The organism is Terriglobales bacterium, assembly GCA_035573675.1.
Taxonomy (GTDB): Bacteria; Acidobacteriota; Terriglobia; order Terriglobales; family Acidobacteriaceae; genus DATMAB01.
The window spans coordinates 229,503-329,540 of record DATMAB010000010.1; the positions used below are offsets into that span (position 1 = coordinate 229,503).

92 protein-coding genes (1 of these 92 cut by a window edge) are annotated in these 100,038 nt (G+C 64.7%); 48 read left to right on the forward strand and 44 right to left on the reverse strand.

Features of this window, described 5'->3' with window-relative positions; all coding sequences use genetic code 11:
• On the forward strand, nt 1–1,212 hold the 3' portion of the coding sequence (locus tag VNK82_03165; GenBank protein ID HXE89942.1) for a hypothetical protein. It extends 903 nt beyond the left edge of the window; 1,212 of the gene's 2,115 nt are visible here — the last part of the coding sequence; its start codon lies beyond the left edge, outside the window; its stop codon occupies nt 1,210–1,212.
• A gap of 34 nt (nt 1,213–1,246) precedes the next feature.
• Here the strand turns inward: VNK82_03165 and VNK82_03170 are convergent, their stop codons facing one another.
• A complete protein-coding gene (locus tag VNK82_03170) occupies nt 1,247–1,990 on the reverse strand; it encodes a polyprenol monophosphomannose synthase (GenBank protein ID HXE89943.1) in 744 nt (247 codons plus the stop codon).
• A gap of 92 nt (nt 1,991–2,082) precedes the next feature.
• On the opposite strand from VNK82_03170, the gene VNK82_03175 reads away from it, so the two are divergent.
• Complete coding sequence (locus tag VNK82_03175; protein ID HXE89944.1) at nt 2,083–2,334, forward strand: hypothetical protein; 252 nt, start codon at nt 2,083–2,085, stop codon at nt 2,332–2,334.
• Nucleotides 2,335–2,552: 218 nt separating this feature from the next.
• On the opposite strand, the gene VNK82_03180 is transcribed toward VNK82_03175, so the two are convergent.
• The 4 genes from VNK82_03180 to VNK82_03195 all read right to left on the reverse strand — a co-directional run bounded on the left by VNK82_03180 (nt 2,553) and on the right by VNK82_03195 (nt 8,389).
• On the reverse strand, nt 2,553–3,947 hold the full coding sequence (locus tag VNK82_03180; GenBank protein ID HXE89945.1) for a hypothetical protein: 1,395 nt from the start codon (nt 3,945–3,947) through the stop codon (nt 2,553–2,555).
• Nucleotides 3,948–4,107: 160 nt separating this feature from the next.
• Entirely contained in the window at nt 4,108–5,337 is a 1,230-nt protein-coding gene (locus tag VNK82_03185; protein HXE89946.1) for a glycosyltransferase family 87 protein, read from the reverse strand.
• Nucleotides 5,334–6,758, reverse strand: coding sequence for a hypothetical protein (locus VNK82_03190; protein HXE89947.1), 1,425 nt, complete (start codon nt 6,756–6,758; stop codon nt 5,334–5,336). The genes VNK82_03185 and VNK82_03190 overlap by 4 nt, the downstream gene beginning before the upstream one ends.
• Nucleotides 6,759–6,862: 104 nt before the next feature.
• A complete protein-coding gene (locus tag VNK82_03195; GenBank protein HXE89948.1) occupies nt 6,863–8,389 on the reverse strand; it encodes a hypothetical protein in 1,527 nt (508 codons plus the stop codon).
• Between the two features lie 75 nt (nt 8,390–8,464).
• On the opposite strand from VNK82_03195, the gene VNK82_03200 reads away from it, so the two are divergent.
• Nucleotides 8,465–9,481: a fumarylacetoacetate hydrolase family protein gene (locus VNK82_03200; GenBank protein HXE89949.1), complete on the forward strand. Its 1,017-nt coding sequence runs from the start codon at nt 8,465–8,467 to the stop codon at nt 9,479–9,481.
• Nucleotides 9,482–9,560: 79 nt separating this feature from the next.
• Here VNK82_03200 and VNK82_03205 read toward each other — a convergent pair whose 3' ends face one another.
• Complete coding sequence (locus tag VNK82_03205; protein ID HXE89950.1) at nt 9,561–10,412, reverse strand: haloacid dehalogenase-like hydrolase; 852 nt, start codon at nt 10,410–10,412, stop codon at nt 9,561–9,563.
• A gap of 378 nt (nt 10,413–10,790) precedes the next feature.
• Here VNK82_03205 and VNK82_03210 point away from each other — a divergent pair, with 378 nt between their 5' ends.
• Both VNK82_03210 and VNK82_03215 read left to right on the forward strand, forming a co-directional pair.
• Entirely contained in the window at nt 10,791–11,981 is a 1,191-nt protein-coding gene (locus tag VNK82_03210) for a hypothetical protein (protein ID HXE89951.1), read from the forward strand.
• A 71-nt stretch (nt 11,982–12,052) separates the two neighbouring features.
• Entirely contained in the window at nt 12,053–14,482 is a 2,430-nt protein-coding gene (locus VNK82_03215; GenBank protein HXE89952.1) for a protein kinase, read from the forward strand.
• 3 nt (nt 14,483–14,485) lie between these two features.
• Here the strand turns inward: VNK82_03215 and VNK82_03220 are convergent, their stop codons facing one another.
• The 9 genes from VNK82_03220 to VNK82_03260 all read right to left on the reverse strand — a co-directional run bounded on the left by VNK82_03220 (nt 14,486) and on the right by VNK82_03260 (nt 25,517).
• Nucleotides 14,486–15,562 (reverse strand): LLM class flavin-dependent oxidoreductase, encoded by a 1,077-nt coding sequence (locus VNK82_03220; protein HXE89953.1) that lies wholly within the window; start codon nt 15,560–15,562, stop codon nt 14,486–14,488.
• Nucleotides 15,563–15,690: 128 nt separating this feature from the next.
• Nucleotides 15,691–16,614 carry a ketopantoate reductase family protein gene (locus VNK82_03225; protein HXE89954.1) on the reverse strand — a complete coding sequence of 308 codons (924 nt, stop codon included), beginning with the start codon at nt 16,612–16,614 and terminating at the stop codon, nt 15,691–15,693.
• Between the two features lie 29 nt (nt 16,615–16,643).
• Nucleotides 16,644–17,288, reverse strand: a complete 645-nt coding sequence (locus VNK82_03230; protein HXE89955.1) for an NAD(P)H-binding protein — start codon at nt 17,286–17,288, stop codon at nt 16,644–16,646.
• Between the two features lie 349 nt (nt 17,289–17,637).
• Entirely contained in the window at nt 17,638–18,762 is a 1,125-nt protein-coding gene (locus VNK82_03235; GenBank protein ID HXE89956.1) for a M24 family metallopeptidase, read from the reverse strand.
• Between the two features lie 89 nt (nt 18,763–18,851).
• A complete protein-coding gene (locus VNK82_03240) occupies nt 18,852–20,114 on the reverse strand; it encodes a M20/M25/M40 family metallo-hydrolase (GenBank protein HXE89957.1) in 1,263 nt (420 codons plus the stop codon).
• A gap of 273 nt (nt 20,115–20,387) precedes the next feature.
• On the reverse strand, nt 20,388–20,681 hold the full coding sequence (locus VNK82_03245; protein ID HXE89958.1) for a GIY-YIG nuclease family protein: 294 nt from the start codon (nt 20,679–20,681) through the stop codon (nt 20,388–20,390).
• 134 nt (nt 20,682–20,815) lie between these two features.
• Nucleotides 20,816–22,003, reverse strand: a complete 1,188-nt coding sequence (locus VNK82_03250) for a Xaa-Pro peptidase family protein (protein HXE89959.1) — start codon at nt 22,001–22,003, stop codon at nt 20,816–20,818.
• 5 nt (nt 22,004–22,008) lie between these two features.
• Nucleotides 22,009–22,956 (reverse strand): 2-dehydropantoate 2-reductase, encoded by a 948-nt coding sequence (locus tag VNK82_03255; protein ID HXE89960.1) that lies wholly within the window; start codon nt 22,954–22,956, stop codon nt 22,009–22,011.
• Nucleotides 22,957–22,997: 41 nt separating this feature from the next.
• Nucleotides 22,998–25,517, reverse strand: coding sequence for a xanthine dehydrogenase family protein molybdopterin-binding subunit (locus VNK82_03260; protein HXE89961.1), 2,520 nt, complete (start codon nt 25,515–25,517; stop codon nt 22,998–23,000).
• Nucleotides 25,518–25,643: 126 nt separating this feature from the next.
• Here VNK82_03260 and VNK82_03265 point away from each other — a divergent pair, with 126 nt between their 5' ends.
• Together VNK82_03265 and VNK82_03270 are read left to right on the forward strand one after the other, a co-directional pair.
• Nucleotides 25,644–26,636, forward strand: a complete 993-nt coding sequence (locus VNK82_03265) for an LLM class flavin-dependent oxidoreductase (protein ID HXE89962.1) — start codon at nt 25,644–25,646, stop codon at nt 26,634–26,636.
• A 25-nt stretch (nt 26,637–26,661) separates the two neighbouring features.
• Nucleotides 26,662–27,537, forward strand: coding sequence for a hypothetical protein (locus tag VNK82_03270; GenBank protein ID HXE89963.1), 876 nt, complete (start codon nt 26,662–26,664; stop codon nt 27,535–27,537).
• 12 nt (nt 27,538–27,549) lie between these two features.
• Here VNK82_03270 and VNK82_03275 read toward each other — a convergent pair whose 3' ends face one another.
• Genes VNK82_03275 through VNK82_03285 form a run of 3 tightly spaced genes read right to left on the reverse strand, consistent with a single transcriptional unit; the run spans nt 27,550 to nt 29,369 of the window.
• The gene (locus VNK82_03275; protein ID HXE89964.1) at nt 27,550–27,990 is read right to left on the reverse strand and encodes a carbon monoxide dehydrogenase subunit G; all 441 of its coding nucleotides are present in this window, start codon (nt 27,988–27,990) and stop codon (nt 27,550–27,552) included.
• A gap of 1 nt (nt 27,991) precedes the next feature.
• Entirely contained in the window at nt 27,992–28,480 is a 489-nt protein-coding gene (locus tag VNK82_03280) for a (2Fe-2S)-binding protein (protein ID HXE89965.1), read from the reverse strand.
• A complete protein-coding gene (locus VNK82_03285) occupies nt 28,473–29,369 on the reverse strand; it encodes a xanthine dehydrogenase family protein subunit M (protein HXE89966.1) in 897 nt (298 codons plus the stop codon). The genes VNK82_03280 and VNK82_03285 overlap by 8 nt, the downstream gene beginning before the upstream one ends.
• Nucleotides 29,370–29,540: 171 nt before the next feature.
• On the opposite strand from VNK82_03285, the gene VNK82_03290 reads away from it, so the two are divergent.
• The 3 genes from VNK82_03290 to VNK82_03300 are packed head-to-tail and all read left to right on the forward strand — an operon-like array spanning nt 29,541 to nt 30,757.
• A complete protein-coding gene (locus VNK82_03290; GenBank protein HXE89967.1) occupies nt 29,541–30,164 on the forward strand; it encodes a nucleotidyltransferase family protein in 624 nt (207 codons plus the stop codon).
• Nucleotides 30,161–30,412: a hypothetical protein gene (locus VNK82_03295; GenBank protein ID HXE89968.1), complete on the forward strand. Its 252-nt coding sequence runs from the start codon at nt 30,161–30,163 to the stop codon at nt 30,410–30,412. The genes VNK82_03290 and VNK82_03295 overlap by 4 nt, the downstream gene beginning before the upstream one ends.
• 60 nt (nt 30,413–30,472) lie before the next feature.
• Nucleotides 30,473–30,757 (forward strand): hypothetical protein, encoded by a 285-nt coding sequence (locus VNK82_03300; protein HXE89969.1) that lies wholly within the window; start codon nt 30,473–30,475, stop codon nt 30,755–30,757.
• On the opposite strand, the gene VNK82_03305 is transcribed toward VNK82_03300, so the two are convergent.
• Genes VNK82_03305 through VNK82_03325 form a run of 5 tightly spaced genes read right to left on the reverse strand, consistent with a single transcriptional unit; the run spans nt 30,754 to nt 35,370 of the window.
• Nucleotides 30,754–31,671 carry an N-acyl homoserine lactonase family protein gene (locus VNK82_03305; GenBank protein ID HXE89970.1) on the reverse strand — a complete coding sequence of 306 codons (918 nt, stop codon included), beginning with the start codon at nt 31,669–31,671 and terminating at the stop codon, nt 30,754–30,756. The genes VNK82_03300 and VNK82_03305 overlap by 4 nt on opposite strands.
• A gap of 13 nt (nt 31,672–31,684) precedes the next feature.
• Nucleotides 31,685–33,175: an aldehyde dehydrogenase gene (locus VNK82_03310; GenBank protein HXE89971.1), complete on the reverse strand. Its 1,491-nt coding sequence runs from the start codon at nt 33,173–33,175 to the stop codon at nt 31,685–31,687.
• Entirely contained in the window at nt 33,172–33,612 is a 441-nt protein-coding gene (locus tag VNK82_03315) for a RidA family protein (GenBank protein ID HXE89972.1), read from the reverse strand. Before VNK82_03315 ends, VNK82_03310 begins: the two co-directional genes overlap by 4 nt.
• Before the next feature lie 11 nt (nt 33,613–33,623).
• Entirely contained in the window at nt 33,624–34,445 is an 822-nt protein-coding gene (locus VNK82_03320) for a hypothetical protein (protein HXE89973.1), read from the reverse strand.
• Complete coding sequence (locus tag VNK82_03325) at nt 34,438–35,370, reverse strand: hypothetical protein (protein ID HXE89974.1); 933 nt, start codon at nt 35,368–35,370, stop codon at nt 34,438–34,440. The genes VNK82_03320 and VNK82_03325 overlap by 8 nt, the downstream gene beginning before the upstream one ends.
• Nucleotides 35,371–35,665: 295 nt before the next feature.
• Between VNK82_03325 and VNK82_03330 the strand changes: the two genes are divergently transcribed.
• The 11 genes from VNK82_03330 (at nt 35,666) to npdG (ending at nt 48,115) form a co-directional block, all read left to right on the forward strand.
• Nucleotides 35,666–38,995, forward strand: coding sequence for a carboxypeptidase regulatory-like domain-containing protein (locus VNK82_03330; protein ID HXE89975.1), 3,330 nt, complete (start codon nt 35,666–35,668; stop codon nt 38,993–38,995).
• A gap of 175 nt (nt 38,996–39,170) precedes the next feature.
• Nucleotides 39,171–40,232 carry an LLM class flavin-dependent oxidoreductase gene (locus VNK82_03335; GenBank protein ID HXE89976.1) on the forward strand — a complete coding sequence of 354 codons (1,062 nt, stop codon included), beginning with the start codon at nt 39,171–39,173 and terminating at the stop codon, nt 40,230–40,232.
• Between the two features lie 8 nt (nt 40,233–40,240).
• Nucleotides 40,241–41,365, forward strand: a complete 1,125-nt coding sequence (locus VNK82_03340; protein HXE89977.1) for a hypothetical protein — start codon at nt 40,241–40,243, stop codon at nt 41,363–41,365.
• On the forward strand, nt 41,362–41,850 hold the full coding sequence (locus VNK82_03345) for a hypothetical protein (protein HXE89978.1): 489 nt from the start codon (nt 41,362–41,364) through the stop codon (nt 41,848–41,850). The genes VNK82_03340 and VNK82_03345 overlap by 4 nt, the downstream gene beginning before the upstream one ends.
• 17 nt (nt 41,851–41,867) lie before the next feature.
• Nucleotides 41,868–42,623, forward strand: a complete 756-nt coding sequence (locus VNK82_03350; GenBank protein ID HXE89979.1) for a cupin domain-containing protein — start codon at nt 41,868–41,870, stop codon at nt 42,621–42,623.
• A gap of 12 nt (nt 42,624–42,635) precedes the next feature.
• Complete coding sequence (cofG, locus tag VNK82_03355) at nt 42,636–43,850, forward strand: 7,8-didemethyl-8-hydroxy-5-deazariboflavin synthase CofG (protein HXE89980.1); 1,215 nt, start codon at nt 42,636–42,638, stop codon at nt 43,848–43,850.
• Complete coding sequence (gene cofD, locus VNK82_03360) at nt 43,847–44,794, forward strand: 2-phospho-L-lactate transferase (GenBank protein ID HXE89981.1); 948 nt, start codon at nt 43,847–43,849, stop codon at nt 44,792–44,794. Before cofG ends, cofD begins: the two co-directional genes overlap by 4 nt.
• Nucleotides 44,791–45,447, forward strand: a complete 657-nt coding sequence (cofC, locus tag VNK82_03365; GenBank protein ID HXE89982.1) for a 2-phospho-L-lactate guanylyltransferase — start codon at nt 44,791–44,793, stop codon at nt 45,445–45,447. The genes cofD and cofC overlap by 4 nt, the downstream gene beginning before the upstream one ends.
• A 4-nt stretch (nt 45,448–45,451) precedes the next feature.
• The gene (gene cofE, locus VNK82_03370) at nt 45,452–46,204 is read left to right on the forward strand and encodes a coenzyme F420-0:L-glutamate ligase (protein HXE89983.1); all 753 of its coding nucleotides are present in this window, start codon (nt 45,452–45,454) and stop codon (nt 46,202–46,204) included.
• A gap of 7 nt (nt 46,205–46,211) precedes the next feature.
• Nucleotides 46,212–47,438, forward strand: a complete 1,227-nt coding sequence (gene cofH / locus VNK82_03375) for a 5-amino-6-(D-ribitylamino)uracil--L-tyrosine 4-hydroxyphenyl transferase CofH (GenBank protein ID HXE89984.1) — start codon at nt 46,212–46,214, stop codon at nt 47,436–47,438.
• Nucleotides 47,435–48,115 (forward strand): NADPH-dependent F420 reductase, encoded by a 681-nt coding sequence (gene npdG / locus VNK82_03380; GenBank protein HXE89985.1) that lies wholly within the window; start codon nt 47,435–47,437, stop codon nt 48,113–48,115. Before cofH ends, npdG begins: the two co-directional genes overlap by 4 nt.
• On the opposite strand, the gene VNK82_03385 is transcribed toward npdG, so the two are convergent.
• Nucleotides 48,112–48,573, reverse strand: a complete 462-nt coding sequence (locus VNK82_03385; GenBank protein ID HXE89986.1) for a hypothetical protein — start codon at nt 48,571–48,573, stop codon at nt 48,112–48,114. The two genes, npdG and VNK82_03385, sit on opposite strands and share 4 nt — an antisense overlap.
• A 122-nt stretch (nt 48,574–48,695) precedes the next feature.
• Complete coding sequence (locus VNK82_03390; protein ID HXE89987.1) at nt 48,696–48,995, reverse strand: hypothetical protein; 300 nt, start codon at nt 48,993–48,995, stop codon at nt 48,696–48,698.
• A 110-nt stretch (nt 48,996–49,105) separates the two neighbouring features.
• Here VNK82_03390 and VNK82_03395 point away from each other — a divergent pair, with 110 nt between their 5' ends.
• On the forward strand, nt 49,106–49,438 hold the full coding sequence (locus VNK82_03395; GenBank protein ID HXE89988.1) for an ACT domain-containing protein: 333 nt from the start codon (nt 49,106–49,108) through the stop codon (nt 49,436–49,438).
• A 55-nt stretch (nt 49,439–49,493) separates the two neighbouring features.
• Here the strand turns inward: VNK82_03395 and VNK82_03400 are convergent, their stop codons facing one another.
• The 5 genes from VNK82_03400 to frdA form a co-directional block, all read right to left on the reverse strand.
• Nucleotides 49,494–50,006 carry a hypothetical protein gene (locus VNK82_03400; protein HXE89989.1) on the reverse strand — a complete coding sequence of 171 codons (513 nt, stop codon included), beginning with the start codon at nt 50,004–50,006 and terminating at the stop codon, nt 49,494–49,496.
• A 130-nt stretch (nt 50,007–50,136) separates the two neighbouring features.
• Entirely contained in the window at nt 50,137–50,484 is a 348-nt protein-coding gene (gene frdD, locus VNK82_03405) for a fumarate reductase subunit FrdD (GenBank protein ID HXE89990.1), read from the reverse strand.
• Between the two features lie 216 nt (nt 50,485–50,700).
• On the reverse strand, nt 50,701–51,114 hold the full coding sequence (locus VNK82_03410; protein ID HXE89991.1) for a hypothetical protein: 414 nt from the start codon (nt 51,112–51,114) through the stop codon (nt 50,701–50,703).
• Nucleotides 51,111–51,863 (reverse strand): succinate dehydrogenase/fumarate reductase iron-sulfur subunit, encoded by a 753-nt coding sequence (locus VNK82_03415; GenBank protein ID HXE89992.1) that lies wholly within the window; start codon nt 51,861–51,863, stop codon nt 51,111–51,113. The genes VNK82_03410 and VNK82_03415 overlap by 4 nt, the downstream gene beginning before the upstream one ends.
• A gap of 3 nt (nt 51,864–51,866) precedes the next feature.
• Nucleotides 51,867–53,621 (reverse strand): fumarate reductase (quinol) flavoprotein subunit, encoded by a 1,755-nt coding sequence (gene frdA / locus VNK82_03420; GenBank protein ID HXE89993.1) that lies wholly within the window; start codon nt 53,619–53,621, stop codon nt 51,867–51,869.
• 127 nt (nt 53,622–53,748) lie between these two features.
• On the opposite strand from frdA, the gene VNK82_03425 reads away from it, so the two are divergent.
• The 3 genes from VNK82_03425 to VNK82_03435 are packed head-to-tail and all read left to right on the forward strand — an operon-like array spanning nt 53,749 to nt 55,712.
• Nucleotides 53,749–54,177, forward strand: a complete 429-nt coding sequence (locus VNK82_03425; protein HXE89994.1) for an NfeD family protein — start codon at nt 53,749–53,751, stop codon at nt 54,175–54,177.
• A gap of 43 nt (nt 54,178–54,220) precedes the next feature.
• Nucleotides 54,221–55,144 carry a stomatin-like protein gene (locus tag VNK82_03430; GenBank protein HXE89995.1) on the forward strand — a complete coding sequence of 308 codons (924 nt, stop codon included), beginning with the start codon at nt 54,221–54,223 and terminating at the stop codon, nt 55,142–55,144.
• A gap of 4 nt (nt 55,145–55,148) precedes the next feature.
• Nucleotides 55,149–55,712, forward strand: a complete 564-nt coding sequence (locus VNK82_03435) for a hypothetical protein (GenBank protein ID HXE89996.1) — start codon at nt 55,149–55,151, stop codon at nt 55,710–55,712.
• On the opposite strand, the gene VNK82_03440 is transcribed toward VNK82_03435, so the two are convergent.
• From VNK82_03440 to VNK82_03450, 3 genes are all read right to left on the reverse strand, one after another.
• A complete protein-coding gene (locus tag VNK82_03440) occupies nt 55,709–56,893 on the reverse strand; it encodes an FAD-dependent oxidoreductase (GenBank protein ID HXE89997.1) in 1,185 nt (394 codons plus the stop codon). The two genes, VNK82_03435 and VNK82_03440, sit on opposite strands and share 4 nt — an antisense overlap.
• A gap of 100 nt (nt 56,894–56,993) precedes the next feature.
• The gene (locus VNK82_03445; GenBank protein ID HXE89998.1) at nt 56,994–58,568 is read right to left on the reverse strand and encodes a M20/M25/M40 family metallo-hydrolase; all 1,575 of its coding nucleotides are present in this window, start codon (nt 58,566–58,568) and stop codon (nt 56,994–56,996) included.
• Nucleotides 58,569–58,697: 129 nt separating this feature from the next.
• A complete protein-coding gene (locus VNK82_03450) occupies nt 58,698–60,584 on the reverse strand; it encodes an ATP-binding protein (protein ID HXE89999.1) in 1,887 nt (628 codons plus the stop codon).
• Between the two features lie 216 nt (nt 60,585–60,800).
• On the opposite strand from VNK82_03450, the gene VNK82_03455 reads away from it, so the two are divergent.
• The 5 genes from VNK82_03455 to VNK82_03475 all read left to right on the forward strand — a co-directional run bounded on the left by VNK82_03455 (nt 60,801) and on the right by VNK82_03475 (nt 69,046).
• Nucleotides 60,801–62,117 carry an APC family permease gene (locus VNK82_03455; GenBank protein ID HXE90000.1) on the forward strand — a complete coding sequence of 439 codons (1,317 nt, stop codon included), beginning with the start codon at nt 60,801–60,803 and terminating at the stop codon, nt 62,115–62,117.
• Nucleotides 62,118–62,193: 76 nt separating this feature from the next.
• On the forward strand, nt 62,194–63,933 hold the full coding sequence (locus tag VNK82_03460) for a CocE/NonD family hydrolase (protein HXE90001.1): 1,740 nt from the start codon (nt 62,194–62,196) through the stop codon (nt 63,931–63,933).
• Between the two features lie 80 nt (nt 63,934–64,013).
• A complete protein-coding gene (locus tag VNK82_03465) occupies nt 64,014–64,487 on the forward strand; it encodes a nuclear transport factor 2 family protein (GenBank protein HXE90002.1) in 474 nt (157 codons plus the stop codon).
• Nucleotides 64,488–64,584: 97 nt separating this feature from the next.
• Nucleotides 64,585–67,140: a CehA/McbA family metallohydrolase gene (locus VNK82_03470; protein ID HXE90003.1), complete on the forward strand. Its 2,556-nt coding sequence runs from the start codon at nt 64,585–64,587 to the stop codon at nt 67,138–67,140.
• Between the two features lie 175 nt (nt 67,141–67,315).
• Nucleotides 67,316–69,046, forward strand: a complete 1,731-nt coding sequence (locus tag VNK82_03475) for a carbon starvation CstA family protein (GenBank protein ID HXE90004.1) — start codon at nt 67,316–67,318, stop codon at nt 69,044–69,046.
• A gap of 29 nt (nt 69,047–69,075) precedes the next feature.
• Here VNK82_03475 and VNK82_03480 read toward each other — a convergent pair whose 3' ends face one another.
• From VNK82_03480 to VNK82_03495, 4 genes are all read right to left on the reverse strand, one after another.
• Nucleotides 69,076–69,849 (reverse strand): alpha/beta hydrolase family protein, encoded by a 774-nt coding sequence (locus tag VNK82_03480; GenBank protein ID HXE90005.1) that lies wholly within the window; start codon nt 69,847–69,849, stop codon nt 69,076–69,078.
• Nucleotides 69,850–70,018: 169 nt separating this feature from the next.
• On the reverse strand, nt 70,019–71,368 hold the full coding sequence (locus VNK82_03485) for an ABC transporter permease (protein HXE90006.1): 1,350 nt from the start codon (nt 71,366–71,368) through the stop codon (nt 70,019–70,021).
• Nucleotides 71,365–72,072: an ABC transporter ATP-binding protein gene (locus VNK82_03490; protein ID HXE90007.1), complete on the reverse strand. Its 708-nt coding sequence runs from the start codon at nt 72,070–72,072 to the stop codon at nt 71,365–71,367. Before VNK82_03490 ends, VNK82_03485 begins: the two co-directional genes overlap by 4 nt.
• A gap of 590 nt (nt 72,073–72,662) precedes the next feature.
• Nucleotides 72,663–73,259, reverse strand: coding sequence for a cysteine dioxygenase family protein (locus tag VNK82_03495; GenBank protein ID HXE90008.1), 597 nt, complete (start codon nt 73,257–73,259; stop codon nt 72,663–72,665).
• 101 nt (nt 73,260–73,360) lie between these two features.
• On the opposite strand from VNK82_03495, the gene VNK82_03500 reads away from it, so the two are divergent.
• From VNK82_03500 to VNK82_03550, 11 genes are all read left to right on the forward strand, one after another.
• Entirely contained in the window at nt 73,361–73,630 is a 270-nt protein-coding gene (locus VNK82_03500; GenBank protein ID HXE90009.1) for an oxidative damage protection protein, read from the forward strand.
• Between the two features lie 140 nt (nt 73,631–73,770).
• On the forward strand, nt 73,771–76,239 hold the full coding sequence (locus VNK82_03505; protein ID HXE90010.1) for a 2-oxoglutarate dehydrogenase E1 component: 2,469 nt from the start codon (nt 73,771–73,773) through the stop codon (nt 76,237–76,239).
• A 329-nt stretch (nt 76,240–76,568) separates the two neighbouring features.
• The gene (locus VNK82_03510; protein HXE90011.1) at nt 76,569–78,905 is read left to right on the forward strand and encodes an SDR family oxidoreductase; all 2,337 of its coding nucleotides are present in this window, start codon (nt 76,569–76,571) and stop codon (nt 78,903–78,905) included.
• On the forward strand, nt 78,890–80,023 hold the full coding sequence (locus VNK82_03515; protein HXE90012.1) for an SDR family oxidoreductase: 1,134 nt from the start codon (nt 78,890–78,892) through the stop codon (nt 80,021–80,023). Before VNK82_03510 ends, VNK82_03515 begins: the two co-directional genes overlap by 16 nt.
• Nucleotides 80,020–81,462 carry a polysaccharide pyruvyl transferase family protein gene (locus VNK82_03520; protein ID HXE90013.1) on the forward strand — a complete coding sequence of 481 codons (1,443 nt, stop codon included), beginning with the start codon at nt 80,020–80,022 and terminating at the stop codon, nt 81,460–81,462. Before VNK82_03515 ends, VNK82_03520 begins: the two co-directional genes overlap by 4 nt.
• Nucleotides 81,459–83,120: an AMP-binding protein gene (locus VNK82_03525; GenBank protein HXE90014.1), complete on the forward strand. Its 1,662-nt coding sequence runs from the start codon at nt 81,459–81,461 to the stop codon at nt 83,118–83,120. The genes VNK82_03520 and VNK82_03525 overlap by 4 nt, the downstream gene beginning before the upstream one ends.
• A complete protein-coding gene (locus VNK82_03530) occupies nt 83,117–83,920 on the forward strand; it encodes an enoyl-CoA hydratase/isomerase family protein (protein ID HXE90015.1) in 804 nt (267 codons plus the stop codon). Before VNK82_03525 ends, VNK82_03530 begins: the two co-directional genes overlap by 4 nt.
• A gap of 60 nt (nt 83,921–83,980) precedes the next feature.
• A complete protein-coding gene (locus VNK82_03535) occupies nt 83,981–84,874 on the forward strand; it encodes a DUF4440 domain-containing protein (protein HXE90016.1) in 894 nt (297 codons plus the stop codon).
• A 32-nt stretch (nt 84,875–84,906) separates the two neighbouring features.
• The gene (locus VNK82_03540; protein ID HXE90017.1) at nt 84,907–85,149 is read left to right on the forward strand and encodes an acyl carrier protein; all 243 of its coding nucleotides are present in this window, start codon (nt 84,907–84,909) and stop codon (nt 85,147–85,149) included.
• Nucleotides 85,150–85,256: 107 nt separating this feature from the next.
• On the forward strand, nt 85,257–86,966 hold the full coding sequence (locus tag VNK82_03545) for an AMP-binding protein (protein HXE90018.1): 1,710 nt from the start codon (nt 85,257–85,259) through the stop codon (nt 86,964–86,966).
• On the forward strand, nt 86,963–87,868 hold the full coding sequence (locus VNK82_03550; protein ID HXE90019.1) for a diacylglycerol kinase family protein: 906 nt from the start codon (nt 86,963–86,965) through the stop codon (nt 87,866–87,868). The genes VNK82_03545 and VNK82_03550 overlap by 4 nt, the downstream gene beginning before the upstream one ends.
• A gap of 9 nt (nt 87,869–87,877) precedes the next feature.
• On the opposite strand, the gene eutC is transcribed toward VNK82_03550, so the two are convergent.
• The 7 genes from eutC to VNK82_03585 all read right to left on the reverse strand — a co-directional run bounded on the left by eutC (nt 87,878) and on the right by VNK82_03585 (nt 97,315).
• Nucleotides 87,878–88,705: an ethanolamine ammonia-lyase subunit EutC gene (eutC, locus tag VNK82_03555; GenBank protein ID HXE90020.1), complete on the reverse strand. Its 828-nt coding sequence runs from the start codon at nt 88,703–88,705 to the stop codon at nt 87,878–87,880.
• A gap of 2 nt (nt 88,706–88,707) precedes the next feature.
• On the reverse strand, nt 88,708–90,090 hold the full coding sequence (locus VNK82_03560; GenBank protein HXE90021.1) for an ethanolamine ammonia-lyase subunit EutB: 1,383 nt from the start codon (nt 90,088–90,090) through the stop codon (nt 88,708–88,710).
• A gap of 25 nt (nt 90,091–90,115) precedes the next feature.
• Nucleotides 90,116–92,188, reverse strand: coding sequence for an alkaline phosphatase D family protein (locus tag VNK82_03565; protein ID HXE90022.1), 2,073 nt, complete (start codon nt 92,186–92,188; stop codon nt 90,116–90,118).
• Nucleotides 92,189–93,309: 1,121 nt separating this feature from the next.
• On the reverse strand, nt 93,310–94,122 hold the full coding sequence (locus VNK82_03570) for an ATP-binding cassette domain-containing protein (GenBank protein HXE90023.1): 813 nt from the start codon (nt 94,120–94,122) through the stop codon (nt 93,310–93,312).
• On the reverse strand, nt 94,115–95,053 hold the full coding sequence (locus tag VNK82_03575) for a hypothetical protein (GenBank protein ID HXE90024.1): 939 nt from the start codon (nt 95,051–95,053) through the stop codon (nt 94,115–94,117). The genes VNK82_03570 and VNK82_03575 overlap by 8 nt, the downstream gene beginning before the upstream one ends.
• Nucleotides 95,050–96,309, reverse strand: coding sequence for an STAS domain-containing protein (locus tag VNK82_03580; GenBank protein HXE90025.1), 1,260 nt, complete (start codon nt 96,307–96,309; stop codon nt 95,050–95,052). The genes VNK82_03575 and VNK82_03580 overlap by 4 nt, the downstream gene beginning before the upstream one ends.
• A complete protein-coding gene (locus VNK82_03585; protein ID HXE90026.1) occupies nt 96,296–97,315 on the reverse strand; it encodes an ABC transporter substrate-binding protein in 1,020 nt (339 codons plus the stop codon). Before VNK82_03585 ends, VNK82_03580 begins: the two co-directional genes overlap by 14 nt.
• Nucleotides 97,316–97,631: 316 nt before the next feature.
• On the opposite strand from VNK82_03585, the gene VNK82_03590 reads away from it, so the two are divergent.
• The 7 genes from VNK82_03590 to VNK82_03620 all read left to right on the forward strand — a co-directional run bounded on the left by VNK82_03590 (nt 97,632) and on the right by VNK82_03620 (nt 99,893).
• Nucleotides 97,632–98,000 (forward strand): hypothetical protein, encoded by a 369-nt coding sequence (locus VNK82_03590; protein ID HXE90027.1) that lies wholly within the window; start codon nt 97,632–97,634, stop codon nt 97,998–98,000.
• 238 nt (nt 98,001–98,238) lie between these two features.
• Nucleotides 98,239–98,646, forward strand: a complete 408-nt coding sequence (locus VNK82_03595; GenBank protein HXE90028.1) for a hypothetical protein — start codon at nt 98,239–98,241, stop codon at nt 98,644–98,646.
• Nucleotides 98,646–98,975 carry a hypothetical protein gene (locus tag VNK82_03600; GenBank protein ID HXE90029.1) on the forward strand — a complete coding sequence of 110 codons (330 nt, stop codon included), beginning with the start codon at nt 98,646–98,648 and terminating at the stop codon, nt 98,973–98,975. Before VNK82_03595 ends, VNK82_03600 begins: the two co-directional genes overlap by 1 nt.
• Nucleotides 98,972–99,148: a hypothetical protein gene (locus VNK82_03605; GenBank protein HXE90030.1), complete on the forward strand. Its 177-nt coding sequence runs from the start codon at nt 98,972–98,974 to the stop codon at nt 99,146–99,148. The genes VNK82_03600 and VNK82_03605 overlap by 4 nt, the downstream gene beginning before the upstream one ends.
• On the forward strand, nt 99,145–99,411 hold the full coding sequence (locus VNK82_03610) for a hypothetical protein (GenBank protein ID HXE90031.1): 267 nt from the start codon (nt 99,145–99,147) through the stop codon (nt 99,409–99,411). Before VNK82_03605 ends, VNK82_03610 begins: the two co-directional genes overlap by 4 nt.
• On the forward strand, nt 99,408–99,683 hold the full coding sequence (locus VNK82_03615) for a hypothetical protein (protein HXE90032.1): 276 nt from the start codon (nt 99,408–99,410) through the stop codon (nt 99,681–99,683). The genes VNK82_03610 and VNK82_03615 overlap by 4 nt, the downstream gene beginning before the upstream one ends.
• Before the next feature lie 3 nt (nt 99,684–99,686).
• Nucleotides 99,687–99,893, forward strand: coding sequence for a hypothetical protein (locus VNK82_03620; GenBank protein HXE90033.1), 207 nt, complete (start codon nt 99,687–99,689; stop codon nt 99,891–99,893).
• Nucleotides 99,894–100,038 lie beyond the last annotated feature (145 nt).

The following is a 100,038-nucleotide window of genomic DNA, read 5'->3' on the forward strand; positions in this document are numbered from 1 at the left end:
CGGCTGGGAATCTCCATGCCGGAGCCCAGGGTGGTCGCTCCGGCGCCGAACCCGCGGCGCTCCGTTGCCTCCCTCAACGTGCCCCAGACGCCCACGGTCGTCGTGCCGCCTCCACCCGACATTCGCGTTCCCCCGGGCACGGTGACCGACCCCAAGCTGGCCGTGCCCTTGCCCACCTTGGCGGCGCCTTCGCTGGGGCAGCGGAGCCTGCGAGAAATCGCCACCGGCACGACCGGAACCGGCATCATCCCTGAAGTCGCCTCCGCGGGATCGCCCCAGGGCACGGGCAACGCTGCTTCCGAACCCGACGTGGCTTCCGACGATCCCAACGGACGCCCCGAAGGGCAGGTGGCCGCAGCGCACGGCGCGGGCACCGATCCCGAGGGCTCGCCCGACGGCACGGCTGAGGCCAGCGGCCTCGTGATCTCCACCAGCCCCGGCGATGCCGTCGGCGTTCCCGGAGAAAGCGTGGGCACGCTGGCGATGTCGCCTGCCGGTTCAGGCACCACCGGGGCGGGTGGCTCCGGTGGCGGCACCGGAATCGGTGTTGGAACCGGATCAGGGAGCGGGGCGCACGGCACCGGACCGGGCGCAGCCGGATCGGGAACGGGATTTGGCGCGGACGCCGGCGCACACGGCGGCATTTCTCCCGGGCCAGGACCGGGCGGAACGGGCAGCGGCACCAGCCGCAGCGGGCTGGCCGGGGTCACCATCCGCGGCGGAGTCGTCAACCTGCCGAGCTTCGCCACGGCCGGAGCTCCGGCGCCGCCGGGCCGTACGCCGACCGAAGGGCGGCGCGTACCCACCATCACGGTGATTGCGACGCCGCGCTCCGGTGGCGCTCTCCCGACGTACGGGCTGCTGAAAGGCCCTCGCGTGTACACCATCTACATTCAGACCCGCCTGGGCACGGGCGTGCTTCAGTACTCCGAGCGGCCCAAGGACATCCGCGGCTTTCAAAGCGACCTCACCGCACCCGAGCCGCTGCGCGCCGACTTCCCTCCCGGCACCCCTATGGCGCGCGTGATCGTCGCCTGCGTGCTCGACCGTTCCGGCTTCCTCAAGGACCTGCGCGTGGTCAGCGCCGCTTCCCAGGAGGTCGCAGGCAAAGTGATGGAGGCGCTCAAGGACTGGCGCTTTCGCCCCGTCCTGCGCGGCAACGAAGTCATCGAGGTGGACGCGCTGCTGGGCTTTTCGGTGGGAACGCAGTAGCGATACTGCGATTAGCGGCTCCGCAGCATCTCCTTCATGAAGCTCGTGAGCGCCGGCTCTGCCAGGAAGAGCGCAAGAGCTGGAGGGCGTCCAGGATAGCGACGCGTGCGCCCAGCTTGCTCTTGCCGGCGCCGCGGGGCGCGAACACGAACGGTACTTCTTCCAGGCGCCGCACGCGGCCGCGGATCATCACTTCCAGCAGGATCTTGAAGCCGAGCGGCTTCAGCTCCACACCTTCGATCACTTCACGGCGGAGGGCGAAACAGCCGGAGAGCGGATCGCGCACCTGGCGGACGCCGGCGGGCAGCGCCAGGCGCACCAGGAAGGTGGCGAACTTCGACCCCAATCGGCGCACGATATTCCAGCGCGGGATGTCGCCGCCCGCGGTGTAGCGGCTGGCTACGGCCAGATCGGCGCCGCGCTCCAGAGCCTCGAGCAGGCGCGGAATCACGTCCGGCGGGTGCTGGCCGTCGGCGTCCATGGCCGCCAACACGGGAGCGCTTGAAGTCTTCCAACCGGCCACCACCGCCGTCGCCAGGCCCCGCTCGCCCTGGCGGCGTACGGAACGGACCCGGCCGCCTGAAGCGGCGGCCAGGGTGTCGGCGATCGAGCCCGTGCCATCGGGACTGTCGTCGTCCACGATCACGATCTCATGCTCCACGAGCCCGGCGGCGCTGAAGACCTCCTGCAGCGTTCGCACGACACGCTCGATGTTCGCCGCCTCGTTATATGTGGGCAGTACGACGGCGAAGCGTGGCGGGCGGGCTTCTCGCATCATCCCTTCACGATTCCGCGACCGCAACCGCGGACTCGGGCTCCGGCGCCGCGACCCGCCGCGGCCGGAGTACGGCCGAAAGCGCGTAGAAGGCGATGGCCAGCAGCATCAACCTTCTCTTAGGGCTGGAACGAACATGGCTGAAATCCTATCGACGAGGCGTCTTCTTCAAAGAGTGTGCGGGCGTCATCGACGTACGCAGTCACCCGCGGATCACCATAGGGATGCTCAGGATGGTATCGCTTGCCCGGCGCCAGAATGACCGGGTCAATCTCAACTGCATCCACGTGCGTAGCCCCGTGCCGCAGCGCTGCGGCTACATCATTCCTGCCGGAAGCCATGCGTAGTTGACCTTGAGGGGTCGAGTCCTCTTGCAAGACGAGATTGGCTCCCAACTCTAGTTCTGACGCTCCGCGCCGCGGGTTCGGGCGCAATGACTATAGCAAAATAGCCTCGCGGAAAGGAGGGCTTCGCTCAAGCCTCCCTTGTACTATCGAGTCGGTTTTCTGTATCTTTCGCTGCTCACCTAAGCGTTCTTGCTTGGGCGCTGGCGCCAAGAAGGAGTTTATTGCCCTCTCTGCTGCAAGACCCGATTGATGTGATAGCCGGGCGCGGGAGTGCAATCACCTGGCCGGGTGAACAGGCAGGAGCCGCGCCAGCACCATTGGCGCTCGAAACCTTCCGGCACTGAAGAAGCACCATCGAATGCCAACAGGTAATTGAAGTGCGGGCTCAGGCGCGCAGCGTCGCCCGGCACTTCCAACTGCAGGATGGGCACGTCGCGATGCAGATAGGCATAGCCGCCCGTCCAGTTCCAGGGCATGCCGAGCAGCCCCACGCCGCAGGTGTCTCCGGAACGGCTCATCTGCTCAAAGGCGCGCAGGTTGCCGGAGTACGCCGTCCAGTACGGTCGGAAGTTCCAGGCTAGCAGCCCTGAGCCCAGGCACCACGCGGCCAGCAATCCCGCGATCACCGCTCGCCGACGCGCCGGAAATCGTTGGGCCCACTGCGCCATGCCGAGAGCCGCCAGAGTGCAGACGAGCGGAACCATGAGATAGAGATAGCGGTACTCTTTGTGCTCCAAGAAGGAGTGTGTGACAAACAGAACGGCCACCAGCCAGAGAAGCAGTGGACTACGCGGCGCACCGAGGGCCACGAAATACACGATCAGCGGGAATCCCCAGGACCACACCCACACTAGCGAAGCAAGATACGCATACCAGGGAGACGATCCGAACTGCAGGCTTTTCGACTCTGCAAGATCAATCCAACCGAGCTTCCACAGTGATTGAAAAGGAGATCCCAAACTGAAAGCGTCTATCATTCCGAAGGCGACCACGGAAACCGCCAGACCGAGCGCCAACGGTAGCCACTTTTGGCGCAATTGTCGCCGACAGAGGTAGATGACCGCAAAACCCACCACGGGAGCATAGGGAACCCGTAGTGCCAGGGTGATGCCGAACATAATCCCCGCGGCCAACAATCGTCCACGTTCCTTTCGGTGGTCTTCTGTGGTCGCCAATAGCAAGCCGGCCAGGAACACGTGGGCAAGGATTACCTCGCTGAATGCTTTGGGTGCGAAAAAGATCAGCTCAAACCACACGGCGGAGAGGGCGGCCGCCAGTAGGCCTGTTCCCGGCGCGGAAACCCGGCGCGCCCAAACGTATGCGAAAATCACGGGCAAGAGCGAGAGTAGGCAAAGACACACGGTAATCGCTAACAGGTAACCGCTGGAACCCGGCGCCAGTCCCCCAGAAACTCGCATGATGCCTGCCAGGACCGCGGGAAGCACCCAAGAGCGCGTACCCTCTCGCCACTCCCAGGTCGTGATGCCGTATCCGTAGGCGAGCCGGTGGGCAGGTTCCAGGGTCTGGAAGATCTCGTCGGACCAGAAAAGGCTGCGGAACTCGAAGGCGGCACCGAGGCGCAGGCTAAATGCGACCGCGACGACGAATCCCAACAGAAGGACGCGCCGTCTGGAGTCTGCCGGTGCCGGCGCGGGAGCGCGGACTGGCTGGCTGGACTCCGCCGGCTGCTGGTGCACTCTTCCTCCCCGCAATGCTCACCACTGTACCGGAAAGAGAGTCAGATTCAACATGCGACGCGATTCGCACCTATCGTCATGAGGCGCCTGTGGGCTCATGACCTTTCTGATCGGCCTTTCCTGCGGTCGTCACTTCCGCAGCGATCGCTACCGCAAACAGCACCAGCAGGCAAAACAAGACCAGCGTCTTGTCCGGCCAATCCGGAATCAGATAGACAGGCGGGAGGAACAGAGCGATCGTGGTGATCTCCAGCGTGCGGCGCAGGGGCCTCGTGCTTCCTCTTGTCTGGACCAGGTGGCGCGCTACGAGCGCCAGCGGCAGCAGCAACAACACCAGATCGTGCAGATTGAGGTGATAGCTCGCAAGCAGCGTCACCACCAGCGTCAGCGCCATGAGCAAGTCGAAGGGCACGGCGCCACTGGTTTCTGCCTGCTTCCATTTCCGCACTACCCACACCAGAGATGCTAGGGAAGCGAGCCCCACTCCCGCGTCAATCCACAGCGTGGGAACGCGCCACGCCACCAGGGTCATCACCTGGCCCCGCAGATTGGGCATGTTCTCCGGACGGATCACACCGTACGCCTGCGACTGGTTCAGCTCGCGCAGAAACTGCGGATACCTCAGGGCTCCTTCCCACCCCGTTACTCCCAGCGAGACCAGGCCGAGCAGCACGCAGGCTGCCGCGAATCCAATCACGACCCGCCACCGCCGGCGAAGCAAGAACACAAGGACCACCGGAAGTACAAGTTGGAAGCGATACAGACCCAAGCCGATCAGGAACCCCGCCCAGTCCTCCCGCCCGCGACGAAGGGCAGCATACGCCAGCGTGTAGCCAATGGCGATGAAGATCGAGTCCTGTCCTTGCAGGAACATGTAAGCGGTCGGGAAAAAACTGAAACAGGCCGCGGCCACGCCCAGCGTGGGCATGCCCGGAGGCGCCGCGGAAACTCGCGTCAGGACCACCGCCAACACCCCGACCAGCAGGACATTCAGCGCTAGCCAGGTCACATAGGCGCGCCCGAAACTGAGGTAGGTGAACGGCAGGAACAGCGGCACTTCGAACGGCGGGTGGTTGAACGGTAGCGGCTCCGCGCTCGGCGAGTAGCGCCGGAAAGCTTCCCATTGCGCTGAAATGTCGTACAGAGTTTCTCCCGCCCCGTCGCGAACCATCCACGCCGCAGTGTACATGCTGCGGAAATCCACCCAGCCCAGCAGGATGTGCTGCTTGTATCCGTGAATGAACAACGCGTAGGAGATCAGTACCAGCGCCAGCGCCAGCCAGTACCAGAGGTGCGAAAGTTTCATCGCTCGCCTTCCTTCCGTACCCGGTACAGCTTGAGTTCACCGCTTTGGTAGACCAGCGTTCCAATTTCCGCCAGGTGTGCATCGAGCTCCGGCACATGGAACGCCCACACATAGTCGTAGTCGCGGCGTACCTGCTCCCAGTCCGGAGGCGCGCGATAGATCATGGGCGGATATGCACCCGCCTCAGGTACGTATCCCGCCGCGGAAATCCGCAGCGGGTGTACACCCGGATCGTGGAAAAGATAGGGGACGAGCCAGCGCTTCTCGATCACGCCATAAGCCCAGAAGTGCGAGTAATCCAGCAGCACCTGTTTTTTCTCGCCTCGCCATCCCACCAGGGGCAGCACGCGCGCGTACTCGGGCGCGGCCTCGAACGAGCGCGCCATCGACGCAAGAAACGGCTGCTCAGCCACCCAATGGCGCGCAAGGTGTGCGGTCCGCACCGCAAACAGCAGCAGGGCCAGCGGCGCCAGCCAGCGCGCGCGCCGCCCCACGCGCGCCGCCGCCAGCGCCGCCACCCAGTAGAACGGCGCCAGCCGCAGGTAGACGTAGGTGCCGGTCCACAGCCGCGTTGGAAGGAGCCAGTACAGCAGATACAACAGCAGGCAGATCTCCAGCCACGGCCCGTTCCAGCGAAACTCCGGATTTCTCCACCAGGCGAAGAAAATGGCCGCCACGATCACCGCGAAAGTGGCGTAATCGAGCGGCTGCGAGTAGGCTTCGATGGCGATCAGCGGGACCAGCGGCCTGGCGCCCAGGCTGCCGTATTGCACCGTCGAGTCCGCCGCTCCAGAGCTGCTGACCACCAGCAACAGCAGTCCCGGAAGGAACGCCGCCGCGGCTCGCGCCACGGCGCCGCGGTCGTGCCGCACCCGCAGCGTCAGCCAGGCTGCCGCCAGCACGGCCACGGCGAATCCCATCACGTGCGTGCAGTAGGCGAGCGTCGCACACAGCGCAAGCACACTCCACCGCCCCGCACTCGGGCGTTCCACGTAGCGCAGCCACACTCCCAGGGTCAGGAAGCACATCGCCAGGCTGAGTTGCAGGTTCACCAGGCCCGTAAGGAAGAAGAAGTTGTGGCACAACAGCAGCGACCACGCGGCTAACCATTCGTGCGCGGGACTGGCGGCGCGCAGGAAGAACCACACCGCCGGTGGCAGGACCAGCGCCGTCAGTGTCAGCAGCAGGCGCCCGGCCACGTCGATGCTGACCAGCTTCTGCAAGGCCACCAGCGCCAGGTCCAGCAGCAGGTACTGGCGCAGGCCCCAGTCGGCGGCGTAGTAGCGCGCCAGGCCGGGATCGTCCGGATGAGCAAGGATGAACGCCCGCGCCAGGTGATTGGAATAATCCACCAGCGGCGGATACGGCGCCATCCACACGGGCGCAGCCAGAAGGACCGCCAGCCCTGCCAGCAGGGCCACGAACGCCGCCCGTCGCGAGATGGAGCGCGAAGATTCCAGGGCGCTGATGTTATATCGCAGGACCCCGGCGCCGCGTCACTTTTCCGGCGCAACTGGGAACGCCCTCAGAATCCCTGCTCTTCCAGTATGCGATTGATGTGATAGCCGGGAACCGTCACGCACGGGCCTCCCCGCTTCAGCAGGCAGGCATAATCCCGGCACCACAAGACTTCGAAGCCGGGAACTGCTCCGGGCGGAGGGTCGGGAGTAACCATGTAGTTGACCAGCGAACCGGCGCGCTGCACCTCCTCCGCCTTCGCATCCCACGCCTGATACACGGGTATGTTGCGATGCAGGTAGGTGTATCCGCCGGTCACCGCCCACGAGACATTCCACCAGCCCACGCCACAGGCGTCGGCGCTGCGGCTCACCTGGGACATGGCGCGCAGGTACCCGGAAAGTTGCTGGAAAAATGGACTGTGCCGGTAGGCGAAGTAGCCGGCGAGAAGCAGCCAGAACGCCAGCAGCACCGACGCAGCCACCACGGAGAGGCGCTCCCAGCGCCGGCGGAAAAGATCGAGGAGCAGGGAAAGTCCAAGGCCCGCCAGAACGCACAGCATGAGCACAGCCGGAAAGATGTAGCGGTACTCCTTGTGTGGAATCAAGGAGTGCTGGAATACGATCAACAGGGCCAGCAAGCCCAGGAAGCCGCTGCGGCGTACCCCGAGCGCAGCCAGGCCCAGGAACGGCAGGCGCGCCCATCCCCAGGTGAGCCCCATCATCTTCCAGTATCCGTACCAGGGAACCAGCCCGGACTGCGCCGACTTCCCCACCACGATGTTCTGCCAGTAGAACATCCAATAGGAGTAAAAGGGATAGCCCCACGTCGTGGTGTCGACCAGTCCGAAGAACAGCAGCGGAAGCAGCGCCCCGGTTCCCATGGGAAGCCAGCGCTGGCGAAATTCACGGCGGCAGACCCAGACCATGGCCAGCAGGACCGCCGGCGCCAGAAGGATGCGGATGGCGACCGCGAGCCCGCACAGCAGTCCAGCCAGGAACAGCGTGCGTCGCGATTTTTCTTCCGATCCCGTCGCCAGGTACAGACCGGGCAACAGCACGTGGGCCGCGATCACTTCGGTGAGCGCCTTGGGCGCGAAGTACACCAGGTCGGGCCAGGTCGCGCAGGCCAGGGCAGCCACCAGCCCGGCCCGCGTGCCTCCCACGCGTTTGCCCCACAGCCACGCGACGTAGACCGGCACGGTCGCCAGCAGCGAGAGGAAAAACGCAATCCCGGTCAGGTATCCCTGGGAGCCCGGTCCCATCCGGTCGGTCAGGCGCATCACCCCCGCCAGGATTGCGGGCAGCACCCAGGAACGCGCTCCCACGCGGAACTCCCAGGTCACCATCCCGTAGCCGTACGCCAGCCGGTGGGCGGGTTCGAGCGTCTGGAAGATCTCGTCCGGCCAGAACATGTTCGGAGAAAGCACCGCGGCGCCGAAGCGCAGCAGGAAGGCGGCCAGCAGAATCACCGGCAGCAGGCGCGGACGTGAATCGCCCGGGGACCGGGCCTCAGGCTCGCTGGCAACAGGGGCGGAAGGATCTTCCACGGTGCGCGCGACGAACGTCCGATGGTAACCGCGAGCCTGGGTCACGGCAAGCCCGTGTGGACAATCTGCATCCCTACTCAATAGACTTGCGTGTTCCGGCTAACGGAGAACCAGCCAATCATGCGCTTGATCACCTTTGAAGACGGCGCCGGACGCAAGCGTTCCGGTGCGCTGACCCCGGACGACCGCGTCGTGGACCTCAACTCGGCCTACGCCCTCTATCTGCGCGATATCGAGAATGAACCGGCACACTACCGCCTCGCGCGGGCGCGCGTCCCCACTTCCATGCGGGCGCTGTTTGCCGGCGGCGACCGCAGCCTGGACGCCGCGCGCAAGGCGGTCGAATACGTTGGCAGCAAGGGCGTGAAGCTCACCGGCCCGTCGGGGGAGCCGGTGGTCTATCGTCGCGACCAGGTGCGCCTGCGCGCTCCCATCATCCCCAAGAAGTTCTTTCACACCGCGGGGAATTTCCGCGAGCACCACGAGGAAGCGCAGAAGTCCGGATTCTCCCATCCCGTGCTGCCCTGGATCGTCTTCTTTCAGAACGTGGACGCCATCATCGGCCACGACCAGCCCGTGGTCTACCCACGCCACCTGACCGAAGAGCTGGATTACGAGCTGGAGCTGGCCATCGTAGTGAAGAAATCTGGCAAGCATTTCACCGCGGAAGAGGCGAAAGACTACATCGGCGGCTACGTCATCTTCAATGACATTACCGCGCGCGACATCCAGCGGCGGGAGATGAAGTCCGGCGTATTCAGCTTTTGTAAGGGCATCGATACCTTCTGTCCTCTCGGCCCCTGGATCGTCACCGCCGACGAGATCCCCGACCCGCACAACCTGGCTATGGAGCTGCGCGTGAACGGCGAGTCCCGCCAGCGCTCCCACTCCAGCAAGATGTCGGTCACCATCCCGCAGATCCTGGCGCACTACTCCGCCATGGGCTACAGCGCCGGCGACGTGGTCTCTACCGGCACCGTCTCCGGCGTCGCTGCCTTCTCCGGCGACCCCAAGGCCTGGTACCTCAAGCCCGGTGATGTGATGGAGTGCGAGATCGAAAAAATCGGCATCCTGCGCAACAAGGTCATCTCGTGGGAGGAGGCCCACGGCGGCCCACCGCCGCCGGCAGCCGCCTGAACCGCAAGCGACAGACATCAGCGGAGGCACTCGGGAAACGTCCGGGAGAGAAGCGCCTCGATCCCCGGGCGCGTCCCCCTCAGACTGTGCTGGCCTCAGCCAGGCTCTCCGCTGAGGGCGCCGCTACCTGCCCCATGGCTCGGATGGTGAGCCAATCGGTCTGCACTTTCTCCCACTCCTGAATCACGAAACCGTGCGCCTCCAGCAGCGCGCGGATCTGCGGCCGTTTCCACCCGGCCAGGTCCTCCAGGATGGGGATGAGGATGGCGAGTGCGTTGTCGCTCAGAACCGTGCGCGTCGCGATCGATTCGATGTGCCGGTTTTCCGAAACCGCAATGGTGAACCCGTCGCGCCGGTTCACATGCAGCATCACGTGAATGTCGGAGTTGCCGTCGCCCACGTAGATAATGCGGTCGGAACCGATCTCTAGCCGCGCCTGCAGCCGGTCCAGCACCGCCACCTTGCCGTAGCCGCCGGTCACCTGAACGATGGTGTCGATCTCTCCCGAAGCGTGATAGCGGAACTCCGTGCCGTAGATGTGGTCGGCTGGAATAATCCCTTCCAGTGCCGAATGAATCACCTCTACCGGCGCGGCCGAAACCACGTAGAAGTCGAAGGCCAGCCCGTCGAAGCCCTCCGACAGGATGCGGTACAGCAGATCGATGCTCGCCTTCAACCGGACTCGCCTGCCCGCTTCATACAGATGCTCGCGGCGCACACGGGACCGGAAGTCGGGATCATGCAGCAACAGGTAGCTGAGTTCTCCGCCCTGCTGGACCAGATTGAGCCGTGACATGCCCGCCGCTTTGCGTTCGAACTCCTCCACCGGGATGCCTACCAGCTCGCTCAGCACGTACCCAGAATCGTTGAAACTCAGCGTCTGGTCGAAGTCGCTCGCGAACAGAAACGTCTTGTGGGCCTTATTGTTCATATCTCGCAATTAGATTACCGGCGTTTGGTTACAGGACCATAAAAGGAGGCCCTTTTCTTGGCCAGGGAGGGGCCGGGTACGCCCGCGCATAATCCTTCAGGTTGAGCGTCACCGCATGCTCAATGGCCTCCATATCCGCCAGCGCCGCCGGCCCGGACTTGTCTGCCGCCGCCATTCTCCTCAGAACAACTTTTCCCTTGACAGCTGCATCAGATAGATATATCATGATTTTACGAGGTGGCCAAAAGATATAACTCCTTATTCCCGGGGAACTTGGCTCCAAGTCCTTTAGATTCGGGGATCAGCAGGGACCTCGCCACCTTAACCCCTTGATTCCATTACAGGGGGAGGGGGTAGGGGGTATCCTTAGAGAAGTCCATGAGCCCGTCCGACAAGCAGGTCTGGGTCAGCGAACTGAACCAGGGCATCCGCGCCCGCGGCCCGGTGCGCTTTTATGACACCACGCTGCGCGACGGCGAGCAGACCGTGGGCGTAGTTCTTACGCCCGAGCAGAAGCTGGCCATTGCCCGCAAGCTGGATGAGCTGGGCGTAGCGCGCATCGAGGCCGGCTTCCCTCGCGTCTCCGCCGATGACGCCGAGGCCCTGCGCCTCATCGTGAACGAAGGTCTACGGGCGGAGATCTGGGGTTTCGCCCGCGCCGTCAAGGCCGACGTGGATGAAGTCCTGCGCCTGGGCGCGCGCTTCACCATCATCGAGACCCCCACCAGCAGCATCAAGCTGGAGGCCTACGGCATCGCCCGCGATGAAGCTGTGCGCCGCGTGGTGGAAGCCGTGAAGCACGCTGCCGGCCAGGGCGTCACCGTCGCTTTCTTCGCCGTGGATGGCTCGCGCACCGAACTCGATTTCCTGAAGCGGATGTATCTGGAAGCCCTGGGTGCCGGCGCGAAAGAGATCGTCGTGGTGGATACCATCGGCGCCTGCGGACCCGAAGCCGTCGAGTTGCTGGTGAGCAAGGCCTGTGAATGGGTGGGACCAAAAGTTCCCGTGCACTTTCACGGGCACAACGATTTCGGCCTGGCGACCGCATGCGCAATCGCGGCCGTGCGCGCCGGCGCTACCTGGATCCAGGGCACCATCAACGGCATGGGCGAGCGCGCCGGCAACGCCGATATCGGCGAGATCGCCTTGGCTCTGCAGTGCCTCTACGGCGTTCCGGTGGAAATGAATCTGGCCAAGGTGCGCGAGGTCTCGGAAGTGGTACGCCGCGCCGCCGGCTACGAGGTGGACGCCTGGAAGCCGCTGGTGGGCGAGAACCTGTTCACCCGCGAATCGGGCGCCGTGGCCAGCCAGTTCCACATTCCCGAGGCCATCGAGCCCTTCTCCGCCGACCTGGTGGGCGCGCAGCGGCGCATCGTACTGGGCAAGAAGAGCGGGCTGGACAATATCGACCTCAAGGCGAAGGAACTGGGCATTCTGATACCGCACGATAAGCGCCCCGCTGTACTGGCCGCGGTCAAGCAACGCGGCGTCGAGAAGCGCGCTCTGGTGAGCGACGATGAGTTCCGCCAGATCGTCGCCCGCCTCACTTCGTCGACGGCCGCCGACTAGGCTCCGGACGCGTTGACTTGGCCTTGCGCCCGTGCCTAACATGACGGGCCTGCAGCAGTGGGGGCTGGACCGTGATCGGCCAGACGATTTCCCACTATCGCGTTCTGGGAAAGCTCGGCGGCGGCGGCATGGGCGTGGTGTACGAGGCCGAAGACCTCCGCCTGGGACGCCGCGTCGCGGTCAAGTTCGTCCCCGAGCATCTCGCCGGCGACAGCAAGGCGCTGGAGCGCTTCCGCCGCGAAGCTCGCGCCGCCTCCCAGCTCAATCATCCCGGCATCTGCACCATCCACGAGATCGAGGAACAGAACGGACATCCTTTCATCGTCATGGAGCTGCTGGAAGGCTCGACCCTCAAGCAGCGCATGCAGGAGAAGAAACTTCAGCTCGACGAAGTGCTGGACATGGCCGTACAGGTGGCCGATGCGCTGGATGCCGCGCACGGCAAGGGCATCGTGCACCGCGACATCAAGCCCGCCAACATCTGGATCACCTCGCGCGGCCAGGCCAAGATCCTGGACTTTGGGCTTGCCAAGCTGACGCCCCAGCAGCAGGTCATCCCGGATAGCACCGAAGCCGAAACGCAACTGCTCGAGGAGTCCCTCACTGCGATGGGCGTGATTCCGGGCACGGCCGTGTACATGTCGCCGGAGCAGGCCCGCGGCGAAGAGCTGGACGGGCGCAGCGACCTGTTCTCCTTCGGCGCCGTGCTCTATGAGCTGGCGACCGGCAAGCGGCCCTTCACCGGCAACAACGTGGTCACCACGCTGTACGCCATCCTCCACCACAAGCCGGTCTCGCCCCTCAGCCTGAACCCGTCGCTGCCGCCGAACATGGAGCACATTTTGGGCAAGGCGCTGGAGAAGCAGCGCGAGCTGCGCTACCAGAACGCCGCCGAGCTCAAGGCCGACCTGGTGGAATTGAAGCGCGAGACCGATTCCACCCTCAAGACCGTGATCGGCAGCGCCATCGCGCGTCCCACGACCCGAACCTTCCAGCGCCTGTGGTGGCAGCGCATCTGGGTGCAGTTGACGGCGGTGGTCGTGCTCGCCATGCTGCTGGCCGCGGGCTTCCTGCTGTGGGCCCGGCGGCATCGTCCGCCGGCCAGCGCGGAGGCCGCCAACACCACCATCGCGGTGCTGCCCTTCCAGAACATCTCGTCGGACGCCGAGACCGACTTCCTGCGCTTTGCCCTGGCGGATGAGATCGCGCGCTCGCTCGCCTACACCCGCTCGCTGGAAGTGCGCCCCATGTCCTCGACGCAGAAATACGGCGGTCCGGCGCCCGACCTGCAGCAGGCCGGCAAGGAGCTGCGCGTCGGCACCATCCTGACCGGCCACTACCTGCGCGAGGGCGAGAAGCTGCGCGTGACGTGGGAGGCCATCGACGTGCAGACCAACCGCCTGGTCTGGCAGGGCACGCTGAACGTGGCCGTGCGCGACCTGGTCTCCATGCAGCATGCGCTGGCCACCCAGGTACGCCAGGAGTTGCTGCCCACGCTGGGAGGAGCTGCCGTTCCGACGGAGGGCGAGAGCCGCCCGCAGAACCAAGAAGCCTACGACCTGTACCTGCGTGCGACCGCGTTGCCGCACGATGCCCTGCCCAACCGCGACGCCATCACGGTGCTGGAGCACGTGGTGCAACTGGAGCCGGCGTTCGCTCCGGCGTGGGAGCAGTTGGGACTCCGCTACTACTTCGACGCCTCCTACGGAAAAGGAGGCAGGGCCGGCTTGCAGAAGTCCCAGGATGCGCTGGAACGCGCCCTGAAGCTGGATCCGAACCTGCTGTCCGCCGCGGCCCGGCTGGTGCGCAACCACGTGGAACAAGGCCAACTGAACAAAGCCTACGAGGATGCAGAGGGCCTCATCCGCCGGCGGCCGGAAAGCGCCGCGGCGCATTTTACGCTGGCCTACGTGCTGCGCTATGCCGGCCTGCTCTCCGACGCCACGCGCGAGTGCGACGTGGCTCTGGGCCTGGACCCGGCCAACGCAGGCTTCCGTTCCTGTGCCTTCGCCTTCCTGGAAGCCGGGAACCCCCGGCGGGCGATGGACTACCTGCAACTGGATGCAGGCTCAGAGTGGACCAACAGCGTGCTGCCGGTCTTGCTGCTGCGCCAGGGAAGAGTGGACGAGGCGCGCAAGGCGGTGAGCAACATGGCCGCCGGCGCGCCCTGGTTCCGGAGCGTGATTGAATCCTGTCTGCAGGCGCCGTCGTCTGCTCCGCTGGACGAAGTGGTGCGCAGAACCGAGCCTGCACTGCTGGCCCAGGTCGATCCCGAATTCAAGTACTATCAAGGCGCGATCCTCGCCTATTGCGGCAAGGACGAGCTGGCGATACGCCTGATCCGCAGCGCCATCGAGAAGAACTACTGCGCAAACGAGGCGCTGCAGCGCGATCCGCTGCTGGCCAAGCTGCGCGCCAAACCGGAGTTCGCCGACCTGCGCAGCAGCGCCGAGGCCTGCGAGAAAAAGTTCCTGGAGTTCCGCACCCAGCGCAAAGGGTAGACGCTAGCCCTTTTTCTTGAAGTGCGGGAGCACGGCTTCGCCGAAGAGTTTGGCCTGTTCGAGACGGTCGTCGCCCCAGAGCTCGAGCATGATCTGCGTGCATCCCGCGGCGCGGTACTCCTCCAGGCGCGCGATGCAGTCGTCGGGCGTGCCGGCAATCGCATGTACCTTGGCCAGGATCTCATCGGTCACGGCGCGGGCTGCGGCCTTGCGCCCGCCCTGCTCCATGGCTTCCGCGATGGGACGGATCTCGTCCATGCTGAGCTGGGCGCATTCCAGCAGGGTATCGGCCGTGCCGCGGATGTTCTGCACCTTGTTGGCGAGGTACATGGCCGCCATCTCGCGCGCGCCTTCCCTGCCCTTCTTGCCGTCGCGGTGGATGCTGCCCACGATGACGGAGCCGAGGTCGAGCGTGGCGGGATCGCGACCGGCCTTGCGCGCGCCCTCTTCCATGTTCTTACGCGAATACTTCACGAACTCGGGCGTGGTGATGGAGGCGGTCAGCAGGCCGTCGGTGATCTGCCCGGCAAGCTTCTGCAGGACCGGGCCGGTTCCGGCGAAGTACACCGGCACGCGGGCGCGGGAGACATGCGCGTCCGGCTTGAGCGGCGGCGCGAAGGCGCTGAAGGCCTTGCCTTCATAGCACACTTCCCCGCCCGCCAGCATGGCCTGGATGATCTCCAGGCTTTCGCGCATCACCACCGCCGGGCCGACTTCCTTGCCCTTCTCGCCTTCGCCGATCTCCTTCATGAAGATCTTGGAAGCGCCGAGACCGAGGAGGAAGCGGCCGTCGCCGGCTGCGTCCTGCATGACGCGGGCCTCCATGGCGATCTGCACGGGATGGCGCGTGTAGGGCGAGATGATGCCCCAGCCGACCGCAATGCGCTTGGTCTCGCGGGCGATGATGGCGGTGATGGCGGTCGAAGAGCGCGCCTCGTAGGAATGCTTGCGCCACCAGGGATAAGCCTCCGCCAGCCAGAAAACGTCAAAGCCGGCCTGGTCGCAGGCCTTGGCCATGGCGACAGTCTCGGCGAGAGGCTCCATGCTGAGTTGAAGAACGCCGATCTTGAAAGGAGGCATAAAGGCAGTTTTCCAGTTTCGAGTTTCAAGTTTCCAGCAAAGAAACGCGAGCCATCATAAACGACCCGAGCGGTTTCGTCAGTGATTCCAGGCTGCGAACCGGAAGCCTGGAAACTCGAAACTGCTTCTCAGGGATTCGTCCAGGAGTGCTCCAGGCCCTTCACCAGCGCCCAGACCGCCTTGTTCAGCGGCGTGGGCACGCCGGTCTTCTTGCCCCATTCGACGATGGCGCCGTTCATGAAGTCGACTTCGGTCTGGCGATGGGCCTCAACGTCCTGGAGCATGGAAGCCTTGTGCTTGCCGGGCGCGTTGGCGGCTTTGAGCACCAGCGCCTTGGGATCGTTGTCCAGCTCGATGCCCAGGGCGCGAGCGACGGCCAGGCCTTCGTCGATGAGCGCCTCAAACAGCTCGCCGGTGGGAGGAAAGAAGGAAGCGGCGCCGTGATGCAGCCCGGTGAGCGCGCCGACAGGATTCGTGCCGGCGTTGAAGATCAGCTTGGTCCACTGCGCGCCACGCGCATCTTTCATCGCGATGGTGTTCATGCCGGAGCGGGTGAGGAATCCGCCAAGCTCCTCGACCATGCTCATGGGCGTGTTGGTGGGCTCGAAGGGACCGATCCAGGTGTCCCCCTTGATGTCGTAGCCGACGTGCCCCGGGGCAATGATGTGGCCGGCGGGGAAGGTGGTGCCGCGGATAACGTATTTAACGAACTCAGCGATGATCTCCTCGTTGCCGACGCCGTTCTGCACGGAACACACCGCGCTTTTTTCATCGAAGGCGCGCGCCACCTGCTCCATGGCGCCGCGCGTGTGGACGCTCTTGGTGGCCACGATGCCGTAGTCGCAACGCGGCAGCTCGGCAGGATCGGACGTGGCGCGCAGGCGGGCGGTGAAGTCCGCCTCACCGGAAAGACGCAAGCCGGTGCGGTTGATGGCGTTCACGTGTTCACGGGAGACGTCGTAGGCGAAGACTTCGGTCTCCCCCTTTTGCGCCAAGTGCGCCGCGAACAGGCTGCCGACGGCGCCGCAGCCGATGATGCAGATCTTCTTCATGGAAGTTCTCAGTTCTCGGTTCTCAGTTCTCAGAGAACCGCCTGGCAAATGGCGGGGACATCGACCACCCGAATACCCGCAGGAGGATTCTCTACGGCGGAGACCAATGCGGCAAGCATCTGGTGGAGGGTAACCAAACCGAGGCGGCGGGCAGCCGAACGCGTGGGCGGAAGAAGCACTCCGAGCCAGTAGCCCGGAAGCAACAGATAGGGCCAGTAGTGCCCGGGGCCGAGCACGTACCAGGGCCGGAGGAAAGTGGCGTTCAGGCTGCTCTCGCGCAGCAGCCGCTCGCCTTCCGCGCGCACTTCAATGTAGTCCTGCATGATGGGTGCGGGCTGAGCCACGCTGAGGTAAACGAAATGGCGAATGCCAGCCGAGACGGCCGCGGGGACCGCTTCGCGGATGGACACCAGGTCCACGGCGCGAAACTGATTGCCCTTCCACGGCGCGGGATGGGGCACGCCGACGAGGTGGACGAAAGTGTCAGCGGGAGCGATGTTCTCGCGATAGGTGGCGGCGTTCAGGGCGTCGCCGGCGACTATCTCGCAACCTGATGGCAGCTTGCGCTCCGAGCCGGGCCGCACCAGAGCTTTGAGGCGATGCCCGCGGGCGAGCAGGCGCGGAATCAGCTCGCGTCCCATGTAACCGGTAGCGCCGGTGAGAAAGACAGTCAATTCAGTTGCCAGTTGCCAGTTAGTTCTCGGTTCGCAGTTCTCAGTTCTCAGACGAACGGTCGTATGTGGTACGCGAGGAAGTGCAGGACGGATTCTTCACCACAAAGGACACCTTTTCACAGCAGGTTGCGGCGACGCCAAGGAGGGCGAATGAGAAGGCAACCTCGAGGTCCCTCGACTCGTTCTCGCTTCCCCGCTCGCCTTCGCTCGCGGACGCTCGGGCTCGCTCGGGATGACAATTAAGAGAGATTAGGCGGCCGGACGGCACGGCTGAAGCCGTGCCCTGATACGAATCAATAACACTCTCACTGGCAACGGAGAACCGATCACTGACCACTGGCCACTGCTCTTACACGTCGCCGCCGCGGTAGAGACGCCAGGGAACGTTGGTGAGATTCTCGCCCTCGGTCTTGCCGACGCGATAGGTATCCTGCGTGTAGAGGCAGACCTTGCCATCCTGGTCCACGACCTGGGGGTGCACGGAAAGCACCATGTTCTCCTTGAGGACGACGTCGCTCGACGACCCCACGGCGGGGTACTCCAGCATGGTGGCGCCGATGCCGTGGCCGGAGAGGTGGCCGAGCGAAAAGCCATATTCCTGGAAGACGTCGGTGATGGCACGGTGGACGCCGGAGGCCAGTTCGCCTTCGCGCAGGCGCTTGCGCGCTTCCTCCATGGCGATGGGATACGCCTGCTTCATGCGTTCGGTGATGGGGTCGAGTTTGCCCTGGATGATGGCGCGAGAGAACTCCACCCAGTAGCCCTCGGAGTTGGTGACCTCGAGCGAGTACAGCATGAGATCGTCGGGATTGACCACGCGGTGGCCGGGCACCTTGAAGGAAGCCTCGGCGGTGCCGTGCGTTCCGGAGAGGACGATGTTCATCATGCGGGGGCCGGCGCCGCGCGCGAAGTAGACCTCGACGGCGGGAGCCATGATCTCGGCTTCAGTCTTCCCGGGAGCGTAGCTCTTCACCAGCGCATAAAAACCTTCGACCACGATGTCCATGGCCTCGCGGATTTCCTTCATCTCTTCTTCGCTCTTGACGGCGCGCGCCATGTCGAAGGCGAAATCAAAATCCACCAACTCGAGGCCCGCTGCCACCAGGGCCTGGTAGTCGATAACCGCCATGACGTGCTTGAGGCCGTAGACGCCGAGACGCTTCCACTTCCGCTCTTTGGCGCGCTCGGCGATCCACTGACCGGGAACGGCGGGCCAGACGTGGTCGCGCACCCAGGGCTTGGACTTATCGCCGATCCAGCGCGCTTCCGCAGGGAAAATGAGGGTGAGTTCCCCTTCCATGGGAATGAGGACGTAACAGTAGCGGTGAACGATCTCGAAGCCGGAAACGTAGCGGACCGCGCCCTCGAAACCGGCATACTGGTTGCCGCAGACGATGAGGGCGTCCACGTTTTCGGCCTGCATGGCCTTGCGGATGTTCTGGTAGCGACGGACGATCTCCTGTTGAGAAGGCATGGGAGCAGATCAAAAATGAAATTCAAAATGCAAAATTCAAAATGCAAAAAGGGAAGTACATGCGAACGCCCGTTTGCATTTTCAATCTTTCATTCTGCATTGCACAAATCGGCGGCCGTCAGGGCGTAGACGCGGGTCATGTCGACGAGGGTCTTGATGCGTACCTTCTCGCCCTGCTGGTCGCGTGGGCCGCTCGATGGCCCGTAGTTCACCGTCGGCACGCCGTAGCGGGTAAGCACGCTGGCGTCGGAGGACCAGAGCACGGTGTCGCGCTTTGGCCGCTCACCCATGATCTGGCGGTGGTTCTTTTCGATGGCGCGGACCATGGGGTGGTCCTCGGCAATCTCGGCGCCGGGCACGGAGACGTAGGTCTCGAACTCGAGGCCCCAGTCCGGGTACTTCCGGCGCAGGTCGAGGAAGAACTTCTTGAATTCGCGGCGGGCTTCAGCCATAGGCATGGTGGGCGGGACACGGACGTCGAGATAGAGGTCGGTGCGCTCGGGAGTGCGGCTGGCGCGCCAGGCATGCCCGCCGCGAATCCCGCCCAGGTTCACAAAGCCTTTCTTGTTGCCGTAGGCCGTGCGCTCCTGCCAGCCGGGGATCCATTGCATGAGATCGGCCATGACCCGGTGCATGCGGCGCAAGGAGTTCTCGCCTTCGCGGCCGGGGCCGAAGGCGGTGTGCACGTAGAGACCGGTGGTCGAGAGACGGACCCACATGGAGCCGTAGTGGCCGAGCACGAGCTGCATATCCGTGGGCTCGCCCAGGATGCACATGTCGGGCAACGTGCCGTGGTTCACCAGGTAGTGCGTGCCACAACCGTACCCGCGGAATTCGCGGCCCTGGTAGTCGCCGATCTGGGACTTTTCAATCTCGCCGGCGACAGCGGCGATGACCACGTCGCCCTCGAGCTTCACGCCGGCGGCCTGCAGCGCGCGCACGGCATGGGTGTAGCAGACCAGGGCGCCCTTCATGTTGTAGATGCCGAGGCCGTAGATCATCTCGTTGCGGATGATAGCGTGCGGCTTGTAGCCGATGCCCGTGAGGAAGGGCTCGCGACCGGTGTTGGAAGTGTCCATGTGGCCGTTGAACATCAGCGTCCTGCCATTGCCGGAGCCCTGCAGCCGGCCGATGACATTGGCGCGGCCGGTTTCGACCTCCTGCCAGGTGACATCCAGCCCCATACGGTCGAAGGTCTGGGCCATGTACTCGGCCATAGCCTGCTCCTCGCCGGTGGGACTGGGGATGTTCACCACATCGCAGGCCATGGTGACCAGCGCCTCTTCGTCGATCTGAGCGAGGATGGAGTGGGTGAGGTCGGGCTTTTTCTTCTTGGCGACGGATTTGGGCATGTTCGGCGGCGTCAGGTCTCAGGACGCGAAGAAAGAATCTACTCCTTCGGCCCGCTCGGCGTCACGGGCAATTCACGAGGGGATGAGCGAAAGTCGTCGGGGGACGTGATGATCCTGTGAACCGCGGTGTAAGTTCTAACGCCCGTAAGGTCCTTCGCCCGCCACGGCGGGCTCAGGATGACACGGTGGAGGAAGGTGCATTTCACGGGTGTCATCCTGAGTCCGTCGCAGACCCACGAAGGACCTTACGAGCGCGGGGCTCGCCAACATCGTTCACGGGGTCTGCTTGGGACGCTGCGCAACCGGACGGACGTACCAACCAGCACTCAGGTCGCGCCACTTCGGATTCACGGACTCGATCAGCGCAATCTTGCGGTCCCGACGCCAGCCTTTGAGTTCCTTCTCGCGGTCAATGGCGCTGCGAATATCGGCATAGCGTTCGAAGTAAACGAGTTTGTTGGCCTGGTACTGGGCGACAAAGCCCTCGGGTTCGAACTTGTGGTGCCAGACGCGCCTGTGCAGGTTCCCGGTGACGCCGATGTAGAGCACACGGCGCTGGCTGGCCATGATGTAGGCGCAGGAGAATTTTCGTGGTGAGCCTGTCAACCGCATTGTGAGTTCCCGCAGTCGTAAGGTCCTTCGCCCGCCGCGGGCGGGCTCAGGATGACAATCGCAACCATCGAATCCATCCAACGACATTGTCACGACGGGATGAGGACGCGAAAGTCGTCCGGGAAGGTGCAGAGTTTCTCGCTGCCGGCGGCGGTGATGAGGAAGTCGTCCTCCAGGCGGAGGCCGCCGCCGCCTTCCCAGTAGATGCCGGGCTCGATGGCCAGCACCATGTTCCGGCGGATGGTGCCGGTGCCGGCCTGATGGGCGTAAGGCGGTTCATGGGCGCGGGCGCCCACACCGTGGCAGACGGGGTGCGAGGGCTGGCCGGGATAGCCGCCTTCGGCGATGCGGGCGCGGATGAGGCGGTCGAGTTCGGGGAGGCTGGCGCCATCACGGGCGAAGGCGACGGCTTCGTTGAAGACGCTGAGCAACAGGTCGAGGAGTTTCTCGTAGCGCGGCGTGAGCCTGCCGGGACTGAGGTTCTTGGTGAGGTCGTTCCAGTATCCGTCCACGCACACCCAGATCTCGAACAAAGTGGGCTCGTGCTCCTGGATGGGACGGTTGCCGGTAGCGGTGAAGGTGGCGATGCCGGGTCCGGACCAGACCAGGGTGAAGGCGCGGGCCATCTCCACCTTGCCCTGGTAGCCGACACCGACGCCGTGCACGAAGCCCTCGAACATGGCGCCGACTTCACTCTCCTTCATGCCCGGCCGCATGTTCTGGCGGCAGTGCTCCATGGCGAGCGCGGCCAGCTCATTGGCCAGACGCATGCGCTCGATCTCCTGCGGCGTTTTGATGGCACGCGCCTCGATGAGCAAGGGCATGGCGTCCACCACCTGCCCGGAGATCTTGCGGAAGGCGTCGAAGTAGGGCTGGGAATACACGGTGGGCTCGCCCACCATGCGGTCGGCGGCCTGGGTGTGGTTGGTGAGTTCGATGCCGACCTTGTCGGTGAGGCCGCGCTCTTTCAGCACGGCGAGCGCCATATCGAGCGCGCGGAAGTTGGGCGGGCGCGGGTCACGCTCGTCGTAGCCCTTGAACAGGCGGATGTCGGACGTCCAGGAGTTGCGGCGGGCATCGTTCAACTGCGGCTCTAGCGTGATGAGCGTGGGCTCGCCTTCGCGCGGAAAGACGACCGCGTCGTATCCCTTCATGCACCAGTAGTTGGTGAGATAGAGGATGTTGTCGGGGGCGCGGCAGACGAGGGCGGACAGGTCCTGCGCCTTCATGAGGGCGCGGACGCGGTCGAGCTTGGCGGTGTCAACAGGCCAGGGCATGTGTTTCAGCTTTCCCGTTTTTCGTTACTCGTTTCACGAGTCCAGGACAGCTCCAGGCCCTTGATGAGCCGGTAGAGCGCCGTGTGCAGCGGCGCAGGAATGCCGGCGCGCGCGGCCTCGCGGGCGATGGCGCCGCCGAGGAAGTCCACCTCGGTCGGAAGCTGATGCCGAACATCATAAAGCATAGAAGTCGGGTGATCGGTCTGCGCGCCGATCTTGTTCATCTCCCACGGATCCTCGTGAAGCTGAACCCCGAGCGCGGCAGCCACGGCCTTGCCTTCGTTGATCAAATCATGGAGCAGGTGGCCGAGGTCGGAGAACTGGTGCTCATGGGCGAACTCCGGGCAGTGGGGCAACTGCGAGAGCGCCGAGACGCTGTTCACTGAAGCATTGAAGATCAGCTTGGACCACTGCGCGGGCCTGGCGTCGTGGAGGGCTTCGGCCTTGAGGCCGCCGGCGATGAGGAGGTCGGCCAACTCCTTTACGAGTTCGTAGGGCGTGTGGGTGGGCTCGAACGGGCCCATCCAGGTGGGCGTGTCGAGCTCATACTGGACGTGGGTGTCGCTGTGGCGCGTGCCGCTCATGAAGGTGGTGCCGCGGATCACGTAGCCGCGGGTGTGCTGGGCCAGGATCTCCTCGCTGCCCAGTCCGTTCTGCGCCGAGAGCACGGCGCCCTGGTCGAAGCGGCGTCCGATGGGGGCGAATGCCTCCGCGGTCTGCGTGGCCTTGGTGGCCACGATGCCGAAGTCGAACGCGGGGAGCTCGCGGAGGTCATGGGTGGCGCGGAGCCGGACGTGAAAATCATGGCGGCCGGAAACCCGCAGACCCTGTTCATTCAGCGCGCGGGCGTGCTCGGGGCGGCGGACAAAGCACCACACTTCGGCCACGCGGGCAAGGTGCGCCGCGTAAAGACTGCCGATGGAACCAGCACCGACGATGCAGATGCGCTTCATGAGGGCAGTGGTCCGTGGCTAGTGGACAGTGGCTGGCATTCTCATCGGCGGCGGGCGCGGGCCGGCTGCCGCTGCTCCACGCGCACGTTCGACTCGCGCTGGCCTGCGGCGATGGCCTGCAGTCGCCGGAACAGGCTGTCGGCGGTGTTGTGCGAGTCGTCGATGTAGACGCCGGCCGAGTAGAGCGCGTCCTGCAGCGCGGCGCAGACCGTGTGCAGAGGAGCCGCTCCGCCTTCGCCCATCCCCTTGGTGCCCGCGAAGGTGAAGGGGGACGGGCTTTCGATGTGGCCATATTTCACCATGGGCATGTTCACTGGCGTGATGGGCGTGTAGTCGCTGAAGGTGGCGGTGAGCATGTTGCCGGAGGCGGCGTCGTAGACGCAGCTCTCCATCAACGCCGCGCCGATGCCGTGGGCGGTAGCGCCCATCACCTGTCCGTAGACGATGGCGGGATTGACGACGCGGCCGCAGTCATCGACGGCAGCATAGTCGAGGATCTTCGGCTGGAACGTCTCACGGTCCACTTCGATCACGCAGATGTGAAGCTGCGCGGAATAGGTGAGCGTCAGGTTGCCGTACTTGCGCTTGACGTCAGGAACCTTGAAGGGCGCGCGGTAGACATGACGGCAGTTCAAGGTGACGTCGCGCAGGTTCTCGGGCAGTTCGGCGCTGTTCACGTTCACCAGGTTGGCCAGCCGCCAGTAGTTCACCGACTGTCCCTTCTTGCCGCGGACCCGGACTTCCGGGCCCTGGTCGCCGAGGCCGAACTCGAGCTGGCTTTCCTTGGCCTTGAGCGCGAAGGCGGCGACGCGGCTCATTTCCTTCTTGAGCTTCAGCGCGGCGCCATGGACCGCCGAGAGTCCGGAGACGGCGAACTGACTGGCGTAGGTGCCGGAAGTGCCGGTGTGGGCGTTACGCTCGGTGTCGAAGCCGACGCGGACATCCACGTGCTCGGGTGAGACGTTGAAGACGTCGGCCACGACCTGGGCGGCGACGGTCTCGTGGCCCTGGCCTTGCGGGACCGAGCCGACGGAGACGACCAGTTCGCCGTACATATCGAGCTTGACGATGGCGGCCTGTGAGTTCCCGGAGAAGGGAGCGTGGGGGTTCAGAATGCGGGACTGGCCGAAGTTGTTGGTGCCCGAGTCGAGCGTGGTGCCGATGCCGATGCCCAACCAGCGTCCCTGGCGGCGCGCTTCGGCCTGCTGGCGCTTCCAGTCGTCCCAGCCGATGAGTTCCTGCGCCAGCTTGAGCATGCGGGGATAGTCGCCGGAGTCGTAGACGCAGCCGTTGGGCGTGGTGTAGGGAAACTCTTTCGGCTGGATGTAATTGCGCAAGCGCATCTCGTCGGAGGGAATGCCGAGTTCGTGGGCGCAGATATCCAGGCAGCGCTCGAGAAACCACAGGTGCTGCATGCGCGAATAGCCGCGATTGGGAGCGACCGGACACTTGTTCGAGACGACCTGGGCAAAGTCGACGCGGAAGTTCTTGAAGCGGTAGGCGCCGGGCAGCACCTGGGCCCAGATGACGCAGCCCAGAGGCTCGTAACGCGGGTAGGCGCCGCAGTCGTCGATGTGGCGGGACTCGATAGCGAGGATGCGGCCGTCCTTATCCAGCGCGACGCGCGTGTCGCGGAAGGTGCGCTCGTTGCCGTGCGCGCTGGCGATCATGTGCTCGGAGCGCGTCTCGATCCACTTCACCGGACGCCCGCCGCACTTGCGTGAGGCCAGCGCGCACACCGCCATCTGCGGGTAGCTGGCGATCTTGATGCCGAAGCCGCCGCCGATGTCGTGCGTAGTGGCGCGAATGCGGTCGATGGGCACGCCCAGCACCGGCGACAGAAACAGGATGGCGAACATGGGGAACTGGTTGTTGCACCAGTAGCGGATCACGTCGTCGCCGGCGTCCCACTGGCCGATGACACCCGCGCACTCCAGCGGCGTGGACGAAAAGCGATGGAAGTGCATCCTGTCGATGGAGACGACGTAGGCCGCGTCGCGGAAGGCCTTGTCGACGTCGCCGTACTCGAACGTGCCGCGGTAGACGAGGTTGGTGCCGGCGGATTCGTGCAGGATGCTCTTGTCGGCGAGCGCATCCTCGGTGTCGATGACCGGATCGAGGGCTTCGTAATCGACGCGAACCAGTTCGGCAGCATCGTCGGCCGCGACCTGGGTTTCGGCGACCACGGCAGCCACGGGCTCGCCCTGGTAACGCACCTTGTCCACGGCCATGGGAAAGTCCTTGATGTTTGCGCCGGGCGGAGGGCCGATTTCCGGGAAGGGCTGCTTGCACAGGCCGGCCACCTCCGGGCCGGTCAACGTGCACACCACGCCCGGATGAGCCGCGGCTTCGGAAACATCGATGCCGGTGACACGGGCGTGCGCGTAGGGCGAACGCACAAAACGCAGGAACAACATGCCGGGAAGCTTGTAGTCGTCGACGAATTTCCCCTGACCGCGCAACAAACGGCCTTCCTCTTTGCGCGGCACCGGCTTTCCGACCCAGTGTGCTCCGTTGCCCTTTTGCGGCGCGCCCGTTTTTCGCGCTTTGCGTCCTGCCACGTTGATTCTCCCCAACCTTCGATTTCCGAGCGTGCGAGTATACCGCACCTCTACCGGGGCCGCGCTGTGATTGATACGCAGCCAAGGCAGTATGATGAAGCGCGTTTCGCTGCGAGAGGAAAGCGCATGAGAACTCAGTTCGACATCGGCGTTCTGCCGCAGGGTCCCGCGGAGCAAAGCGTGCAGCTCATGGTGGCGGCGGAGGCGGTGGGGTTCGACGGCGTCTGGGTGGCCGACTCACAATCCATCTTTCGGGACGCATTCGTCACCCTGGCGCTGGGAGCGCTGCGCACCGAGCGGCTGATGCTGGCCACAGGAGTGACCAATCCGGTGACGCGGCATCCCGCCGCAATCGCGTCCAGCATCGCCACCATCGACGAACTCTCCGGAGGACGTGCCGTTCTGGGCATCGGAACAGGTTTCAGCGCAGTGCGCACCGTCGGCCTCAAGCCCGCTTCGCTCAAGGCACTGGAAGAAGCCACGCTGGCTCTGCGCGCGCTGATGGCCGGCCAGACCGCTAGGTACCAGGGCAACGAGATGCGGATGACCTGGGCGACGCGGCCGGTGCCGATCTATTTCGCTGCGTCCGGGCCCAAGTCGTTGCATCGGGCGGGGCGCGTCGCCGACGGAGTGCTGTTCCAGGTGGGTTGCGAGCCGGCGCTGATACGCCGCGCCATCGACGGCGTGCGGGCCGGAGCCCAGGAGGCGGGCCGCGATCCGAGCGACGTAAAGCTCTGCGTCCGGTTGGGGTGCTCGGTCTCGCGGAACGGGCAAACGGCGCGGGAGGAAGCCCGGCCGTATGCCGCGGCGGCAGCGGAAACGGTCTTCCAGTCCAACCCGGAGGAGACGCTGCCGCCCGATCTGGTGTCGGACTTGAAGGCCTTGCAGGAGCACTACAACTACTATCAGCACGTCAGCCAGCAGGCCAGCCACGGCAGCCTGGTGACGGACCGCATAGTGGACGCGATGGTGATCGCCGGGACGCCGGAAGAGGCCATCCCCAGATTCCGCGCCATTCTGGAGCTGGGAGTGGACCGCGTAGTCATCCCGCTCACGACGCGGGAACCGGTGGCGCTGCTGCGGACCTTGGCCGAAGACGTGATCCCGCACCTGGTCTGAGCCAGTGCGGTCCGAGGAGCGTGACATGCCCAGAGCAGCGGATCCGGAGGCCGTCATACTCGGATTCCGAGCTTTCGATCCCCACGAACTGCTTTTGCACTTTGTGGCCGAGCGCATGGGCCACTACGAGCGCGCCCGCCTGGCAGTGTGCCTCAGCGACCTCACGTTCACACCCGAAGACAAACTAGCGCGGCGCACCTTCAGCACGGCGTGCGGAGCGACGATTGTGGGGCGAGCGCAAGGAACGCGACGCAAAGTCGTGTTGGTGGCCACGGAGCGGCCGATGTTCTGGATGTACGCCCGCGCCGGGACGGATTGGCAGCAGTTGCGAGGGGCGCGTATCGCGACCTTCCCGCCGGGCTCACCTCCGTGGCTCATTCATCGTGCCATCCTAAGCGGTCGGGGCCTCGATCCCGACCAGGATGTGCGGCTGGATGCGGCCCGCGATGACGTGGCGCGCCTGGGCTTGCTGCGATCCGGCAACGTCGCCGCTGCCGTGCTCAGCTCGCATGTGCCTCCTGCCAGGGCGCACTCGCTCGGCCTGACGACGCTGCTGTTCTTCGGCGACGAGATATGCATGCCGACAACCGGCTTGGCGGTATCCGAAGAGATCCTGAGCGAGAAGCCGGGCCTCGCGCGCCGAATGGTCGAAGCGCTCCGCAGCAGCCTGACGACTGTGCACGAGTCCGCGAGCGAGGTCCTGCCGGTGCTAGAGGAGCTGCTGGATTGCGGTCCGGAAATCGCCGAAAGCACACTCGGGATCGTGCGTGCCTGCTTCACTCGAGATGGAAGGGCGAGCGCCGACGCGCGCCGGAACGCGATCGACCTGGTGAATCGAGAGTACCCGGGAGCGGGAATGAAGCCGGAGGACGTCTATGACGATTCGCTCCTGCCCGCCTGAGCGGTAGCGACTTCAGCTCAGGGCCTTCTGCAAACCGTCGATGACCTGCTGGATGTTCTTCTTGGCCATGGGTTCGAGCAGCCCTCCGGCCATGGAGGCCAGCCCGCCGAAAATCTGCGACTCGCCCTTCCAGGCTACCTTGGTCCCAGCGCCGGTCTTGCTCAGGTCGAAGCCGGCGTTGAGGCTGATGCTGGAGCCGGCCATGCGTCCCTGGCCCTCGTAGCGGGCGCGGCGGGGTTTCTCGGCTTCGGCCAGGCGGAGTTTCACGTCGGCCGTGCCGCGGATGTGCGAGACGCCGACGTTCACCTTCACGGTGAAGTTCTTATCGTCCACGATGGTCGAGCCCTGGTAACCGGGCAGAAGCGGGCAGAAGCGCTTGGGGTCGGTGAGGAACTCGTAGACTTCCTCGGGGGATTTCTTGACTTCGAATTCGCCCGACAGGCTGATGGGCATGTCAGCGCCCCCTCATGGATGCAGCGGCCGCACGGACGGCCTTGAAAATGTTCTGGTAACCGGTGCAGCGGCAGGTGTTGCCCGCAATCCCCTTGCGGATGGCCTTCTCGTCCGGGTCCTTGTTCTTCTCCAACAGTTGGACCGCAGACATCAGGAAGCCAGGGGTGCAATAGCCGCACTGCAACCCGTGATTCTCCAGGAAAGCCTGCTGGATGGGATGGAGGCTGGATTCACCTGCCAGCCCTTCGACCGTCCGCACCTCACCTTGATCGGCTTGCACGGCGAACACGGTGCACGATTTGACGCTGCGCCCGTTCAACAGGACGGTACAGGCGCCGCAGTAGGTGGTGTCGCAGCCGATGTGGGTGCCAGTGAGCCCGAGCGCTTCCCGCAGGAAGCTCACCAGCAGCATGCGTGGCTCGACGGAGAGCGAGTGCCGCTGCCCATTGACGGTCACGGTGATGGGCACCATCTGGACCTGGTCAGGCATACAGGTGGCTCACCTCCACGGGCTCTCCGCGGCTGCGGCGCAACGCGGCTTCCAGCGCGCGCTTGACCAGGGCGCGTACGAGCACGCGCTTGTACTCGGCCGAGCCCCGCATGTCGGATTGCGGATCGGCGGCGCGCATGGCGGCTTCCGCGGCCTCCTCAATGGCCCTGGAGTCCACGCTCTTGCCGTTCAGGACTTTTTCGGCTTCGCGGGCGCGGATGGCGGTGAGCCCGACGGCGCCCAGAGCGATCCCGGCCTCGCGGCAGACACTGGAGTCTTCCATCGCGAGCTGCACCGCCACGCTGGCGGAGGCGTACACGGGCGCGGAGCGCTTGGCGGCGATGTAAGCGCCGCCGCTCTTCTTCGGCGGCTGCGTGATCCGGACCTCCTTCACCAGTTCGTTGGGCGCCAGCGTGGTCACGAAGGCGTCGACCAGGAAATCCTCCAGCTTCACGGTGCGCTCGCCGTCCGGGCCCTGGCAGACGACCTCGGTCCCCAGCACCAGCAGGACCGGCGCCCAGTCGCCGGTGGGATCGGCTTCAGCGAGCGAGCCGCCGAGCGTGCCGCGGTTGCGCACCTGAATGTCGGCGATCCCCGAGGCGCAATCGTGCACGATGGGGACGCGCGCAGCTTCCGCGGATTCCTCGATCTGCGCATGGCGAGTGAGCGCTCCGACGCGCAGTTCGTTCCCCTGCTCACGGACGTACTCGAGACCAGGAATGAAGTTCAGGTCCACCAGATGAGCGGGGCTGGCCAGGCGCAGCTTCATCAACGGGATCAGGCTTTGCCCACCGGCCAGCAGGCGGGCCTCTTCCCCCAGGTCGGTGAGCATGGAAACCGCCTCCGAAAGCGATGTGGCACGGTGATAGTGAAAAGCGCGTGGGTACATTCGGATGCCGGTTCCTGCGACGCCGTAGGGCCGGAGTCGCCCGGGATTCTCAATCCCGGGCCCAACAATGTACCAGAGGCAGTCAAGCGTGTGCAGTGAAGGAAGGCGATTTCCCACTGACCATGACAGGACGGCGAGGATGGTTTAGTTTGGAGACCGGTGACTCGGCGAGTGATTCATCCCATCATCCTGGCCGCGGGCCGCTCGTCGCGGCTGGGATTTCCCAAGGCCACCGCACGCTTCGGGGACCGCACGGCAGCGGAGATCGCGGTGGAGAACTGCGCCGGACTGGCGCGGCCCATCGTGGTGCTTGGGTACGACGCGGCCAGGCTGCGGAGCGCCGTGCCACGCGCCGCTCGCGTGGTAGTGAATCGCCGCTGGCGGCAGGGACAGACCACTTCCCTGCTGGCCGGCCTGCGACGTGTTCCGCGGAACGCCGACTTCATGCTCTACCCGGTGGACTTTCCTCTGCTGACGCCCAAGGTGGTCCGTCGGCTGGTAGCGGAGTTCCGGCGGAGGAGCAAGGCGCAGGTGATTGCGGCTCCCAGCTTCCGGCATCGAGCCGGACACCCGGTGATCTTCGCCGCCAAGCTGCGCCAGGAATTCGAGCAAGCCGAATCTGCGCGCGATGTTGTCTATCGCGATTTATCGCGCATCCGGTTCGTTGCCGTGCGCACGCCGGCCATTTGGCTGGATTTCGACACGCTCGCCTCCTACCGGCGTAGAGTGCGGGACTACGCGCGCTATCATGGGCAGCGCAACAGCAAGACTGCAAGAAAGGGCAGAACACCATGAAGCCGATGTTCCTCGAAGAAATCGAACAGGCGCAAGGCTCGGGCCCGCACGCGGATGCGGTCCGGATGATGCAGTCCGCGGGCATGGTGGTGCCGCAGATCCTGCACCTGTTCAAGTACAAGCCCGAGGCGACGCAACACCTGGCGCGCTTCACGCAGGCGGTGATGCGCGGCCCCTCGCCGCTCGCGCCCGGCATGCGCGAACTCATCGCAGCCTTCACTTCTGCCCAAAACCACTGCCCGTTTTGAACCGGGAGCCACGCCGCGGTCGCGGCGGAACTGCTGGGAGGCCGGGCGCTGGTCGATGCGGTGCTGCGCGACTACCGTTCTTCCCCGCTGGCGGAGAGGGACAAGGCGCTCTTCGCGTTCCTTGCCAAAGTAAACAGCAAGTCCTATGAGATTGAGCCCTCGGACGTGGAGGCCGCGCGCCAGGCCGGATGCAGCGAGGAAGCGCTCTACGACGCCATCACGGTCTGCTCGCTGTTCAACTTCTACAATCGCTGGTGCGACGCCGCCGGCGTGCAGGACATGCCGCCGGAGGCCTACGCCGCCTCCGGGAAGCGCCTGGCGAAACACGGCTATACCGGCGGCTAACGGATCCGCTTGGGGCGCCGAGAAGCGGCTCCTTCCGCCACGTTCAGCTCCGCCACCTGGTTCATGGTCTTCGGGACCCAGGTCGGGTGTCTTTCCCAGAGGATGGGATCATGGCCGGGCACGATGCGCCGCGTCTCTCCCTTCAGCGTCTGCCGGATGCGGTGGTAGGTGTAGATCTGATTGAAAGCGTTGCCCTGGTTGTAGCCGGGCGGCCACATCATTTCGACATTCGAGTACCAGTAAATCGTGTCGCCGACAATGGCGAAGGGCCCGTTGCGTGTACGCACCTGGAACCACTGGGTTCCGAACGTGTGCGAATCCTTGGCCAGATGTGCGGTAACGCCGGGCAGGACCTCGGCGTCCCCGTGGATGAAAATGATACGGCCATCGGCTGCACCCTTGGAGGCCTTCTTGAGATCTTCGGGATCGAAGGAGGAGAAGATCCAGGAGGTCTCTTCTTTTTCGCCGATCTGGCGCGCGAAGCTCACCGCCTGCAGCCACCCCATGTACTCGTCGAGCTGGACGTACAGCTTGGCATTGGGAAAGGCCTCGAAGTTCCCTATGTGATCGAAGTGCATGTGCGTGCACAGGATCACTTCGACATCCGCCGGTGAGAACCCCACGCGGCCGAGCACCGTCTTGGGCTCCTCCCAGTGGGAGAAGGCATAGCGCTTGAGCCACTTGCGTTGTTTGAAGCCGCAATCCACCAGCGCGATGTGCTTTTTCCCGCCTACCTCCCCACCCACGAGCAGGGTGTAAATCATAGGGATCTTGATGATGCCTTTGTTACTGAAGGGACCTGAGCCACCGAAGAAGTCGTACGGCATATCGGCCTGGCAGTAAGCCAGGGACCAGATGGAATAGTCGGTGTCGCCGGCGGGATGAACGGCGGACCTGCGGGCAGCGGGAGTCATCTTTTGGTCCTTTCTAGAGCTTCACGCAGACGGTCTTGGCTTCCGTAAAGAATTCCAGGCTGTGGCGGCCGCCTTCGCGGCCGATGCCGCTTTTCTTGTAGCCGCCGAAGGGCGTGCGCAGGTCGCGCACCATCCAGCAGTTGATCCACACAATGCCGCTGCGCAGGCCGGCCGCTACCCGATGAGCGCGCGCCAGGTCGCGAGTGCAGATCACGTTGGACAAGCCGTACTGGGTAGCGTTCACAAGGCGCACGGCTTCCTGCTCTTCGCGGAACGGCTGCACGGTCACCACGGGACCGAAAATCTCCTCGCAACAGACGCGGCTTTCTTCGTTCACCCCCGTGATGACCGTGGGCAGGTAGAAATTCCCGCGCGGCAGATCCGGGGGAGGCCCTCCGCCGCAATGCAGGTGCGCGCCTTCTTCGGCCGCGAGGCGGACGTAACCCGCCACCTTCTCGCGATGTTCTTGGCTGATGAGCGCCCCCATCTCCGTGGCCGGGTCGAGCGGATCGCCGAGGCGGATCACCCGCGCCGCCGCGGCCAGCCGTTCGACCAGCGCGTCGAGAATCCCTGCCTCGGCCAAAATGCGTGAGCCAGCCAGGCAAACTTCCCCCTGGTTCTGGAATGCGGCCCGTTGGAGGATGGGCAGCGTCTGCTCGAGGTCAGCGTCAGCAAAGACGACGACGGCGCCCTTCCCGCCCAGTTCGAACGAAAGCCGCTTGAGGCTGGAGGATGCGGCTGCCATGATGGCCCTGCCGGTGGCGGTTTCGCCGGTGAAGGAGATCAAGTCCACGTCCGGATGGCGGCTCAGCGCTTCCCCGGCGGATTGCGGGCCGAATCCCTGAACGACGTTGAGCACACCAGGGGGAAGACCCGCATCGCGGCCGATGTCGGCCAGCCGCGCGGCGGTCAGCGGTGTCAGCTCCGCCGGCTTCAGCACGCAGGTGTTTCCCGCCGCCAGGCACGGAGCGACCTTCCACGTGGCCAGGTACAGCGGAAGGTTCCAGGGCGTGATCAGCGCGGCCACTCCCGTCGGCTCGCGCAGCACGTAGTTCATGGCCCGGCCGTCCATGGAGAAGAATTCAGTGTTCGTGCTTTTGATGAGGTCGGCGAAGAAGTGGAAGTTGTAGGAGGCGCGCGGGACGTCTATTTCCAGGCTTTCGCGGATGGGCTTGCCGGTGTCGAGAGTCTCCAGGCGCGCCAACTCCTCGCGCCTCTGTTCAATGAGATCGCCGATGCGGTGGAGCACCCGGGAGCGCTCGGCCACAGCCATGTGCGGCCAGGGACCGCCCTCGAAAGCCTGGCGCGCGGCACGGACGGCGGCGTCGACGTCCGCGTCACCGGCTTCGTGGACCAGCGCCAGACGCTCGCCGGTAGCCGGATTCGTGGTTGCGAACATGCGGCCGCTGCGTGCTTCCACCCACTCGCCGCCGATGAACAAGCGCACGTCGGCGCGCGCTACCTCTTCTCCACGGTCGACATGAGGGACCGGGCTGGCGCTCATTGCGGCTCACCTTCGCGAAGCAGGCAGGCTACCGCCTTGATCTCGATGGCGTTGTTCCCAGGTAAAGACGCGGCCCCGACCGTAGTTCGCGCCGGGCGACGGCTGCCGAACACCTCCGCATAAACCTCGTTGTAGGCAGGGAAATCCGTCATGTGGAGCAGGAACACGGTGACGTCCACGATGTCCTCGAGTGTGCCGCCGGCCGCGCGAACCACGGCTTCCAGGTTGGCGAGGGCAGCGCGAGTCTGCTCGCGGATGTCATAGGATTGCAGGCTGCCATCCGCGTTGAGGACCACGCCGCGTTCGCGGCCGGTGGCGGGATCGCGCGCTCCCTGCCCGGAAATGAACAGCAGTTGCCCTGCCCGGGCGGCGTGCGCATAGGCGCCCAGAGGCCTGGGCGCAGCCTGGGTATCGATGCGCTGGGGATCCTGTTTCACCTGCTCTCCTGCTAGGCCAGCTCGTACTGCACGACAGCGGCCCCGGTGCCCCAGATCGGTCCGTAGGCCAGCACTTTGCCGGGTATGGCGGGCGTTCCCAACGCTCCCATCAGCCAGTAGAAGGCTTTAAAGCCCATGTCGGCACCGGTGGCAGCGGCAAACTCGCCGGCGAGCTCGACCGCGTCCTGGTTTCTCCCCTGACCGATGTGGTCGAGCAGCTTCCGGTTCCACTGGTCGTCCTCATCCTTGGAGATCCGGTCGCTCTCCGCCGCAATCTCCGTGGTGAAGAAGTGGCCGGAAAGACCCGTGCAGGCCACCAACACCGCGCGTCGTCCGGAACTGCGCACAGCTTCCGCGGTGGCCGCGCCCAAGGCGAGCTCGTCGTCGCGGCCGGCGTAGATGTTGCACGAAACCCCGCCCAGTCGGATGCCGTCCTTGCCCAGAAAATGGTTCACCACAAGCGTGCCGGTATCCACGGGAAAGCCCTCGAAGTTCACGGCGCGCGCCTGCAGATTCCGGCGGCCTGCGGCCTCGACGGCCTGCTGTGCCAGCTCCACATCCACCTGGAAATCGAACGGAATCTCGCCCAGGTGATGCCAGTTCTCATCCACATGGATCCCCTTGGGGTTCGGCAGGCCCTGGAAAAGGTGCCCGAGCACAGAGATCCATTGCGTGCTGAAGATGACCACAACGTCGGGCTTGGCACTGCGAATGTTGTTGCCTGCCGTCTCCATGGCGTTCTGCAGGCCCGTCCAGGGCTTTGCCTTTCCGCCCAAGACCAGGTGCGGCAGGCCGGGGAGGATGTACGCCTGAACGATTTTTCCCTCAGGCATGGCCGTTCCCTCCGGCCGCCAGGTTCCACTCCACGACGGCGTTGCCGGTACCGATCACCGTCCAATAACCGTGCACTCGGGCCGGAATCTTCGGAAAGCCCATGGCGGAAAGCATCCAGAACAGGGAGCCGGATTTGACTTCGGAAGCGGTCGCGTTAATGAAGTCCGGCAGCAGCTTCACCAGGTCATCCATCTTCCCCTGGCGCATCAGGTTCACGATTCTCATGTCCCAGAGATAGTTTTCGTGGCTGAAGATGTGCTCTTGGCTCATGTCCTCAGGCAGCGCGGGATTGGGCTCGCGGTCGAAGTGGAAATGAGAGAGCGTGTTGCTTGCCGCCAGCACCGCGCGCCTTCCGGTCTTCTCGATGGCTCGCCGCGTGGCCTCGCCCAGCTTGTACATCTCCTCGATCCCGACCTTGAGCGAAAAGTAGTAGGGCGAATTGTTGGCGGATATGCTGAGGATGGGGATATCCCAGCTCGGATTCAGCATGTGCAGCGAGATGATGGTGCCGTAGTCCACGCGGAAGTTGGGATTGGTCATCTTGCGGGAGAGCAGGCCGCCAGCGATAGCTTCGTCGTGTACGGCGTCCGCCAGCTCCACGTCCACGTTGATGTCGTAGCGATAGCGAAACAGATGGGGAAAGATGGGGTCCACTGAGATGCCGCTGAGGTGCGGGACCCGCAGCACGTGATGGCCGACGATGGTCATCCAGTGGGGCGTGTGCACCAGGATGACGTCGGGCTTGAGCTCCCGGATGCGCTCGCGGCAGTTCTCGTAGGCCCAGCGCAACACCTCCCAGCCGCCGGTGGAGCGCGGCTCGTTCGCTTCCGCATTTTCCCCATAGATGAGATGAGGCGGATGCGGCGCGAGGAATCCGGCCAAAATCTGTCCCTTGCCGCCCATTGCAGTTACCTCCTTGAGCATTTAGGGAATCCACCCGGGCAAGCACCTTCGACTCTCGTTGTGCCCAGGAAGTCTCGGGGGCCCGGTGAGGGCCTGCACTATAGCGAACGCGAGGGCAAAACTCAAAAGCAGTTGGTGGTGCGGTTCGGTATGGGCAATGTAAAGGTAATCGGTTTCGTCTGGTCACATTCAGTTGTGACCTCGGTTCCAAAAAGCTTGACAGTGCACTCGGTTTTTAGTTAACTCGCTCCACTCCAACGGCTTAGACGGGGTTTTGCTTTTGGGGCCAACCAAGGGAAGTGGGAGAGGCAAGGCTATGACACGCTCGGCTGCAGTCGTGGTGTTCGTGTTGCTATGTGTGGTGGTTTCCGCCATTCCGTCGCTCGCCCAGCAGATCAACGCCACACTGGAAGGCAAAGTGCTGGACGCCAGCGGCGCCGCTCTGCCGGAGGCCAAGGTCACCGCGGTCAACAACGCCACTGGACTCTCGCGATCGGCGACCAGCAGCGGGAACGGCGACTATCAGATTGCGGGCCTTCCGGCCGGCGAATACACCGTCAAGGCGGAGCGCAGCGGCTTCAAGCCGGACTCGAAGAGAGTGGTGCTTACCGTCGGGCAAACCGCAGTGCTCGCCTTCGCCCTGGCAGTAGGCGCCGTGGAGCAAGAAGTAACCGTACAGGCGCAGAGTGAACTGGTCGAGCCGACGCGGACGTCGGTGAGCTCGGTGATCAGCGAGGTGCAGATCGAGAACCTGCCGGTCAACGGCCGCCAGTTCATCGATTTTGCGCTGCTGGCGCCCGGCGTGACCGTGGGCGAGACCACTTCCGGCTCCACGGACGTGATCATCGAACCGGTGACCAAGATCTCCTTCGCGGGACAGAACATCCACTACAACCTGGTGGCCATCGACGGGGCGGACAACATGTCCACGGCCTCAGGCGTGCAGAAGACCACGCCGTCGCAGGAGGCGGTGCAGGAGTTCCGCGTCATCAACACCCAGTACAGCGTGGAAGCAGGACGGGCAGTCGGCGGCATCGTGAACATCATCAGCAAGAGCGGCACCAACAACTGGCACGGCGGCGCGTACTGGTTCCATCGCAACGACGCCGTGGACGCGAAGAGCCTGCTGCAGTCCCCCAACTTGGACCGGCTGGACACCTGCAATACGCCCGGCGTTCTCGCTTCAGGGGGCTGCGAATTGCTGGACAAGCTGATCCAGAACCAGTACGGCTTCACGCTCGGCGGCCCCATCAAGAAGGAAAAGGTCTGGATCTTCGGAAACTACGAGGGCCAGCGGCGGCGGGAGAATCCGTTCTACAACTCGGTGATCAACAGCAACATCACGGCCATCAACAACATCAAGTGCACGTTGTTCGGGAACCTGGCGCCACTGCCTGCCGACCCCAACTCGGTGGACGTGTGCGCGGGCGTGGCGGGCGGCCTGCCGACCGAGCAATTGCGGCAGGTACGCAGCTTTGACTACGACCAGTTCCTGATCAAGCTGGACGCCGCCCTCTCCGACCGGCAGTACCTGTTTATCCGCTACTTCTTCAACGACGCCGAGCAGATCAACGTTTCGCCGCTGAACGACGGCTTCGATCTGCCCTCGGCGTTCAAGAACAACTTCTTCCGCGACCAATCGCTGGTCGGCAGCCTGACCTCCACCCTGCGCAGCAACCTGCTGAACGACCTTCGCGTCCAGTACGCCAACCGGTTTTTCGATTTCCCCACTGTGACCACGCAGCCGCACCTGGAGGTGGCCAATACGTTTGCGGTGGGCGTGAACCGCGGCAACCCGGATTTCTATCGCGAGCCGCGCTTCGAGATTGCCGATGCCATGACCTGGACCAAGGGTAAACACACCCTCAGTTTCGGCGGCAACTTCAACTGGGTGAGCACCGAGGAATCGTTCCCGCTGTTCTATCCGGCCGAGGCGACGTTTGCATGCCTGTATGCCAGCCAATGTGCATTCAGCTTCGAAAACGGGTTCCCCTTCGTAATCTTCTTCCAGCGCAACGACGCCAACAGCGGACCTAGCCTGGATCCGCGCATGAACACGACGTTGTCCGGGGCGCCGGTGGGCTTCAACGAGCCGACGCTACTGCCCTCTACAGGGGTCTTTACCGGCGGCGCCATCCCGACCGAGATCCGCAACCTGGCGAAAGGGGAACTGAATCACACGTACTGGGGATTCTTTATCCAGGACAAGTGGCGAGCCACGGACAAGCTGACGCTGAATTTCGGCGTGCGGTATGAGTTCGAGACCTGGCCGGATGAGGCGCTGGATACGGACGCGGACAACGTAGATCCTCGGTTCGGGTTCGCCTATAGCGTCGGCACCAGCAAGAACATCGTGTTCCGCGGCGGCATCGGACTGTTCCACGGCATTCTGCCCTCGAACCTCCTGCACTGCCAGAGGCCGTCGTGCGGCGGCGTAATCGGCCAGTTCCCGGGGCGTGAAAACAAGGAAGACCTCCTAGATGCGGCCGTTCGTCTGCCCACGTATGCCGCCGGACCGCTCAGCGGTGGTGCGGCGCTGTTCAATTTCTTGAACAGCGGCACCTACCCCGACGCCATTGTGACTGCCAACTGTCCTGAGGGCTTCCCGGCCGGCTTCGGACTGCTTTCCGGTTGCGGCTTCTTCGGCGACTCCGTAATCGTGCGCTTCGCCCAGGATCACCAGGCGCCCTACGGCATCCAGATGAGCTTCGGGATGGAGATGGAGCCGTTCAAAGATGCAGCCCTGAACCTGAGCTACCTGCGGGTGCGCGGCGTGCAGCTCTCCAGCTTCTTCAATATCAACCAGCCCTCTCCGTTCTGCCAGGTAGACCGGCACGATTCCCTGGGAAGAGTGGGGCCCAAGGACGACTATCACCCGCTCCTGTTCTCTCCGGTCTGCGGGGATCCAGCCAACTTTCTCCCGGGGACCGCGCTGCCCACCGTGGCGGTATATTTCGAGGCCGACTCCCGCTGGAGCTCCACCTATGACGGCTTGCTGGTGAACTTCCAGAAGCGGCCCGGCAAGCACTTTGGGTTCGGCGCGAGCTACACCTGGTCCAAGGGCATCGACAACGGCCCCAACCCCAGCTTCGTATTGATCCCGCAGGATAGCGACGTGATCGGCTTCCGGCGTGAGCGAGCAATCTCTTCCGACCACATCGCCCACCGTTTTGTGGGGAACTTCACGGTTTTTGGGCCGAAGGATGTCAACCCCATCGTGAACGACTGGCAGTTGGGCAGCATCATCAGCCTGCAGTCCGCCCGGTTCTTCACCAAGTTCGCCGGGTTCGACGCCAATGGCGATGTCTTCGGCGTGAACGATCGCGTAGGCATCGAGCCGCGCAATACCTTCAAGGGCGACGGCTTCTACAGCGTGGATATGCGCGTCTCACGCGTGTTCAACCTGAGCGAAAAAGTGAAGCTGGAGGGAATTGTCGAGGCCTTCAACCTGTTCAACACGCTGAACGTGCGATTCTTTAACACGACCTACGGGGCGGCGGATTTCTGCAACTTCACCGGACCCGATCCGACCGTGGGCTGCAATGCCCCGTTCTTCCTTGAAGGATCGCCCAATCCGAACTACGGCTCGCCGCGGGCCATCTTCAACCCGCGTCAGTTGCAGTTCGCATTGCGCCTGTCGTTCTAGCAGAAAGCGGGGCGGATGCCGGTCCGCCCCGCTCTGCTTTCTCTCGGAGCCGTTGCTGAAGGAAAACCTGAGGATTTCCTGCCCAATCAACTGCAAGGAAGGAATTCCGCACGGCGCGCAGGCGTGTTAAGGTGTGGGGCTTTGCAGGAACCAGTGAAACGGAGCTGACCCAGGGATGCGATTCGGAATCTACTGTGAGATGCAGACGCCGCCCGGAAAATCCCATCAGGAGCTGACGTGGGAAATCTTCCGGCAGATCGAACACGCCGATGCCGTCGGGTTCGACGTGTACTCCATCATCGACCATCACTTCTTCCAGAAGTTCTCCATCTCCGCCAACCCGCTGGCCATGTTCGCGGCGGCGGCACAGCGCACCGGACGGATCCGCTTCCGCACCGCGCTGCACACGCTGCCGCTGGAGAATCCCATGCGGCTGGCGGGCATGATCGCGGAAACCGACATTCTGACGCACGGCCGCCTGGAATGCGGCCTGGGACGCGGCCACGCCTGGCTGTTCCCGAACTCCAACGTGCCGCTGGAGGAAAGCCGCCCGCGCTACGACGAGGCCATCGACATCCTGCTGCTGGCCTGGACCAAGGACAAGTTCTCCTACGACGGCAAGTACTACAAGCTGAAGAATCTCTCGGTCGTGCCCAAGCCGGTACAGAAGCCGTACCCGCGACTGTTCACCGGCGGCACAAGTGAGGTCACCTACCAGATGGCGGGAGAACGGGGCTGGGGAATTTTCGTTCCGCCGCTCCTGCCGTGGGGTGTGCTGGAAGGGCCGCTGAACATCTACAAGAAAGCCTGCGCCGAGCACGGCCACACGCCCGACATCGTGTACATCCGTCCCGTGTACCTGGACGAGGATGAGAAGGTGATCCGCACAGAAGTGGAGCAGGCGCTCTACAACTTCCTGGCCTTCAACGCCTCGCCGGTCGAATCGCTGCAGGACGAGGAGATGAAGAAGGAGTTGCGGGCCAAGGGCTACGGTTTCTACGCCAGCGGAGCGCTCGAGTCGCTGACCAAGCTGACCTACGAGCAGATCGTGGAACAGGAGATCGGGTTCATCGGAACGCCCGAGAAAGTCATCCGGCAGATCCGCGAGCTCGAAAAGAAGGGCGGCATCGGGGAGCTGGCCATCGTGGCCAACTTCGGCGGCCTGGAGCACTGGAAGTCGATCAAGACGCAGCAATTGTTCGCCGACAAAGTGATGCCGGCGTTCCGTAAAAGCTAAGGGAGCCAATGGCGAGCCGCCAGGAGGCGATGGCCGGAACAGTGCCCGTGGGAGTGGCTCAGGCGTTCGTCCCCATGAGCGCTGCGCGGCTGCTGGTGTTCGGCGGGATCGGGCTCATTCTTGCAGGCCTGATCTTCGGAGACATTTTTGCCGTCTTCATCCTGCACCAGAACGCCGGACGCATCGGCGAACACCTGCTGGCTGCCACACGTGCGGTGGCGGCGGAGCAACCGCAGGCTGTATTCGAGCACTTCGGCGCCATCGGCCGGCTGCTGGAGAACCGCGGCACCAAGGTGGACACGCACGTTCACATCATTGCCTTTGGCTACCTGGCCATCGTCCTCGCCCTCATGCAGCCCTACGTGGCCTTGGCCGAGGCGGCCCGGAGGCGGCTGGCCAAGCTGTTCCTGGCCGGAGCTATCCTGCTGCCGCCCTCGGTGTTCCTCATCCACTACGTGGGACTGAAGTACAGCCCTCTGGAGGCCATCGGGTGGGCCAGCATCACGGCGGACTTCGGTGGATTCCTGGTGATCCTGGCCTGCGCGGGGGAACTGTGGGGACTGCTGCGCTATGCACGGGGCGAGCGCGCCGTTCCGCCGGAGGAGGATCTTCTCCGCGATCGCAGTTGGTCGAGCCGCACGTTGCTGGCCGGCGGCACGCTTCTGGTCCTGGCCGGTTTCCTGCACGGCGGCTACTATGCCTGGACCGACCTTTACCATCACGCTGCCGAGGACACCCGGCTGTTGCGCGCCATGTCCGTGAGCGCCGCTTCCGACGACCTGGCCGGAGCGGAACAGGCGGTGGCGGACTACGGCGCGCTGCAGGGCGACAAGGCTGTCAAAGTCGCGGCCCACGCCCACATCATCGAGTTCGGGTTGCTGGCCATGATGCTGGCCTTCGTTCAGCCCTACGTGTATCTCAGCGAGCGCTGGAAGCGACGCTGGGTGATGGTGCTGCTGGCCGGTTCGGTCGTGCTGCCCGTATTCGTGCTGGCGGAGATCCGGCTGGGCCTGCTGGCCGGGGCCATTGCCGATATCGGCGGACTGCTGGTGGTGATTGCGCTGGCCGGCATGCTGGTGGGCATCCTGCGCTACACCGGCGCCGCCGACTCGGGAAGGGAAGCGCCGGCATGAGCGGATCGCGCAGGCTCCTGCTGGCCGGCGGGCTCGCCCTGCTCCTGTGGAGCATGAGCTACGGGCTGTGGTACGCCGTGTTCGACGAGCACCAGACGCTGGAGAAGATGGGCGGCTCGCTGGCCACCGGCTTCGCGCGCGCCGCGGAGCGCAAGCTCCCCGAAGCCAACGCCGCCATCGACGAATACGCCGCCACCCGCTTCGAGTACGTTCGTGAAGTGGACGTCCACTCGCATTGGGGTGGACTGGCCACGCTGCTCCTGCTGCTGGGACTGGTGTTTGATCGCGTGGGTTATGCCGAGCACCAACGCAAGATTCTGGCCCTTCTGCTGGTAGCGGGGTCGGTTCTCTTCCCGCTGGGTGTGATCCTGCAGACCTTCGACCAGGGCATGGGACCCAAGGCTTTGGCAGCAGCGGGTTCTGCGATGGTGATCGTCGCTCTGGGTGTGGTGGCCCTGGGTCTTGCCCGCGAGGAAGCTCCCTAGGAGGAGGCCGAAGAGACATGCGCGAACTCTCCGGCGGCGTGCGCGTGCTGGTGGAGGGTGACGGCGAAGCCGTCCGAGAAGGAACGCGCACCTACCGCACCCTCATCTCCTCCCGCACGGGAGCACAGCACCTGGCACAGTCGGTCAGCGAATACAGCCAGGGGCGCTCGCTGGTGCGCGTGAATCCCGTGGGAGAGGAAGTCCTGTACGTGGTGAGCGGGCGGGGCGTATGTACCATCGGCGCCGCCGACTACGAGATCGAGCCGGATGCAGGCATTTTTATCCCGCCCCGCGCCGAGTACAGCGTAGAGAATCGCGGGGAGGCGAGGCTGGTGATGGTCAGCGTGATGTCGCCCGAGGACGACCTTGCGCACGTGGTCACCAAGCCCGTGCAGGAGCCGCGGCCTGGACGCAAGCTGCCCTGGCGCGTGGTGCGCGAGCAGGAGCGACCCATCGAGGGCATGCGGAACCGGGAGTTTCGCGTCTTGGTCAACCAGGAAATGGGTTGCCAGAACATGACCCAGTTCGTGGGGCTCATCCCGCCGGGCAGCGACGAGGCGCACGCCCATCCTTACGAGCTGGCGCTCTACATTCTGGACGGCTCCGGCATCGTGCATACGGAGACGGACAGCAGCCAATTCTTCCCCGGGACCAGCATCCACATCCCGGCCGGTGTCACCCACTACCTGGAGAATCCGCTGAGGACCGCCATCCGACTGCTGGGCGTCTTCTATCCCTCGGGGAACCCGGCCGCACGCTATCATAGGCGCTAGTTCGCAAAGACCGTGAGTTTCCCCTCGGAACAGAACGTCCTGGAAGCTCTGCGCCCGGCGACGGCGCGCGAACGGGCGGCCCTGCGCAACGCGCTGGCGGAAGCGAGCGCCGGTCGCCGGCTGACCCGCGATGAGGCCTGTCGCCTGATTGAGGCGGAAGGTGAATTGTTGTCCGATCTTTTGGCCGCGGCGTGCGCCGCCAAGGAGCGGTTCCGGCCGCGGGTCGTCACCTATTCGCCCAAGGTCTTTCTGCCGCTGACCAATCTCTGCCGTGACTACTGTGGATACTGCCTCTTCCGGCGCGATCCTGGGCAGCCCGGCGCACACACCATGACGCCGGAAGAAGTGCTGGAGGTCGCACGGGCCGGGGAACGCCTGGGCTGCCACGAAGCGCTGTTCTCGCTCGGCGACAAGCCGGAACTGATCTTCCCGGAGATGCGCGACACTCTGCGCCGCCTGGGCTACCGGTCCACGCTGCACTATCTGGAAGCCATGTGCGAGCTGGTGCTGCGCGAAACCTCGCTGCTTCCGCACGCCAATCCCGGGCTAATGAGCGCGGAATGGATCGCGCGGCTGCGCGAAGTCTCTCCCAGCCTGGGCCTGATGCTGGAAACCACCAACGCCGCACTGGAGGCTCACAAGCCGGCACCGGACAAGCTGCCGGCGCGGCGGCTGGAGACCCTCGAGGAAGCGGGCCGCCAGAGGGTGGCCTTCACGACCGGCATCCTGATCGGGATCGGCGAATCGCTCGCCGACCGGGTGGATGCGCTGCTCGCCATCCGTCAGCTGCACGACCGCTACGGCCATGTGCAGGAAGTGATCGTGCAGAACTTTCGCGTCAAGTCCGGCATCCCCATGTCCGGCTGGCCGGAACCTTCGCGCCTCGACATGTTGCGCACCGTGGCTGTGGCGCGGCTGCTGTTACAAGAGATGAACGTGCAAGCGCCGCCGAACCTTTTCGCGCCCGGGTACGAAGAGCTCCTTTCGGCCGGCATCAACGACTGGGGTGGCGTCTCGCCGCTGACCCCCGACTTCATCAATCCGGAAGCGCCGTGGCCGCATCTGGAAGAGTTGGAGCGCAAGACGACCGCGGCTGGGTTCGTGCTCATGCCGCGCCTGACGGTCTATCCGGAGTTCGTCCCTGCGGTGACCGCGCGGTCGGGACTGGTCGCGGAGAAAGTGCGGGCGGCCGCGGATCCCGCCGGCTACGCGCGGAAGGTTGCATGATCACAGTTCTGACCGGCGGAACCGGAGGGGCCAAGTTTATTGAAGGACTGGCGCGCGTGGTCGCTCCGCCCGACCTCACGCTCATCGTCAATACCGGTGACGACTTTACCTGCTGGAACCTGCACATTTCCCCCGATATCGACTCCATCACCTACGCGCTGGCGGGCATGCTGAGCCGCGAGCGGGGCTGGGGCGTCAAGGGCGATACCTTCGAGTGCCTAGCGATCATGGAGCGGCTGGGCGAGCCTGCGTGGTTCCGGCTCGGCGACCGCGATTTGGCGACGCACATCACGCGCACCGGCATGCTGGCAGCAGGAAAGGCATTGAGCGAAGCCACGAGAGCCATCTCCACGCGCCTGGGAGTGCGGCAGCGCGTCCTCCCCATGAGCGACCAGCGCGTCGAGACGCGCCTGGTGACGCCAAAGGGTGAGCTTACCTTCCAGGAGTATTTTGTGCGCGAGCGTTACCGCGTGCCGGTAGGCGCGGTGCGGTTCGACGGAGCCGAGGCTGCCCGGCCGGCGCCCGGCGTCCTTGAAGCCATTCGTGGCGCTGACGCGGTGCTCATCGCGCCGAGCAATCCGGTGACCAGCATCTGGCCCATCCTGGCAGTGCCGGGAATCCGCGAAGCGCTGCGGCAGACCGAAGCGCCGGTTGTGGCCATCAGTCCAATCGTCGGCGGCGCAGCGGTCTCCGGACCGGCGGCAGAGCTTATGCGAACACAAGGCCTCCCGGCTTCTTCTGTGGGAGTTGCACGCGCCTACGAGGACTTCCTCAGTGCCCTGATCGCTGATCTGAAGGATAAGGATGAAGCTGGAGCAGGGGATCTTGCATCCATGAACATCCAGTTCCACTTCGCGCGAACCATCATGCGGACGGACGAGGACAAGGTCGCGCTGGCGGAAGCTGCCTTGCGGGCGGCAGGTGTAGGAGCGGCAGCACGATGATCCTGGTTCCGGTCAAGAACCTAGCCAGCGCGAAGCAGCGGCTCTCGCCGGTGCTGGATGCCGCCGAACGCTTCGCTCTGGCCGAAGCCATGCTGGCGGACGTGCTCACGGCTATCGCGGCCTGGCGCGCGCGACCTGCAGTTGCTGTCGTCACCAGCGACGCGGTTGCCATGGGGATGGCGAGCGCACTCGGTTTCGAAATCATCGAGGAGGTGGAAAACCGCAGCGAGACCGACGCCATCGAAATGGCCACGCATTTGTGCGTCGCGCGCGGCGCGCCAGAAACACTGGTGCTCCCGGGTGACATCCCGCTGGTGACCAGCGCAGAGCTGGAGCAGATGGCGGCGGCCGTGCCCTCCCAGGGAACCCTGTTCGTCCCCGCCGCCGATGGGCGCGGAACCAACGCGGTGTGGCGGCGGCCGGCAGCGCTGTTCCCGCTTCGCTTCGGGAATGACAGCTTTCTGCCGCACCACGCGGCTGCGGAAGCCAGCGGTCTGCCGGTGGTGGTGGTGAAGCTGGCCGGCATCGGTCTCGACGTGGACAATCCTTCGGATCTGGCGGCGCTGCTGGGGGCACAGCGCGAGTGCCGCACGCTGCGCCTGCTGCGCTCCTGGCGCATGGAGCAACGCCTGCTGCCAGCGCGAGGGGCGTAACGCCGTGGGCGAGCTGCGTGCGATCCCGCTCCGCGGCCTCGGCGAGATTCGTCCCGGCGACGACCTGGTCCCAGCCCTGCTGCGCGCTTTGCGCGCCAGCCGGCAGACACTTGAACGCGGCGACATCCTGGTGGTCACGCACAAAATCGTCTCCAAGGCGGAGGGACAGATCGTTCGCCTGGCGGATGTGCGGCCATCGCGGGTGGCGCGACGTTGGGCCCGCAAGCACGGCAGCGATGCACGGGTGGTGGAGCTGGCTCTGGCCCAGGCCCGCCGTGTCGTGCGAATGCAGCGCGGCGTCCTCATCACGCAGACCCGCCACGGATTGGTTTGCGCCAATAGCGGAGTGGATCTCTCGAATGTTGATGGCGGAAAGAGCGCGGTCCTGCTGCCGGTCGATCCGGATCGCTCCGCCGAGCGGCTCCATCGCGCGCTCCGCGCACGCCTCGGGCTGCACGTGCCAGTGATCATCACGGACAGTTTTGGCAGGCCTTGGCGCCGGGGACTGACCGAGGTGGCTATCGGCACGGCGGGGCTGAAGGTTTTCCGCGACTTTCGCGGGCGGCGCGACGCTGCGGGATACAAGTTGCGAGCCACGCTGGAAGCAGTGGCCGATGAACTGGCCGGGATGGCCGGACTGGCAGCCGGGAAGCTCTCCCGCACGCCCGCGTGTATCATTCGGGGGTTCCGCTCCGAGCGGGGTAAAGGGCGGGCGCGCGACCTGGTGCGTCCCGCTGCCGAGGACCTGTTCCGTTGAACGGGATATGAAACGGGCACTAAGCAACGTCGAGCTGGAGAACTTCTTCGCGGCGGATTGGCGGAGAGTGGCACCGCGCATGAGTCACGAGGTGCGGTCTTCCATCGAGAAGCTGGAGGACGCGCTCGACGGCGGCGTGCTCACTCGCGAGGAATGTCTGCGACTAGCCCAGGCTGAGGGCGATGATCTTATCGGGCTGCTGCTGGCCGCCGACCGGCTGCGCCGAACGCTCGTCGGCGACACGGTAACCTACGTCGTCAATCGCAACATCAACTTCACCAACATCTGCTTCGTGGGATGCAAGTTCTGCGCCTTCGCCACCGGGCCACGCCAGCCGGACGCCTATTTTCTCTCCCTCGCGGAGGTTGAGCGCAAAACGCTCGAGGCCGCCGTACGTGGCGCGACGGAAGTCTGCATCCAGGGCGGCCTGCCGCGCGAACTGCCCGTGTTCTACTACCGCGACATCCTGCGCGCGGTAAAGCGCGCCGTCCCCGCCATGCACGCCCATGCGTTCTCGCCTATGGAGATGGTGTACGGAGTGGAGCTCACCGGCATGCCGCTCCGCGAGTACCTGATGATGCTGAAGGGCAGCGGCCTCGATACGCTGCCGGGAACGGCTGCGGAAATCCTCGACGACGACGTCCGCCATGTGCTCTCCCGCAACAAGCTCAGAGTGGCCCAGTGGCGCGAAGTGATCACCACGGCGCACCGCTGCGGCATCCGCTCGACTTCGACGCTGATGTACGGCCACCTGGAAACTCCGGCGCACTGGGTGAACCAGTTGCTGTTGCTGCGAGAGATCCAGGCGGAAACCGGCGGTTTCACCGAGTTTGTGCCGCTCGGCTTCGTGCACCAGAACACGCTGCTGTTCCACCAGGGGTTGTCGCGCCCCGGCCCCACTCTTGCCGAGCATCTGAAAATCCACGCTCTGGCCCGCCTGCTGCTGGCCGGCTCGATTGAGAACATCCAGGTGTCGTGGGTCAAGCTGGATCGCGCGGTGGCACAACTCTGCCTGCGGGCTGGCGCCAACGACTACGGAGGCACGCTGATGGAGGAAAACATCTCGCGCCTGGCCGGCTCCACCTCCGGCCAGTTTGTCAGCCCCGAGGAGTTCCAGCAGCGCATCCGTGAGCTCGACCGCGTCCCGGCGGAACGGAACACGGTCTACACGCGCTTGCGCTATACGGGTGGGGACGGCGCATGGCAGGAAGCCGGCGCCCGGAGGATCGCGTGAGCCGCATCGCCATTGTGGGCGGCACGGGTCCGGAGGGCCGTGGCCTCGCGCTGCGCTGGGCTCGTTCGGGCGAGAGCGTCGTCATCGGCTCACGGGACGCCGAGCGCGCCAAGGCCAAGGCTGCCGAGGTCGCCGGCAAGGCGGCAGGCGGCACGATCGAGGGCATGGAAAACTCTGCCGCTGTCGCCGCGGCTGACGTTGTGGTCATCACGGTGCCGTTCGAAGCCCAGGCCAGCACACTCAAGCAGCTCAAGCCGGCATTTCGGAGCGGCACCGTCGTGATCGACTGCACGGTCCCGCTGGCCGCAGCCATTGGCGGACGCCCTTCGCGCGTCCTGGGCGTCTGGCAGGGCTCGGCGGCGCAGCAGGCAGCCGAACTTTTGCCCGAGGGTGTCGCCGTCGCTGCCGCCTTCCACAACGTCTCCGCGGAGCTGCTGGAAGGCGCTGGCGACGTGGATGCTGACGTCATCGTGTGCAGCGACGACCCCCGCGCCCGCCAGGTAGCCATGGACCTCGCCGGGAAGATCCCCGGAGTGAGGGCCGTGGATGGCGGCCGGCTGGAGAACGCCCGCATCGTCGAGCAGCTCACCGCGCTGCTCATCACCATCAACACACGCTACAAGGTGCACACTGCGGCCATTCGCATCACCGGCCTGCCACCCACGGGGCCGTCCTAGCGCGGCAAGTTCATCCCCTCCGCCAGGATGCTGACAATCGGCCCTTCACCGGCATGCAGAGCCGCCCGCCGTTCGTGTTTGGCCCGAGCGCGATAGACGAACTCATGCCCTTCCTTTTCGCCCGGGAAGAACCACTCCCGGATGCGCTCGGGAGAGTGAGCCATGGGTTCATACAGATCCACCTCGGCGTTATCGGTGGCGTGGGCGCGCTCCACCGGCTCCACCAGGAACCAGCCGTAGTTCTGAGTGCGGTCGCGAGCCCAAACCCTCATCAGCGCAGGACCGTCGGAGTCCACGTAGTATTGGAACTCGTACACGCCCGGACTCAGTACCTTGCCGGGGATCTCAACCGGAGCGTTGGTCGTAACAACCAGCCTGCGTCCGTCCGCACGCACTTGCGGCAGGCAGAAGAGGCTGAACAGCACAGACACACATAGTGCGAACATTTTCCGATTCATATTTCCTTTCCTCCGTCAGCACACGGGCTGACTCGTTTGCAAGAACTGGGTGGTCCTCGTTTGCAGTGGGCATCAACAACTCACACACCGGAAACGGGACAGGTGTTGAGCGGACTGAAGAATCAGGCGGACGGAGGCGAGCGGGCGTCGATCCGGTCGAACGCCAGCCCTTGCCAGGCTAGCGGAGCATGAATTTCCTGAGGTTGGAAGACGGGCAGCGGAACATTCAGCGCACAGGGGGCCGCGGTCAGCGCAGCGTCCAGTTCGGCCTTACCCACCGCGGCGGCTACTTCGTAGTAGTCCGGCGCATCAAACGAGCGGCCGGCGGAAGGCAGCACCACAAGCACTGCTCCCGGCGCCAGCGACCAGATCAGAAGCGCCAGGATGACCACACAGCTCTGTGCCTTGAGGCCTCGGTGCATGCTCTCTGTCACTCTTCCCTTGGGATGCCCGGGCCACGGCCTAGCGTTGCCTTCGCGAGTGGCGCGGCAGGGACTAGAATCTCTGCTTCCGATCGTGCGGGAGGTGTCGCATGCCGAAAGCGAAGCAGATCACGGTCTGGGTAGCCGACCGCCCGGGCGTGCTGGGCGATGTGGCCGCCACCTTGGGCGAGAAGAAGATCAATATCGAGGCGTTTCTGGCGCACGTCACGGGTGACGAGGGCGCCATCCGGCTTATCGTGGACAAGCCGGCTGCGGCGAAAAAAGCGCTGACCGGCCGCGGCTGGCGCGTTACCGAAGAAGAAATCGTCAGAGTAGCGCTGGTGGACAAGCCGGGCACGCTGGGCCGCACCGCAGAAAAGTGGGCCGCGCGGGAATCAACATCCGCTATGGCTACACGGGCAGCGCGAAAGGTAGGAAGGTGAACGCATACTTGGCCGTTGCCAATGTGACAGCGGCACTGAAGGCGCTGCGCTGAGATCAGACCGGCGGGCTGTCGTGGGCGTCGAAGACCTCGGCGGCCTCGCGCTCCAGGTCCACGCCGGGCAGCTTCTCCAGCAGGCGCACACAGCGGTTCCAGCGCAACAGGGCGTCGTCGTTGCCGGCGGGCCGGATCTTCTCCGCTTCGTCGAAGCGGCGCATGGCTTCCTCGAACAGCGGCAGTACGCTTTGCACCGGACGTCCGGCGCTGAGCTGAGCCTTGGCGCGCCGCTCATAGAGCAACCCCGTGTAGTAAAGGCGCTCGTAAGGGCTGGTCAGGCTCTCCAGCACGGCTTCGGCCTCGCCGACGCGGTCCGACGGCTCCCCGGTGAACTGGTCGGTGATGCACATCCCCAGAAGCCGGATGGCAGCCTGGTTTTCAGGCTCAATCGCCAGGATGTCCCGGCAGATGGATTCCGCCTCCTCCGGCTCGTTCAGGTAGCGATACAGCTCCACTTTCTCCAAAGCCTCGGGGATGCCATTGTGTGAGATGGGCTTGAGTACCAATTCCATACGCGACTCCTGTTCCACAATTCAAAATGCAAAAGGACAAATGAAAAATAGGCTGCGCCTTCGGTTTTCCGGGCCAGGCTTTGATCGACTCGACGTTTATTCATTCTTCATTCTGCATTTCGCATTTCATTCAAATTGCCAGCAGTAAGTATGCCGCAATCACGGTGCCGGCGATGGCTCCACCGTAGCAGCCCGCGAAAATGACTTCCGTCAGGTGCTTGATCTGCAAACCGTCGTAGAGCGTGTAACGGAAGCGATGCGCCCAGTGGAACAGCGGCAAGGAACACAGCACGAAAAGATAGACACGCACCAAAGGATGCCGCGCCAGCTCCATGAGCCTGTCGTAGCCCGGGCCTTGAAGCCATCCCAACGGCAATGCCAGTCCGAACAGGAACAGGTGCACGGGCACCAGGAAGGCGGCCACGACGCCGCCGGCGCTGAACAGTCCCCAGAAGAATGGATCGTTCGACCGAGCCATGGCTACCTCACGAATGCAAGATTAGGAACAGGCCGCCCGCAAGGGCTGTCGGAAGAAAGTCGCATTGACTCCTGGCCTCCCATCCAGGCTCTTGCACAGTCTCACCGTGCTTACCGCAAAGGCGAAGGTCCGCTCACATATATCGCGTGGCTTCACATCAGCTTGCATGATGTTTGTGGCCTTCTCTTTGCATTTTGCGCTTTGCATTTTTCATTTTCATTGACGTACCACCGTCCAAATCACGAACGCCGTCACTACCGCCCAGGCCACGTAATTGGGAGCCGCCACCGCAGCGTCCGGCAGGCGCCGGCCCCGAAACCGGACTGCCATCGCGCTGGGCGCCAGGTTGAACCAGGTGATGGTATGAAACAGCGCGAACGCCAGCGCCAGCAGGTTCACCACCACGATGATCGGATTCCGCAGAAACTGCTGCAGCTGCGCGTAGGACTCCGGCCCCGCTCTCAGGGCGCAAATCTGCACCAGCGTGAGCACCACGGAATAGGCGACCGCCAGGCTGGTGAGCTCGCGCAGGATGAATCGCAGGTACGGCCAGCGTCCCAGCCACCAATACGTCGAGACGCGCTTGCGGTACCAGCGCGGATGGTATTCCGTGTAGTGCGGCGCGCTCATGGCCTTGTCCCCCAGGGCATCAGGAACTTCCTGAACCACTCGCCGGCGGCGCGCAGCTTGTACTGCTGGATGGCGCCCGCCGGATCCACGTGCTTCGGACACGCCTGTGTGCACTCGCCCACGAAGGTGCATCCCCAGATGCCCTCGTGGTCGGATAGCAGGTCGGTTCGCTCGCTCCCGCCCTGATCGCGGGAATCCTTGTTGTAGCGCTGGGCCAGCGCCAGCGCCGCCGGCCCCACGAACAGCGGGTCCAAGCCGACCACCGGACAGGCGGCGTAGCACAGCAGGCAATTGATACACATGCTGAACTGCTTGAACTCATCGAGCTGCTCGGGGGTCTGCAGGTATTCACCCTCGGCCAGCGGCTTCTCTTCCCGGCGCATGAGCCAGGGTTTGGCTTTCTTCAGCTTGCGCATGAAGTCGGTGATCTCCACCACCAGGTCGCGGACCACCGGAAAGTAGCGCAGAGGCTCCACGCGCACCGGCTTTCCTTCCTGTGCGTAGCTGGTGAGAAACGTGGCGCAGGTGAGCTTGGGCTCGCCGTTGACCATCATGCCGCAGCTCCCGCAGATGCCCATGCGGCACGACCAGCGATAGGAGAGCGAGCCGTCGCGCTGGTCCTTAATATAGTTGAGCGCGTCCAGCACCACCCACTCCTTGCGGCACGGCACCTCATGCCGCTCGAAGTAAGGCGCAGCATCCCGCTCGGGCGAATAGCGGGCGACTTCCAGCGTGATCGTGTCCGGCATCGCCTACGCCTCCTTCACAGTCTGCCCGTACACGCGCTCCCCCGGCGGCCAGCGGGTGATGGTTACCGGCTGATACTCCACCCGCGCCGTACCATCGGCATTACGGTACACCAGCGAGTGCGCCAGGAACCTTTCGTCATCGCGCTTGGGAAAATCTGTGCGCTGGTGAGCGCCACGTGACTCGGTGCGCCGCAATGCGCTTTCGACAATACACTCCGCCACGTCCAGCATGAACCCCAGCTCCAATGCCGCCAGCAGTTCGGTGTTGAAGGTGCGGCTATGGTCGTCGAGTTGGATCGCCCCGCAGCGTTCCTGCAGGCTGCGCAGTTTGGCGGCGGCTTCCGTCAGCGAGGCGCCTGTGCGGTAAATGCCGGCGCCCTTCTCCACCGCCTTCTGCATCTCCTCGCGCACGGTGGAGATGCGTTCCCCGCCTGCGGATCGCCGAAGTAACGCCTCGATCCGTTCCTTTTCATCGAGCACCTGCGCTTCCAGGTGATCCCGCTTTGCTTCGTGGGTGGAAGCGAACTCCGCCGCCGCACGGCCTGCTCGCGCCCCGAACACCAGCAGTTCGGGCAACGAGTTCGAGCCGAGCCGGTTGGCGCCGTTGATGCTCACGCAGGCCACCTCGCCCGCGGCATAGAGTCCGGCCAGGGGCGTGGCGCCATGAATGTCGGTCGAAACGCCGCCCATCATGTAATGCACCACCGGCCGCACCGGGACCAGTTCTTTCACCGGGTCGATGTTCTGATACTTGAGGCAAAGTTCGCGCACAAAGGGAAGCTTGGCATTGATGAGCTTCTCACCCAAATGGCGCAGATCCAGATGGACCACCGGCCCGTACGGCGTCGGGATGGTGCGGCCCTTCTGGTCCTCTTTCACGAACGCCTGGGAAAGCCGGTCGCGCGGACCCAGTTCCATCGAGCGCAGTACCGGCTTCGGTTGCGGCGTGCCCAGGTTATAGTCCTGCAGGTAGCGGTATCCATCCTTGTTCAGCAGGTAGCCGCCCTCGGCGCGCGCCGCTTCCGTGATCAGGATGCCGGTGAAAGGTAATCCCGTCGGATGGTACTGCACGAACTCCATGTCTTTCAGAGGCGCTCCGGCGCGATAGGCCAGCGCCATGCCGTCGCCATTCTTGATGTTGGCATTGGTAGTGAAGGGGAAGATTTTGCCGCATCCGCCCGTGCACAGGATCACGGCCTTGGCCGCGATCGCCTGGATGCGCCCGGTCATGATCTCGATAGCGACTACGCCCTGTACGCGCCCATCGTCCACCAGCAGCCGGGTGACGAACCACTCGTCGTAGCGGGTAATGGCGTTGTACTTCAGCGACGTCTGGAACAGCGTGTGCAGCATATGGAAGCCGGTCTTGTCGGCGGCAAACCAGGTGCGCATCTTCTTCATGCCGCCGAACGCGCGCACCGCGATGTGCCCGTCCGGGTCGCGGCTCCACGGGCATCCCCAGTGCTCCAGTTGCAGCAATTCCTGCGGGGCTTCGCGCACGAACGCCTCCACAGCGTCCTGGTCGCAAAGCCAGTCGCCTCCGGAGATGGTGTCGTAGGCGTGGTCGTCGAGCGAGTCGCCCGGCTTCGTGACCCCGGCCGCGCCTCCTTCTGCGGAGACCGTGTGGCTGCGCATGGGGTACACCTTGGAGACCACGGCCACGTTCAGGCGGGGATTGACCTCGGCCACGGCGATAGCGGCCCGAAGGCCTGCGCCTCCGCCGCCGACCAGCAGCACGTCGTGAATCGGGAGATCCATGCCCACCGAATCCCGGAGCGGTGAAACTAGCCCCCAGCCGTAGCCTTGTCAAGGTTTCGCCTGCCGGTTCTCCTCGCCGCCCGAACCGCTTTGTGCTACATTCTCCGACCGCGCTGGAGGTGACGCCATGCAGTGGTGGGCCTGGATGATCCTGGGCTTTATCCTGATCGCTGCTGAGTTGCTGACTCCCGGCGGTTTCTTTGTCCTGTTCTTCGGCCTCGCTGGCGTGATCGTAGGATTCCTGCGCCTGGCCGATGTCGCCGGGCCACCGTGGGTGCAGTGGCTGCTGTTCTCCGGCATCTCCGTTGCCAGCATCGTACTGTTCCGCAAGCCGCTGATGGCGCGTTTCGGCATGGCGGCGCCCAAACAGGTGGACCAACTCGTGGGCGAGATCGGGAACGCCCTGGATGACATCGCCGTCAACGTGATCGGCAAGGTGGAGCTGCGCGGCACGCCCTGGACCGCGCGCAACGTCGGTGAAACCCCGCTCACCCGGGGCCAGCGCTGCAAGGTGGAGAAACAGGAAGGCTTGACGCTGTTCGTGCGCGCGGAGTAGTTCGGCGCGCTTTCCACTCTTTTTCTGCGAGAGGAGAAATCGTATGGATGCCGCGCTCTTTGTCACGTTCCTTCTGGCGCTTTTGGTCATCATCACGCTGTGGAAGACGGCGGTGGTCGTGCCGCAGCAGAACGCCTACATCGTCGAGCGGCTGGGCAAGTACCACGACACCAAAGGTGCGGGATTTCACATCCTGGTCCCCTTCGTGGATGTCATCCGCTACCGGCACTCGCTGAAGGAGACGGCCGTCGACATTCCCGAGCAGATCTGCATCACCCGCGACAACGTTCAGGTGGCGGTGGATGGCATCCTGTATCTGCGCATCCTTGATCCCCACCGCGCCTCGTACGGCATCTCCAACTACACATTTGCCATCACCCAGCTTGCGCAGACCACGCTGCGCAGCGAAGTGGGCAAGATCGATCTCGATCGCACCTTCGAAGAGCGCGCCAACATCAACACCTCGGTGGTCAGCGAACTCGACAAGGCCACCGAGCCCTGGGGCATCAAGGTGTTGCGGTACGAGATCAAGAACATCACTCCACCGCGTGACGTGCTGGCCGCCATGGAGAAGCAGATGCGCGCCGAGCGGGAAAAGCGCGCCACCATTTTGAACTCCGAGGGCGTCCGCGACGCCGCCATCAACACGGCCGAAGGCGAGAAGCAGCAGGTCATCAAAGCCTCCGAAGCGCGCCGCCAGCAGCAGATCAACGAAGCGGAAGGCCAGGCCGCCGCCATCCTGGCCGTGGCCACCGCCACCGCCGAAGGCATCCGCAAGGTGGCCGAGACCATCGAGGCGCCGGGCGGCATGCAGGCCGTCCAGTTGCGCGTTGCCGAGCAGTACATCACCCAGTTCGGCAACCTGGCCAAGGCGGCCAACAGCATCATCATGCCCGCCAACGTGGTCGATATCGCCGGGATGATCGCCACCGCCATGAGCGTGATCCAGCGCCCGCAAGCGCGCTGACGCCGTGGTCAGCCGCAGTGTGCAGCGGCGGATCGGGTGGCTGGTGTTGCTTGCGCTCGTCCTCCACGCCTGGTCCAAGGGCGAAACCTACCGCTGGGAGATGCTCTGGGGATGTCACGTCGCGTCCCTCATCCTGGCCCTCGGATTCGTTTTCGGCTCGACGCGCGCCATCGCAATCGGATTTCTTTTCCACATCGCTCTGGGCTTCCCCATGTGGGCTATCGAGTGCATCACCAAGCGCTGGATCTCCCCTACCTCGGTCCTGGTGCATGTGCTGCCGCCCCTGGCAGGATGGCTGCACATCCGCCATACCGGCCTTCCGCAGCACACCGCCCTCACGGCCTGGGGGCTGTACCTCGTCCTCATCCCTGTGAGCGCTTGGCTGACGCCGCCCGATCTGAACGTGAACCTGGCCTTCTCTCCTTGGGGATTCTTTAAGGACTACGTGCCGCAGTTACGTTGGTTTCAGGGCGGCGCCGCTGGCATCGCATTGGCGCTGCTGGTTGTCTGGAATGTGCTTCTCGACCGCTGGTTGAACAGACGCCGTCCGGCCCCGTCTGCGAGCTAGCCCGGCATTCGGTCAGCAAACCGTCGCTGCGAACGGAACTTCGGCTCGCCGACAGACGCTTTCTGGGCGAAGCGCCTTAGCTGGAAGAAGGGTTCGGGCGCTCGCTTCCCCAGCACCACGTCGGCCGCCATCTCGCCCAGCGCCGGGCCCATCTTGTAGCCGTGGCCGGAACCGCCGCCCAGCAGCCACACATTCTCAGCCCCAGGGTGACGATCGAGGATGTAGTGGCCGTCGCGCGAGTTCTCGTACTGGCACACGCGGGCCTCGACGAGCGGCGCGTCTTTTAGTCCGGGGAAGCGCACGCCCAGGTATCGCCGCGCGTCCGCGATGCGCTCCGGCGTCGGCGTCCGGTCGCCGCGGGTGGGGTCGAATTCCGGGCCGCGCGAGTCGTCAGCCAGTTTGAAGCCGCGGTGCTGGTTGCCCGGAATCCCGTAGAAGATGCGCTCGCCGTTGTCGATCCAGGCCGGGAACCGGTCCTCGTTGTAGCGCGAATCGCCTGCCGGAGTGCCGAAGAAAAACACCTCCTGCCGCGTGGGATGGATCACGTCGCCGAGTACGTCGGGGAAGAGTTCGGGGAGCCAGGGCCCGCAGGCGAAGAGGTAGAGGTCGGCGGAGAGCGTCGAGCCGTCCGAGAGCTTGATCTCCTGCAACCGTCCGCCCTGGATTGCTCCGGGCGCAACTGCAGCCTCCCGATACTCACCGCCCTCCATCACGAAACCATCCATCACTGCCTGGCAGTTAACGCGCGCCGTCAGATAGCCCGCGTCCTTCTCCAGGATGGCCCATTCCACGCCCTCGACGCCCATCTGCGGGTAACGCGCCGCCACCTGCGTTGCGGTCAGCTCTTCGAACGGCAATCCGGCTTCACGCATGACCGAAAGTGCTGCGCGCTCGTAGCGATCGTCCTTGCCCGCCAGCCACAGTACTCCGATGCGGTGGTACAGCCGCCGCTTCCAGCGCTCTTCATGCTCGGGCCACAGCTTCAGGGCCCGCGCCACCAGTTGTGTGTAGATTTTGTCCGGGCCGTAGGTGGCGCGGATGACGCGCGTCTCTCCGCCGGAGCTGGCGCGGGAATTGCCCGGCCCCCACGCGTCGAGCAGCGTGACGCGGGCGCCGCGACGCAGCAGGTAGAGCGCCGTCCACCCGCCGAACACGCCCGCGCCGATCACGGCGACATGCATCTTGCTTCCTCCTGCGCCCGGCGTCCCCCAGCCGCGCAGCGCGGCGAAGCCTGCCGCGCACGCGCCCAGAAAGGTTCTCCGAGACCAGTGCATTCAGGCCCTATTCCGGCCAATTCCCGTAGGCGTACAGCAGGTCCACGATGGACTGCTCGCATTTAACGAGCCCGGCCACCTGCTCGTTGCCCTCGATGACGAAGTACTCATCGATGGAGTGCGCGCGGCCGCCGTGTCCCATGCCCGCCGAAGCGGCCGGCAGGTTGAGCGGCGGACGCGTGTACTGCGCCTGCGGGCTCGATCCCGCCGAGCGCGGCCAGATGGCCGGCTCGATGCCGTAGTGCTTGTACACCGAAAGCGCCGCCTGCACCGGCGCTGCCTTCACCGACGTGCGCGCCCATTCGTCGCCCCCGCCCATCTTCTTCAGCTCGATGTCCGTAAAGCCCTGCTTGTCCAGGTGCTGCCGGACGAGCGCGATCTGCTTGTCGATTTCCTGGTTGGGCACCAGCCGCGAATCGATCTTGCACGCCGCTTTCTCCGGCAGGATGGTGGCCGTGCCCGGCCCGGTGTACCCCGACCAGATGCCGTCGATGTTCAGGCTGGTGTCGAACGTCAGGTGGCGGATGGCCTCGGCGTCGCTCCAGTTGTTCATCCACACCTTGGCGTTCTCCTTGTCGCTGGCCAGCGCCCGGCCGCCGATCTTCTGGATGAGCGTCGCAATCAGCATCTCCTCTTCTTCGTTGGGAGGCACGATAGCGTCGTAGTAGTTGGGGATCAGGATGCGGTTCGACGCCGGGTCGAACATGGTGCGCAGCGCCTCGATCAGCCGCCAGGTGGGCGAATCCAGGATGGCCTTGCGCGAAGAATGGATGGGGATTTTTTGCGGGCCTCGTCCCCACCTGGCTCCGTGGGTGTGCAGCTCGAAGTACGCGATGCCCTTGTTCCCCAGGCTCATGTTCACCTGGCCCTGGCTGTTCTGCGAAGGGCCGGCGTCCAGGTGCGCGTTGCACTTCTTCAGCTTGTCCATATAGGGCTCAAGCACCTGGTGGAAGTGCGGCGAACCCTGCTCCTCCTCGCCGTCGCAGGTGAACACGATGTTCACCGGCAGTTTGCCTTCCACCGCGATGATGGCCTCGCAGGCGTTCAGGAACGCAACCAGCGGCCCTTTGGAGTTGATGGCCCCTCGCGCAATGATCGACTTGCCGAACGGAGGGCGGTCCACCAGGTTGGCCGCCAGCGGCGGCGACGACCACTCCTTCTCGTCGAAGGGCTGGGTGTCATACATGAAGTAATGCGAGATCGTCTTTCTTGCCCCACAGTCGTAGCCCGCGGCTGCGCCGGGCAATCCGTCCGTCTTCACCAGCTCCGCCCACTGGCAGCCCATATGCTTGAACAGGCCCAGCAGCGCGTCGGCGCACTCCGCCATGTTTTCGCGCCCGTTGACCTTCGTTCCCCAACCCCAACTGGAAACGCTCGGCAGACGCAGGAACTCCTGGATGCGCGCAATGTGCTCGGCCTGATGATCAGCGATGTACTGATGAATCTTGCGCACCGCCGCGCTCTCCAGCACATCTTCCGCGAATCCCAGCGGCACGTTGAGGAACTGGAACGCGCTGGCGGTTGCGCCCAGCGCTATGCCCCGGCTTACGGCCCGGTTGAATTCACGCCGCGTGATTTCCATGATTTCTGCCCCCTGGAGGAAAAAGCTGACGACCCGAAGAGGGCAGGGATTGTAGCAAAGGTGAGGTTGAGGCAGGCAGGAAAGGCGATGCGCTCGCTTCTTCATTTCTCGCGAAAGGCAGAAGCGGCCTCAGTTCTGCTTGTCTTTCGGTTCGTCCAGCACTTCGCGGACTTTCACCGCCAGGTCGAGCGGCCGGAACGGCTTCTGGAGGAACGCAATGCCCGCGTCGAGCACGCCGCGGTGCACGATGGTGTTCTCCGTGTAGCCGGAGACGTACAGCACGCGGATCTCCGGGCGCCGGGCGTTGACCCGCCGCGCCAGTTGCCGGCCGTCCAGGCCGGGCATGATGACGTCGGTCATGAGCAGGTGAATGGTCTGGTCGTAACGGTCGCAGATCTCCAGCGCCTGGTTGCTGTTGGCGGCTTCGAGCACGGTGTATCCCTGCTCCTCCAGGCACTTGCGCGCCAGCTTGCGCACCGACTCCTCGTCCTCCACCAGCAGCACGGTCTCCGTGCCTCGAGGCGGCTCGATCGCCTTCCACACGCCGGAAGGCCGGTCGCTTTTCTCCACCGGCTCGGCCACCCGGGGCAGGTAGATCTTGAAGGTCGTGCCCTTGCCCACTTCGCTGTACACCCAGATGTAGCCGCCGGTCTGCTTGACGATGCCGTAGACCGTCGCCAGCCCCAGTCCCGTTCCCTTGCCCTTTTCTTTGGTGGTGAAGAACGGTTCGAAGATGCGCGCCTGCGTTTCCGGTGACATGCCGATCCCGTTATCGCTCACCGCCAGCATGACGTAGGAACCGGGCTTCATGGTGACGTGCTGGGCCGCATCGGCCTCGCCCAGCTCGACGTTGGCCGTTTCGATGGTCAGCTTTCCGCCGCCCGGCATGGCATCGCGCGCATTCACCGCCAGGTTCATGATGACCTGCTCCATCTGGCCCGGATCAGTGCGCACATTCCACAACTCCGGCTCCGCGATCACCACCAGGTCGATGTCTTCCCCGATGATCCGCCGCAGCATGCGGTCGGTATCGGCCACCACCTGGTTCAGGTCAAGCACCTTCGGCGCCATCACCTGCTTGCGGCTGAAGGCCATGAGCTGCCGCGTCAGGGCGACGGCTCGGTCGCCCGCCTTGCGGATCTCCTTCACATGTTTCATCTGCGAGCTGTTGGGGTCCAGCTCGTCCATCAGCAGGTCGGTATAGCCGATCACGATGGCCATCAGATTGTTGAAGTCGTGGGCCACCCCGCCGGCCAGTTGCCCGATGGCTTCCATCTTTTGGGCTTGCAGAAGCTGGCGTTCCAGTTGCCGGCGCTCGGTGATGTCCAGCGCCATGCCCATGGTTCCTTCGACTTCGCCCTGCGGGCCCAGCCGCGGCTCCACGTGCGCCTGGAAAACCCGCCCGCCCCATTGCACCTCGAAGGCCACCGACTCGCCGCGCAGCGCGCGCGTGTGCGCTCGCACGGCTTCGGTATCGGGCTCCGCGATTTGCAGGAAGCTGGCCAGGTGGACGCCGACCACCTCCGTCGGAGTCAGGTGCAACGCCTGCAGACCCGCGCCCGCCGTCGACGTGATGCGCAGGTCGCGGTCCGTCGTCCACAAAATGACGGGGAGCTGCTGCACCATCAGGCGCAACCCGTGTTCGGTGTGCGGCCGCGGCTCCATGGCCGCACGCATCTGCGCCTGCAGCGAGTAGTCGGAGATGGCTGCCGCGAAGCCCGGGAGCATTTCCGGCGCCGTCGGTTGAACTGTGCGCACGATGTATCCGCCGCAGTTCACCACCGCCCCGGCGCCGAACGTGCCCGCAGGGAGCAGGACCGTAAGTTCCACCGGTGTCTTTGGTTCCAGCACGTCCTGTGCCCGGAACAACACCCCGGACCGGCTGATGTTTTCCGTCAGTCCTTCGTGCCACTCCGGCTCACCCGGACGCCGGTAACGCAGCGGGAGGCTCAGCGGGAATCGCGTCGCCCGCGGCCCTTGTCCCGTTCTGCCTGCTGACCCGGCAGCCGTCGCCATTTGGTCCTTGCCTCGTTCCCTCCGCGAGCCTTGTGCCCCTCACCTTGGGGAGTAGGTGCGAGAAAGTTTCTGCCTATAGCATCGGGTAACCCTCCCGAATTGAAAACATTACAGAAGGGCGAGCCGGCGTTGTCCAAAGTAACGCCCGCATCTGCTTGAAATATTTGGGCTTATCGCCTCTCCCGGTGATACACTCCGGGTCCGCTTCCGTCCGCCATGAACGCCACCCAACAGAGCGACCTGCTGCGTGATATCGGGCGTTGGAGCCTGGTTGGTTTGATGCTGAATGCCACCATCGGGAGTGCTGTGTTCGGACTTCCTTCTCTGGTGGCCCAACATCTGGGAGGCGCGGCCCTCTGGGCTTATCCGATCGCCGCCGCGGGCATGGGCGTCATCATGGCTTGCTTTGCGGAGGTGGCCTCGCGATTCCGCGAGGCTGGCGGCCCTTACCTCTACGCCCGCGAAGCCTTTGGCCGTTTCGCCGGCCTGCAAATCGGATGGCTGGCCTGGCTGGTCCGCATCGCCGCCGCCGCCGCCAACGCCAACCTTTTCGTTCAGTATGCCGCTGAGTTCTGGCCGCAGGCCGGGCATCGGCTGCCGCGCCTCACCATCTTGGTGCTGCTGCTGGGGATTCTGGCGATCATCAACTACCGGGGCGTGCGGGCCGGCGCCGGCGCCAGCAACGTCTTCATCGTGGGCAAGCTCATACCGCTCGTGCTCTTCGCCCTGATCGGCGGCGCCTTCGCGGCATTCGGACCGGAAACTGCGCCGCCGCTCGCTTCCCGCGGCTCAGGCGCGGACTGGTTCGCGGTGGTCATCCTGCTGGTCTATGCCTATGGCGGATTCGAGGCGGTGCTGATTCCCATGTCTGAGGCCAGGGATCCGCAGCGCGATGCGCCGCTCGCGTTAGGCATCGCGCTGGCCAGCGCCGCCTTTCTCTACATGCTCGTGCAGTATGTGGTAATCGCCGTCCTCCCCGGCCCTGAAAGCAGCACCCGGCCTCTGGCTGATGCGGCTCGCGTCTTCCTGGGCGCGCCCGGCGCTGCGCTCATCAGCCTGGGTGCATTGCTCTCCGTCTACGGCTACTTCACGGCCACCATGCTGGTAACGCCCCGCCTTACCTATGCCTTCGCCCAGGCTGGCGACTTCCCGCGTTGGTTCGCCGCTGTGCATCCACGCTTCCACACTCCGCACGTATCCATCCTGGTGTTCACCGCACTGGTGTTCCTCCTGGCCGTGATCGGCGACTTTCGCTGGAACCTCACCCTGTCCGCTGTCGCCCGGCTCTTCACCTACGCCGCCATCTGCGGCGCCGTCGTGGTGTTCCGGCGCAAGCCCTCCGCCCCGCCCGCAGTGTTCCGCCTCCCGGCCGCTTGGCTGTTCGTGGCGGCGGGAATCGCCTTCTGCGGGATCCTGGTGACCCGCATGGGCGAGGGCGAACTCGCCATCATCGCGGCCACTACGACGTTGGCCTTCATTCATTGGCTGGTGGCCGTTCTCTTTCGAAACACTCCGGCTCAAGCCTCAAGGTAATGCTTGCCTCTGGAGGATGGCTCTACGATTCGCCGCTTGTTCCGCCTCACAGCGCAGTGCTACCCTGCTGCGTTTCATGCGCGCCCGACTCGCCACGCTGGTCTTTCTGCTCGGGTTTGTTGCCTTCCCGTCTCCTTCGGAAGACGATTCCATTCGTGAATCGGACGTAGCCGTTCCCATGCGCGATGGCGTCGTCCTGCGTGCCGACGTCTGGCGTCCGCGCGGTCCCGGTCCGTTCCCCACGCTGGTCTATCGCACGCCTTACGATCGCCGTGAAGCCGTCAAGGACTACACCACGTTTTCTGCCGCCGTCGAGCGCGGTTACGCCGTGGTCATTCAGGACGTGCGCGGACGCTACGGCTCCGGGGGCGAGTACGTCGCGTATCAAAATGAAGGCCGGGACGGCTACGAGACCATCGAGTGGGCCGCGCAACAGCCCTGGTCGAACGGCAAGGTGGGAACCTTCGGTCTTTCTTATCCGGGCGCCGTGCAGTGGCTGGCCGCCATGGAATCGCCGCCGCACCTTGTCGCCATGGTGCCGGCCATGACCTACCACACACCGCGCAACTTCTTCTATTCCGGCGGTGTCTTCGACCTCTCCTGGATCGGGTGGATCTGGAACAACATCGCGCCCGACGTGCGCGCGAAAAAGAACCTGCCCGGGCCGCGCTCGGACGACGAAGTCGCCGCCCAGTGGGAGCGTTCCCGCGATCGCATGCGCCGACATCTGCCGCTCGCCACGCTACCCGACCTCAAAGACGTCGCACCCTCCTATTACGAATGGATGCGCCACCCGCCCAGCGACCCCTGGTGGGATTGGGCTGAACTGCGGGGCAAGTTCGGCGGGACGCAAGCCGCCATCCTCAATCTCTCCGGCTGGCACGACGAAGCCTATGGCCCCGATGGCGCGGTCAACAATTTCGCCGGGCTGGTCGCCGCACGCGGCGGCCCGCACCGCACCGCTGTCATCGTCGGTCCGTGGGTGCATGGGGTGAAAGCCGTCGGCCGTACCAAGTCCGGTGAGCGCGAGTTCGGACCCGATGCCGCTCTCGACTATGACCAGGTCGTGCTTCGCTGGATGGACCATTACGTGCGTGGTCTCCAGAACGGCGTGGAGCGCGAAAAACCTGTACGCGTCTTCACCATGGGCGCCAATCGCTGGCACGAGTACGAGACTTGGCCTCCACCCGCTACCCAGACCTCGTTCTTTCTGGCCACGCGTGCGGCGAAAGCCCGTTCGCTGGAGTCGCGGCCGGTGCGTACGAGTCGTTCCTTCAGTGAGTTCGTTTCCGACCCCTCCGCTCCTGTCTCCGACCCCTTCGCTCAGACGACCGGTGCGCACGACTACCGCGCGCTCGCGGAGCGTCCCGACGTCCTGGTGTTTGACTCGGCGCCGTTGACACACGCCATGGACGTCACCGGACCCATCCGCGCCGAAATCTATTTTTCCTGCGATGCGCCCGATACCGACCTCTGGGTCCGCCTGCTCGACGTCGCTCCCGACGGCGCAGCCTTCAACCTGATGAGCCCCGGCCTTGACGTCCTCCGCGCCAGCCATGCCCTCGGGCACAAGCTGGTGCCCGGCCGCATCTATCGGCTCGATTTCACCAATCTGCTGACCAGCAATCGCTTCGAGAAAGGACACCGCGTGCGCGTGCAGATTTCGACCGCATTCTTCCCGCATATGTCGCACAACCTGCACACCGGCAAGTCAGAGATCGACTCCGCCGAGATGCGCAAAGCCGTCCTTCGCATTCATCACGACCGTCTGCGGCGCTCACGAATCGTGCTCCCCGTGGTCGGCAAGGGAGATTGACCATTGTCATTCCGTTGGCAGCACGCGTTGTCACTTCGAGCGAAGCATGGGTACCATGCCGGGCGTAGCGAGGCATTCCTATGAGCTGCATTGCCGCACCGGGCACGAAGAGGGGCCTGGCGCTCATCGTGTTCTTCGCCCTCTGCCCGTTCATGCTCGCCGACGACCTCAACCCGCCGGCTTCTCGCGCCGCGCTGGAGCAGACCGTCCGCGACTACGTCGCCCTGTACCGGCGCGAAACCCTCGAGCAGTGGAAGACGCTCTTCCATCCCCTGCTGACTGTCGCTCACCCGCGCGACGATGGCTCCATCCGCGTCCGCAACCTTGAAGAGTTCTACGGCGCCCAGAAGGGCTATTTCGAAACCGGCCGCAGGGTCAGCGAGCGCCTGGAGAATGTCCGCATCGAGGAAGGCCGCCGCATCGCTCGCGTCACCGCCGATTTCATCTTCGTGGATGAGGGCGAAGAATCCCGCGGCAAGCTGGGCTTGCACCTGGTCGAAAGCACAGAGGGATGGAAGATCGTCGCCATCGTCTTCTCCTATGACAAACCCTAGGTCCTTTCGAGTTTCATTTCTTTGGTGCCGTCATCCTGAGCGAGGGAGGGCTCGCGCGCGCAGTTACCGGCGCGGGACAATCGAGCGAAGAATCTCGGTGTTCTTCCGCGCAGCGCAGTCGCTCGTGCTTCTCACAGCGCTGATCTTTCCCCTTCCTCTCCTCGCCCAGCGCGAACCCGTCCTCAAACAGATTGATCTGCCGCACTCCTACTACTTCCGCGAGATGTATCTGCCGCAGCTCACTACCGGGCCCAGTTCCGTTGCCTGGTCGCCCGACGGCAAGTGGCTGGTGTATTCCAGGGCGGGCTCGCTCTGGCGCCAGCGGCCGGACTCCGAGATCGCCGTGCAGCTCACCGCCGGTCCCGGCTACGACTATCAGCCCGACTGGTCGCCCGACGGCCGCTGGATCGTCTTCTCGCGCTACGACGGCGGCGCCATCGAGCTCTGGCGGCTCGACGTCGAAAGCGGCGCGCAGAAACAGCTCACGCAGGGCGGGCACGTCAACGTCGAGCCGCGCTGGTCGCCGGACGGCTCGCGCATCGTTTACGTTTCCACCGCATACAACCGCCGCTTCCACATCTTTGTGCTGCACCTGAAGGATGGCGAACCCGCGCCCGTTCAGTTCCCCACCGAGCGCCTCACCGGCGAAACACGCAGCGACAAGCCGCGTTATTACTACAGCCAGTTCGACCACGAGATCAGCCCTACGTGGTCGCCGGACGCGAGGGAGATCATCTTCGTCTCCAATCGCGGGCATTTCTATGGCACTGGCGGTTTCTGGCGCATGGAAGCGAAAACCGGCGCGGAGGCCCGCGAGTTCCACTCGGAAGAGACCACCTGGAAAGCCCGTCCCGACTGGTCGCGCGACGGGAAAAGGCTCGTCTTCAGTTCCTATCTCGGCCGGCAGTGGCATCAGCTTTGGGTGACGACGCCGGACGGAGGCAGCGCTTTCCCGCTGACCTACGGCGAATACGACAACACAGCCGCGCGCTGGTCGCCCGACGGGTCGCGCGTCGCCTTCATTTCCAACCGTGACGGCAACACCTCGCTGTGGATCATGGACCTGCCCGGCGGGGCGCAACGCCAGGTGATTGCCCGCGAGCGCAAATACCTGCGGCCCATGGGAAAGCTGCGCATCAGCGTGCTCGATGCCGCAGGCCGGCCGACAGCCGCGCGCGTTTCAGTGACGGATTCCGACGGCCGTGCCTATGCTCCCGATGACGCCTGGATGCACGCCGATGACGGCTTCGTCCGCGCCCAACGCAGGTTCGAGGCTCACTACTTCCATATCACCGGCCAGGCCGAGCTTTCAGTTCCCGCGGGTCGCGTGCATATCGAAGTAATGAAAGGTTTCGAGCATCACTTGGAGCAGCGCCGCGCCGATGTCTTTGCCGACCGCGTCACCACCGTGCCCGTGCGCTTGCGTCCGCTCGCGCCACTGCCCGCCGATACCGGCAAGCGCTGGGCCAGCGGCGACCTGCACGTGCACATGAACTACGCCGGCGCTTACCGCAACACACCCGCGCGCCTGGCGCAGCAGGCCGCGGCGGAAAACCTGAGCGTCGTGCACGACCTTATCGTCAACAAGGAACAGCGCATCCCTGATATTTCGTATTTCACCGGCAAGCCGGATCCCGTTTCGCACGCAAACTTTCTCCTGCTGCATGACCAGGAGTTTCACACCAGCTACTGGGGTCACATGGGCCTGCTCGGAATGACACGCAACTACCTGATTCCCGATTACGCCGGTTATCCGGAGACCGCCGCTGCCAGCCTGTGGCCGACGAACTCGTTCATCGCCGATCTCGCGCACCAGCAGGGCGCTCTGGTCGGTTACGTTCATCCCTACGAGATCGAGGATGCTCCCGATCCCGCCAAGGACCGTCCGCTGCGCCACGCCTTCGTCGTCGATGCGGCGCTCGGCAAGGCCGATTACGTCGAGGTCCTCGGCTTCAGCGACCATCATTCGACGGCGAGCATTTGGTACCGGCTGCTCAACCTGGGCTTCCGCATTCCCGCCGGCGCAGGCACGGATGCGATGGCCAACTACGCTTCGCTCCACGGACCGGTCGGGCTGAACCGGGTCTATGCGCGCGTATCGGTGGGACCGCTGAAGCGCGAAGAGTGGCTCGACGCAGTGCGCCGCGGCAACGGCTTCGCCACCAACGGGCCGCTGCTCGACTTCACACTCGGCGGCCAGGCCATCGGCGGAGAGCTCAAGCTGGCAACCCCTGATCCGGAAGTGCGCTTCACCGCTTCCATGCGCTCGCTGGTTCCGCTCGACCACCTCGAGGTGGTGTGCAACGGCAGGGTCGTGCGCACGCTGGAGATGAACGCGACGCGCGACCAGGCCGACGTGCGCGGATCCATTCCCCTCGACGCCAGCGGCTGGTGCTTGTTGCGTGCCTGGAGCGAGAAGCCGCAGCATCCTATTCTTGACATCTATCCGTACGCGACTACCAGTCCCATCTATGTGAGCGTAAGCGGCGAGCGCCCGCGCTCACCCGAAGATGCGAAGTTCTGCATCGCCTGGATCGACCGTATCCGCGAATCGGTGGAAAAGTTCACTGACTGGAACACCGACGCCGAGCGCGAGGAGACCTTCAAGACCTTGAGCGAGGCGCGCAACGTGTACGAAGGAATGTTGAAGTAGACTCGTGGTTTTGTCATGCCGAGCGTAGCGAGGTACCTTTATAGCCACAACGTATCTGGGCTTGCGGACACCGCAGCCATAGGGATTCCTCGTCCGCCGCGGCGCACTCGGAATGACAATCGACGGTCAGTGGTAACCTGATTCGCGTGAGCGCATCCTTCCGTCAAGAGCTACCATGAGCCTTCTTCTGCTCTCCGCGCTGGTGATGGCGGCACTGATTGCCGGATACACGCTGTACGGCAGCTTCATCGCGCGGCAGTATCGGCTGGACGATGCGATCGCGACGCCCGCCACGCGGCTGAACGACGGCATCGACTTCGTCCCCGCGCGGCCCTTCTACCTGATGGGGCAGCACTTCAGCGCCATCGCCGCAGCCGGACCCATCGTCGGACCCATCGCCGCCTGCCTGGCCTTCGGCTGGCTGCCCAGCATCCTCTGGATCACGCTCGGTGTCATCTTCATCGGCGCCGTGCATGACTTCTCTGCCCTCGTTGCGTCCGTCCGCCACGGCGCCAACTCCATCGCCGAGATCGCCCGGCAGAACCTCGGACGGCGCGCCTGGCTGGCCTTCATCGCCTTCATCTGGATCGCGCTGTTGTACGTCATCGTCGCCTTTGCCGACGTCACCGCCTCCACCTTCCTCGGTCAAACCGAGGAACTCCAGGCCGCATTTTCCTTCAATGCCGGAGGCGCCGTCGCGGCAGCCAGCACCATGTACCTCTTGCTGGCGTTGTTGATGGGCATTGTGCAGCGCAGGCTCAACCCGCCCATGTGGCTGATGACGGTCGCCTTTGTGCCCGCGACGTTGGGCGTGGTGTGGCTGGGCACAAGAGTCTCGACCGTGCTGGTGTTCGATCTGCACGTCTGGCACGTCGCCATCCTCGTCTATTGCTTCGTCGCTTCCCTGCTTCCCATGTGGCTGCTGCAGCAGCCGCGCGGCTACCTTGGTGGCTTTGTGCTCTACCTCGTGCTGGGCATCGGCGTCATCGGCATCCTGTTCGGCGGATTCCAGATCCAGCAGCCGGCGGTGATACAGACGCGTACCGGTTCGGTGGTCGAACAACTGCTGTTTCCTTTCCTGTTTGTCACCATTGCGTGTGGCGCCTGCTCCGGATTCCACGGCCTGGTATGTGGTGGAACCACTTCCAAGCAGGTGGCGCGCGAAAGCCACTGCAAGCCCATCGGCTACGGAACCATGCTGCTCGAAGGCCTGGTGGCGCTGATCGCGCTGGCCACGGTGATGGTGGTGCTGCCCGCGGACATCGCCGGGCGCGCGCCGGGAAAGCTCTATGGCGATGGCATCGCGCGTTTTCTGGCTGTGCTCGTGGGTGAGCGCTGGTTCACCTTCGCGGCGACCTTTGGCGCCATGGCTTTCTCCACCTTCGTCTTCGATACGCTCGACGTGGCTACGCGCCTCGGCCGCTATCTGCTGCAGGAACTGGCCGGCGGCCTGGGCTGGCGCGCCAGCAGTCGCATCGGAGGAATCCTCGCAGCCGCGTTGACGGCGTTCGTTCCGTTGCTCGTCCTGCTCTCGGCGCGCGAAGGGGCGTGGCGGCACTTCTGGGTGCTGTTCGGGACCTCGAACCAGTTGCTGGCGTCGCTCACCTTGCTGGGCGTGAGCGTGTGGCTCTACCGCTCCGGCCGCCGCACCTGGTACACCGTGTTGCCCATGCTGTTCGTGATGACGGCGACCGTCAGCGCCCTGCTGGTGCAGATGGCCGAGGGCGCAAAGGAGATCGCAAACGGCGGGCTGCGCCTGCATCCCTCGATCGTCAACGGATTCGTGGCTGTGGGGCTGCTGGTGCTGGCCATCATCTTCATCCTCGAAGGACTGCGCGCGATCCGCGATGTGCGTCGTGCCCGTGGCCTCCAATCGCTGGCAACGGAACCGTCGGCTGGCGACTAGCGATGCTCGGTGGCCCTGTGTCTTTGTGGCTACTTTCCTCCAAACGCCCGCGAATGGAACGTCAGTGAAGCGTCGAAGTGGCGCGCCACGTACTGCCAGCCGTGTCCGCCGGGAAAGAGGTGGAACTCATGCGGGATGCGGCGTGCTTCGAGCACCTCGTGCAGGGCCTGCGTACCGGCGTCGAATCCGTACTCATCCTCGGTGCCGCAATCGAAGTAGATTCTGACGCGCTGGAGACCCGCGCCCTGCCGCGCCAGGGTGAGGGGATTCTGCCGCTGATAGAACGCGTGGTCCAGCGGTGACCCGAACACCGTGCCCAGCAGCGAGCTGCGGCCGCCGCCGATGCCGGGCGCGGCCTCGGCTCCGCGCGGCAAGTCTTTCATCACCGCGGCGCTGTGGGCGCTGACCGAGCCGAACTGTTGCGGATATTTGAAGGCGAAGCGCAGCGCGCCGTATCCGCCCATGGAGACGCCGCTCAGGCCACGGCCCGCGCGCGTGGCGAGAGTGCGGTATTTCTTGTCGATGAACGGCACGAACTCCCGGACAAAGAAATCCTCATAGCGGGTGCGGCCGTCGTGGGAGTTGATGTAGAAGCTGCGACCGCCGTCGGGGGTGACGACGATCATCTCCCCGATCTTCTTTTCTTCCTGCAGGCGCTCGATCATGTTCCATCCGCCGCCGTTGACCAGGGACTGCTCGTTGTCGCCCAGGCCGTGCAGAAAGTAGAGCACGGGGTAGCGACGCGCTTTGTCAGCGTCGTAGCTCGAGGGAAGCAGGGCGCAGTAGCGGACGGAAGCCTTCATAAACCTGCTTGGCACCGTGGAACATTCGACACGGGAGGCAGCGCGCGCTGGGGCGCAAAGCAAGATCAAGAGACTCAATGCAGAGAGCACAGAGAAAAGATGCCGAGGGCGGAGAGAAAAACCGATCCCTCGGCGTGCTCGGGATGACCATCCGGAAGAGTGAACCCGATCACTCATAGCGCAGCGCCTGCACGGGATCCAGGCGGGCGGCGCGCGCGGCAGGATAGAGTCCGGAGATCAGGCTCACGAGCACGGCAAAGGCGAGCGCGGCCAACACCAGCCACCAGGGCACGGACCAGATCTGTTCCGGAGGCAGTTGCTGGCGGGCCAGATAGACATTGGCGCCCCAGTTGATGAGCCGTCCGATGGCCCATCCCAGCACTACGCCCAGCGCGCCGCCGAAAGCGCCCATCACTCCGGCCTCGACGAAAAAGAGCGTCTTGACGTCGCCGTCGCTTGCGCCCAGCGCCTTAAGGATGCCGATCTCGCGCCTGCGTTCCAGAATGGCCATCACCAGCGTGTTCACGATGCCCAGCGAAGCGACGGCCAGCGCCAGGCTGCCGAAGATGCCCAGGAACAGGTCGAAGATGGCGAAGAAGCGGCGCAGGCTCTTGGTGGCGTCGAGCACGGAGAAGGTTCGGAAGCCCATCTTCTTGATGGCGTTCTGCACGGACTCGACGCGCGACGGGCTGTCCACGCGTACCACCAGGCTGATGTAGGTCCGGGCGGGATTGTCGCGCGTAGCGCCGCGCAAATCGGAAAACTGCAGGACGTTGAGGCTTTCGGCGAAGGCTGTGGGAATGAAGATGCGGCCGCGCGATACGGTGCGCAGGCCGCTGTAAGGCTCGCGCTCGATCAGCCCGACGATCTTCAGGGGCTGCTCCCGCCGCACCACGGAGAAGCCGAAGGACTCGCCGGCATCGTCGTCGCCCGAGGAAGCGGCGCCGCCACCGGCCAGGGGCTGGCGCTCCGCGTAGCGCACGATCACTTCCTTGCCGAGCAGCGAATCCGGATCGGGCGTGAGTTCCCTGGCGAATTCGGTGGCCAGAATCGCCTCCTGCGCCGTAGGGCTGGAGAAGAACTGGCCGCGCATGTCTTCGAAGGCCTCGTTGTAACGCGCCGAAGGCGGCAGGGCGGCCACGAAAGCGAAGTTCATCTTCCCTTCGTAACGCACCTCGGTCATCAGGCGGATCTCAGGGAAGGTCTCGACCACGCCGGGGAGATTGCGCATCTCCTGCCGTGCATTGTCGTCGAGCGCCCGAAACTCCTCCGGCTTCGCCATGCGATCCTCGTCGCGGTCGAAGCCGCGGAAATCCTGCCTCGAAGTCACGAAGATGGTGTCGAAGAGTCCGGAGCCGGCCAGGCGGCGCCCGGCCATTTCCTGCAGGCCGATGCCCAGCGAAAGCATCGCGACGAGCGATGCCACGCCTACGGCAATGCCGAGGGTAGTGAGCGAATTGCGCAGGATGGATTCGCGCAGGTTGCGCGCGGCCAGCTCGACGAGGTCCGGCGTCTTCATGCGCGTACTCCTGCACTCTCGCCGAAAAGCTTGCCGTCGGCCAGGAACACGATGCGATCGGCATAGCGCTCCGCCAAGGGACGCTCGTGCGTGACCATGATGACCGTCATCCCCAGCGACTGGTTGAGCTCGCGAATGAGATTGAGGATGTCTTCGCCGGTCTGGCTGTCGAGATTCCCGGTGGGCTCGTCGGCCAGCAGAAGGGAGGGACGGTTCACCAGCGCCCGGGCCAGAGCCACGCGTTGCTGTTCGCCGCCGGAGAGCTCGGTGGGCCGGTGCCCCATGCGCGGGGTCAGGTGCACGCGCTCGATGGCCTCGCGCACGCGCTCGCGGCGTTCGCCGCGGTCCACCTCCGCCAGGCGCAGAGGCAGGTCGACATTCTCCTCCAGCTTCATCGAAGGAATCAGGTTGAAGTTCTGGAAGACCATGCCGACGGTATGACGGCGATAGCGCGCCAGTTCTTCCCCGTTCATGCGTGCGAGGTCGCGGCCATCCACCACGATCGAGCCGGAGGTCGGGCGGTCGAGTCCGGCGACCAGGTTCAGCAGCGTGGACTTGCCGGATCCGGAGCTGCCGAGCAGCGCCAGGAACTGGCCCCGCTGAACCTCAAGCGTGACTCCATCCAGAGCCCGTACTTCGCCCTGCCCGATGCGGTAGTGGCGGGAGACGTTCTCGGTGCGGATGGCGGGACCGTTGGTGGGCATCGATCGTCTTGATGTTACTACGCGCGCGGGGGACTCAGAGTTCGCGGCGGGCCGGCGTGCCGACGCTCCACCCCCTACCCCTCCCCTCCTAATGGAATCAACGGGTTAGGGTGGGCAGATCCCTGATCATCCCCGAAAACAAAGGACTTAGAGGCAAGTTCCCCGCAAATAAGGAGCTTAGTCGATTGTTATATTCCCATAGTCAATACCTCATAGAGAATATAGCACTAAGATGCGGATGTCAAGGAGAAAGTTGCACGTGCTGCCCCTCCCCGTCCGCCCTTCTTTCCCCGTCCACCGCAGCCGAGTCGGGCGGGCTGGGAAGCAGCGGGAAGGCATGATTTCTTTCGACGCAAGGCCCGAAAGGTGTTTGCTGCCCCTTCGGGGCTCGACCTTTCTTCCACTGCCTACCCAGCGCATCCGCGTTGGGATCACATGAATGCCGCCCAGCGGGCTGAAGCTCTGTGGCTCATTCACCTTGCGAATCCGATCGTGGGTTACGACACCAGACATCGAAAGGGACAGAGAGGTCCACGAGTTTCCCATGTCTGCGCGGAAGAGCATCGCGCAGACATGGGGCACCGTCAGCGCTACTGGTTGCGCGGCTGCCGGGAGGGGACGCCGTACTCGGTGGTGTACCAAAGGCGGATGCTGCCACAGGTTCCCTGCTCGGCCGAGTAGACATCGCAGGTATCGAAGGGCCGGGAGTAAACATGCAGGCTGACGGCGCGCTGGGCGAACTGAACCGGGTTGTAGACCTTGTGCACGGGCTCGGCGGGATTGACGGCGCAGGGATGGGCGGGATCGAGCTGGAATTCATCGGTGGGCTCGAGCTTGCACTTTCCTGCGGCCAGGTCCTGGAAAAGGACACGATAGTTCTGCACCAGCAGGCGCCCGATGGGCACGGCCATCCAGCAGTTCTGTTCGCGATGGTTGTGGACGGAACTGTGCTGGTCCACTTCCCAGCAGATGGCGATCAGCTCATAGAGCGGGGTCTTGTCGATGAGGTTGCGGGTGTAGTGCTGGCGGTCCCAGGTGAGATAGGGTTCGAGCGACGCCGGCTCCACGCGGTTCCGCTGGAGGAACGTGCGGACGGCATCCAGTTCCGAGAACGCCGCTTCGGGGAAGCGGCGCAGCCCCTGGACGAAATCGGCAATGGAGACGGTTTGCGCAGTTGCGACGTCCATGGCATCCCCCAGCCTGAAACGATGCAGGAAATTCTGCATTATCCGGAGCGAATTTGCCAATGGGAAAACCGAGGCGGTAGCATACGAGCGGGAGCCTGAAAATGCCTCGAACGGTGAAATGCGCGAAGCTGGGCCGGGAGTTGCCGGGACTGGAGGAGCCTCCTTTCGACGGCCCCATGGGCCAGAAGGTGTTTGAGAATATCTCCCAGGAAGCCTGGCGCATGTGGATGGAGCACCTGAAGATGGTGATCAACGAATACCGGCTGAATCCCGCCAACAAGCAGCACCAGGAGCTGATCTTGCAGCACATGGAAGAGTTCTTTTTCGGCCAAGGGGCGGCTCCGCCGCCGGAGTATAAGCCGCTGGGGTAGTTGACGTGAACGCTATGAGAGTTCCTTCGCTTCACTCAGGATTTCGGCGCGCGGCTCAGACGCCGCGCAAACGCCTCAACTTGGCTTGTAGCTTCTAGCTGCCAGCTTCTAGCTCAAACACCTTCAGAATCGGGACTGTCATGGCGACGCGCTCAATTCGGTCCGAAAAGACGGCTTCTGAGCGCGAAGCTGTGTTCGATGTCTTCCGGCGGTGGGGATATCTGGAAGCCGATCTCGACCCTCTCGGTCACTTTGAGCCGCAGCCGCATCCTGAGTTGGACGGCTTGACGGGCCCGTGGGCTGACGAAGCGCGACGCTTCTACTGCAGCTCCGTCGGAGCCCAATTCATGCACATCGCCGACCCGGAACGGCGGAGATGGATCCAGGAGCGCATGGAAACCGCCGCGCCCGGGCCTGACAATCCGGCACACATCCTCGAGCGCCTGATCTCGGCCGAGCTGTTCGAGCAGGTTTTGCAGACGCGCTACCTGGGCACCAAGCGGTATTCGCTGGAAGGCAACACGGCGCTGATACCGCTGCTGGACGAGATGCTGGAGACAGGTTCCGGGCTGGGGGCGGAAGAGGCGCTCATCGCCATGGCGCACCGCGGACGACTGAACGCCATCGTGCACATCGCCGGGCGGCCGGCGCGCGACGTCTTCGCGGGCTTCGAGGACGTAGACCCGCGCAGCGTGCTGGGCTCGGGCGACGTGAAGTATCACCTGGGCGCAACTGGACATTACAAGACGCGCACGGGACGCACGGTGCGCATCCACCTGGTCTCCAATCCCAGCCACCTGGAGGCGGTCGATCCGGTGGCGGTGGGGCGGCTGCGCGCGAAGCAGCGGCGATTGGGCGAAGACGGACAGGCGCGCTCGATCGCCTTCCTCCTGCATGGCGACGCAGCCTTCGCCGGACAAGGTATCACGGCGGAGACACTGGCTTTTTCCGGGCTGCGCGGCTATGACGTGGGCGGCGTCGTGCATGTGATCGTGAACAATCTCATCGGGTTCACGACCAATCCGAGCGAACTGCACAGTTCGCGTTTTTCCGCCGACCTGGCGAAGCGGCTCCCCATCCCTATCTTGCATGTCAACGCCGAAGACCTCGACGCGGTGGTGCGCGTTGCACGCATGGCGATGGACTACCGCTATGAGTTCGGCACCGACGTGGTGGTGGACCTGATCGGGTATCGGCGGCATGGGCACAGCGAGGTGGACGATCCCACCATCACGCAGCCGCGTCTGTATCGCCGCATCAAGGAACATCCGGTGGCGTGGCAAGTCTATGCGACGAAGATCGGCGCCGATCCGGAGCCGGTGGTGCAGAGGGTGCGCGCAGAGTTTGAAGAGGCCCAGAAGCAGGCCGCGAAGCTCACGGAGAAACCTGTGCTGGCGCAGCTTCCCGGCTACTGGTCGCGCTTCAAAGGCGGCCCGTATGACCCGGCGTCCGAGGTGGATACGGGCGTGACCGAGGAGGAGCTGCGCCAAGTCACCGACGGATTGACGCAGTGGCCGGACGGTTTCCACATCCATCCCAAGGTGCAGAAACTGTTGGAACAGCGGGCGGAGATGGGGTATGGCAAGCGGCCGGTGGACTTCGGCATGGCGGAAGCGCTGGCCTTCGGCACGCTGGTGCGCGCCGGCGTCCCCGTTCGCCTGAGCGGGCAGGACAGCCGCCGCGGCACGTTCAATCAGCGGCACGCCGTGCTGATCGACACCGAGGACGAGCATGAATACATCCCGCTGAGCCACCTGGCACGGGACCAGGCGACGTTCGAGGTCTACAACTCCATCCTTTCCGAGAACGCGGTGCTGGGATTTGAATACGGCTACAGCCGCGACTTCCCTGAGGCCTTGGTGCTGTGGGAAGCGCAGTTCGGCGATTTCGCCAACGGCGCGCAGGTGATCATCGACCAGTTCATCAGCGCGGGGGAGGACAAGTGGGGGCTGCTTTCGGGGCTGGTCCTGCTGTTGCCGCACGGCTTCGAGGGCCAGGGGCCGGAGCACTCCAGCGCGCGCATCGAGCGCTACCTGCAACTGGCGGCACGCGACAACCTCCAGGTCTGCCAGCCTTCGACGGCAGCACAATATTTCCATCTGCTGCGGCGGCAGGCGCTGCGTGCGTGGCGCAAGCCGCTGGTGGCGTTCACGCCCAAGAGCATGCTGCGGCATCCGGATGCCAGCTCTCCGGTAGCAGACCTCAGCCGGGCGCGCTTCCAGAACGTGATCGGCGATGCCGAAGTCGAAAGCGCGGAAACTGTACTGCTGTGCACGGGCAAGATCGGGCATGAACTCCGACGAGAGCGTCGCGAGCGCGGGGCAAAGCAGACGGCCATCGTATCCGTGGAGCAGTTGTATCCCTTTCCGCAGCAGGAGCTGGCGGCGGAACTGGTGCGACATCCCCAGGCGCGTGACCTGGTGTGGGTGCAGGAAGAGCCGGCCAACCAGGGGGCGCTGGGCTACATGATGCCGCGGTTGACGCGCATGGCCCGGGACCGCCACGTGCGCACGGTGAAGCGCTCGCCCAGCCCCAGCCCGGCCACGGGCTCCGCCAAGGCGCATGAGCTGGAGCAGAAGGCGCTGCTGGCGCTGGCGTTCACGCGATAACGTTCCAATCCGAGGGAGCGCCCTTTTGAGAGCAGCAACCCCAAAGGTCCCTCGACTCGGGTTTCCCGCGCACGACCACGCCCGCGCTGCGCGCAATGGGCGTGTGGCGTATGCGCGGCGGGGCCCTCCCTCGCTCGCGATGACGGCTCTGTAGAACGTTGGAGTTTCCTAACCGGCCCGCGAGGGCAAAGGCATGTTGCGCGGGCAAGTGGCCCGCAAAACAGCACGGCGAGACGCCGCTGCTACACGATCCGGGAACGCCACGGCGGCGGCGAATCCGGTACAATCTTGGCCTACTAACGCCCGCTCCCGGGCCAGAAGCAACGCTCTTGCAGGCACACGAACAAAAAAACGGGCAGCCCGGCTCGGCGTTGGAGCCGGTCTATTGGCGAGTGGAAGGCAGCCTGCTTGACCTGAGCGCTGTGCGGCCGCTCATCTTCATCACCCGCAACACGCAAAGCTTCCTGGAGCGCTGGGCGCGTCGCTGGGGCCTGGCGGTGCTGGTACTGGTACGGCCTCTGCTGTACGCCCTGCATCGCAGATCCGCCACCCGCGTGCTGCACACCATGCTGCGGGGGGTGAGCGCCGACCGGCTCGATCTGCTGGGTGAGGAGTATTTTCAGTACCAGCAGAAGCCGCGGCTGAAGCCGCAGGGCGTGGCGAAGGTGAAGGAAGCGATGGCGGACGGGCGGCCTGTCGTGCTGGTGAGCCAGGGGCTGGAGCAGGTGATGCGCCCGCTGGCGGAGTACCTGGGCGCCGCCGGGCTGATAGCAAACCGGCTGGAGTTCCGCGATGGCCTGGCGACCGGGCGGCTGCTGGAGCCGGTAATCCGCCCGCGCGGAGGCCTGGCGCGAATTTTCGGCGGGAATCCCGATGGCAGCGTGCCGCTGGAGAAGCTGGCACGCGATTTGGGACATCCGCCCGACGTCTTGCGCGCCGCCGTGCGTCCGGCACGGCGGGTATCGGTGAAATACGCGCGTCCGGTGGTGGTGTTCGACGATCGGCAGCGCCTGGGGCCGCTTTCGGTGCGGCAGTCGCTCGCGGGCAGGCACATCCTGCTGATCGGGGTGACGGGATTCATCGGCAAGGTATGGCTGGTGAACGCTCTGCGCGACCTGCCCGAGATCGGCCGCATCTATCTGCTGGTCCGGCGGCAGAAATCGAACAGCGCTCTGCGGCGCTTCGAAAAGCTTGTGGAAGAGTCGCCGCTGTTCGATCCGTTGCACACCGAGCACGGCGACGGGCTGGCACAATTCCTCTCGGAGCGTGTCGAGGTGGTCGAGGGCGACGTGTCAAAGCCCGGCCTCGGCCTGGACGAGGCCACGCGAGCGCGCCTGCAGCAGAAACTGGACCTGGTCATCAACAGCTCCGGCCTGACCGACTTCAATCCCGACCTGCGCGATGCGCTGGCGGTGAACGTCGAGGCGACCATCCACCTGCTTGATTTCCTGCGCGCCTGCGACCACGCGGCGCTGCTTCACCTTTCGACCTGCTACGTGGCGGGCTACGTGGATGGACGCGTGCGCGAAGAGCTGGTGCCGAACTACACACCCAAGCGCGTCGCGGACTTCGACGCCGAGCGCGAGCGGCTGGCGCTCCACGAACTGGTGAGGGAGACGGAGCAGCGAGCGGCCAGCCCGGAAGTGACGGCCGAGCTGAAAAAGGAGATCGCGGAACGGCGCTCGGCAGGACTGAGCGGAGAAGCGCTGGAGAACCAGTTGCGCAAGGCCCGCATTCGCTGGGTACGCAGCGCGCTGATCGAGGCGGGCATGCGGCGCGCGCAGCAATTCGGCTGGCCGAACACCTACACCTTCACCAAGAGCCTGGCGGAATCGCTGATCGCCACGCGCGGCGGCGACCTGCCCATCGCCGTGGTGCGGCCGTCCATCGTCGAAACTTCGACGCACAGCCCGTTTTCCGGGTGGAACGAGGGCATCAATACTTCGGCGTCGCTTTCCTACCTTCTGGGGACGTACTTCCGGCAACTTCCGTCGAACGAACGCAAGCGTCTGGACATTGTGCCGGTGGACCTGGTGTGCCGGGGCATGACGCTGATCGCCGCGGCGCTCATCGGGCGGCGACACCAGCGCATGTATCAACTGGCCAGTTCGGAGAGCAATCCCTGCGACATGCGGCGCTCGATCGAGCTTACCGGCCTGGCCCACCGCAAGCATTACCGCGCGCAGGAAGGGCTGGAGCACTGGCTGCGGCTGCGGTTCGACACCATCGCCGTGTCGAAGACGCGCTACCAGCGGCTCTCCGCGCCGGGACAGAAGGCCATCGTGCGCAGCATCCGGCTGCTGGCTTCGCCCATCCCCTTCATGGAGCAGAAACTGGTGAAGCGGGAACGGGCGCTGGACCGGGTGGCGCGGCTCATCGAGCTGTACGAGCCCTTCATCCTGCACAACGAACAGGTGTTCGAGGCGGGCAACATCGAGCTGCTGGCGGCGGCGCTCGAGCCGGAAGAGCGCGAGCGGTTCGGCTACGACGCGCGCTCGATCGACTGGTGGGAGTACTGGATCAACATCCATATTCCAGCGCTGCGCAAGTGGTCGTATCCGCTGATCGAGGGTCGCCTGCCGGAGTCGCGCTCGGGACGCACGTTCCGCATGGCGCCGGCGGGCAATCCGAGCGTTCCCACGGGAGCGACATGGCCATCTTCCTGACCGGGTCCACCGGGTACATCGGCGCGCACCTGGCTGCCGGACTGCTCGAAAACCACAAGGACACGCTGAACCTGCTGGTCCGCGCCAGGAACCAGCAGGAAGGCGCCGAGCGCTTGTGGCGGTCGCTGCAACTGCACATGGACTTCCCCAAGTTCCATGAGTACCTGCAGTCGCGGATCCAGGTGTTCCTGGGCGATCTGACCGAGCGGCGCTTCGGCCTGAATGACCGCGATTATGAACGGCTGACGAAGACGACCGATTCGGTGATTCACTGCGCGGCGTCGCTCAACCGGAAGTCCGAGAAGCAGTGCCTGAACGTGAACCTGCGCGGAACGCTGGAAGTGGTGCAACTGGCGCGGCGGGCACAGCAGGACCACGGTCTGCGGCGCATCAGTCATGTGAGCACCGTGGCCGTGGCCGGACACCGGCAGAACGAAGTCGTCGAAGAGGACCAGGCGGTCGACTGGCAGCGTTCGGATTACGATCCGTACGCGCGCACGAAGAAATTCTGCGAGCACATGATCCGCGAGCTGCTGCCGGAGGTGCCGCGCACCATCTTCCGGCCGAGCATCGTGCTGGGCGACAGCCGGCGCGGCGAAACCACGCAGTTCGACATGGTGCGCGCGTTTGTGTTCCTGGCGGGGCTGCCCGTGCTCCCTTTCCGCGCCGAGGACAAAATCGACATCGTGCCGGTGGATTACGTGGCCGACGCCATCGTCACGCTGCACCAGAAGGAGAAGCCGGGGCACGAGATCTATCATCTTTCCTCCGGAACCGGGTCGCAGACCTACCGAGAGCTGACGCAGGCGCTGGCGCGGGCGCAGCGCAAGAGCGCGCCGTGGTTCATGCCGTCGCTCGAGGGGCCGTTCCGCTGGACAGTCGAGTGGCTTTCGAACCGCAAGGGGAACCTGGGCTACGGGGCTTCCCTGCTGAAAGTTTTCCTTCCGTATCTCGTCTGGAACACCGTATTCGACAACACCCGCGTGGTGGCGGAGCTGGGGCGGCGGCCGGCTCCGTTTTCCGAGTACAGCTATCCCCTGCTGAAGTTCAGCCGGGAGACGCGCTTCACCTATCCCTACCGCGAGTGGCCCAGTCCGGCCGGAGGACGGGTCGGATGATGGACCTGGTGCTCGAGGCCTGGGTGGCCGGGCTGATCGAGATCACCAAGCTGGGCTGGATGCTGGGCGCCGGCCAGACGTGGCGCCCCGGCGAAAAGCTCCGCCTCCTGTTCGCCGGCTACAACGGCACGCGCAACACCGGCTCCGACGTGCGCGTGGAGGAGATGCTGCGCCAGGTGCGGCGCATCCTGGGAGCGGAGAACTGCCGGCTGGCCGTGATGACGCAGAGCTTCGAACGCTCGCGCGGCTACTTCGGCGACGCCGAACAGGTCCACCTGCCCGACATCTTCCCGCCCTTCCTTTTCCGCGAAGTGCGCAAGCATCACGGCGTGGTGGCCTGCGAAGGCTCCATGTTCAAGAGCAAGTTCGCCAACGCCCTGACCACCATGATGATCGGCTCCCTCGGCATCGCCACGGCGGAGAACAAGCTCTCCATCGGCTACGGCGCGGAAGCCGGAGACATGGACAAGCTGCTGGCCAGGATGTGCGGGCGGTATTGCGCGCAGTCGCTCATCATCACCCGCAATGAAGAATCACGCTCGGTGCTGCGCGCCCTGGGTGTCCCCACCGAACCGGGCACGGATACGGCGTGGACGTTCGAGCCGCACCGCCCGGAATATGGCCGGAGAGCCCTGCGTGACCTGGGCTGGGACGGGCAGCGCGAAGTGCTGGTGGTGTGTCCCATCAATCCCTTCTGGTGGCCGGTGAAGGCGTCGGTGACGAAATATGCGGCGCATTTGCTGTTCGGCGCCTATGAGCAGAGCCACTATCGCACGGTGTACTTCCACAACTCCGGCCCGCAGGTGGACGCGGCGTATCAGCGCTATCTGAAGGCCATCGCCAACGCTGTCGAGCGTTTCCGCAAACAGCACGGCGTCTTCGTGGTGCTGGCGGCGATGGAGCGGCTGGATGCGCGCGCCTGCCGCGAACTGGCGACAATGCTGGGCGGCGTTCCCGTGGCAACGTCCGATGACTACGACATGTACCAGTTGGTCAGCATCCTGCGGGCGTGCCACTTGATGGTGTCGTCGCGCTACCACGGCATCGTGACTTCGATGCCCGGGCTGGTCGCTTCGGCCGGCATCACCATGGACGAGCGCATCCGCAACCTGATGCACGAGCGTGGACATCGGCACCTGCTGCTCGAGGTGGACGATTCTGAACTGGAACCCAAACTGTACGAAATGATGGAGCGGTTGCGCCGCGAGCGCGAGGCCGTGGCAGCGGGAATCGGGCAGACCGTGGTGCGCAACCTGAAGACCATGGCCCGCATGGGCGTCTACTTCGAAGAGCACGTTCAGCAACGCTATCCTGAATTTCCAGTGCGAACCGGCCAACTGAGCTGGGAGGACTACCTGCCGCCGCTCAGCCCCAATCTGCGCCGTCTGGTCGAGCAGTACGAAGGCGCGACAGTCCGGCCGGGCGCATCGTGCGCATGAACTTCCTCGAAAACATCTTTCGAAGATTGGGAGCCGATCCGGCGCGTCCGGTGCTTGCCGAGGCGCGGGATGGGAAGCTACTCAGCGCAACGGCCGGCAAGGTGCTGGCGCACGTGCGCGCCGCGCGGGGCTTTCTGCGCTCGGCAGGCCTGAAAAAGGGCGACCGATGCGCGCTGCTGGCGAACAACAGCATTTGCTGGACGGCGCTGGATCTGGCGCTGATGGCGGAAGGCGTGATCGTCGTGCCGCTCTACGCGCGGCAGGCGCCGGCAGAACTGGTCGGCATGATGAAGGACAGCGGCGCTTCGCTCGTCCTTTGCGGCGACGCCGCACTGCGCGAGGCCGTTGCGCGCGAGTGGCCACAAGCGCCGCGGCAATGCCTCTTCGACGAAGTCTTCACCGCTCCGCCCATCCATGAAGACGACCCGCTGCCGCGAACCGATGGCGACCCGGTGACCATCATCTATACCTCGGGCACGTCGGGCGAGCCCAAAGGCGTCATCCTGAACACCGCGAACCTGAACCACATGGTGCCTTGCACGGTGGGCCGGCTGGACCAGTTGATGGGCCCGCGCCCGGTGGCTGACCGCATCTTCCACTACCTGCCCTTCTGTTTCGCCGGCTCGTGGATCCTGATGCTGACGGCGTTGTCGCGGCACAGCGTCCTGACGCTCTCGACCGATCTGACCAAGCTCGCAGACGAAATGAAGCTCGCCGCGCCGGATTATTTTCTGAATGTGCCGGCGCTGCTGGAACGCGTGCGCAGAGGGATCGAGGAACAGGTGGCCAAGCGTGGCGGTTTCGCGCTGAAGCTGTTCGGGAGGGGCAAGCAGGCATGGTTCGAGCGTGCGATGAGAAGGCCCGGATCCTTCACTCAGGATGACGGCATCCTGGGTTTCTTCTGGCTCAAACTGGCCCAAGCCTCTGTGTTCCCTGCCATCCGCAAAAAAATCGGCCCCAACCTGAAGGCGCTGATCTGCGGTTCAGCGCCGCTGGCGGTCGAGACGCAGCTCTTCTTCATGATGCTGGGCATCCCGGTGCTGCAGGTGTACGGGCTCACAGAGACCACAGCCATTTGCACGCTCGATGATCCGCATCGCGTCGAACCCGGCTGGGTCGGCCCGGCCATCCCGGGAATCGAGATGAAGCTGGGCGAGCACGATGAGATTCTGGTGCGCGGCCCCAACATTTTCCCCGGCTACTGGAACCGTCCGACCGAGACCGCCAAGGTGCTGCGCGACGGATGGTTTTACACCGGCGACCAGGGCGAGACGAACGCCAGCGGCAACTGGCGTATCATCGGGCGGATCAAGAACCTGATCATTCCGGCCTCGGGGCACAACATTGCGCCCGAGCCCATCGAGGAGGAACTGGCGCGCAAGATCCCCGGCGCACAGCAGGTGGTGCTGGTGGGAAACGAACGCAGCTACCTGGCAGCGCTGGTGACGGGCGCGGTGGAGCGGAGGCAGGCCGAGCAGGCGATCGAACAAGTGAACGCCGGGCTGCCGCACTACAAGCAAGTGCGGCGATTTACCGTCATCGGAGAGCCCTTCACCATCGAAGGCGGCCTGCTGACGGCGAACGGAAAGCTGAAGCGGGATGCGATTGCAGCGCGATACGCCGGTGAGATCGCAGCGATGTATCAGAAAGAAGCATGAGCAGGCACAAAGCCAAGACGCTCTCCTGGGAACTACGAGACGGCGTGGTGGAGTTGGCGCTCGACCGCGAGCCCTGCAACGAGATCGGCTCGCAGACGCTCGCCGACCTGGAGAACTTCGCGGCAGCGCTCCACGAGCTGGGCGAAAGTGCAGCCGCGGTCATCATCCACAGCACGCGGAAATGCGGCTTTTCGGCGGGCGCCGATCTGCGGGAGCTGTACCATCGCTCCCAGGAAGTGGAAGAGCCGGAACGCTCCCGGCGCTTGCGCGATTTCCTGGAGCGCATCCACAAGGTACTGAATACGCTCGACGCCGCGCCGCCGACGACGATTGCCGCCGTGCACGGGGTCTGTTTCGGCGGCGGGTTCGAGCTGGCCCTGGCCTGCGACCTGATCGTCGCCGACAAGATGGCTCGCTTCTGCTTCCCCGAATTGCGGCTGGGGCTCATCCCCGGTTTCGGCGGCGTCCCGCGCCTGAAGCGCGATCTGGGCAACGCCGTGGTCCGCGATTTGCTTCTCACCGGCCGCAGCATCAACGCCACGCGCGCTCAAGCCGTGGGCCTGGTGAGCCAACTGGCGGCCGAGGGAGAAGCTCTGCGGGTGGCGCGCGCCACCGCGGCCCAGGTGTGCAAGTTCGATCGTGGCACCGCCGGCGCCGCCAAGAAGTTCATCAAGCCGATCCCGAAGGAAGAACTGAAGCAGGAGATTGAGATATTCTGTGAGCTGTTTCGCCGGCCGGCGGTCGCGGCGGGCCTGAAGAAGTTCGTCGAGAGCACGGACGCGCATCCGTACCTGCCGTGAGGGACGCAGGAGGAGGCAACGCAGTTCGCTGCTGCGGTTGTTTCTGAGGAGGAAGTGCCCATGCGATCCCTGGCCCAATCTGTAGCTGTTTTCGCGTTTTTCTCGCTGCTGCACGTGCTCGCTCCCGCCGAAGAGCCGGGTCCCATTCTGAAGTCGCTGCTCGAAGCGGAACGCAACTTCGCGCGCATGTCGGTAGAGAAGGGCATCCGTCCCGCGTTCCTGGCTAACCTGGCCGAGGACGCGGTGATCTTCCGGCCCGGACCAGTGCCGGGCAAGAAATGGATGCGTGACCACCCGCCCGAGAACAGCGTGCTGAGCTGGGAGCCGTCGTATGCCGAGGTCTCGCGTGCCGGCGACATGGGCTTTACCACCGGGCCGTACGAGTATCGCGGCACGGGCAACAACAGGGCCATCGGCTACGGGCACTTCGTCACCGTGTGGAAGAAGCAAGCCGCCGGCGCTTGGAAGGTCGCCATCGACTTCGGTGCTCCACACGCGAGGCCCGAGCATTCGGAAACACTGGGGCTGCGGCCGGGCAACGGCATGAAGGCGGAAAAGGCTACGGCCGACGTGGCCACGGAACGGGCCCGCCTGCTGGAAGCTGACCGGAGCTTTGCCGCCGCAACGGAAAGGAACGCAGTGGAGGCGTATGCGGCGACTGCTGCCGACGATGTGCTGTTCCTGCGTCCAGGCCGGCAGCTTGTCGCCGGTCGCGCTGGCGTTGGCAAGGAACTGGACCAGAAACCCGGACGCTTGACGTGGAAACCGATCGCCGGAGATGTCTCTGGCTCCGGCGATCTGGGCTACACCTACGGGTCGGGCGAGTTCCATTCCGGGGAAGCGAACGCGCCGCGGCACACCGGCTACTACTTGCGCGTGTGGCGCCGGAAACCCAAAGGTCCCTGGCAGGTCGCTCTGGATGTGATGGTCTTGGCGCCGTCAGACACGAACTGAGCGCGCGCCGCGTTAGAATGGTTCCCAATCCTATGCGCACCCGCGAGCAGACTCTCGAGGAGATCCTCGGCCTGGCCGCCGCGCACTTCAAGGTGCCGCGCGAGCGCCTTTCTCCCGACGACGACTTCTTCCAGAAGCTCGGCATCGACAGCCTGCAGGCGCTCGAGCTGCTCACCCGCCTGGAGCACCACTTCCAGGTCGAGCTGCCTGACTACGAAGTGCAGGGGGTCACGGACTTCCGTACCCTGGCCGAGCGAATTCAAGCAAGACTCTAGGATTGAGTAATTTGGTAATCGGGTAATCTGGTAATTGCGCCACTGCTTCGTTGCACGGGCCTTTACAATTACCCAATTGCCAGATTTTCCGATTACTCAATCTTCCCGTGCTCGACCTTAGGAACTACACCTGCCTCGGAGCGGCGCTGCGCGATGCCCTGGAGCGCTGGTCCGACGAAGTGTGCCTGATCGAGAGCGACCGCGAGCGCGAGAAGGCCCGCCTGACCTACCGCGACTTCCGCGAATCGGCGCTGCCGCTGGCCCGGTTTCTCGAGGATTCGGGGTTCGGCCCCGGCGATCGCGCCGCCATCTGCATGACCAACCAGTCGAAGTGGCTGATCTCGGCCTACGCCATCTTTTTTCGCGGCGGCGTGCTGGTCCCGCTGGATTACAAACTGACGGCGCGCGAGCAACTGGCGCTGCTGGCGCATTCCAGGGCGAGCGTGCTGGTGGTGGAGTACTACCTGTGGCGCGCGATGCAGCAGGCGGAAGGCATCCGCGACCTGCGTGTCCGTACCGTGCTGGTAACCGAAGCGCCACCCGGCGCCGAGCTAGCCGGGGCCAAGCGCTGGGAGGAGGCGCGCGGTGAAGGGGAGCCCACGTTCGTCATGCGCGAGCGCAGCGACTGGGCATGCATCGTCTACTCCTCGGGAACCGGCGGACGCCCCAAGGGCTGCGTCCTCACGCACGAGAACTACCTCGAACAGTGCATGTCGCTGACCGCGCTCTGCCCGTTCTGGCCGGGCGTGCGATACCTCAGCATCCTGCCCACCAATCATGCCATCGACTTCATGGTGGGATTCATCGGACCGTTCACCTGCGGCGCCTGCGTGGTGCATCTGCGGACGCTGCGGCCGGAGTACGTGCGCGACGCCTTCCCGCGCTACAAGATCACGTACATGAGCCTGGTTCCGCTGGTGCTCAAGAACCTGGAGAAGGGACTGCGCCAGCGCTTCGCCGAGCTGCCGCCCGGCAAGCGGAAAATGCTGAATGCCGCCATCGCGCTCAACCGGTTTTTCACGCGGCGGCGTCCGCACCTGGCGCTGAGCCGCATGCTGCTCAAGCAAGTACATCAGGCGTTCGGGGGCGAGCTGCGCGCGCTGTTCGTCGGCGGCGCATTCACCGAACCGGCGACTTTGCAGTTCTTCTACGACCTCGGCATCCTTGTGGGCAACGGCTACGGGCTGACGGAGGCCGGAACCGCCATCACGCTCAACGACTTCAAGCCGTTCCGTCCGGATACGGTGGGCCGCCCGCTGCCCGGCATGGAAGTGCGCATCCTGGACCCGGACGCCGAGGGCATCGGCGAAGTGGCAGTACGCAGCAAGACGGTAATGTCTCACTACCTCGACGATCCCGAGCTCACGGCGGAAACCATCGTGGACGGCTGGCTGATGACCGGCGACCTGGGCAAGCTCGATAGCTCCGGCCACCTGCATCTCTTCGGGCGCAAGAAAAACGTCATCATCACCGAGGGCGGCAAGAATATTTATCCCGAGGACATCGAGAACGTCTTCGAGGGATTGGCCGTGCAGGAGTTCTGCGTCTTCGCGTCGAACTATCTCTGGCCGCACCACGAGCTGACCGGCGACCTGCTGGTGATGGTCATTCACCCGGATTCCGGCACGCAGTGGACGGACGCGGTCCGCCAGGACCTGGAATCACGCAACCGGCGCCTGCTGGACTTCAAGCGCGTGGGCGGGTACGTGCTCTGGTTCCGCGACTTCCCCCGAACGGCGTCCATGAAGATCAAGCGCCACGAACTGGCGGAGCAGGTGCGGGCCGAGGTCCAGCGCGCGGCGGTGAAGCCGCTGTGAGCCGTCCGCTGCTGGCGCTGGTGAATCCGGCTGCGGGCGGCGGACGCTGCGGCAAGCTGGCCGGCCCGGAACTGGAGCGCCTGCGTGCTTCGGGAATCGAACTCGAGGTCCGCGAGACCCTCCGGCGCGGCGAAGCCACGGAAGTGACGCGCGCTGCCTGGCGCGATGGCTACCGCCGCTTTCTGGCGGTCGGCGGCGACGGTACCTCGTACGAGGTTGTGAACGGACTTTTCCCGGAAGCCGCGGCGGGCGAGGAAAAGCCCACACTCGCCTTCTTGCCGCTCGGTACGGGCAACTCTTTCCTGCGCGACTTCAGCGACCGCGGCGCTGAGTACGCCCGCGAGTCCTTGCTGGCGGGCCGCGAGCGAACGTGCGACGTGCTGCGCCTCACGCACGCCACGGGCACGCTCTATTACATCAACCTGCTCAGCATGGGATTCGCCGCCGACGTGGCGGCGCTGGTGAACCGCAAACTCAAGCCGCTGGGCGAGTTGGGGTATCTCGTGGGAGTGCTCACCTGCCTGGTGCGGCTCAATCGTCGCGCGTTTCCGCTGCGCGTAGACAGTCAAGGTGAGCTCGACCGCCGCCGGTGTCTGTTTCTCAGTTTCAACAACAGCAAGTTCACCGGCGGCAAGATGATGATTGCGCCGCAGGCCGTAACTGACGACGGCCTGATCGAGTACGTGCGCTGGGGGCCGATCGGACGCCTGGGACTGATTTGCAACCTGCACACCCTCTACGACGGCACGCACATGCGGCATCCATTGGCCGAGCGCAGCGCGGTACGTCGCATTGAGTTTCAGCTTGAAGGCCCTGTGGACGTGATGGTGGACGGGGAATCGCTCACGCTCCAGTGCCAAAGCCTGGATGTCCTTGCAGGCGCCCTGCGTGTGATGGTGTGAGTTCGACGCCTAAACGGTTGGGCCTGAGCCCTGCGTCAGGACATGACTTGCAGCGGTTCGCAATTCCTTCACTGCCGATCCACTGGTCTTCATCTGCCGCATCTGCCCGGCGAGCGCCAAAATCCTCTCCGCCGCCTCGGCAGTCGGCACGCCGCGCGCGTGAATATTGGAAATCAGGTTACGGCCCGCGTCAGTGTGGCCGGCACGCGGCCGCCAGGCCATGTAGGCCGAGAGGCTCTCGGCGGTCGCCAGACCGGGACGTTCGCCGATGAGGAGCACCGCGATCTCCGGGTCCAGCAACTCGCCGATGTCGTTGAGCACGCCGACGCGGCAATGCCGAATGTAGAACGCGCGCCCCACGCTCCAGCCACGCTGCTCCGCACCGGCGACGAGCGCCGGCAAGAGCGGCGGAACCTGCGAGACGACGGCAGAAGCGGACAGTCCGTCACCGATCGCGATCTGCAATTGGCAGCCCTTGGGACATTCACGCCCGACCTCGGCGCGCGCCGCGTCACTCAAGCGGCGGCCGAGATCGGGGCGCATCAGGTACTCCTGCTTGTCCGCGGCACAGGTCGCGACTTCGAACAGACGCCAGCGCTCGACGAACTCACGGCCGAAATCCCGCTCCAGGTCAAGCTCGGTGCGCACGGCGTCCACCGCCGCCGCATGGTCACGGCGCAGATCAAGTTGCGTCGCGGTACGGTAGGAGGGCCCGGCGCGGCCCACCAGGAGGCGGGCGGGAGTCCGCAAGCGGATGGCAGAAAGCATGTCCGCCAGTTCCGGCGAAGGCGTCGCCGGAATCACCCGTCCCCGCTCTTTCGAGGATTTTGCCATCATGTTCAGCTCGCCTTCGGCTCCCTGAGCGCCGCTTGCAGCCCTTCCGCGAGTTGGCGGCGGCGTGCGGGCTGCAAAGCAACCGGCTGGCCGTCGCGGTAGATATCCATTTCCTCCAGCCAGGCCAGGAACTCCGGTGCAGGCTTCAGCCCGAACAGGCGGCGCGCGGCCAGCGCGTCATGAAAGCTGGTGGACTGGTAGTTCAGCATGACGTCGTCGGCGCAGGGCACGCCCATGAAGTAATTGCAGCCCGCTGCAGCCAGCAGGAACAGCAGGTTGTCGGCGGAGTTCTGGTCCGCCGCGGCGTGGTTGGTGTAGCAGACGTCGCAGCCCATGGGCAGACCCAGGAGTTTGCCCATGAAGTGCTCTTCCAGGCCGGCGCGAATGATCTGGCGCTCGTCGTAGAGATACTCCGGTCCGATGAAGCCCACCACGCTGTTTACCAGAAAGGGCGATAGCGTGCGCGCAACACCATAGGTACGCGCTTCGAGTGTCAACTGGTCCACTCCGTGATGGGCTTCGGCGGAAAGGGCGCTTCCCTGGCCGGTCTCGAAATACATCACGTTGTCACCCACCCAGGCCACATCGCGCGCGCGATGATGTTCGAGCACGCGCTCGCGTCCTTCGCGCAGCATTTGCAGGCTGATGCCGAAGCTGCGGTTGGCGGCCTCGGTTCCGGCAATCGACTGGAACAACAGGTCCACGGGCGCGCCGCCCTCCATCGCCGCAAGTTGCGTAGTTACATGTGCCAGGCAGCAGGCCTGTGTGGGGATGCGGAAGACCGCGATCATGCGGTCGAGCGTGCGCAGGATGCCGGAGACGGTCTCGACCGATTCGGTGGCCGGGTTCACGCCCACCACGGCGTCGCCGCAGCCAAAGAGCAGGCCGTCGAGCGTCGCCAGCAGAATGCCGCCCAGGTCGTCCGAGGGATGATTGGGCTGCAGGCGGATGCCGAGCACGCCGCGCTCGCCCATGGTGTTGCGGCAGCGCGTGACGGTGCGGATCTTGGCCGCGGCCAGAATCAGGTCCTTGTTGCTCATGATCTTGGCCACCGCCGCCGCCACTTCCGGCAGCACCGCCCAGTGCAGGCGGCGCAGTTCTTCTTCGCCGGTCGAGTCGTCGAGCAGGTATTCGCGGAACTCGCCCACTGTCATGCTGCGCAGCGGAGCAAAAGTCTCGCGGTCCAGCGTCTCCAGAAGCAGGCGGCTGACCTCGTCCTGGTCGGGGTCGATCAGCGGGTGGTCCACGATCTCGCCCAGCGTGCGGTCGGCCAGATAGCGCTTGGCGGCGACGCGCTCGCGCTCCGAGCCCGCGGCGAGCCCGGCGAGCCGGTCCCCGGATTTTTCCTCGTTGGCCTTGCCGAAAACTTCACGCAAGTCGGAGAACACGGATGTTCCTCCGTGGGATGACTACTCAAATCGCCAAACCGGGATCCCCTTCGAGAATCCGCTGTTCCAGCTTTGGCCGTTCGCCGGGCTTCCAGAGTCGGGCCCGATGCGAGACACGATAGCGTAGCGGCCCGCCGTCCGCACTCGCAGCGCGCTCCAGCGGCCGCGGAATGCAGACGAACTCGCACTCGATGACGTCCTCACTCAAGCGTACTGTCGCGTAGCCATGGGCGCTCATGTCCACGAAGGCGAGGTGCGGCGAAAGCTCACGGTTCGACACGGCACGCGCACGGGCTGCATCGCCCGTCCGCTGGTATTCAAGACAGGAGCGCACACCATGATGCAGCAGCAGGTTGACCGCGGCGTGCGGCTTGACCTCGCCGGGCCGGTCGGTGAGAAACAGCGGTCGCAGCGGATGGTCTTTGGGGAACCGGTGCTCGAACGCCTCCACCAGCCCCGGCGCCGAGACCGAGGCGGTGATGAAGGCGACGCCCACCGGCTCAAACGCCTGCGGCGGCAGCGCCTTGGCCGCCAGCCCCGCCCAAAAGCTGTGCCGGTCGCCCGCAACCACCGCGAAGCCCGTGATGCCCGCGCTCCTCACCAGGTCATAGATCTCGGCGCGCTCCACGTAGGCCGCGCTGTGATCGCCGCCGCCGAACCCCGCATACCCCGCGCCCGGCCACCGCTTGCCGGTTTCCGGCGGCAGGTTCTGCGGATCGGCGCGCCAGTCGAGGACACCGAGCGAATTTCCCCATACCTTCCAGGTCGCTTGCGACTTGCGCAGGCGCTCGAGGAACCAGCGCTTCTGCTCGGCGCCCAGGATGGTTTGTGGCGGCTGCTCACGACGGAAGTTGGGAATCTCCGCTTCGCCAAAGCGAATGCTCGCCGGAGGCTTGCCGCCCTCGTACGCGCGCCCCGCGTCGAGGATCTCCATCGCCTCCTGCGGCACGAAGTTGGGGAAGTCAGGACTCGACAACGGAGCCGCCTCCGGCCGGTCGGTCGGCTCCTCCGAGCGGTAGCTGTGCTGGTCGGTGATCAGCAGGTCGAGATTGCGTCCCCAGCGCTGGGCGCGATACGCCGTGAGGCTGCGGATGGCAGCCAGGTTGTTCGGCTCGTCGCCGAGGCCCTGTTCGTCGAAGCGGGTGATGGAGGCATCGCTCACCTTCGGCGCCGCGAAGCCATCCAGCACCAGACCTGCGGGCTGGCGGACGCGCGCCGGTTGATACTCGAACCACGCCTGGTTGGCGGCCACTTTGCGCGTCTGCGCCGGGCGCGTCTTGCCCTCGAACTTCTGGAAGCTCTGCCAGCCCAGCCAGGAGAACTCGTGGTTGTCCCACATGGGCACGAACGGGAAGCGGGCGCGCGCGTCCTGCAGGTCGGGATCGGCCAGGTAAGCGCGATACACGGCCCGATAGTCGTCCAGCGTGACCGGGATGTGGAAGTCGGTGATCTTTTCGCCCTGCGGATAGCGCACGATGTCGCGCAGCCGGCGGTCATACATGCCCTGCGGCCGCTCCTCCGGATACCACACCATTTCGTAGATGAAGTCGCCGAGGTGCAGCACGAAGCTGAGCCGCTCGTTCTCCGGTGCGCGCTCGTCCTCGTAGATCATGCGGCGATAAGCGTTCTGCGCTCCCTGGTTCACGTTCTGGCAACTGACGAAGGCGAAACGCACCGGCCGCGGATCGTCGTCGGCCGGCGCGGTGATGGTGCGGCCGATGCGGCTGCCCGCGCCGTCGGCGTCCGTGAAGCGGTACCAGTAAACCCGTGCCGGCCGCAGGCCTGCGGCCAGCACGCGGCATGTCCAGTCGGTTTCCGGCCGGGCCGTGGTTTCTGTCGCCGCGACCACTCGCCGGAACTCCGCGTCCTCGGCAATTTCAAGCGTCAGCTTCACGGCAGCGCCGGTGCCGGCCGAATAGCGTGTCCAGAGAATGACGCTGTCCGCCTGCGGATCCCCCGACGCGACACCCTCGGCGAAACGCTCCCGCCGTTCCCGCCACTTGACGCGCGAGCGCGCCGCCGCCGGCCCGCACCAGGCCAGCGACGCCCCCATCGCCGTCGCCAGCAGAAGAAATTGTCGTCGCGTGATCTCGCTCATTGGGAGTAGGTCAGTCCCTCACCAGTCCTCTGGGCCGGGAGGGAGGCAAGAAATGTAGCACGGCGGCGGACCGCCCGACCGGGGTTGTGTCCAACACGAGGAGACGGACACCGATGCATTCGTTACAATCCTCTTGCTTCGATGCACGGGAGTCCAAACTCGCTCGGCGCCCCGTTGTGGTGGGTAGGACTTGTCCTGCTTTTTCTCCTCGCAGGTACGATACGCAGGGCGTGGGAGAAATATCGCCAACGCCTTGCCGAAAGCTGGCCATCAACAATAGGGCACGTTGAATCCGTCGAGGTCCGCGAAAAGACGAGCGGTCGCTCCCGATACTGGATTGGGGAGCTGGCCTATTCCTATTCGGTTGCGGGCAGCCAATACTCGGGCCGATACGGCCGCAGATTCGACAGCGAGGAAGATGCCCAGGATTTCGTGGACTACCTTCACCGGAAGCAGGTCAGCGTCCGCTACAGACCCCGCAAACCTGCGGCTTCGATGATCCTGGATGAAGCTGTGGACGTCGCGCTGCAAGGCCGGCCGGCACTGGCAGATTCAGGGAACTGCGATGTTCCCTCGCGAGAGGTTCCAGGTTGGATGAAGCCGCTTGTCTGGCCTCTGGTCGTGGTTGCCCTCGTCGGCGTTGTCGTGAGTCTCTGGGTACACGTCGGAGCGTGGCAAGGAAAGCAAGTGGTCCCAAACCGAGTTTTCGATTGGCTGAACTCAGGCCTTGTTATCGTCTGGCCGGCGACGATTCTGGTCTTTGCCTGGCGGAGCTCCTCCAAAGGATCGCGGAGGTCAGTACGGGAGGAGTTTCCCGGACTCCCACCATGGACGGGGAAGGTTGCCGGCGCAATGGTTTTTTACGCAGTCGCTATCATTTTGATCTTCGGCTCAGTCAGAGTGAGCTCGTCGGATGCAGTGATTCCCGCAAGAGCCTGGCGGACGTTTTCAGCGGGTTGGATGGCATTCTATTCGGTAGCTTTCCTCACGCTACTCTCCGCAGGTCGTACCGCAACGCCTTCCGACCAGTCCGAACTGTTGCGCCTGCGTCATGAGAGCCAGCGCAGGCCCTAGGGACGCCGCTCTGGCTCTTCTATCCTCTTGAGCGTATGGGACGGGCCCTAGACGTACATGCGCCGCAGCATCTCGGCCGCGGTTTCGTCCAGCAGTTCGCTGCGACGCAGGTCTTCGAAGCGGTCCAGCAGGTCCTCGGGGCGCAGGCGTCGCTTTTCCGCGCCGCGGAAGTCGTGGAGGATGCGTCCGCGATACAGCATGAGCAGCCGCGTGCCCAGGCTCGCGGCCTGATGCATGGAGTGAGTGACCATCAGCGTGGTCAGGCGCTCGCGGGCGATGACCTCTTCCGTCAGCCGGATGACCTGGTCGGCGCTGCGCGGATCGAGCGCAGCGGTGTGCTCATCGAGCAGCAGGAGCCGCGGCTTGAGCCAGGTGGCCATCAGCAGCGTCAGCGCCTGGCGCTGCCCGCCGGAGAGCGTTCCCATGGGGTTCTGCAGGCGATCCTCCAGGCCCATGCGCAGCGTGGCGATGCGCGCCCGCAGCTCGTCGCGGACACGCCGGCTCAGTCCCCAGCCTAGCCCGCGGGAAAGGCCGCGGCGCGCCGCCAGCGCCAGGTTCTCCTCTACGGTGAGATTCGGCGCCGTGCCGGAGAAGGGGTTCTGGAACACGCGGCCCATCAGGTGCGCGCGCCGGTGCTCGGGCCAGCGCGTGATGTCGCTGCCCTCCAGGCGGATCGAACCCGACTCTGCCGCCACACTGCCGGCGATTGCGTTCAGCAACGTGGTCTTGCCCGAACCGTTCCCCCCGATGATGACCACGAACGCGCCCTTCTCCACCTCCAGGCTCACGCTATCGAGCGCCACCAGGCGGTTGGGGGTGTTGGGGTGAAAGACGCGCGTGACCGAATCCAGCTCAAGCATGCCGCAGTTGCGCCGCCTTTCTGCGCGTGCGCGCCAGCAGTTCCGGCAGCACCAGCGCCCCGAAGACGAACAGCGCCGTCACCAGCTTGAGGTCGTTGGGATCCAGTCCCCAGCGCAGGGCAATCGCCACCAGCAGGCGGAACAGCACCGACCCCATGATGGCGCCGGTGATGGTCAGCCCCAGGTACTGTTCGCCCACCAGCGCCTGCCCGATGATCACGCTGGCCAGCCCCCACACCACCATGCCGATGCCCATCTGCACGTCGGCGAATCCCTGGTACTGCGCAAGGAGCGCTCCCGAGAGTGCAATCAGCCCGTTGGAGATCGCCAGGCCGAGGATGGTCATGTTCTCCACGCTCACGCCCAGCGCGCGGATCATCTGCTCGTTGTCGCCGGTGGCGCGCATCGCCGTGCCCAGGTTGGTGCGGAGGAACGCGTACATTCCGCCGGCGACCAGCCCGGCGGAGAGCAGCGCGAGGGCCAGCGCAGCGGCGTCGGGCGTCGGCACCTCCCAGCCCGCCAGGTTGAAGCTCGCAACTCCGCCAAGAAGCCGTACGGCGGCACGCTCGGCTGTTGTCATCAGCGTCTTCGCATCGAGCAGCGGCACATTGGCCTTGCCCAACACGTGGAGGTTTATGGAGTACAGTGCGGTCATCACCAGGATGCCGGAAAGCAGCTTGTGTATGCCGAACTTTGCGTTCAGCACTCCTGTGGTCGCACCCGCCACGGCGCCGCACATGCAGGCCAGGCCGCTGGCCAGAAACGCGTCCCAGCCCTGCAGGATGAGAACGGCAGCCACCGAAGCGCCCAGGGTGATGGAACCGTCGGCGGTGATATCGGGAAAGTGGAAGATGCGGAAGCTGATGTAGACACCCAACGCCAGCAGCGAAAGGATCAACCCGATGGTCCAGGCGCCGAGCAAGAGGTTCACGCAGCACCTCCCGCGACGCTGGTCTGCGCAATGGGCCCGATCCAGCAGGCCCCACGCACGAATTCGCTCTCGCCCGCGCCGACGATCGGACGGTCGTCATGCAGCAGGTGCAGCACACCTCGCAGCTTCTCCGTCGAAAACAGCGACGTCACTGTCTCTTTCAGGTCCACGCGGCCGCGCGCCAGTGGCCGGTAGGAGAATGCGGCGGCATGAAAGTGTCCGCTGGGCGCTGTCGGGTTCCTCAGCGGCCGCACGAGCGGCGCCAGAGCTGCCGGTGCGTTGTGTGTGGCTACCCCCACGGCCACGCATACCGAGTGGGTGTGTACGCGCTCCGGAGAAAACGAGATCCAATCCCGGATGACCGGATGTGCGAATGGATCCGGCGGGCCGCCCGCCATGGCCGGCGAGCGCCGCAACGCTGCCCCCGCCAGCCCCGCAGCCTCCGCCACCACGATCAGGCCGGCGGTCTCCGCTTCGGCTGCCTTCAGGCAGGTTTCGGCGAGTTCGCTCAAGCGGAGCCCGCCGGCATCGCGGTGAGCTTCGAACCGAAGCAGATGGCGGAACGCTCCCTCGCATACCACGCCATAGAGCATCTCGATCTCCGGCACGAGTCCCGTAGTGGAGACCATGTAGTCGGGGACGTTGGTGCCGTCCGACGGCAGATAGGCAGCCGAGCCGGCCACGGCCAGGAACTCGCCGAACCGCGCCCGGCAGTCGTCAAACCCGGCGCCGAACGCGCCCAGCCCCAGCGCAAAGGAGTTCTCCGGAAACGACATGGTGCGGCAATGCTCATGCCGGTAGCGCGCGCCCGCCACGAGCGCCGGATCGCCGATCACCTGGCAGGCCACTTCGCCCGCTTCCTCGAAATCGAACACCTCGTGAGCGGCGTTCGCACTGCTCAGGGTGCGGCCCGGCGGCTGCGCCGCCTTCATGGTGTCGGTGGTGGCCTCCTCTTTTGCCGCCAGCAGGATGGGTTCCAGGCCAACCAGCCGCAGGATGCTGCGCACCCGCTCCGACGCCGCGATGATGATCAACGAGCCCTGAATCCCGGCCAACTTCTTGTAATACTCCACCAGCACGCCGATGCCCGCGGAACTGAGGTAGGTCACGTCGGAAAGATCGAGCCGCAGGTGGTGCGATCCCTGCTGCACGATCTCCTTCAGCCCGGCAGAAAAGAACATCGACCAGTAGGAGTCCAGTCGGCCGCGCACCCGCAGCTCCAGCACATCTCCGCGAGGATGCTTAACGATGTCCATCGCGCGCCATCGCCTCCCGTCGAGCTTGCTCGAGCAGTGCGGGAGGCAGGGTGACCCCGGCCGCGCGGGCGGCCTCCGGGTTCACCACCAGGTAGGTTCCGGAAAAGGTCTCGAACGGGATGCGCGCCGGGCTCTCGCCACGGATCACGCGAGCAGCCTGGGCGCCGGCAATCCGGCCGCTGTCGAAGTATTCACGGGTGATGGCCACCATGGCGCCCTGCTCCACCTGTGCCTTCTGGAACGCGAACACCGGCAGGTGAACCTGGGCTGCGGCCCGAGCGATGCTTCCGAAGGCGGACGCCACGAGGTTGCCGGGCATCTGCATGACGGCGTCGATCCGCTTTCCCACCAGCGCTTGCGCGGCATCGGGGACGTCGGTGGCCGTGCTCACGGGAACCACTTCGATCTCCATTCCCGCCTCGCCGGCCGCTTCCCGGAACTGCTCCAGGAAATAAACCATGTTGGCTTCCGCAGGAACGTGCAACGTCCCCAGCCGGTGCACCCTGGGAAAGTATTTCCGCACTAGCGCCAGCATCTGCGGGTATCCCACGGATATGTCGACGCCGGTGACGAAGGGCAGATGGTCGATGTGGCTGGCGCCGGCGCCGGCGGCGACTCCGCTGGCCACGTAGGCGAAGACGACCGGCGTCCCCTTTCCGCGCCGAATGGCGGCCTGCAGGGTTGGGGTGGAAAGCGTTAGCAACAGGTCGGCATTCTGGGTGACCGCCGAATCCACCAGGGCGCTGACGGTCGCCATGTCGCCCTGTGCGTTGGAAAAGTGCAGCTCGTAATCGCGGCCTTCGACCAGGCCCGATTCGCGCAAGCCGGCCAGCACTCCGTCTTTAGTCTCGTTCGAATCTACGACATCGTTGTACTGGATGACGTGGAGTCTCCACTTCCGGCCCGTCCCGTCCTGCCGGCGTTCGCTGCCGGAAAACAACAAGGCGGCGGAGGCCAGGAGCAGCAGGACCAAACCGAAGGAAAGGCGTTTAAGGACCAGGGCCACGCGTATCACTCCCCGAGGACCGCGCTGTCGCGGAGGAACTCCCGGTGCGAGAGTGTACACGAAGCAGCGCCGGAAACCCGTGTTGGCCGGCCGAAATCGCCGCCTCCAGGCACTGGCCGAACTTAAGCGCTATCTGCTTGTCAATCAATCACATACGGTCCTACCCGGCCACGGGTGCAGCCTTGCAACCCTGGGCCGGGTCGTTGCATCTCTTTCTCCCGGAAGTTCCATCCTGCCGCCGCGGAAGCATTGTTCTTTGCGCGCGGCTTCCGCGGACGAGCGTTCTTCGATTGTATTGAACTTGGAGGTGAAGTGTATGAAGTCAAGGACAATCGTGGGACTCGCTGCTTTACTCATCCTGGCAATCCCCATCTCAGCCTGGGGAGTCAAGAAGAGCAGCGCTACGGTGAGTTTCTCCGAGCCGGTGAAGCTGGCGGGGACGGAACTCAAGCCCGGCGAGTACCGCATTGAGTGGACCGGAGAGGGGCCCGAAGTGCAGGTCAGCCTGCTCCAGGGACGCCAGGCGGTCGCGACCGCTCCCGCCCGGCTGCTCAACGAGCGCAGCCTCTATGACAGCCCCAGTGTGCATATGAGGATCACCGAGACGGGTCCCAAGGTGGTGACTCGCATCGCATTCCCCAAACACTCACTCGTCTTCGACGAGAACGCGACCGGGCAAAAGTAACCGGTCTTCGGCTGAAGTACGTGGTGCGGGCGGCTCCGCCCGCACCTCCCGCAACACCATTTCTTCACATTCGCACTCAACCCGCTCCACCCCGTAGCCTTCCTTGGCGTGTGCTAGATTGAGGACGGAACGGGCCCGTAGCTCAGCGGTCAGAGCAGGGGACTCATAATCCCGGGCGCTTTCCTTAGCCCGAAAGAGAATGGGCTGAACGGTTGGCACCGAATCGAAGGAGGATTCGGTGCACAACGGTCACAACAGTCTCCACCCCGACTTACGTCCCATCATCGTCTGCCTGGCGGGCTCAACCCGCTTCCGGCAGGCCTTCGAGCAAGCCGCCTGCGCGGAAACCCTGGCCGGCCGCATCGTGCTTTCTGTCGGCTGCTTCACGCACTCCAGCGGCTACCCGCTTACGGCGGTCGAGAAGTCCATCGTCGATCAGCTCCACCTGCGCAAGATCGACATGGCCGATGAGCTGCTGGTCCTGAACGTCAACGGCTACGTTGGCGAGAGCACGCGAGAAGCTATCCGCTACGCGGCGCGCATCGGCAAGCCCATTCGCTTCCTGCATCCGCACTCCGAGCTGCAACTGCGGGAGGAGATCCTGGGGCAGTTCAAGGACTCGCTGCGGTCTGGAGCCACGGCTTAATGAAAGCACGCGCCGCGGTGAAGCCCTCGGACGTCGAGGGACCGGACTGCCGGATCAGGATTCATCCCGCCAGCCTGCCGACGCCGAAGTTCCGTTCCTGGGTGAAAGCCATGGGCGTTCGCCGGCTCGCTCGGAAACTCGGCATCGGCCGGTTCGCCGTGAACCGCTGGATCCGGCCGGAGGGTTCGCGCTGCTTGCCCACTCACCGCACCGCTCGCCAGATCATCGCGCTGTCGTTCGCCTTTCCCGATGGCGCAGGACCCTTGGCGTGGGAGGACATCTACGGTCCGGTGACGGTCGAGGTGCTGAAGGTGAAGGGCGCGCGATGAAGCCTCTGGCCATGCTCGGCTTCCTGCTGCTGGTGCTGCTGGACCTGGCGCTCGCCTTGGGCGTGGTTGCCCTGGCGCTCCACTTCGGGAGGAGCCGCAGCGCGCTGTGGCTGGGCGCAGCGACCTGCATGGTCGTGCTGCTGGCGGGTTGGCCGAAAGGGAGTGGAAGGTGAAGCTGAGCCGGAAGCCCGCCCATCGCGCGCCGCGCAAGTCGCGCCACTACTCCGGCTCGGCCTTCGGGAACAACAAGAACATGCCGGGCGGACGCTACTCGCGCCGCCGGATCAGCGTGCTCACCGGGATTGCCGATCTGCTGAAGGTGCCCCGGCCCGCGCTCACGAAAGAAGAAAAGCACGAGCAGCGCAGCGGCTTCTTCGGATTCCTGAAGCAGATGTTCCAGCGCCGGTTTCAAGCCGGGAGAGGAGAGCAGACTTGAGAACTCAGCACATCGCGTATGCCCATGCCTGTTCGGCGTGCGGAGCCGACCCGGGCACGCCCTGCATGGGCATGCCGCGCATCAAGGGCGAAAGGATAAGGCCGCAGCCGCTGATCCGTCCGCATGCAGTGCGCGTTCTTGCCCATCAGCGAGAGCTAGCGCGGCTGCGCAACCTGGAGCATTTGCGATTGCTGAACCGCGCCGTCAATGGTTCGGGCAGGAAAACTTCCCAGCCCGCGCCGCTACCGAAGAACGGACGCAAGGCCGGCTGAAGCATGGCGCTCCGAATCCAGGTCGTGCTGCGGAAGGAGAAGTCGATGGTGAACGGGCTGCCCATTCTGAAGGCCTATTTCCCGGATGGGAGGCCTCTGCTGCTGGCGCACGAGTCGGTGGTCGAGTTGAAGCGCCTGGTAATGCGCCGGTTCGGTCGCCAGGAGGTCTCGTTCATCTACCAGGGCTCGCTGTTCGAGGAGATGGCATGAGCACATCGGAAATCCCGGGCCTTCCGGTAGGGAGACCTGTGGCGCGGAAGCTGGCGCGGCTGATCGCGCTGGTTGGCGAGGTGGAGAAGAAGGGGAAGAACGAGCACTTCCACTACCCCTATACGCGGGAAGTCGATCTGGTAAC

Bases quoted from the DNA above. Each gene is read 5' to 3' on its own strand.
- VNK82_03170 (HXE89943.1), bottom strand. From the start codon at position 1,990: ATGATGCGAGAAGCCCGCCCGCCACGCTTCGCCGTCGTACTGCCCACA.
- VNK82_03175 (HXE89944.1), top strand. From the start codon at position 2,083: ATGGCCAGCAGCATCAACCTTCTCTTAGGGCTGGAACGAACATGGCTG.
- VNK82_03185 (HXE89946.1), bottom strand. From the start codon at position 5,337: ATGAAACTTTCGCACCTCTGGTACTGGCTGGCGCTGGCGCTGGTACTG.
- VNK82_03200 (HXE89949.1), top strand. From the start codon at position 8,465: ATGCGCTTGATCACCTTTGAAGACGGCGCCGGACGCAAGCGTTCCGGT.
- VNK82_03205 (HXE89950.1), bottom strand. From the start codon at position 10,412: ATGAACAATAAGGCCCACAAGACGTTTCTGTTCGCGAGCGACTTCGAC.
- VNK82_03210 (HXE89951.1), top strand. From the start codon at position 10,791: ATGAGCCCGTCCGACAAGCAGGTCTGGGTCAGCGAACTGAACCAGGGC.
- VNK82_03220 (HXE89953.1), bottom strand. From the start codon at position 15,562: ATGCCTCCTTTCAAGATCGGCGTTCTTCAACTCAGCATGGAGCCTCTC.
- VNK82_03225 (HXE89954.1), bottom strand. From the start codon at position 16,614: ATGAAGAAGATCTGCATCATCGGCTGCGGCGCCGTCGGCAGCCTGTTC.
- VNK82_03235 (HXE89956.1), bottom strand. From the start codon at position 18,762: ATGCCTTCTCAACAGGAGATCGTCCGTCGCTACCAGAACATCCGCAAG.
- VNK82_03240 (HXE89957.1), bottom strand. From the start codon at position 20,114: ATGCCCAAATCCGTCGCCAAGAAGAAAAAGCCCGACCTCACCCACTCC.
- VNK82_03245 (HXE89958.1), bottom strand. From the start codon at position 20,681: ATGGCCAGCCAGCGCCGTGTGCTCTACATCGGCGTCACCGGGAACCTG.
- VNK82_03250 (HXE89959.1), bottom strand. From the start codon at position 22,003: ATGCCCTGGCCTGTTGACACCGCCAAGCTCGACCGCGTCCGCGCCCTC.
- VNK82_03255 (HXE89960.1), bottom strand. From the start codon at position 22,956: ATGAAGCGCATCTGCATCGTCGGTGCTGGTTCCATCGGCAGTCTTTAC.
- VNK82_03265 (HXE89962.1), top strand. From the start codon at position 25,644: ATGAGAACTCAGTTCGACATCGGCGTTCTGCCGCAGGGTCCCGCGGAG.
- VNK82_03270 (HXE89963.1), top strand. From the start codon at position 26,662: ATGCCCAGAGCAGCGGATCCGGAGGCCGTCATACTCGGATTCCGAGCT.
- VNK82_03275 (HXE89964.1), bottom strand. From the start codon at position 27,990: ATGCCCATCAGCCTGTCGGGCGAATTCGAAGTCAAGAAATCCCCCGAG.
- VNK82_03280 (HXE89965.1), bottom strand. From the start codon at position 28,480: ATGCCTGACCAGGTCCAGATGGTGCCCATCACCGTGACCGTCAATGGG.
- VNK82_03285 (HXE89966.1), bottom strand. From the start codon at position 29,369: ATGTACCCACGCGCTTTTCACTATCACCGTGCCACATCGCTTTCGGAG.
- VNK82_03295 (HXE89968.1), top strand. From the start codon at position 30,161: ATGAAGCCGATGTTCCTCGAAGAAATCGAACAGGCGCAAGGCTCGGGC.
- VNK82_03305 (HXE89970.1), bottom strand. From the start codon at position 31,671: ATGACTCCCGCTGCCCGCAGGTCCGCCGTTCATCCCGCCGGCGACACC.
- VNK82_03310 (HXE89971.1), bottom strand. From the start codon at position 33,175: ATGAGCGCCAGCCCGGTCCCTCATGTCGACCGTGGAGAAGAGGTAGCG.
- VNK82_03320 (HXE89973.1), bottom strand. From the start codon at position 34,445: ATGCCTGAGGGAAAAATCGTTCAGGCGTACATCCTCCCCGGCCTGCCG.
- VNK82_03325 (HXE89974.1), bottom strand. From the start codon at position 35,370: ATGCTCAAGGAGGTAACTGCAATGGGCGGCAAGGGACAGATTTTGGCC.
- VNK82_03330 (HXE89975.1), top strand. From the start codon at position 35,666: ATGACACGCTCGGCTGCAGTCGTGGTGTTCGTGTTGCTATGTGTGGTG.
- VNK82_03335 (HXE89976.1), top strand. From the start codon at position 39,171: ATGCGATTCGGAATCTACTGTGAGATGCAGACGCCGCCCGGAAAATCC.
- VNK82_03340 (HXE89977.1), top strand. From the start codon at position 40,241: ATGGCGAGCCGCCAGGAGGCGATGGCCGGAACAGTGCCCGTGGGAGTG.
- VNK82_03345 (HXE89978.1), top strand. From the start codon at position 41,362: ATGAGCGGATCGCGCAGGCTCCTGCTGGCCGGCGGGCTCGCCCTGCTC.
- VNK82_03350 (HXE89979.1), top strand. From the start codon at position 41,868: ATGCGCGAACTCTCCGGCGGCGTGCGCGTGCTGGTGGAGGGTGACGGC.
- cofD (HXE89981.1), top strand. From the start codon at position 43,847: ATGATCACAGTTCTGACCGGCGGAACCGGAGGGGCCAAGTTTATTGAA.
- cofC (HXE89982.1), top strand. From the start codon at position 44,791: ATGATCCTGGTTCCGGTCAAGAACCTAGCCAGCGCGAAGCAGCGGCTC.
- cofH (HXE89984.1), top strand. From the start codon at position 46,212: ATGAAACGGGCACTAAGCAACGTCGAGCTGGAGAACTTCTTCGCGGCG.
- VNK82_03385 (HXE89986.1), bottom strand. From the start codon at position 48,573: ATGAATCGGAAAATGTTCGCACTATGTGTGTCTGTGCTGTTCAGCCTC.
- VNK82_03390 (HXE89987.1), bottom strand. From the start codon at position 48,995: ATGCACCGAGGCCTCAAGGCACAGAGCTGTGTGGTCATCCTGGCGCTT.
- VNK82_03395 (HXE89988.1), top strand. From the start codon at position 49,106: ATGCCGAAAGCGAAGCAGATCACGGTCTGGGTAGCCGACCGCCCGGGC.
- VNK82_03400 (HXE89989.1), bottom strand. From the start codon at position 50,006: ATGGAATTGGTACTCAAGCCCATCTCACACAATGGCATCCCCGAGGCT.
- frdD (HXE89990.1), bottom strand. From the start codon at position 50,484: ATGGCTCGGTCGAACGATCCATTCTTCTGGGGACTGTTCAGCGCCGGC.
- VNK82_03410 (HXE89991.1), bottom strand. From the start codon at position 51,114: ATGAGCGCGCCGCACTACACGGAATACCATCCGCGCTGGTACCGCAAG.
- VNK82_03415 (HXE89992.1), bottom strand. From the start codon at position 51,863: ATGCCGGACACGATCACGCTGGAAGTCGCCCGCTATTCGCCCGAGCGG.
- frdA (HXE89993.1), bottom strand. From the start codon at position 53,621: ATGGATCTCCCGATTCACGACGTGCTGCTGGTCGGCGGCGGAGGCGCA.
- VNK82_03425 (HXE89994.1), top strand. From the start codon at position 53,749: ATGCAGTGGTGGGCCTGGATGATCCTGGGCTTTATCCTGATCGCTGCT.
- VNK82_03430 (HXE89995.1), top strand. From the start codon at position 54,221: ATGGATGCCGCGCTCTTTGTCACGTTCCTTCTGGCGCTTTTGGTCATC.
- VNK82_03440 (HXE89997.1), bottom strand. From the start codon at position 56,893: ATGCATGTCGCCGTGATCGGCGCGGGCGTGTTCGGCGGGTGGACGGCG.
- VNK82_03445 (HXE89998.1), bottom strand. From the start codon at position 58,568: ATGGAAATCACGCGGCGTGAATTCAACCGGGCCGTAAGCCGGGGCATA.
- VNK82_03450 (HXE89999.1), bottom strand. From the start codon at position 60,584: ATGGCGACGGCTGCCGGGTCAGCAGGCAGAACGGGACAAGGGCCGCGG.
- VNK82_03455 (HXE90000.1), top strand. From the start codon at position 60,801: ATGAACGCCACCCAACAGAGCGACCTGCTGCGTGATATCGGGCGTTGG.
- VNK82_03460 (HXE90001.1), top strand. From the start codon at position 62,194: ATGCGCGCCCGACTCGCCACGCTGGTCTTTCTGCTCGGGTTTGTTGCC.
- VNK82_03465 (HXE90002.1), top strand. From the start codon at position 64,014: ATGAGCTGCATTGCCGCACCGGGCACGAAGAGGGGCCTGGCGCTCATC.
- VNK82_03475 (HXE90004.1), top strand. From the start codon at position 67,316: ATGAGCCTTCTTCTGCTCTCCGCGCTGGTGATGGCGGCACTGATTGCC.
- VNK82_03480 (HXE90005.1), bottom strand. From the start codon at position 69,849: ATGAAGGCTTCCGTCCGCTACTGCGCCCTGCTTCCCTCGAGCTACGAC.
- VNK82_03485 (HXE90006.1), bottom strand. From the start codon at position 71,368: ATGAAGACGCCGGACCTCGTCGAGCTGGCCGCGCGCAACCTGCGCGAA.
- VNK82_03490 (HXE90007.1), bottom strand. From the start codon at position 72,072: ATGCCCACCAACGGTCCCGCCATCCGCACCGAGAACGTCTCCCGCCAC.
- VNK82_03495 (HXE90008.1), bottom strand. From the start codon at position 73,259: ATGGACGTCGCAACTGCGCAAACCGTCTCCATTGCCGATTTCGTCCAG.
- VNK82_03500 (HXE90009.1), top strand. From the start codon at position 73,361: ATGCCTCGAACGGTGAAATGCGCGAAGCTGGGCCGGGAGTTGCCGGGA.
- VNK82_03505 (HXE90010.1), top strand. From the start codon at position 73,771: ATGGCGACGCGCTCAATTCGGTCCGAAAAGACGGCTTCTGAGCGCGAA.
- VNK82_03515 (HXE90012.1), top strand. From the start codon at position 78,890: ATGGCCATCTTCCTGACCGGGTCCACCGGGTACATCGGCGCGCACCTG.
- VNK82_03520 (HXE90013.1), top strand. From the start codon at position 80,020: ATGATGGACCTGGTGCTCGAGGCCTGGGTGGCCGGGCTGATCGAGATC.
- VNK82_03525 (HXE90014.1), top strand. From the start codon at position 81,459: ATGAACTTCCTCGAAAACATCTTTCGAAGATTGGGAGCCGATCCGGCG.
- VNK82_03530 (HXE90015.1), top strand. From the start codon at position 83,117: ATGAGCAGGCACAAAGCCAAGACGCTCTCCTGGGAACTACGAGACGGC.
- VNK82_03535 (HXE90016.1), top strand. From the start codon at position 83,981: ATGCGATCCCTGGCCCAATCTGTAGCTGTTTTCGCGTTTTTCTCGCTG.
- VNK82_03540 (HXE90017.1), top strand. From the start codon at position 84,907: ATGCGCACCCGCGAGCAGACTCTCGAGGAGATCCTCGGCCTGGCCGCC.
- eutC (HXE90020.1), bottom strand. From the start codon at position 88,705: ATGATGGCAAAATCCTCGAAAGAGCGGGGACGGGTGATTCCGGCGACG.
- VNK82_03565 (HXE90022.1), bottom strand. From the start codon at position 92,188: ATGAGCGAGATCACGCGACGACAATTTCTTCTGCTGGCGACGGCGATG.
- VNK82_03570 (HXE90023.1), bottom strand. From the start codon at position 94,122: ATGCTTGAGCTGGATTCGGTCACGCGCGTCTTTCACCCCAACACCCCC.
- VNK82_03580 (HXE90025.1), bottom strand. From the start codon at position 96,309: ATGGACATCGTTAAGCATCCTCGCGGAGATGTGCTGGAGCTGCGGGTG.
- VNK82_03590 (HXE90027.1), top strand. From the start codon at position 97,632: ATGAAGTCAAGGACAATCGTGGGACTCGCTGCTTTACTCATCCTGGCA.
- VNK82_03600 (HXE90029.1), top strand. From the start codon at position 98,646: ATGAAAGCACGCGCCGCGGTGAAGCCCTCGGACGTCGAGGGACCGGAC.
- VNK82_03605 (HXE90030.1), top strand. From the start codon at position 98,972: ATGAAGCCTCTGGCCATGCTCGGCTTCCTGCTGCTGGTGCTGCTGGAC.
- VNK82_03620 (HXE90033.1), top strand. From the start codon at position 99,687: ATGGCGCTCCGAATCCAGGTCGTGCTGCGGAAGGAGAAGTCGATGGTG.